This window comes from Tabrizicola soli (genome assembly GCF_015999335.1).
Classification (GTDB): domain Bacteria; phylum Pseudomonadota; class Alphaproteobacteria; order Rhodobacterales; family Rhodobacteraceae; genus Tabrizicola; species Tabrizicola soli.
Genome location: NZ_JAEACP010000012.1, coordinates 1 through 108,325, shown reverse-complemented (window position 1 = coordinate 108,325; position 108,325 = coordinate 1). Strand labels below are relative to the sequence as shown.

The following is a 108,325-nucleotide window of genomic DNA, read 5'->3' as shown; positions in this document are numbered from 1 at the left end:
GCAGGGTCGGCACTTCGGCAAAGACGAAATAGCCGATCCCCAGCGCGAAGAGCATCGAGGCATAGTCGAAGGGCGCCACCAGCGAGGCATCGGCCTCGCGGTAGCTTGAGGTCAGGAGGATCTGCCCCACTCCGCCCAGAAGCCCCGCCGTGACCAGTAGCGCGGCCTCTGCGGGCGTGGGCCAGACCCAGCCGAAGGGCAGCGTGACCAGCGACAGAAGCGTCGCGGTCAGCGAGAAGTAGAAGACGATGGCCGCCGTCACCTCGGTCTGCACCAGGCGGCGGACGAAGACCTGCGCCAGCGCGGCAAAGACCGCGCCGCCAAGGACCAGCATCGCGCCCAGGGTCTCGGCGATGCCGGCGCTGCCGGGGTCGATGGACAGGCGCGGGGCCAGCACGATCAGCACCCCGACCATGCCCAGGGCCACGGCCGAGATGCGGAAGGCCCGCACCTCCTCGCCCAGGAACATCGCGGCGAAGATCACCGTCAACAGCGGCGCGGCATAGCCGATGGCCGTCACCTCGGGCAGCGGCAGATAGCCCAGGCCCGCGAAGCCCAGCCCCATCGCCATGGTCCCCGCCACCCCCCGCCAGACATGCCCCAGCGGATTGGCGGTCCTCAGTCCCGTCGCAAGTTCGCGCTGGACGGCAAGCCAGCCCACGATCACCGGAATCGCGAAGAAGGACCGGAAGAACACCGCCTGCCCCGCCGGCACATGCTGCGCCGTCGCCTTGATCAGCGAGGACATGACGATGAACACCAGGACAGAGCCGAGCTTGAAGGCAATGCCGCGCAGGGGGCGCATGGAAAGGTCCGTTTCGGTCACGGCCACTGGACGCCGCATCGGCTTTCAGGTTCCCTGATCGGAAAGGAGAAAGCCATGCCGAAATCGTCCCTTGCCGACAGAATCGATCAGGGCCGCGGCCTTGTCCCCGCCGATCTGGTGCTGAAGGGCGGCCGGGTGTTCGACCTGATCACCGGCGATCTGGTGGAAACCGACGTGGCGATCTGCGGCGACACCATCGTCGGCGTCTTCGGGACCTATGCGGGACAGCGCGAGATCGACGTCTCGGGCCGGGTGCTGGTGCCGGGCTTCATCGACACGCATCTGCATGTGGAATCCTCGCTGGTGACGCCGCACGAGTTCGACCGCTGCGTGACCCCGCGGGGGGTGACGACGGCGATCTGCGACCCGCACGAGATCGCCAATGTCTGCGGCATGACCGGCATCCGGTATTTTCTCGAGTCCGCGTCGCAACTGGTGATGGACCTGCGCGTGCAGCTGTCCTCCTGCGTGCCCTCGACCCATATGGAGACCACGGGCGCGCGGCTGTCGGCGGCCGATCTGGTGCCCTTCATGGACCACCCCAAGGTCATCGGCCTGGCCGAGTTCATGAACTACCCCGGCGTGCTGATGAAGGACCCCGGTTGCCTGGAGAAGCTGGAAGCCTTCCAGGGCCGCCACATCGACGGCCACGCGCCCCTGCTGCGCGGCAACGACCTGAACGGCTATATCGCGGCCGGGATCCGCACCGAGCATGAGGCGACCTCTTACGAGGAAGGGCTGGAGAAGCTGCGCAAGGGGATGCGGGTTCTGATCCGCGAGGGTTCGGTCTCCAAGGACCTGCACGCGCTGGCGGGGCTCTTGACGGAACGGTTTTCGCCCTACCTTGCCTTCTGCACCGACGACCGCAATCCGCTGGACATCGGCGAGCACGGGCATCTCGACTACATGATCCGCACCGCCATCGAACTGGGGGCGCCGGTGCTGGCGGTCTACCGGGCGGCTTCCCTGAGCGCGGCCGAGGCCTTCGGGCTGAAGGACCGCGGTCTGATCGCGCCGGGCAAGCGGGCCGATATCGCGGTGATCGACAGCCTCGAGGGTTGCCATGCCAGCCTGGTGCTGGCGGGGGGCGTGGTGGCCGATGACGCGGCCTTCGCGGCGCGGGCCACGACGGCGCCGGTGGCCCGGCGCTCGGTCAAAGCCCCGCCGGTCGGGGCCGCGGATTTCAGGACGGGTGGCAACCGGGTCGAGACCCCGGTCATCGGCATCCTGCCGGGCAAGATCATCACCGAGCACCGCAGCTTCGACATCGCCCCGCAGGACGGGGACAAGAAGCCGGACCTCGCGCGCGACCTGGTCAAGATCGCGGTGATCGAGCGGCACGGGGTGAACGGGAACCGGGCGACAGGGTTCGTGCAGGGCTTCGGGCTGGCGCGCGGGGCGATCGGCTCCACGGTCTGCCACGATCACCACAACATCGCGGTGGTCGGGGCGGATTACGCCGACATGGCGCTGGCGGCGACCCGGCTGGGCGAGATCGAGGGAGGCTTCGTGGTGGTCGAGGGCGGCCGCGTTCTGGCCGAACTGGCGCTGCCGGTGGCGGGGTTGATGAGTCTGGAGAGCTTCGAGGTGGTGCGGGAGCGCCTGGTCGCGCTGCGGGCGGCGGCGCGCTCGCTTGGGGTGGTGCTGGAGGAGCCGTTCCTGCAGCTCGCCTTCCTGGCCCTGCCGGTGATCCCGCATCTGAAGATCACCGATTTCGGGATGGTCGACGTGGATCGGTTCGAGGTGATGGCCTGAGGTCTGCCTGAAGTGTTGGGGAACTGGAAAGGTTGCTCGCGGACGGCGGGCGTTCGGATGGTGCGCTGTAGCGCACCCTACGATGGACGTCAGGCGTCGCGGACCGGGTTCTGGTCGATCAGGTAGCGCAGCGAGAGGGGGACGGCAGCGGCGCCCAGGGCGCGGGCCTGGGCCCCGACGGTGCCCTCGCGGATCGCGGGCGGCGCGATCCCGGAAAGGTCGAGGCGGTAGAGCGCGGCCTCGGTCCGCCGCGTCACCTCGGCCCGCACGGTGGCCGGCATCCAGCCGTCGATCAGAACGGCCTCGATTTCCAGCAGGGCGGAAGCGGTAAGCGAGGCCGCCGCCAGCCCCTCGGCCGCGCCGGTCATCCAGCTGTCGAGCAGCCCCCGGTCCACCTGCCAGCTGTCCGGGCTTTCCCAAAGCGGCGCCGAGGACTGGCCCGCCGCCTCGATCTGCGCGGCAAGGACCGAGATCGAGGCGACCGACAGGAGCCGCCGCATCCGCCCGTCCGGCCCCGGCACCGGCATCGGCCCCACGCCTGCGGCGTTGCCCCCCCGCCCGGTGAAGAGCTGGCCGTTCAGCACCAGCCCGCCGCCGATGAAATAGCCGAAGTAGAAGTAGAGGAAATCCTTCGGCCGCTCGCCCGTGCCGAAGACCAGCTCCGCCCCGCAGGCGGCCGATCCGTCGTTCTGGACATGCACCGGCAACCCGGTCAGCGCCGCAAGCTCGGCCTGGATGTCGCGGTGCCGCCAGGCATCCATCTCGGCCTGGGGGGCGCCGATCTGCTCGACCCAGGACCAGAGCTGGAACGGCATGGCCACCCCCATCCCCCCGACCCTTCCGCGCTGGCCCGGCGGCAGCGAGGCGAGGAGCGCCGGCAGGGCCTCGGCCACGAAGGCAGTCACGGCGTCGGGGGTGGGATAGCGATAGATGCTGCGCCGCGCGCCCCGGACCCGGCCCAGGAAATCGACCAGCGCAAGGTCGGCCGACCGCCGCCCGAGCTTCAGGCCGATGAAGAAAGCTCCCTCGGCAGCCAGCGACATCGGCACCGAGGGCTGGCCGATCCTGCCCCGGATGGGTTCGCCCCGGACCAGAAGCCCGTCCTGCTCCAGCGCCCGCATGATCACGCTGACGGTCTGCGCGGAAAGCCCGGTCATCCGCGCGATGTCGGATTTCGCCAGCGCCCCGTGCTGGCGGACGAGGCTGAGCACCAGCCGTTCGTTCCAGGCCCGCATCCCCGACTGGTTCGAGCCGCGCAGCCCCGCGGCCTCGGGGCCGGGGCGCGGATCTGGTGCGGGTTCGACATGGATCTTCAAGGCATGGGTCCTGCGGTGCATTTCAGGCCAGAGTGGAGCGCGAAGACCGGCTCTGTCAATAATAAATCAGAGTGATTTAATTATCTTGACGCAGGGTCGGGAATCGGGTTTCCTTTACCGTGGCACGGGCAAGACCCCCGGCTGAGCGAAGACCTGTTCGTCGGGACCGGAAATGGCCCGATCCTTGGGAGGAACCACATGAAACTGATCACCAAAGCCCTGATGGGCGCGGGCGCGCTGGCGCTGTCGGCGGGCATCGCCTCGGCGCAGGACGCCGTTTCGGCCTGCCTGATCACCAAGACCGACACCAACCCGTTCTTCGTGAAGATGAAGGAAGGCGCCGAGGCCAAGGCGGCCGAACTGGGCGTCACGCTGAAATCCTATGCCGGGAAGATCGACGGCGACCATGAAAGCCAGGTCGCGGCCATCGAGGCCTGCGTGGCCGACGGCGCCAAGGGCATCCTGATCACCGCCTCGGACACCAAGGCCATCGTCGATTCGGTCAAGGCCGCGCGGGATGCCGGCGTGCTGGTCATCGCGCTGGACACCCCGCTCGATCCCATCGACGCCGCGGATGCCACCTTCGCCACCGACAACTTCCAGGCGGGCCTGCTGATCGGGCAATGGGCCAAGGCGACGCTGGGCGATGAGGCGGCGAATGCGAAGATCGCGATGCTGGACCTCGGCATCAGCCAGCCCTCGGTCGACGTGCTGCGCGACCAGGGCTTCCTGACCGGCTTCGGCATCGACACCAAGGACATCGCCAAATGGGGCGACGAGGACGATCCGCGCATCGTCGGCAACGAGGTCACCGCCGGCAACGAGGAAGGCGGGCTGAAGGCGATGGAGGCGCTTCTGGCCAAGGACGCCGGGATCAACGTGGTCTACACGATCAACGAACCCTCGGCCGCTGGCGCCTTCGAGGCGCTGAAGGCCGCCGGCAAGGAAGGCGTGCTGATTGTCTCGGTCGATGGCGGCTGCCCCGGCGTGGCGGATGTGAAGGACGGCGTGATCGGCGCGACCTCGCAGCAATACCCGCTGATGATGGCGTCGCTGGGCGTGGAGGCGATCGCCAAATATGCCGCCGACGGCACCAAGCCCGCGCCGACCGAAGGCAAGGACTTCTTCGACACCGGCGTGGCGCTGGTGACGGACAAGCCGGTCGAGGGAGTAGAATCGATCGACACCGCCAAGGGCACCGAGCTTTGCTGGGGCTGAGCCCGTTTGGTGATTGATCGGTGCGGCCGGTATGGCCAGACTGCAGTCAAGGGCGGCCCTCGCGCCGCCCTTGATCCGAACCGGGCCCAAGGCCCTTGGGAGGAGATCGCATGTCCAACGACGCAAGGTCGGTCTCGGGCAGCTATGAGGCAGGCCTCAAGGGCGCTGCCGAGGCAGTGGCCGAGTTCCACGAGCCCGAAAGCGCGCTGAAGAAGCTGCAGCACTGGCTGCACCAGACGCCCTCGGCGGTGCCGATGATCGTGCTGGTGGTGGCGCTCCTGGTCTTTGGCGCCCTGGCCGACAATTTCTTCAAGGCAGGAACATTGTCGACGATCCTGCAACAGATCGCCATCGTCGGCATCCTGGGCTGCGCCCAGACCATCGTGGTTCTGACCGCGGGGATCGACCTGTCGGTCGGCGCGATCGCGGTGTTCTCCTCGGTGCTGATGGGGCAGATCACCTTCCGCTATGGGGTGCCGGCCGAGTTGTCCATTGTCATCGGCCTGATCCTCGGCACCGCGATGGGGGCCCTGAACGGTATCCTGATCGCCCGGCTGCGGCTGCCGCCCTTCATCGTGACGCTGGGGACCTGGCAGATCCTGCTGGCTGCGAACTTCATCTATTCGGCGAACGAGACGATCCGCTCGTCGGACATCGCGGAACAGGCGGCGGCGCTGCAGTTCTGGGGCTATTCGATCAATCCGGGCGGGGTGAAGATCCTCTACGCGGTGTTCCTGATGATCGCACTGGTGGCGATCATGGCCTATGTCCTGCGCCACACCGCCTGGGGCCGGCACGTCTATGCCACAGGCGACGACCCGGCAGCGGCGGAACTGGCCGGGGTGCCGACGAAGAAGGTTCTGGTCCAGGTCTACGCCCTGGCCGGTCTCTTCTGCGCCATCGCCGGCTGGGTGATGATCGGCCGCTTCGGCTCGGTCTCTCCCACCGCCTCCACCGGCCAGCTGGGCAACATCCAGTCCATCACCGCCGTGGTGATCGGGGGCATCAGCCTCTTCGGCGGGCGCGGCAGCATCGTCGGCATGTTCTTCGGCGCCCTGATCGTCGGCGTGTTCGAGATGGGGCTGCGCCTGGTCGGCACCGACCCGCAATGGACCTTCTTCCTCATCGGCGCGCTGATCATCTTCGCCGTGGCCGTGGACCAATGGATCAGAAAGGTGGCAGGCTGATGGAACCCATCCTCAAGGCGCGCGGCCTGACCAAGCGCTATGGCAAGGTCACCGCGCTGAACGACTGCGACTTCGAACTGATGCCGGGCGAGATCCTGGCCGTCATCGGCGACAACGGTGCGGGGAAATCGACGCTGATCAAGGCGATCTCGGGCGCGGTGGTGCCGGACGAGGGGCAGATCTGGCTCGACGGCCAGGAGGTCGCCTTCAGGACCCCGATCGAGGCCCGGGCAGCGGGGATCGAGACGGTCTACCAGACGCTCGCCATGTCCCCTGCCCTGTCGATCGCCGACAACATGTTCATGGGGCGCGAGTTGCGCGCGCCGGGGATCATGGGCAGCCTCTTCCGCAAGCTCGACCGCCCCCGGATGGAGAAATTCGCGCGCGAGAAGCTGACCGAACTGGGACTGATGACGATCCAGAACATCAACCAGGCGGTGGAGACGCTGTCGGGCGGCCAGCGCCAGGGGGTGGCGGTGGCCCGCGCGGCGGCCTTCGGATCGAAGGTGGTGATCCTGGACGAACCGACGGCGGCGCTTGGCGTCAAGGAAAGCCGCCGGGTGCTGGAGCTGATCCGCGACGTCAAGAACCGGGGGATTCCGATCATCCTGATCAGCCACAACATGCCGCATGTGTTCGAGATCGCCGACCGCATCCACATCCACCGGCTGGGACGCAGGCTCTGCGTGATCAAGCCGCAGGATTACAGCATGTCCGACGCGGTGGCCTTCATGACCGGCGCGAAACTGCCCGAAGGCGTCACCGAAGTGGCCTGACCTTCGGCGGCGGCAACCAGATTGCGCGGCTGCCGCTTGCCCAGCCTTTCAGGTCGCCTGCGCGGGACTGCGCCCGGTTGTCTCCGCGGCACCCGGCCTGAAGGTTCGACCGGCATGGAAAATGCGCCTCCCGCTCCCGGCGTCGGAGCCTCCGGCGGGGATATTCGGCCCGGCATGAAAGAGTCGCCTGCTTTCATACCGGGTCAGGTATCTTGGGGGGTCGGGGGGTGACCCCCCATCAGCCGATGGCGGAGAACGCAAGCCCCGACGACGAGACAAGGGCTTGCGTGCTCGACTCGGTTGCCGCCCCTACCCGGCGGCTTCGTCGGCCTCGTAGGCCTCGATGATCCGGCCGACCAGCGGGTGGCGCACCACATCGCGCGAGGTGAAATAGTTGAAGCTGACGCCCTTCACCCCCTTCAGGATCCGCTCCGCATCGGCCAGGCCCGAGGCCGTGCCGCGCGGCAGGTCGACCTGGGTGCGGTCGCCGGTGATCACCATGCGCGACCCCTCGCCCAGCCGGGTCAGGAACATCTTCATCTGCATGGTCGTGGCATTCTGCGCCTCGTCCAGCACGATGAAGGCGTTCGACAGCGTCCGGCCGCGCATGAAGGCCAGCGGCGCGATCTCGATCCGCTTTTCCTGCATCAACTTTTCCACCTGCTTCGACGGCAGGAAGTCGTTCAGCGCGTCGTAGAGCGGCTGCATGTAGGGATCGACCTTCTCCTTCATGTCGCCGGGCAGGAAGCCCAGACGTTCCCCGGCCTCGACCGCCGGGCGCGACAGGACGATCTTCTCGACCGCGCCGGAGATGAACATCGTTACCCCCACCGCGACGGCGAGATAGGTCTTGCCGGTCCCGGCCGGGCCGATGCCGAAGCCCAGCTCATGCTGGAACAGGTTGGCGACATAGGCCTTCTGCGCCTCGGTCCGCGGTTCGATCGGCTTCTTGCGGGTGCGCAGCTCCATCCCGGTCGAAAAGAGCTCGATCTGCTCGGCGCTTTCGGCATCGACCGGACGGCCCATGCGCAGCGCGCCGTCGATGTCGCCCGCGCCCACGCCGCGACCCGATTCCAGCCGGGCATAGAGCGAGCGCAGCACGGCTGCCGCCTGTTCGCGCGCCGGTTTCTCGCCGATGACTGCCAGGCGGTTGCCGCGCCGCAGGATGTGCACCCCCATCTGGTGCTCGATCTGGGCGAGATTGCGGTCGAATTCGCCGCAAAGGTCGATCAGCAAGCGGTTGTCGGGAAATTCGAGGACGGTCTCGACGATATCCTCGGCGGTCGGGGGGGTCAGCGCGCTGATGCCCAAGCGGGCGCTCCTTCTCTCAAGGGCCACAGGATGAATTGTGCGCCCGGACACGAACTCTGGCAAGGGAAACCCGCTGCCCCCACAAATAGTTGCGTGCAAGAGTGCAATTTTTGTGACGCTGGCCGAAAAGGGCCCCGGCCAAGCCGGAGCCCCCTTCTACCGCCGTTGCGCGGTGTCAGTCGCTCTGCGCCGGACCGGAGACGCGGTCGGGGAAGGGCGCGGAGGCGGTCTCGTAGACGCCAAGGACCGTGCCGGCGGGATATTTGCCGTCGCAGACCGGCAGGCCGGTCTTCGGGTCGAAGCGCGGCGAGGCATAGCCCTCGATCCCGTCGTCGATGATCCAGACCTGGCAGCCGTCCGGGTCATAGGCGATGGCGGCGACCCCGTCCTTCAGCGAGACATTGTCGACGCCTTGGTCCTGGCCGGTGGCGATGACCGAGTCGGGACCGCCATAGCCCTGCGTCCCCTCGAAGCCGAAGCCCTCGGTATAGCCGCCGCAGCCCGACAGGGCGGTGGCGATGGCCAGCGCAAGTGCAGCCCGCGGCCGGTGTTTTCCTGCAAGCGTCATCTGGTCAGCCCTTCTTGCAGAAGACTTCGACACGGCGATTTGCCGCCATGCCTTCATCCGTGGCGTTCGAGGCGACCGGCCGGGTCTCGCCCTGGCCGGTGACAGTCTCGACCACGGCGCCGAGGGATCGGGCGACCTCGGCCACGCTGGCGGCGCGGGCCTCGGAGAGGGCCTGGTTGTCTTCCCTGGTGCCGCGGCTGTCGGTATGGCCGGTGATGATGTAGGAAAAGGCGTCCGAACTGGTGAAGAAGACTTCCAGCTTGCGCCGTCCCTCATCGGTCAGCCGGGCGCTGGCGGTGGCGAAATGGGCATCCGCCTGGGCGTCGAGGCAGCTGGCCTGCTGCAGGCAGACCGGCTTGCCGGTCTGCGGATCGCGGCGCGGCACCATATAGCCTTCGGTCCCGCCATCGGCCCACCAGTGCTGGCAGCCGTCGGCGTCGATCCAGACTCCCCATTCGATCTTGCCCGTGACCGGCGCCTCCTGCGCCGCGGCCATCGGAGCGACGGCAAGGCACATGCCCGCCAAGGCCGACGCGAAGGCGCGCCGCGGCCTGCTTCCGTTACTCACCACTGAACTCCCTTCAACCCGACCACTCTTCAAGACCCGCCCGAGTTAAGCAGGGCGAGGCGGGAAAAGAGAAGCCATCTCGGCGCCGCCGGCCTGCGTTTCCGGGGGATAACTCCATAGCCGGGCGGAACTGGGCGGCCGCCGCGGCAGTCAGAGGGGCTCTGCGGCCAGCGAGTTCGTGGAGGAGGCGGTGACGCGGACGCGGACCAGCTGGCCGATTCGGCCCGCCGGGTCCTGGACGTGGACGGCGTGGAGGTGGTCGGACTTGCCCACCATCTGCCCCTCCTTGCGGCCCGGCTTCTCATAAAGGACCGAGACCTCGCGTCCGACCATCGCCTCTTGCGCGGCGCGCTGCTGGGCGGTGACCAGGGCCTGAAGCTCCTGCAGGCGGGCATCGGCGATCCCGGCCGGGACGGCGGGCTTTTCGGCGGCCGGGGTGCCGGGGCGGGCGGAATAGCGGAAGCTGAAGGCGGCGCCGTAGCCGACAGCGCGGATCAGCTCCATCGTGGCCTGGAAGTCGGCATCGGTCTCGCCGGGGAAGCCCACGATGAAATCCGAGGACAGCAGGATGTCGGGCCGGGCGGCGCGGATGCGCTCGACCAGGCGCAGGTAGCTTTCCGCCGTGTGCTTGCGGTTCATCGCCTTCAGGATCCGGTCGCTGCCCGACTGCACCGGCAGGTGCAGGTAAGGCATAAGCTGCGGCAACTCGCCATGGGCGGCGATCAGTTCGTCGTCCATGTCGTTGGGGTGGCTGGTGGTATAGCGCAGCCGGGCAAGGCCCTCGATCCCCGCCATCTCGCGCAACAGGCGGGCGAGGCCCCAAGTGCCATCCGGACCCTGCCCATGGTAGCCGTTGACGTTCTGGCCCAGAAGCGTGATCTCCCGCACGCCCTGCGCCACCAGCGCGCGAGCCTCGTCCAGAAGCCGCGCGACCGGGCGGCTGACCTCGGCCCCGCGGGTGTAGGGCACCACGCAGAAGGCGCAGAACTTGTCGCAGCCTTCCTGCACGGTCAGGAAGGCGGTCGGGCCGCGCAGGGCCTTGCGCTCGGGCAGCAGGGTGAACTTGTCCTCGACCGGAAAGTCGGTGTCCACGACCCGGCCACCGGCCTCGACCATCGCGGGCAGGCGGTGATAGGCCTGCGGGCCGACCACGAGGTCGACCACGGGCGAGCGGCGCAGGATCTCCTCGCCCTCGGCCTGGGCGACGCAACCGGCGACGCCGACCTTCATCCCCGGACGTGCCGCCTTCAGCGCGCGCAACCGGCCGAGGTCGGAATACAGCTTCTCGGACGCCTTCTCGCGGATGTGGCAGGTGTTGAGGAGGACCATGTCCGCCTCCTCGACCGTCTCGGTGGTGACATAGCCCTTCGCGCCCAGGGCCTCGGCCATGCGCTCGCTGTCGTAGACGTTCATCTGGCAGCCGTAGGTCTTGACGAACAGCTTCTTGGCGTCGATCATGCGCGGTGTCCTTCCGGAGGGTCGGGCCGGGATGACCGGCCGTTTACACCCTGACGCCGGGCGCGGCAACGCCGGGTTCAGCCTGCGGCGGTCACGACGCCGGGACCGTCGCCGGGGTACTGCGGCAGGCCGTCGCCGATCGCATAGAACCGGGGCCGGCCCGCGGTGCAGATGTGGTGGCCGGGGTGCAGGCATTCCGGCCGGTCGAAGGCCCCCGCCAGGATCGCATAGCGCGGCTCGTCATTCGGCTTCCAGAACAGGAGCGTCCCGCAGGTGCCGCAGAAGCCGCGCCGGGCGAAGTCCGAGGCCGCGAACCAGGTGATCTCCGCCTCGCCCTCCAGCGTCAGCCGATCGGCGGGGATGCTGGTGGCGGCGAAGTAAAGCCCCGACTGGCGGCGGCATTGCGAGCAATGGCAGAACACCACCTCGCGCAGCGGGCCATGGGTGGTGAAACGCACCTTGCCGCAAAGGCAGCCCCCGGTCTCATGCTCGCTCATCCTGTCCTCCAATCCCTGTGTGGCCAGGCTGGCAGCAAACGGCCGCCGCCGACCCGACAAAGCCGACACCGGCGGCAGGCGAGACGACACCTTGCGCCGCCGCCCCGGATCGCGGAATCTGGCGCCATGCGCTATCCCTCGCTTGCCTCGCTTCTGGCCGCCAAGGCCCCGGATCTTGCCAAAGGCCCCCTGTCGCTGGTCATGGCCGAGGATGCGGTCGAGGTCGCGTCGACCCTCGCGCATCAGCTGAAATGCGGCTTCCGCGACGTGGTGCTGCTGGCCCCCGAAGGGATCACGCCGGGGCCGGGCCTTTCCGACCGGATCCATGTCGTCACCCATGACGTCTTTGCCGAGGATGCGCTGGTCGGTGCCGTCAACCAGGTGGTCGACCAGGTCGCGGGGGCCTGGCTCCACTACTGCCACAACGCCGAATACCTGTTCTTCCCCTTCTGCGAGACCCGGCGCGTCGGCGAGATGCTGACCTTCCACGGCGAGGAACGGCGCGAGGCGATGCTGACCTATGTCATCGACCTTTACGCCGGCGACCTCGGCGCCCACGGCAATGCGGTCGACCTGCAGGACTGCTGGCTTGACCGCTCGGGCTATTACGCGCTGGCCCGCAAGGACCCGGCGCGGCACAACCACCCGAAAGAGCGCCAGCTGGATTTCTACGGCGGTCTGCGCTGGCGCTTCGAGGAGCATGTCCCCCCGGCCCGGCGGCGGATCGACCGGATCTCGCTGTTCCGCGCCAAACCGGGCCTGCGGCTTCTGCCCGACTTCACCCTGTCGGAGGAGGAGATGAACACCTATGCCTGCGCCTGGCATCACAACCTGACGGCGGCAGTCTGCTCCTTCCGCACCGCCAAGGCGCTGCGCAGCAATCCCGGCTCGCGCCATGCGATCTCGGGGTTCCGCTGGCACAACTCGGCCCCGTTCCGCTGGGAGAGCCAGCAGTTGATGGACCTTGGCCTGATGGAGCCGGGACAGTGGTTCTGACCCCTTGCCGGGGGCCGGCGTCGGCGCGGCATCGGCCGCCCTTCGGTGCGGTAAGCGGCGCGGGCGTGGGGCTACCCGCCCCGGTCCCGCCCGGCGCGTCTCAGGCCTTGCGCAGGCGGATCACCACATCGACGCGGGAGACGGTCATCCCCTCGGGCACCTTCGGCAAGGAGGCGATGCTCAACTCCTCGGCCGGGGCGTCGGTCAGGCTGTGGCTGTCTTCCCAGTAGTAATGCGGATGGTCGTCGGTGCGGGTGTCGAAATAGCTTTTCGAGCCGTCGACCACGACCTCGTTCATCAGGCCGGCCTCGCAGAAGGCGCGCAGCGTGTTATAGACGGTGGCAAGGCTGACCGCCTCACCCGCAGCGCGCGAGGCCGCGTGCAGGCTTTCGGCGGTGACATGCCGGTTCTCGCCATCGCCGACCAGAAGCTCGGCCAGGGCGATGCGTTGCCGCGTCGGGCGCAGTCCGGCCGAGGCCAGCCATGCGGTGCTGCGCTGCGTCTGCCGGGGATCAAATGCCTGGGTCATCGGTTTTCCTGTGCGTCACTCCATATAAGGGGTTCTGCGGCCCGGTTTCAAACCCTAATCCCCCGGCTGGCAAGGTGACGCACCCCAAAGGCCGGGCGGCCAGACGCCGGGCGGGCCAGACTTGCCACTCTTTGCGCCCGGATGCTAATCAGGGCCAGATGTAACGAGGGGATCACGAGCGATGGCGTCCTATCCGACCTTTTTCGACAAGGAGGCGCTGCTCGCCTGCTCGCGGGGGGAGCTTTTCGGCCCCGGCAACGCGCAACTGCCCGCGCCGCCGATGCTGATGATGGACCGGATCACCGACATCTCCGAAGATCGGGGCGAGCATGGCAAGGGCCATGTGGTGGCCGAGTTCGACATCACCCCGGACCTGTGGTTCTTCGAATGCCACTTCCCCGGCAACCCGATCATGCCGGGTTGCCTGGGGCTGGACGGCCTGTGGCAGCTGACCGGCTTCAACCTCGGCTGGCGCGGCTGGCAGGGGCGCGGCTACGCGCTTGGCGTGGGCGAGGTCAAGCTGACCGGCATGGTGCGGCCGGACCGCAAGAAGCTGACCTATTTCGTGGATTTCACCAAGGCGATCCAGACCCGCCGCCTGACGATGGGCGTGGCGGACGGGCGCGTCGAGGCGGATGGCGAGACGATCTACCTCGTCAAGGACATGAAGGTCGCGCTGAGCGAGGCCTGAGTCACGGCCCCGCATCGCGGGGATGCAGCGTCATGCCGGGGAACGGGGGCAACCAGCCCTCGCGCCGGATGCACCACAGCTCATAGATCGGGCGGAACTGGTCGGGGGCATCGAGAGTGCCGAGGTTGACCTCGATCTCGTCGCCGCTGCGGCCCAGGACCGAGGAGCCGCAGGTCGGGCAGAAGCAGCGGCCGTGGTAGTCGCGCAACTCTCCCGTCACCGTGACGGCCGAGGCCGGGAAGATCGCCGAGGCGTGAAACAGCGTGCCGTGGTGCTTGCGGCAGTCGAGGCAATGGCAGATGCCCACCCGCAGGGGCGGTCCCGCCGCCGTGAGCCGCACCGCGCCGCATTGGCATCCACCGGTCACCGGGTCCATGAGCGCACCTCCTGCCCGCAGGATCGGCCCGCAAGGCCCGGCGCGCAAGACCGAAAACGGGGCCCGCGCGGGGCCCCGCCTGACGGGCGTCAGATCACGCCCAGCATCCGCATCGCCTCGGCCACGCGGACGAAGCCCGCGATGTTGGCGCCCAGCACATAGTCGCCCGGCGCGCCGTATTCCTCGGCGGTGGCGTGGCAGGTGTCGTGGATGTTGCGCATGATCGTGGCAAGGCGCGCCTCGGTCTGCTCGAAGGTCCAGCTGTCGCGGCTGGCGTTCTGCTGCATCTCCAGCGCCGAGGTCGCGACTCCGCCCGCGTTCGCGGCCTTGCCGGGGGCAAAGAGGACCCCGGCCTCCTGGAAGATGCGCACGGCTTCCGGCGTGCAGGGCATGTTCGCACCCTCGCCCACCGCGATCACGCCGTTCTTGACCAGCGCCTTCGCATCCTTGCCCGACAGCTCGTTCTGCGTGGCCGAGGGCATGGCGACGTCGCAGGCCACGTCCCAGACGGACCCCTTGTCGGCCGGCACGAAATGCACTCCCGCGCCGCGACGACGGGCATATTCCGAGATCCGCTCGCGCCGGACGTCCTTGATCTCCTTCAGGAGCGCGAGGTCGATCCCGGCCTCGTCCACGACATAGCCGCTGGAATCCGAGCAGGCGAGGACCTTGCCGCCGAAGGACTGGACCTTCTCGATCGTGTAGATCGCCACATTGCCCGACCCCGAGACCACGACCTTCTTGCCGTCGAACGAGGTGCCCCTGGTCTGCAGCATCGCCTGGACGAAATAGGTGTTGCCATAGCCCGTCGCCTCGGTCCGCGCGCGCGAGCCGCCATAGGCCAGCGCCTTGCCGGTGAAGACCCCGGCCTCGTAGCGGTTGTTCAGCCGCTTGAACTGGCCGAACATGTAGCCGATCTCGCGGCCGCCGACGCCGATGTCACCGGCCGGAACGTCGGTGTATTCGCCGATATGGCGGTGCAGTTCGGTCATCAGCGACTGGCAGAAGCGCATGATCTCGGCATCGGACTTGCCCTTGGGGTCGAAGTCCGACCCGCCCTTGCCGCCGCCGATCGGCATTCCGGTGAGCGCGTTCTTGAAGGTCTGCTCGAAGCCGAGGAACTTGATGATCCCGACATTCACCGAGGGGTGGAAGCGCATCCCGCCCTTGTAGGGGCCGAGCGCCGAGTTGAACTGCACCCGGAAGCCGCGGTTGATCTGCACCCGGCCCTTGTCGTCGACCCAGGGGATGCGGAAGATGATCTGACGCTCGGGCTCGCAGATCCGCTCGATCAGGGCGAGGTCGAGGTATTGCGGATGCTTGGCCACCACACGGCCAAGGCTTTCAAGCACTTCGTGGACGGCCTGGTGGAACTCCGGCTCGCCGGCATTGCGCCGGATCACCTCGGCCAGGATCGGCTGAAGCTTTTCGTCAATCTTGTTCATCGCTGCACTTTCGGGCGGAATTGGACTGGGGTGTTTCCGGTCAAAGCCGGGCAGACCCCCTCGCCTAGAGCAATTTCCGGGCGGACTGAAAGGTTTTTTCCCCGTTTCCTTGCAGAAAAACGACATGCCGCGCCGAACTGGCGAAGAATCGCGACGCATGGCCGCAGGGGTCGGCAGGATGCGCGGCTTTCGGGACGCAGGCGGCAGCGGCCCTTTGCCCCCGGCGGGGAATCGGCGGCCCGCGGGTCGCCAAGCGCCTTGCCCCCTCCCCCCCTCTGCCCTAAACAGACCTGAAGTCACGAAGGGAGGCCGCATGCGCCGCGTCGTCATCACCGGGATCGGGATCGTCTCGTCCATCGGCAACTCGGCCGCCGAGGTCGAGGCCAGCCTTCGCGCCGGGAAATCCGGCATCGTCTTCGCCCCCGACTATGCCGAGCACGGCTTCCGCTGCCGGGTCCACGGCCAGCCGAACATCGTGCTGGAGGACCATATCGACAAGCGCGACCTGCGCTTCATGGGCGACGGCGCGGCCTATACCTTCATCGCGATGGACCAGGCGGTGAAGGACTCGGGACTGTCCGAGGCCGACGTCTCGAACGACCGCACCGGCATCATCGTCGGCTCCGGCGGCCCCTCGACCAAGTCGTTCTTCAAGGCGCACAACATCGTGCGCGAGACCGGCAGCCCGAAGCGCATCGGACCCTTCGGCGTGACCAAGGGCATGTCCTCCACCGTCTCGGCCTGCCTGGCGACGCCGTTCAGGATCAAGGGCGTGAACTACTCGATCACCTCGGCCTGCTCCACCTCGGCGCATTGCATCGGCAACGGAACCGAGCTGATCCAGATGGGCAAGCAGGACATCGTCTTCGCCGGCGGCGGCGAGGAACTGGACTGGACGCTCTCCTGCCTGTTCGACGCCATGGGCGCGATGAGCAGCAAGTACAACGACGCACCGGAAACCGCGTCCCGCACCTATGACGCCAACCGCGACGGCTTCGTGATCGCGGGCGGCGGCGGCATCGTGGTGCTCGAGGAACTGGAGCATGCGCTGGCGCGCGGCGCGAAGATCTATGCCGAGGTGACGGGCTACGGCGCGACCTCGGACGGGCACGACATGGTGGCTCCCTCGGGCGAAGGCGGCGAACGCGCGATGCGGCTGGCGCTCTCGACCCTGCCGCAGGGGCGCAAGGTCGACTACATCAACAGCCACGGCACCTCGACCCAGGTCGGCGACATCGTCGAGGTCGAGGCGATCCGCCGCGTCTTCGGCCGCGGCGCCACGCCGCCGATCGCCTCCACCAAGTCGCTCACCGGCCATTGCCTGGGCGGCGCGGGCGTCTGGGAGGCGATCTATTCGCTGCTGATGATGAACGGCAACTTCATCGCCGCCTCGGCCAATGTCGTCACCCCCGACCCCGCGCTGGACCCCGGCGAGATCGTGACCAGCCTGCGCGAGGGCGTTGAGATCGACTCGGTCCTGTCGAACAGCTTCGGCTTCGGCGGCACCAACGCCACCCTCGTCATGTCCAAGTATCTCGGGTAACGCATCATGGCCGAACTGATGAAGGGCAAGCGCGGGCTTGTCATGGGCGTGGCGAACGAGCGTTCCATCGCCTGGGGCATCGCATCCGCGCTGGCGGCCGAGGGGGCGGAGCTTGCGTTCAGCTACCAGGGCGAGGCTTTCGGCAAGCGGGTGCAACCGCTGGCCGCCAGCGTCGGCTCGGACCTCCTGATCGACGTGGACGTGACCGACGAGGACAGCCTCGACGCCTGCTTCGCCGAGATCGGCCGCCGCTGGGGCGCGCTGGATTTCATCATCCACGCCATCGCCTTTTCCGACAAGAACGAGCTGACCGGGCGCTTCATCAACACGACCAAGGGCAACTTCCTGAACTCGCTGAACATCTCCTGCTTCAGCTTCATCGACGTCGCCCGCCGGGCCGAGGCGCTGATGCCCCAGGGCGGCACGCTGATCACGCTGACCTTCCAGGGGTCGAACAAGGTGGTGCCGAACTACAACGTGATGGGCGTGGCCAAGGCGGCGCTGGAATCGGCGACGCGCTATCTGGCGAATGACCTCGGGCCGCAGAAGATCCGGGTGAACGCGATCTCCCCCGGCCCGATGAAGACGCTGGCCGGATCGGCCATTGGCGGCGCACGGGCAACCTTCCGCCATACCGAGGACAACGCCCCCCTGCGCGCCAATGCGACGCTGGAGGCGATCGGCGGCACGGCGGTCTGGCTCTGCTCGGACTATGGCGCCTGCACGACGGGCGAGATCGTCCATGTCGACGGCGGCTATCACGTCCTGGGCTTCCCGCAGGCCGAGAACCTGTGACGATCGCAAGGGTGGGCGATATTGCCCGCCTGCGCCCGGCGCGGCCCGGAATCATGCTTGACAGGTGGTAAAAGCCCACAGCCAAGCCGTTGATTTCATTGGGAACGACCGAATTGTCCAACGTGGACAGGTATATGGGGGAATGGAGCGGGTGACGGGAATCGAACCCGTGTCTCTAGCTTGGAAGGCTAGGGTCTTACCATTACACAACACCCGCGCTGCCTTTCAGATAGCATCGCCCTGCCCCGACCTCAAGCCTTGGCCCGCGGAATCTGCGCCCGCCAGCGGGAGGATCGGCGCCGCCCCACTCGCGGTGGTGGATCGCGTCCATCCCCGCGCCCGCACCCCTCGTCGTTCGACTTCGTCTCCTCCTCGGCAGGCCCCGCGCGAGGAGTGACGAAGTCAATCGACGAGCAGAGACCCGGTTACTGTCCCAGCTTCCTGATCCGCCCCTCGACCGCGACATTCACCGTGCCCAGCTTCTCGACATAGGCCATCACGTCATTGGCCACGAGCTGCCCGGTCGGCCCATCCGTCACGATCCGCCCGCCGCCAAGCGCGGCATAGCCGTCGCCGCCGCCCAGGATATAGTCGTTGACCGCGACCTTGTAGAGCTTGTCGGCCTCGAGCGGCGCGCCCGCCACCATGACCTCGCTGACCCGCGACCCCGCCGGGGCCGAGGCGTCGAAGGCATAGGTCACGCCCGAGACCTGCGCGAAGCGGCCCGCGCCGTTCTCGACCTGGCTCACCCCGTTTTCCAGCGCCAGCAGCACCTGGCTGCCCGGCAGCTCCGTCACCACGGTGATGTTGCCGAAGGGCAGTTCGGTCAGGATGTCGCGCCGGGTGAGCTTGCGCCCCGCCTCATAGGTCGTGTCGCCCCGGATGCCGCCACCATTCATGATCGCGATATCCGCCGCCGTCGCATCCCGCATCGCATCGGCGATCAGGTTGCCCATCGTCGCTTCCTCGGCCCGCACCACGTTGCGGCGGCTGTCCAGCGGGGCCTCGACCGTGCCGATCTCGACATTCAGGTTCTGGTCCATCGTCGCGCGCAGCTTGTCGGCCATCGCGACCGATTCCGGGTCGGGTTCCACCGTCGCCGTGTCGATGAAGCGGAAGGCCGGAGTCCAGCTGATCTCGCGCTTGCCGTCCTTCTCCTCGACCTCGACCGCCAGATCGACCGGAGTCAGGAACTGCCCGTCGATACTGGTCTCGACATAGGCCGTCACCCCGTCGTAGGCGGTGGCATAGGAATGGTCGTCGCCCGACAGGATCACGTCGAAGGCATGCGACGCCATCAATGCCCGGTCGTTCTCCATATTGGTCTGGACGACGCCGACGACGATATCCGCGCCCTCCTCGCGCGCTTTCGCGGCCGCCGCGATGCCGGTTTCCACTGTCGGCAGGAACTTCAGGCTGCCGGTCGAGCTGACCTCGGGCGAGGTATCCTGCGCCAGCGGGATCAGCGCCACCTTGAGGCCGCCGACCTCCTTCACCATCACGCCGCCCAGCCCCTCGATGGCGCTGCCGTCATCATTGGTGATGTTGATCGCCGCCCAAGGATATTTCGACGCCTTCATCTTCTGGAAGAAGTTCTCCGGCCCGAAATCGAACTCGTGGTTGCCCGGCACCGCCAGGTCGAAGGGCACCAGATTGGTGAAGTCGATGGTGTTCTGGCCCTGGTCGAACCCCGAGGCCAGCGAGGGCGAGAGCATGTCGCCGTTGAAGAGATAAAGCGTGTTCGGATTGGCCGCGCGCTCGGCCTTGGCCACCGCGTTCAGCCGGGCGAAACCACCGCGGCCGTCCTCCTCCTCGAAGTTGTAGACATCGCCCACGCCAAGCAGCGTCAGCTTCACCGTCTCGGCCTGCGCCGCCGAGGCCATCAGTGCCGCGACAACCGCCAGTCTTGAAATCCCATGCATCGCGAGTCTCCTTTTGATCGGTCCCCGAGGTCGAGACTGCGCCAGATTCCGCGCCGCTGTCAAAGCCGCGTTGTATGCAACCGGCCCGACTCGCCTGTTGGGGGTGCGGTGACACAACCCCTGGTAAGTGCGGCATATTGCCGCCGCAAATTAACCTCCCGTTAACCCCGATCCAGTCACCGAACAGCCGTGTCAAGCGCGCAAAAGTATGGCTTAGACTGCGAAAGGAAAAGCAATGAAACAATTGCTGCTTGCGTGTACTTTCGTTACGATTGCGTTGAGTGCCAGTGCGGAAACAAAAGGTCCTAATGAGTGTCATTATTCCGACACCAAGGATAAAAATGACGAAGGATGGATGAGGTCGGATTGCGCCCAAGGTTCGGGCGACCACAATGCGCCCTCCCGCCAGCCAGTCGGACCGGGTACCAAGCCGGATCCTCTGCCGACGCCCGGACAGGACGTCACCCAGGAGCCGGACCCCACCCCGCAACCGGAGCCTGAACAGACTCCGGACCCGTCCCCAGACGATGGGAACAACGGCCACGGCAATGACCCCGGCGGCGTCGATCCCGGCAATCCGGGCCAGGGTGGCGGTGAGCCCGACAATTCGGACGGCGACAAGGACGACAACGGCCACGGCAATGATCCGGGCGGCGTCGATCCCAGCAATCCGGGTCAAGGCAATGGCAATCCGGGCCAGGGTAACGGTAACGGTAACGGTAACGGTAACGGTAACGGCAATCAGGGCCAAGGCCAAGGCAACGACAACTCGGGAAGCCATGACGACAATGGCCACGGCAACGATCCGGGCGGCGTCGATCCCAGCAACCCCGGCCAGGGCAATGGCAACCCCGGCCAGGGTAACGGTAACGGTAACGGTAACGGTAACGGTAACGGTAACGGTAACGGTAACGCTAACGGTAACGGTAACGGTAACGGTAACGACGGTGGCAGCCAGGGCCAGGGCAATGACAACTCTGGAAGCCACGACGACAACGGCCACGGCAACGATCCGGACGGCGTCGATCCCAGCAACCCCGGCCAGGGCAATGGCAACGGCAAGGGCAAGAACAACTGACGCCCAGCAACAAGGGACACGGCGTGCCAGCGCGCCGTGTCCCATTTTCCGGCTGTGAGCCGCCGCAGACAGGCGCCGGGTGACGGGCTCCATTGCCAGCATCCCCAAGCTTCGCTATTCGGCAGCCATGCTCATCCTCAAGATCCTCCGCCGCTCCGAATGGGATGCCTTCCGCGCCGCCGGCCAGACGCTGGGCGCGCCGGTGGACCTTGCCGACGGCTTCATCCATTTCTCGACCCCCGCCCAGGTCGCCGAGACCGCCGCCAAATGGTTCGCCAGCGAAAGCGACCTGGTGCTGGTGGCCTTCGACCCCGACCGGCTGGGTCCGGAACTGAAATGGGAGCCTTCGCGGGGCGGACAGCTCTTCCCGCATCTCTACCGGCCGCTCCGCCTGGAGGAGGTGGTCTGGGACAAGTCCCTGCCGCTGGGCGCCTCCGGCCACATCTTCCCCGAGGGCCTGCTGTGAGCCTCCTGGAACACGCGGGCCTCGCGCTTCTGCACCGGATCGACCCCGAGCGCGCGCATGGCCTGTCGCTCCGCGCGCTGCGGTCGGGCCTGGCCCCGCTGCCCGGCCCGGTGACCTCGCCCCGACTGGCGACCAGGCTTGCGGGTCTGGCGCTGCCGAACCCGGTGGGCCTTGCGGCGGGTTACGACAAGAACGCCGAGGCGATCGCCCCCCTCTCGCGCGCGGGCTTCGGCTTCATCGAGGTGGGCGCCGCCACCCCCCTGCCGCAGCCCGGCAATCCGCGCCCGCGCCTGTTCCGGCTGACCGAGGACCGCGCAGCGATCAACCGCTTCGGCTTCAACAACGCGGGCGCCGAGGTGATCGCCGCCCGTCTTGCCCGACGCACCCCGGGCCCGGTTCCGGTCGGGCTGAACCTTGGCGCGAACAAGACCTCCGAGAACCGCGCCGCCGATTTCGCCCGCGTGCTGGCGCTCTGCGGCCCGCATGTCGATTTCGCGACGGTCAACGTCAGCTCGCCCAATACCGAGAAACTGCGCGACCTGCAGGGCCCCGCCGCCCTGTCGGCCCTCCTTGCCGGAGTGATGGCGGCCCGCGCCGCCCTGCCGCGCCCGATCCCCATCTTCCTGAAGATCGCCCCCGATCTGACCCAGGGCGAGTTGGCGCAGATCGCCGGGGTGGCCCTGCAGTCGGGCCTTTCCGGCATCATCGCCACCAACACCACGCTTTCGCGCGAAGGTTTGAAATCCGCAAATCAAGAACAGCAGGGCGGGCTTTCCGGCGCACCTTTGTTTGAAAAGTCCACCCGGGTGCTGGCGCAACTGTCGCAGCTGACCGAGGGCGGGCTGCCCCTGATCGGGGTCGGCGGCGTCGCGACAGCCGAACAGGCCTATCAGAAGATCCGCGCCGGGGCCTCGGCGGTGCAGCTTTACACCGCCATGGTCTACGAAGGAATCTCGCTCATCCCCCGGATCGCGCGGGACCTCGACGCGCTCCTCGCCCGCGACGGCTTTGCCAGCGTCGCGGAGGCCGTGGGAACGGGCCGCGCCGACTGGCTCTGACCCCGGCCCAGCGGCTTCCTCTTGGCGCAAGTACTCCACGGGGGTCCGGGGGTGTGAAACCCCCGGCGGCTGCCACCGCTCAAAACGCCTTGAAGGTCATCGTGGTCAGCGTCCGCTGGATGCCCGGAATGTCGAACAGCCGGGACGACAGGTAATGGCCCACGTCCTGGTCGTCGGGGATATAGACCTTGGCGATCAGGTCGTAATCGCCGCTGGTCGAGTAAAGCTCGCTCACTACCTCACGGTCCCAGATCGCATCGGCGACCTCGTAGGTCTGGCCGGGGGTGCAGCGGAACTGGACGAAAACCAAAGCCATGCGGAAGCTCCTTCTTTGCGCGAAGGATAGGCCAGTTGCCGCGCAAGCTGAACAGCAGGGGCCAAAATTTTTCGACGAAAAATTTTGGCTACTCCCCCGCGTCCAGCGCCAGGGGGGCCGCCGGGCGCTTCAGGTCCTCGATCGACAGCGGCGCCTGCGGCCGGGCGAGGCGATTGCGGACCACCCAGTAAAGCCGGGTCTGCGCCCTGGTGATCGCGACATAGGCCAGCCGCTTCCAGAGCGGCACCCCGGCCTCGGACCGGCCCGACCAGGCGGCGGCGGAAAGGTCCGGTGCGAAGACCTGCACCTCCTCCCACTGACTGCCCTGCGCCTTGTGGATCGTCACCGCCGCACCATGCAGGAAGGTCGCCCCCATCCGCGCGGCATGCGGAATGAAGGGTTCCTCCTCCTCGGGTTTCTCGATCTTGATGATACTGGCCGCCGAGAGCTGCGGTTCCTCGGCGCCGATCACATGCAGCCGGGCAAAGCCCTCGCGGGTGCCCTCGCCCAGATAGATCACCTGCGCGCCCTTGATCAGGCCCCGCGCCTCGAGGTCGATGCGCTTCTTGCGATGCTTCAGCGGCAGCTCGATCCCGTCGCAGATCAGCGGCTCGCCCGGCAGAAGCCGGTCCTCGGGCGCGCCATAGGCGTTGCGGAAGGCCTGGATCAGCCGCACCCGCGTGGCATTGCGCCAGACGAGGACCGGAGAGCGCGCCATCAGCCCCGCCTCCACCCGCTCGGCCCAGACCACCCGGTCGTCGGCGCGGGCCTTTTCCCGCACCAGCGCCTCGAAATCCTCGAACCCCAGGCCCTCGTCGGCCAGCGCATGGGCCAGGTCCAGGATCGGGTTGTCCTGCGTCTGGCGGTGGATGCGGTGCAGGATCAGCTTGCGCCCTTCGGCGAGGCGGTCGAACACCATCTCGCCCGACTGCCCGACCGGCGCCAGCTGCGCCGGATCGCCGAACAGGACCAGCGTCGGGAAGATCTCGCGCAGGTCCTCGAACTGGCGTTCGTCCAGCATCGAGGATTCATCGACGAAACCCACGTCCAGCGGCTCTTCCCGCCGCTTCCAGCCCTTGATGAAATCGCTGCCCTTCAGCCCCGCCGCCGCCAGCGCGCCGGGGATCGAGGCGACCTGCTGGTAGAAGGCATGCGCCCGGTCCAGCGCCAGGTCGGTCAGGCCCGCGATGGCCAGGTTGCCTGCCACCGGCCGCGTCCCGGTCCCGGCCAGCCATTCGGCGATCTTCTCGTATTCCGGGTCATAGACCGGGGTGTAGAGGATGCGGTGGATCGTCGTCGCCGGCACCCCGCGCAGCCGCAACACGCTGGCCGCCTTGTTCGTCGGGGCGAGGATCGCCAGCGTCCGGCGGTCCTTGCGCTTCCTGCCCTCGTAATCGCCCGAGATCACCTCGACCCCGGCCGCCTTCAGGCCCTTGTAAAGCTCGGCCAGCAGCATGGTCTTGCCCGAGCCGGCCTTGCCCACCACCGCCAGCACGCTCGTCCGGCCCTCGGCCGCGGGGGCAAGCGCGCCCTCGGCCAGGTCGATCCCCGCCCCCAGAAGGGCGGCGGCCAGGCGGTCATAGGCCTCGGCCTGGTCGTCGGAAAAGGTCAGCGCGGGCAGTTGCATTGCCGCAACCTAGCCGCTTCGCGCGCCGGGCGTAAGGTCAATGCGCAGGCCGGGACAGGTGCGGCGGATCGGGGCTGTCCTCGCCATCAGCCGGGGCCACCTCCCAGCGTGCCATTGCCAGCGTCTCCTCAAGCTTCAGGGCCAGCCCTTGCAGGTCATTGCTTTCGGCATAGGCGTGCAGGTCCGACAGCACAGCGAAAATCCAGTCGTGGCGCATGAACCCCTCGGGTCGATCCAGCTTGTGGCGGCCGAGAGACTGCACCCGTCCCCACGGCAACGCCAGAGGGCCCGGGTCAGGCAACCCCGCGGCGACAGGTTCGCCGCCGCGGGTAAATCCAAGATTAACGGTTGTGGATCAACGGCCCTCACTCGCCTCCAGCGTGTCCGCAAAGGTCCGAAGGCCGGTACGCGGCGCCTGCACCAGCACCGCCATGTTGCCGGGCTTGTGCTGGTTCTTCCACATCAGCGTATGGGCGCGCGGGATCTCGGCCCAGGGGAAGACCTCGGACATGCAGGGGTCGAGCCTGCGCTCGCACATCAGCTTGTTGGCCGCCGCCGCCTGCTTCAGATGCGCGAAATGGCTGCCCTGCAGACGCTTCTGGTGCATCCACATGTAGCGCACGTCGAAGGTGCAGTTGAATCCGCTGGTCCCGGCGCAGATCACCACCATGCCGCCTTTCTTGCAGACCAGCGACGAGACCGGGAAGGTCGCCTCGCCCGGATGCTCGAACACCATGTCGACGTTCACGCCCTTGCCGGTGATGTCCCAGATCGCCTTGCCGAAGCGGCGCGCCTCCTTCAGCCAGGCGTTGTATTCTTCGGAGTTCACCTTCGGCAGTTGCCCCCAGCACTTGAACTCGTTGCGGTTGATCACGCCCTTGGCGCCCAGCGACATCACGAAATCTCGCTTGGATTCGTCGCTGATCACCCCGATCGCATTCGCCCCCGCCGTGTTGATCAGCTGGATCGCATAGGAGCCAAGGCCTCCCGACGCCCCCCAGACCAGCACGTTCTGCCCCGGTTGCAAATCGTGCGGCGCATGGCCGAAGAGCATCCGGTAGGCCGTCGCCAGCGTCAGGGTGTAGCAGGCCGATTCCTCCCAGGTCAGGTGGCGCGGCCGTGGCATCAGCTGCTGCGCCTGCACCCGGGTGAACTGGCTGAAGCTGCCGTCCGGTGTCTCGTAGCCCCAGATCCGCTGGGAGGGCGAGAACATCGGGTCGCCGCCGTTGCACTCCTCGTCGTCACCGTCGTCCTGGTTGCAGTGGATCACCACCTCGTCGCCGACCTTCCAGCGCTTCACCTTGTCGCCGACCGCCCAGACGATGCCCGCGGCATCCGAACCCGCGATGTGATAGGCCGCCTTGTGCCCGTCGAAGGGGGAAATCGGCTGGCCCAGTCCGGCCCAGACCCCGTTGTAGTTGACGCCTGCCGCCATCACCAGGACCAGCACCTCGTGGCTGTCGATCTTCCAGGTGTCGACGACCTCCTGCACCATCGCCTGCTCGGGCGGCCCATGCCGGTCGCGGCGGATCGCCCAGGCATACATCTTCGCCGGCACATGGCCGAGCGGCGGCATCTCGCCCAGTTCGTACAGGTCCTTCTTCGGAGCGTCGTAGATCACGGGTGCGTTTTGCGTATCCAAAGCCAACAGAGCCTCCAGCCAGATGCCGCGCCGCAGAATCGCCGCGCCGTTTCCTGCAGCTAAACTTTCATCGCGCAACAATGCAATAGTATGATCGCCATTTCTTGTAATTTTATGTCTGCCGCATCGCAGCAGCGGTCAGGGCGCCGGAACCGAGGCGGCATAAAAGTCCAGAAGCGGCCGCGCGCCCGGCAGCGGCCGCAGGTCCGCCCCCACCAACCCCCGGCGTTGCAACGGCGCCAGCCCCTCGTCCAGCGTGACCGCCAGCCCCTGCGGCGGCAGCTTCAGCACCGTTCCGGCCGCCGTCAGCCGCGCGACCAGAGCCTCGATCCGCCCCAGAAGCTCCTCGCGGCCGGCGACCCCTTCGCCCAGCGCCCTGGCCACCAGCGGCACCGGCAGGACCGGCACGACCGACGCGATTGCCGCCATCAGTCGCTCTCCCAGCGAATCCACCGTCCCGCCCGCCGCCAGATGCTCGCGCAGGCTGACCGGGGCGCCAAACCCCGCCGCCGCGGTGCCGAAGCCCCTGGTCCGGCCCCGGAACCGCGCCCAGAGGAAGCGGGCCGCGTGCCAGGCCACCCAGAGCGGCCGGTTGCGGAACCGTCGCGTCCCGGCCTTGGCCGCCTCGACCAGCACCCGATCCTCCAGCACCCGGTCATAGGCCAGCCCCACCGGCACGAAGACCACGTCCCGCTCGCCGGGGTTCCAGCCCTCCACGACATAGCTCAGAAGCCCCAGTTTCGCCGGCCCGACCCGCCCGTCCAGCGACAGCCCGCCCTCGGGGAAGATCGCCTGCGTCGTCCCCGCCTCGGTCGCCATCTGCACATAGCGCGCCAGCACCTTGCGATAGAGCGCGTTGCGGCTGCCGCGCCGGATGAAATAGGCCCCCATCGACCGGATCAGCGCGCTCAGCGGCCAGACCCGCGCCCATTCCCCCACCGCATAGCTGACCGCCGAGCGCCCCGCGACCAGCCAGGTCACCAGCACGTAGTCCAGGTTCGAGCGGTGGTTCATCACGAAGATCACCGTGGCCTTCGGGTCGATCCGCGCCAGCGCCTGATCCACCTTGCCGACCCGCACCCGGAACAGAAGCCGGCTCAACCATTTGGCCGCCCTCGTGCCGAAGCCGAAATAGACCGTCGCCGAGAACCCCGGCACGATCTCGCGCGCATAGCGCCGCGCCTCCTCGAAGGCGACCTCGCCCGGCACCCCGGTTTCCGCCGCATGCGCCATCGCCGCCTCGACCACCTGCCGGTCATAGGCCAGCCGGGCCACCATGTCGGCATGCTCGGCCAGCTTGAACAGGTCGATCTTCCGGTCCAGCCGGGCATTCAGCCGCGCCAGCGCCCGCTCGGCCCGCCGCCGGAACACCCAGCGGACCGAGGGGAAGAGGAAATGCGTGGCAAAGCTGACCGCGGCGAAGCCCAGGATCAGAACCAAAAGCCAGAGAGGCAGTTCCACGGTTCTCAGCATGCCGGGGTAGCGCCCTCCGCTCCGCTTTTCCAAGGCTTAGCGGAACGGCGCCCGCCCCGCCACAGCGATGATCCCCGGCGGGGATCGCCGCTTCACCAAGGCGTGACAAATGGATGCGCCGGGGGCCGTGCTACCCTCTCGGCGCCGGGCAATGACCCCGGCCCCAGCAGAAAGGAGACGGCAGATGAGGATCAGAACCATCGGCCTGGCATTCGGCGTCGCGCTGGCCGCGACCGCCGCCGCGCAGGCGCAGGATTCCGGCATGAGCTTCTTCGTCACCAGCCAGAACCCCGGCAATGGCGGCAACCTGGGCGGCCTCGCCGGGGCCGATGCCCATTGCGCCGCGCTGGCCGAGGCCGCCGGCGCCACCGGCAAGACCTGGCGGGCCTACCTCTCGACCTCGACCGAGAACGCCCGCGACCGGATCGGTGCCGGCCCCTGGGTGAACGCCGCCGGCGTGACCATCGCGGAAAGCCTCGATGCGCTGCACGGGCCGGACAACGCCATCACCAAGGACACCGCGCTGAACGAGAAGGGCGAGGTGGTGAACGGGCGCGGTGACGAACCGAACCGCCACGACATCCTGACCGGCTCGCTGCCCGACGGCACCGTCGCCGCCGGCCAGACCTGCGAGGACTGGACCAGCGACGCGGCCGAAACCGCCGGCATGGTCGGTCATCACGACCGGATGGGCCTCGACGAGTCCGATGCCGCAAAGTCCTGGAATTCGTCGCATGCCTCGCGCGGCGGCTGCGGGATCGAGGCGCTGCAGGGCACCGGCGGCGATGGTCTCCTCTACTGCTTCGCAGCGGATTGAGACCGCCTTCCGGGCCGGAATCCACCAGGTTCCGACCCGATCTTTTTGCAGTGCAGCATCTGGACGCGCAAGTTTATTCCGATTAGGTTGGCCGCAAGGGAATTATCTTGCCTGAAGGTGCCGCCATGACTCCGCCCGCCAAAGACGCCCCCTGGCTCTTCCGCACCTACGCCGGCCATTCCACCGCCGCGGCCTCGAACGCGCTTTACCGCACCAACCTGGCCAAGGGGCAGACCGGGTTGTCGGTCGCCTTCGACCTGCCGACGCAGACCGGCTATGACAGCGACGACCCCCGCTCGCGCGGCGAGGTCGGCAAGGTCGGCGTCCCCGTCGCGCATCTCGGCGACATGCGTGCGCTGTTCGCGGAGATCCCGCTGGAACAGATGAACACCTCGATGACGATCAACGCCACCGCCCCCTGGCTCCTGGCGCTCTATATCGCCGTGGCCGAGGAGCAGGGGGCCGATGTCGCCAAACTCCAGGGCACGGTCCAGAACGACATCATCAAGGAATACCTCAGCCGCGGCACCTACATCCTGCCGCCGCAGCCCTCCTTGCGCCTGATCACCGATGTCGCGGCCTATACCGGCAGGCACCTGCCGAAGTGGAACCCGATGAACGTCTGTTCCTACCACCTGCAGGAAGCCGGGGCCACGCCGGAGCAGGAACTGGCCTTCGCGCTCGCCACCGCCTGCGCGGTGCTGGATGATCTGAAAGTGAAAGTCCCGGCCGGGGATTTCCCCGCCATGGCCGGCAGAATGTCGTTTTTCGTCAATGCCGGCATCCGCTTCGTGACCGAGCTGTGCAAGATGCGCGCCTTCACCGCGCTCTGGGACGAGCTTCTGGAAACCCGTTACGGCATCGCCGACGCCCGCTTCCGCCGCTTCCGCTATGGCGTTCAGGTCAACTCCCTCGGCCTCACCGAACAGCAGCCAGAGAACAACGTCTACCGCATCCTCCTGGAAATGCTGGCCGTCACCCTGTCCAAAAACGCCCGGGCCCGCGCCGTCCAGCTTCCGGCCTGGAACGAGGCGCTCGGCCTGCCGCGCCCCTTCGACCAGCAATGGTCGCTGCGGATGCAGCAGATTCTGGCCTATGAGACCGACCTTCTGGAATACGACGATCTCTTCGACGGCAACCCGGCCGTGGACCGCAAGGTCGACGCGCTGAAGGCCGGAGCCCTTGAGGAACTTGCCCATATCGACGCGATGGGAGGCGCGGTCGCCGCCATCGCCTATATGAAATCCCGCCTGGTCGAGGCAAACGCCGAACGCCTGGCCCGCATCGAATCCGGCGAAACCACCGTCGTCGGCGTCAACAGGTTCACCACCACCGAACCCTCCCCCCTCGCCACCGGCGACGGCGCGATCATGCAGGCCGATCCCAGGGCCGAGGCCGACCAATGCGCCCGCCTCGCCGACTGGCGCGCGCAACGCGACCCGCAGAAGGTCGCCGAAGCCCTCGCAGCCCTGCGCAAGGCCGCCCAGACCGGCGAAAACATCATGCCCGCCTCCATCGCTGCGGCCCGCGCCGGCGTCACCACCGGCGAATGGGGCGGCGCGATGCGCGCGCTCTACGGCGAATACCGCGCGCCGACGGGCGTCTCCCAACACCCCTCCAACCGCACCGAGGGGCTGGAGCCGGTCCGCGATGCCGTGGCGCAGGTCGCGACGAAACTCGGCCGCCCCATGCGCCTTCTCCTCGGCAAGCCCGGCCTCGACGGCCATTCCAACGGCGCCGAGCAGATCGCCGCCCGCGCCCGCGACTGCGGCATGGAGATCACCTATGACGGCATCCGCCTGACGCCCGACGAGATCGTCGCCGCCGCCGCCGAAAGACGCCCCGACGTGATCGGCCTGTCGATCCTCTCCGGCAGCCACCTGCCGCTGATCGGCGAGACGCTGGAGCGGATGCGGGCGGCGGGTCTCTCGCGGACGCCGCTGGTCGTCGGCGGCATCATCCCCGAGGATGACGCAAGGACCCTGCAGGCCATGGGCGTGGCCCGGGTCTATACGCCGAAGGACTTCCAGTTGAACCGGATCATGCTGGACCTGGTGGCGCTGGCCGATCCCGAGGCGGTCGCGGCCGAATAGCGGCCGCTCCGGACCTTGACGCAAATCAAGGCGCAGCCTTCCGCGCCGCCTATCCTGCAAGTCGAACCCCCGGCCGAGGACAGCGCCCATGTTCGACCGCATCCGCACCTTCCTTCACCGCCTGCACGAGGTGCAGGAGGTCAACGCCCTCTCCGACCGCGACTTCGCCGATCTCGGGCTGAGCCGCCATCAGGTGCTGGATTTCCTCCGCATGCCGCGCGACATCAACGAGCGCGTCATCGCCATGGGCAAGGTCTTCGGCGTGCCCGAGGAGGATCTCAAGCGCGATTACGAACAATGGGTCGAACTTCTGACCACCTGCGGCCATTGCACCGACCGGGCGATCTGCGCCGCGACGCTGGCCGGCGCGCATCCGGTTCCATCGCAATGCAGCTTCTGCGGCAACCGCGAAAGCTTTGCCCATCTGGCAGCCCATCCGCGCTGACGGCCCCCCTTGCGGACCGCCCCGCGCCCCGCCTTAATGGCCGGGCCCGACCGGCCGGAGGGGGAGAGAGAATGACCGTCCATATCGCTGCCCGACCCGGCGAGATCGCCGAGACCGTGCTTCTGCCCGGCGATCCCTACCGCGCCCGCTGGGCGGCCCGGACTTTCCTCACCGACGCCGTTCTGGTGAACGAGGTGCGCGGGATGCTGGGCTATACCGGCAGCTGGCGCGGCCACCGGGTCACCATCCACGGCACCGGAATGGGGATGCCGTCGCTCTCGATCTACGCCAATGAACTGATCCGCGACTATGGCGCGCGGACGCTGATCCGCGTCGGCTCCGCCGGGGCGCTGCCCGAGCATGTCAAGGTCCGCGACGTGATCCTGGCGCAGACCTGCTCCACGACAGGCTCGCCCTCGCGCACCCTCTTCAAGGAGCTGAACTTCGCCCCTTGCGCCGATTTCGGCCTATTGTCAAAGGCCTACGCCGCCGCGACCGCCAAGGGCACGCCGGTCCATGTCGGCGGAATCTTCTCCTCGGACACCTTCTACGACGAACGCCCGGACCTGACAGGGCAACTCCTCCGCCACGGCTGCCTTGGTGTCGAGATGGAGGCGGCCGAGCTCTACATGCTCGCCGCCCGCCACGGTGCCCGCGCCTTGGCGGTGCTCACCGTCTCGGACCACATCACCACCGGCGAGGCGCTGCCTTCGGACCAACGCGAGACAAGCTTCGGCGCGATGATCGAGATCGCGCTGGAGGCGGCCTTCGCCTGAGCCGAAACACGACACCAGGCCCAAGAATTTTCTAGAAAATTCTTGGGCTTACCCCAGAGGCTCCACCAGAAAGTTGGCCACTTGCGCCGCCGCGCTGCCCTTCCTCAGGGGCCGTGCCGACCACAGCCGGAACCCTTCGGGCAAGCCAACCCGTTGGGAAAACGGCGAAACCAGCGTTCCCCGCTCCAGATGCCCCGCCACCAGCGGCCCGTGCCCCATCAGCACGCCCGCACCGTTCACCGCCTCTTCCACCGCCAGCGCATATAGCGAGAAGACCGGCCCCCGCATCGGCACAATCTCGCCCACGGCCTGCAACCAGATGTCCCAGTCCCGCGCCCATGACGAATCCGACAGACAGGGCACCCCGCCCAGATCGGCGACGCAGGCTAGCCGGTCCGCCAGCGCGGGCGCGCAAACCGGGAACAGCTCGTCCTTCACAACCAGCCTGCCCCCGCTTTCGGCCGGAAACAGGCTCAGGTCGTGCAGGCTGCGCTTCAGGTTCGGAGCCGCCTCCAGCGCGGTGATGGACACCGAAATCTCCGGCGCGGCGGCCCTTAGTGCAGGCAGGCGCGGCGAGAGCCAGAGCTGCGCAATCGCCGGCAGGGTCGCGACACGCACCTCGCGCGGCAGGGCCAGCGCCCTCAAGCGAGCCTCGGCCCCGGCCAGCGCGTCGAAGGCCCCGGTCAGTTCCCCGGCCGCCGCCAGCCCCAGCGCGGTCAGCCGCACCCCCCTGGCCTGCCGCTCGAAGAGCGCCGCCCCCAGCCGTTCCTCCAGCGCCTTCACATGCGCCGTCACCGCGCCGGGCGTCACCCCCAGCTCCGCCGCCGCCAGCGTGAAAGCCCCCGTCCGCGCCGCCGCCTCGAAGGCACGCAGCGCGTTCAGCGGCAGGCGGGTCAGGGGCGGCGGCGCGACGGGCATGGCTTAACTTTCCTGACCCTAATTTTCCGCAGAACTGATTTGCCCGCAAGGCCCCTCCCCCCTACCCTGCCGCAAAAGGAGACCGCCATGCCCCATCTCGCCCCCCGCCCCTGGGTCCCCGCCGCTTGCGAGACCCATATCCAGCGCCTCGCCAGCGATGCGGACCAGCCCTCCGCCGGGGTTGCCCGGCGCCTCGACCATCTGATCGCGCAGAACCGCGAGATCCACGACCAGGACTGCTTCAACCTGAACCCCGCGACCAATGTGATGAACCCCAGGGCCGAGGCCGCGCTGGCCTCCGGCATCGGCTCGCGCCCCTCGCTCGGCTATCCGGGCGACAAATACGAGATGGGGCTGGAGGCCATCGAGGAAATCGAGGTCATCGCCGCCGAACTCGCGGCCGAAGTCTTCCAGGCGAAATACGCCGAGATCCGCGTCGCCTCCGGCGCGCTCGCGAACCTCTACGGCTTCATGGCGCTGGCGAAACCCGGCGACAGCATCATCGCGCCCCCCGGCGCCGTCGGTGGCCATGTCACCCACCATGCGGCGGGATGTGCGGGCCTCTACGGCCTGACCACCCATCCCGCGCCGATCGACGCCGATGGCTATACCCTTGACCTGAAAGGCCTGCACGACCTCGCCCATGCCGTCCGCCCAAAGATCATCACCGTCGGCGGCAGCCTCAACCTCTTCCCGCACCCCGTCGCCGAGGTGCGCAAGATCGCCGATCAGGTCGGGGCCAAGGTCCTGTTCGACGCCGCCCATCAATGCGGCATCATCGCCGGCGGCGTCTGGGCCAACCCGCTCACCGAGGGCGCGCATCTGATGACCATGAGCACCTACAAGTCGCTCGGCGGCCCCGCCGGCGGGCTGATCCTGGCCAATGACGCCGCGATCGCCGAGCGGCTGGACGCCATCGCCTTCCCCGGCCTGACCGCCAATTTCGACGCCGCCAAATCCGCCGCGCTGGCCTATACCCTCCTCGACTGGCGCGACTACGGGCGGGCCTATGCCAAGGCCATGGTCGACCTCGCCCGGGCCCTCGCAACGGAACTCGCCAAGCTCGGCCTGCCCGTCTTTGCCGCCGACCGGGGCGCCACCACCTCGCACCAGTTCGCCATCGAGGCAGCCCCCTTCGGCGGAGGCCAGGCGGCCTCGAAGACCCTGCGCAAGGCGGGCTTCCTCGCCTGCGGCATCGGCTTGCCCATCGCCGAGGTCCCCGGCGACCTGAACGGCCTGCGCATCGGCACGCCCGAGCTCGTCCGCCGTGGCGTCACCCCGGCCGACGCCCCCGCTCTCGCCGCGCTAATCGCCGAGGGCCTGCGCTCGAACGCCCCAGAAACCGTCGCCCCGCGCACCAAGGCCCTGCGCGCCCGCTTCCAGGGGATACATTTCGTCACCCCTTGACCATTCCCGCCCGCTTCCCTCTCTTGCCGCCAAACGGGGGGAGAGCGGCATGAAACAGCGTCAGCTCGGGCAGCGCGGCCCGATGGTCTCGGCCCTCGGCTTCGGCTGCCTGTCCTTCGGCGGCATGTTCGGCCCCACGACCGAGGCCGAGAGCCTGCGCGCGCTGGACGCCGCCTGGGAGGCCGGGATCACCTTCCTCGATGTCGCGAACATCTATGGCAAGGGCCTGTGCGAAACGGTGATCGGCGCCTGGCTGCGCAGCCGGGGCCACCGGCCGCACCTCGCCACCAAGGCCGCCTTCACCGACGACCCCGCCCGCCGCATCGACAACCGGCCGGAACATCTGCGGGCCGAGTTGGAAGGTTCTCTGAAGCGACTTGGCGTGGACCATGTGATGCTGTTCTACGCCCACCGCCACGACCCGCAAGTCCCGGCCGAGGATCTGGCAGGCACGATGCAACGCCTTCAGGAAGAAGGGAAAATCCTGGGCTACGGCCTGTCCGAGATCGCGCCCCACACGCTGGAGCGCGCCCATGCGGTGCATCCGGTGACGGCGGTGCAGAACGAATATTCGCTCTGGACCCGCCAGCCGGAACTGGGCCTGATCCAGCGTTGCGCCGAGCTGGACGTGGCCTTCGTCCCCTTCTCCCCCCTCGCGCGCGGCGCCTTCGGCACGCCGATGGCCGATCCCGCGACCTTCCGCGCGGGCGAGTTCCGCAGCCGCATCCCGCGCTTCCACCCCGGGAACTGGCCGCATAACCGCGCCAAGCTCGTCGCCTTCCACGCCTTCGCCCGCGACCGGGGCCACAGCCCGGCCGCCGTCGCGCTCGCCTGGCTCCTCGACCGCGGGCCGCATGTGATCCCGATTCCGGGCACCCGCACGGCCGGGCACCTGCAGGCCTGGTCCGGCGCGCCGGAGATCACCCTGACCGACGACGACCGGGCGGAAATCGACCGTCTTCTCCCGGTCGGCTGGGCCTGGGGCGACCGCTACGACGACCACCAGGCCGCGACGGTGGAGCGTTATTCCTGACTGCCTCGCAGGCAATCCCTCGGTTCCGCCCCGCGCGCCGTCGCCCCGCAGGCCACGCAGCGCCAGAAGTCCGGCGCGACGCTCCGGTCCAGCCGCCAGCGGCAGTTGCGGGTCAGGGTCGACTTGCGCCGGCTCAGCCAGAGATAGAGGTAGACCGAAACCGCCAGCAGGATCAGCAGCAGCGGCACAGGCGCGTTACACCACCCGCTCGACCATCATCTTCTTGATCTCGGCGATCGCCTTGGCCGGGTTCAGCCCCTTGGGGCAGGTCTTGGCGCAGTTCATGATCGTGTGGCAGCGATAGAGCTTGAACGGATCCTCCAGCGCATCCAGCCGCTCCCCCGTCGCCTCGTCCCGGCTGTCGATGATCCAGCGATAGGCATGCAAGAGCGCCGCCGGGCCGAGATAGCGGTCCGAGTTCCACCAGTAGGACGGGCAGGCGGTGCTGCACGAGGCGCACATCACGCATTCATAAAGCCCGTCCAGCTTCTTGCGGTCCTCGATCGACTGCCGCCATTCCTTGGCCGGGCGGTTGGTCTTGGTCTCCAGCCAGGGCATGATGCTGGCGTGCTGGGCGTAGAAATGCGTCAGGTCGGGGATCAGGTCCTTGACCACTTCCATATGCGGCAAGGGATAGATCCGGACGTCGCCCTTCACCTCGTCCAGCCCGTAGATGCAGGCCAGGGTGTTGATCCCGTCGATGTTCATCGCACAAGAGCCGCAGATCCCCTCGCGGCAGGACCGGCGGAAGGTCAGGGTCGGGTCGATCTCGTTCTTGATCTTGATCAGCGCGTCCAGGACCATCGGGCCGCACTGGTCCATGTCGATGAAATAGGTGTCGACCCGCGGGTTCTCGCCGTCATCGGGGTTCCAGCGGTAGATCTGGAACTTGCGGACGTTCTTGCCGTCCGGCTTCGGCCAGGTCTTGCCGGTGCGGATCTTCGAGTTCTTGGGCAGGGTGAGCTGGACCATGGGAAATCAGCCTTTCCAGTCGGGTCTTGCATAAAGCGGACGGCTGGGCGGCTCGCCCGTCCTTGCCATCACGCAGGTCTCGTAGATGGCCGAGGGATCACGGCCGAGCAGGAAGTCCGAGCTTACCTCCAGCTCGACCGCGCCCGCGGCATGTCCGCCCGATCCCACCCCCACCCCCAGCGTGCCCCGCGGCTGCTGCGCAAGGCGCGCGCGCTCGAAGCACTGGCGCTCGGCCTCGGCCATGGTCATCGGGCCGCAGGCGAGGAGGAGAAGGCAGGGGATCAGGGCCAGCCGCATCTTCATCACCGGATCGGCGGCACGGCATGGGCGGAGAAACAGGCCTGCGCGGCGGGGCGCAGGGCGATATCGCGGATCGTGGCCTTGGTCGAGGTCCCGGCCTCGACGCCCACGTCGCGCGCCAGAAGCCGCAGCTCGTCGGGGCTCGCGGCATCCAGGATGCAATTCGTCGCCGCCTGCGCCGGATCGGCCGGCATGTCGATGTTCACCACCGGAAAGACCACGCTTTCCGCCGTCCGCCGCACGGCCTTGTCGGCCATCTCGGCCGGATCGCAGGCAGAGAGCGCCAGCAGGACAAGCAAGGCGGCCCCGGCGCGCATCAGAACTTCCTCTCGGCCGGGGCGATCTTCGCCAGCGGGATCCCGCCCTCGGCCTCGGTGGTCAGCGGATCGGCATGGACCGGACGATAGTCCAGCCGCACCCGGTTGCCCTCGACCCAGGCCAGCGAGTGCTTGCGCCAGTTCGCATCGTCGCGGTTCGGGTGATCCTCATGCGCATGGGCGCCGCGGCTTTCGGTCCGGGCATGCGCGCCGTAGATCGTCGCCAGCGCGTTCGGCATCAGGTTGGTCAGCTCCAGCGTCTCCATCAGGTCGCTGTTCCAGACCATGCTGCGGTCGGTGACCTTCAGGTCGCCCATCTTGCCCGCGATGGCGGTCATCTTCGTCTCGCCCGCCGCAAGGGTCTCCTCGGCGCGGAAGACGGCCGCATCGGCCTGCATGGTCTTCTGCATCTCAAGCCGCAACTCGGCGGTCGGGATCGCGCCCTTGGCGTGGCGCAGGTCGTCGAAACGGCCCAGCGCCTTGTCGACCCCGGCCTTGTTCGTCGCCGGAACGCTTGCGTCCCGGTCCACCACCTGCCCGGCCCGGATCGCCGCCGCCCGGCCGAAGACCACCAGGTCGATGAGGGAGTTGGACCCCAGCCGGTTCGCGCCATGCACGGAGGCACAGCCGGCCTCGCCCACCGCCATCAGGCCGGGGAAGACCGCATCCGGGTTGGCGGCGGTCGGGTTCAGCACCTCGCCCCAATAGTTCGTCGGGATGCCGCCCATGTTGTAATGCACCGTCGGCAGGACCGGGATCGGCTCTTTCGTCAGGTCGACGCCGGCGAAGATGCGGGCGCTTTCGCTGATGCCGGGCAGGCGCAGCTCCAGCGTCTCCTTGGGCAGATGCGACAGGTTCAGGTGGATATGGTCCTTGTGGGCCCCCACCCCGCGCCCCTCGCGGATCTCCAGCGTCATGCAGCGGCTGACATAGTCGCGCGGCGCCAGGTCCTTGTAATGCGGCGCATAGCGCTCCATGAACCGCTCGCCATTGGCGTTGGTCAGATAACCGCCCTCGCCCCGCGCGCCTTCGGTGATCAGGCAGCCCGAGCCATAGATGCCGGTCGGGTGGAACTGCACGAACTCCATGTCCTGCAGCGGCAGCCCGGCCCGCGCCACCATCCCGCCGCCGTCGCCGGTGCAGGTATGCGCCGAGGTCGCGCTGAAATAGGCCCGGCCGTAGCCGCCCGTCGCCAAGACCACCATCTTCGCGTTGAAGACATGGATCGTGCCGTCGTCCAGCTTCCAGGCCACCACCCCGGTGCAGGCGCCATCGGTGATGATCAGGTCGATGGCGAAATATTCGATGTAGAATTCCGCGTTGTTCTTCAGGCTTTGCCCATAGAGCGTGTGCAGGATCGCATGTCCGGTCCGGTCGGCGGCGGCACAGGTGCGCTGCACCGGCGGGCCCTCGCCGAACTCGGTCGTATGGCCGCCGAAGGGGCGCTGGTAGATCTTGCCTTCCTCGGTGCGGCTGAACGGAACGCCGTAATGCTCCAGCTCGTAGACCGCCTTCGGCGCCTCCCGCGCGAGGTATTCCATCGCATCGGTGTCGCCCAGCCAGTCCGAGCCCTTCACCGTGTCGAACATGTGCCACTGCCAGCTGTCCGGGCCCATGTTGCCCAGGGACGCAGCGATCCCGCCCTGCGCCGCCACGGTATGCGACCGCGTCGGGAAGACCTTGGTCACGCAGGCCGTGCGCAGCCCCTGCTCGGCCATGCCGAGCGTGGCGCGCAGGCCGGCGCCGCCAGCCCCCACCACGACCACGTCATAGTCATGCACTTCATAAGGATAGGCAGTCATCATCATTCCCTTCAAAGCGCGATGCGGACCAGGGCGAACAGCCCCGTCGCGGCGACCGCCCAGGACAGCGCGATCACGCCGATGATCAGCATCTTGCGCATCGTGCCGCGGGTGTAATCCTCGATCATCGTGGTCGCGCCCATCGCGAAATGGCGCATCCCCACGACCAGCAGAAGCCCGGTCACGATCGCCGGGAAGGGCCGGGCGAAGGTGGCCAGCACCTCCTCGCGCGTGCCGCCCAGGGCCGCGCCGAAGATGTAAAGCCAGACCGGAACCAGGAGGGCCAGCCCCACGGCCGAGACCATCATCGACCAGTGGTGTTCCGTGCCGTGATGCGCCGAACCCCGGAACTCGGCGCGCTTGCGTGCGGTCAGATAACGCATGTCTTGCCTCACTGGACCAGAAGGATGGTCAGCACGGTCAGCACGACCGAACCGATGATGCAGGCCCAGCCCAGCTTTTCCGCCGTCGGGACGTCCAGCCCCTTGCCCGCATCGAAATAGAGGTGCCGCAGCCCGGCCAGATAGTGATACCACACCGCCCAGAGCGAGAGGGTGAACACCAGATCGCCGAACCAGCTGGTCGCGACCGCATCGGCGACCGCGAAATACTCCTCCGAGGTCGCCGCCGCCAGAAGCCACCAGACCGCCAGCAGCACGCCCACCACCAGCGCGTTTCCGGTGATCCGCGTCAGGATCGACGAGATCGAGGTCATCTGCGGCCGGTAATACGGCCCGATCATGAACGGGGAGAGGGGCCGTTCGACCCGCTTCGGTGCAGCCATCGTGCTTTCCTTCGTCGCTGTCCCGGCCGCGGCGCGAGGGTCCGGCCGGATGGCTTCGATTGCTTCTCTTCAATAACGCGGATTTCGCCGGTGTCACGCCATGGAATGCCGCATTTGCGAGATGTTTTCGCTATCCGCGCAAGTTTTTCCGCTTTGTGATCACGAATTTCCGGGCTGTGATCACGGGAAGGCCGCCGTTTGGCGTCCCCCCGACTCAGCGCGGCAGCAACGCCCAGTAATCCAGATCCAGCAGCACCTCGGGCAGGTATTTCCCGTCCGCGCCCCGCAATTCCCCGGCCGCGCCCCGCGTCGCCACCAGCCGCAGCCGCAGCGCGCCGACCGAGGGCGCCGCGGTCTCGGCGCGGTCCAGCACCTCGGACCAGGCCCGCACCGTATCGCCCGCGAAACAGGGGTTCACATGCGCGCCCGCGTTCAAGCCGGCGATGAAATGCGCATTGGCCAGGCCGTTGAACGACAGGCTGCGCGCCAGGCTGATCACATGGCCGCCATAGATCAGCCGCTTGCCATCCTCGCGCTGGGTCACGTCGAAATGCACCTTGGCGGTGTTCTGCCACAGCCGCGTCGCCAGCATGTGCTCGGCCTCCTCGACCGTCACCGCATCGACATGGTCGATCACCTCGCCCACCGCATAGTCGCCCCAGCGGTGCGGCTCGCCGGACAGGCCGAAGTCATGCCGGCCGAAGTCCAGCCCTTCCGGCACCACCAGCGCCTCCGGCGCCACCACCGGCGCCAGTTCCGGCACATGCACCGGCACCTCGACCTCGCGCCACCGCTTGCGCACCAGCACCCAGCGGACATAGTCCAGCACCGCCTCGCCGCGCTGGTTCAGCCCGCGCGTCCGCACCCAGACCACCCCCGTCGTCCCCGACGAAGTCTCCTTCAACCCGATCACCTCGGATTCCGAGCGCAACGTGTCCCCCGGCCAGACCGGCCGCAGCCAGCGCCCCTCGGCATAGCCCAGGTTCGCCACCGCGTTCAGGCTGATGTCCGGCACCGTCTTGCCGAAGACCGTATGAAAGGCCACCAGGTCGTCCAGCGGGCTCGCCGCCAACCCGACCGAGCGCGCGAACTCGTCCGAGGAAGACACCGCCCCCCGCGCCGGATAAAGCGCATGGTAAAGCGCCCGTTCGCCCGCGCCCACCGTGCGCGGCACCGCATGGCGGATCACCTCGCCAAGGCTGTAATCCTCGAAGAACCGGCCCGGATTGGTCTTCATTGCTCCCCCAGCTTCAGCTCGGGGTGATAGTCCCCCGCCACATCCTTAACCACCGCCTGCCCGCAGCGCATCGCGCCCGCGCCCGCGTCATAGGCATAGGTCGGAGAGCCATAGAGCTCCCACCCCTTGTTCAAGGCCGCCGTCACCTTGTGACAGAAGGCCGAAGTGTCCTCCGCGCTCAGGAACCGATACAGCTTCATCTTCCCCCAGACCCCGAAAATTCGATTAAAACTTGCGCTTCCTCTTGGAGAAATACTCCACGGGGGTGCGGGGGTGTGAAACCCCCGCTCCGACCTCAGCCATAGGGCCAGTAGCCCAGCCAGTTGTGCACCCAGGCGATCGCCCCGAACACCACCAGCGCCCCCAGCACCGTGCCGATCTCGCGGCTCATGGGCGCGGGCGGCGGCGGCGCCGGGCGCGGCTCGGCGCGGTTGATCAGGATCACCTCGACCACGGCCCAGACCAGCAGCCCGCCGAACAGCAGCAGGCTCGCCAGATCGCCGTTCACCAGAAGATGCGCCACGGCCCAGGTCTTCACCGCCGTCAGCTGCGGATGCCGGATCACGCCGGTGATCCGCGTCTTCGTCACGCTGGTGGCGAAAAGATAGACCGCGATCATCATCAGCAGGTTGTTCAGATGCGTCAGGAAGCGCGGCGGATACCACAGGTCCACCTGCTCGACCCCGCGATAGCCCAGGACCATCAGCACCAGTCCCGCCAGCACGCCGGCCGCAACCAGCCCCTTGCCGGCGTCGCCCATCCCTGCGCGCGCGGCCGGGGCCAGGCGCTTGAAGAGATGCGCGCCCCACCACAGCGCCAGTCCCAGAACGATCAATGTCATCGCAAAGCCTCCTGCCGGTTCACGGGCCGCAGCCTGCCCCTAAACCGCCCCCACTGCAATCGACCGCGCCGCAATCGCCTCGGCCTTCCCGATCAGAAGCTTCGCCGTCGCGACATGCAGGTTCTCCACGATCCGGCCGTCGACCACCGCCACGCCCTCGCCCCGCGCCAGCGCCTCGGCATGGGCCGCGATCTGCCGCCGCGCCAGCGCCACCTCCGCCTCCGAGGGCGCAAAGACCTCGTTCGCGATGTCCAGTTGCGCCGGATGGATCAGCGTCTTGCCGTCGAAGCCCATGTCGCGGCCCTGCTCGCATTCCGCCCGCAGCCCCGCCTCGTCCCTGAAGGCGTTGAACACCCCGTCCACGATCGGCTTGCCCGCGGCCTTCGCCGCCATGAGGCAGGTCCCCAGCGCCGCCATCAGCGGCATCCGGTCCGCCCGCGCCCGCGCGCCCAGTTCGCGCGCAAGGTCGTTGGTGCCCATCACCAGCCCCTCCAGCCGCGGATGCGCCGCGATCGGTCCGGGGGTCAGGCAGCCCTTCGCCGTCTCCAGCATCGCCCAGAGCGGCTTGGCCACCCGCGCCGCCGCCGCGTCCAGATCCTCCGGCCCGTTCACCTTGGGCACCAGCACCGCATCCACCCCCGGATGCGCCGCGAAGGCCAGCATGTCCGCCGCGCCCCAGGGGGTGTCCAGCCCGTTCACCCGCACGATCCGCAGCCGCTGGCCGAAACCGCCCCGCTCCAGATCCGCGACCAGCAGCCGCCGGGCGCGGGCCTTCTCCTCGGGCGCGACCGCATCCTCGAGGTCGAAGATGATCGCATCGGCCGCCAGGTCACGCGCCTTCTCAAGCGCGCGCTCCTTCGAGGCCGGAATATAGAGGACAGAGCGACAGGGACGCGACACGACTCACCTCAGCGCAAGATTCTTGCGCTTGAAAGCATGAATCCGACACAAACGGCAAGACCAATAATGCCGCATCGCAGCGAAAGCCGTCAGTCGGGTCGGCCGGCCGGAAAGCATCGCCTGCAGGGCCGGAAGCCCTCGGCCAGACAGTCGGCAACGCTGGCGCGGAAGCTGACATTCCCGCGCTTCGCGGTGCGGGCCGGGCAGGTCAGGCGGCAGAAGATTCCGGTGGTCCTGACACAGGCGAAGGCGCGCCCCTCGAAGGCCGGGTCACGCGCGGCAAGGGCGGCATAAAGCAGATCGGCATCGGGCAGCATGGCGGAATCCTTTCGCCCCAGCCTGCCACGGCCCGAGGCGCAGCCAAAGCCCCCCGGCCCCGTTTGCGCAGCTTCCGGGTCAGATCAGCCCGCTGACCCCGTCCCAGACCAGCTTGACCGAGATCAGCGCCAGCGCCCAGACCACCAGCCGGAAGAACAGCCGCTCCGGCAGCACCTGCACCAGCCGCACCCCGGCAAAGACCGCGATCACCGCCGGCAGCGCCAGCACCGCCGCCAGTTTCAGGTTCCCCGCATCCAGCTGGCCCAGCGCGTAATAGGGCACCAGCTTCACCGCATTGATCACCGCGAAGGCGATGGTCGCGGTCCCGGCGAAGACCGCCTTCGGCATGCCCAGCGGCAGGGTATACAGCTGATAGGGCGGCGCGCCCGCATGGCTGACAAAGCTGGTGAACCCGGTCACCGCGCCCCAGAACAGGCCCGGCGCGACCTCGGCCCGCTGCGGGACCACCTCCTTCGGTCGCCGCAAAAGGATGTTCAGCGCGAAGGCCAGGCCGATCGCGCCGACCAGCAGCGTCACCGCCGCCTCGGGCACCAGGCTGGCCGTGGCCCAGCCCAGCCCGATCCCCGCCACCGCCCCCGGCAGCAGGATCGCCAGCACCCTGCGGTCGAAGGCGCGGCGATAGGCATAAAGCCCGAAGGCGTCCGAGACGACATAGACCGGCAACAGCAGCCCCGCCGCCATCACCGGGTTCATCACCAGCGCCATGACCGGCACGCCCAGCATCCCCACCACCGGCACGCCGCCCTTGCCCATCCCCACCAGCGCCGACGCCAGCACCGCCGCCAGCCAGAACCCGATCCCGTCCATGCCGCCCTCCGCACCCGCTACCGCTAACGCCGTTTCCTCCCGGCCGGAAGGGCGGAGATTTCGCATACAATTGTATACCAAACCGGGGCCAAGACTGGACAGGCGCGCGTTTAGGGGCTACGCCTCGCCCCGATTCACCCCCAAGGAGGCTTCCATGGCCAGACCCAAGATCGCCCTCATCGGCGCCGGTCAGATCGGCGGCACGCTCGCGCATCTCGTCGCGCTGAAGGAACTGGGCGACGTCGTCCTGTTCGACATCGCCGAGGGCACGCCGCAAGGCAAGGCGCTCGACCTCGCGCAGTCCGGCCCGGTCGAAGGCTTCGACGCGGCGCTCTCGGGCACCAACACCTATGCCGACATCGCCGGCGCCGACGTCTGCATCGTCACCGCCGGCGTGCCCCGCAAGCCGGGGATGAGCCGCGACGACCTCCTGGGCATCAACCTCAAGGTGATGAAGTCGGTCGGCGAAGGCATCAGGCAATACGCTCCGAACGCCTTCGTGATCTGCATCACCAACCCGCTCGACGCCATGGTCTGGGCGCTGCGCGAATTCTCGGGCCTGCCGCACGAAAAGGTCGTCGGCATGGCCGGCGTGCTCGACTCGGCCCGCTTCCGCCACTTCCTCTCGGTCGAGTTCAACGTCTCGATGAAGGACGTGACCGCCTTCGTCCTCGGCGGCCACGGCGACACGATGGTGCCTTCGGTCCGCTACTCCACCGTCGGCGGCATTCCCCTGCCGGACCTCGTCGCGATGGGCTGGACCACGCAGGAGAAGCTCGACGCCATCGTCCAGCGCACCCGCGACGGCGGGGCCGAGATCGTGGGCCTTCTCAAGACCGGCTCGGCCTTCTACGCCCCCGCCGCCAGCGCGGTGGAAATGGCTGAGGCCTATCTCAAGGACCAGAAGCGCCTCCTGCCCTGCGCCGCCCATGTGAAGGGCGCCTATGGGCTCGACGGCCTCTATGTCGGCGTCCCGGTGATCCTGGGTGCCGGCGGGGTGGAGCGTGTGGTCGAGGTCAAGCTCGACGCCACCGAGAAGACCATGTTCGACAAGTCGGTCGACGCGGTGAAGGGCCTCGTGACCGCCTGCAAGGGCATCGACCCGACGCTGGCGTAAGGCGGCACCAACATCACTTCCAAGGGCGGCATCCCCCGGGTGCCGCCCTTTTCATTCGCAGGTCGGGAAGTGCCCCGACTTTCCCGACCACCGGCAGTTGCCCTCGACCGTTTCCCCCTGACAAGCGCGCCGCCCGCGTAGGTCGGGGCCTGCCCCGACTCCCCACCCCAACCCGCCGCCCCCCCTCTGCGGGATGGGCCGGGGATGCGGGGCACGCGCCAGACTCAACCCTTAACGCATCCCTAACGTCCAAACCCAACCCATTGATTTCCCTGCGCTCCACTCCCTGTCCACGCGTGGCGCCACGACACCCCCTTGCCCCCCGCCCGCAAATCCGGCATCCCCAAGGGCCACATTCTTTTCCGGAGGGCCCCGATGGACTACTCGAAATCCGGCAACCCCAAGGGGGCCCGCCGCACCCCCCGCGGACCCGACCACGCCCGGAAGGGCGCGCCCAAGGCCACGACCCCGCCGCGCGAGACCAAGGAAGACCTCCTCGCCCGGATGAAGGCGGCGGCGAAGAAGGACGACAAGAGCTGACCAGGCTCGTCTCGCCCTACCTCGCCCCCGGCTTCTATGACGAGGCTATCGCCAGGGGCCGGCACCGCGACATCGTCGGCGGCCGCTGGGACGAGACCGGACGTGTCCAGATGGCCGCCCTCCTGGCCGAGGGGATGACGCCCGAGGACCACCTTCTCGACATCGGCTGCGGCGCCCTCCGCCTCGGCCACAAGGCCGTCCCCTTCCTGAAACCCGGCCACTACTGGGGCACCGACGCCTCGCTGGCCCTGATGCGGCACGGGCGGCTCCACGAACTTCCCGACCCCGCGCGCCTGCCCGAGGACCGCCTGATCGAGGACGCCGCCTTCGCCTTTCCCGGCGTCCCCGACACGATCACGCTGGCCATCGCCTTCGGCGTCTTCACCCATCTGCCCGCCCCGGCGCTGGCGACGGCCCTCGGAAACCTGCGCCGCTTCTCCAACCTCCGGGCGGCCATCTTCACCGTCTTTCACTCCGAAACACCCGGCCCCGCCCGCCAGCCCGACGGTGTCGTGACCCATCCCGACCGCCCGCCCTACCATGTGGGCAAAGCCGCGACCGAGGCCGCCATCCGCGCCGCCGGCTTCGTTCCCCGGCTGAAGCCGATGCTCCTGCCGCGCGGTCAGGTGCTCTGGTCCGCCACCCCGCCCCAGATCCCATAGGCCCGGCGCATGTGGTCGATGCAGGCCCGGTTCGCAGCCATGCGGTCGGCGCCCTCGATGACCGCCGAATAGAGCGGCGCAACCCGCGACAGGGGCAGGACCGCCCGGGCAAGGTTCAGGCGGCGGTCGGCCCAGATCGGGATGCCCCGCCGGGCAAGGTGTCCCGAAAGCCAGACATCATCCACCGACCAGACCACCGGCGGGATATCGAAGGCGGCATCGTCCAGGAACTCGGGGCGCAGCGCGACGCCCGCATAGCCCTCGGCGATATCGGCATGGCCGGAACGGTCCAGCTTGCGGAACTGCGCCAGCAATCTTGGCTGCGCCGTCCGCGACAGCAGCAGCCGCCCGCCGATGACCCTGCCCAGACGGCGCAGGTGAAAGCCGAACTGCTCGGGAAACCCCGGCGCGATGACGGCCACCGGCTCGGAGCGCGGCGCGGACCATGGCCGGCCCATGCGCTCGAGGGTCGTGGCCGCGGCACAGACCGCCGCTTCGGGATGCTGACGCCGGACCGCCAGAAATCGCGCCGCCCAGCCTGGCGCGTAGTGGTGGTCGTCATCCGCATACAGCAGCTCCACCCCCTGCCCTCGCCAGGCCCGGGCGGCGGGCAGGACCTTGGTCGCGGGGCCGAGGTCCTCCTCCACCCGCACGATCCGCACCCCCTCCGGCACCTCCGGCAAGCCGCCGACCCAGTCCGGAAAGCGCCGGTAGGACCGGGGGATATACAGCTCAACCGCCTCGGGGCGCGAGGTCTGCCGCAGCAGCGAGGCCAGGGCCGGGCCAAGCTGGTGGAAGCGTGGCGGAATCGTCGAGAGCGAGATCACATGACGCATGGTCCACAGCTAGCAAGCCCCGCGCGGCAATGCCATTCCCGACTTGCCCCGCCCCGCCCGCTCCGCCAGACTCGCCCCGACCAAGCCGGAGTTCCCCGATGCGCGCTCTCACGCTCACCCTTGCCCTGCTCGCCGCCCCCGCCAGTGCCGAAACCCTGTCCGAGGAGATCGCCCGCAGCGGCCTCGCCCCGACCGAGGCCCGGCTGGCCGCCCTGCCCGCCCCCACGAACGAAGAGCTCTTCGCCCTTGCCGGCCTGCGCTTTCTCGGCGGGATCGAGGCCGCGCTGCAGTTGCGCTGGCAGACCGGGATGCAATCCGACTGGTCGGAACTGCCGATCCTGCGGCTGCCGATCCCCGAGAACCCCGCCGCGCGGCCCTTCGAGCCGGCCGATTTCACCACGCTGCTGAAGGGGCTGGACGCCGACATGGAGGATGCCCGCACCGCGCTGGCCCAGCTTGGCGACCGGCCCTTCGCGCTGGACATCCGCCTTGCCGACCTCTGGTTCGACATCGACGGCGACGGGGCACGCAGTGCGGGCGAGGATCTGGGCTCGGTCGCCGGGCTCATCCTGGGCGGCGGGCGGGCCACGGGCGCTCCGGTCGACGATCCGGTGATCACCTTCGACACTGCCGATGCCGCCTGGTTGTCGGCCTATACGAATCTCCTGTCCGGCTTCGCCTCGGCCGCGCTGGCCTACGACCCTGAACCCGCGATCCGCCGGGTAATGGAGAGCTCGGTCGCGATGCGTGCGCTCTGGGGCGACGTGCCGCCGCCCAATGCCTTCGACATGATGTTCGGCCGTCAGGTCGACCGCATCGCCATGGTCCTGCACGCCCTGTCGCAGACCCCCGACAAGGCGCTGGCCGCCGATGCCCACGCCCACCTTCTGGCCATGATCGCCGAGAACCGCCGCTTCTGGTCGCTGGTCGCGCTGGAAACCGACAACCGCAACGAATGGGTGCCGAACGCGACCCAGGTCTCGGGCCTCGGCCTCTTCGTCCCGCCCGAGACCTCCGGGCGCTGGCAGGCCGTGCTGGCCGACGCCGAAAAGGCCCTGAACGGCGAGCTTCTGATCCCGCACTGGCGCTATGGCGGCGCGGCCGGGATCAACCTGAAGAAGGCCTTCGAGAACCCGCCCGCCGTAGACCTGGTCAGCTGGATCCAGGGCGAGGGCCTCCTGCCCTATGCCGAGACCGGCACCCGGCTTTCCACCCAGTCCTGGCGCGACTTCGAGACGCTGGTCTCGGGCGACGGCGTCCTGTTCGCCATCTTCCTGAACTGACGGGCGGAAGCCGAGATCCTTTGAAGGATCATGCAGATTTCCTCGAAGAAATTTGTCCCGCCCCCGACCCGGCGATTCGAAACCGGCAGAGGGCGGCCATCGTGTGATCACACGTTTCCTTCTTGTGATCACACGCCGCGAAACTGTGATCACAAGCCTTATTTTTCCGGCCTTTCGCAGCCAAAACCCCGTGATCTCCGTAGGAAAGTGCCGCGAACCATGCGATGAGGCGGCAAGCTTCTCCAACGGACAGGTGCTGCGCCATGAACATCCACGAATATCAGGCCAAGGCGCTGCTGCGCAGCTACGGCATCCCGGTTTCCGACGGCCGCGTCGTCCTGCGGGCCGAGGAGGCCAAGACCGCCGCCGGCGAGCTTGACGGGCCGCTCTGGGTGGTCAAGGCGCAGATCCACGCCGGCGGCCGCGGCAAGGGCCATTTCAAGGAACCCGAGGCCGGCGAGAAGGGCGGCGTCCGCCTGGCGCGCTCGGTCGGCGAGGCCGCCGAATTCGCCCGCCAGATGCTGGGCCGCACCCTCGTCACCCTGCAGACCGGCGCGGCGGGCAAGCAGGTCAACCGCATCTACATCGAGGACGGCTCGGACATCGAGCGCGAGTTCTACCTCGCCCTGCTGATCGACCGCCAGACCAGCCGCGTCTCCATCGTCGCCTCGACCGAGGGCGGCATGTCGATCGAGGACGTGGCGCACGAGACGCCCGAGAAGATCCTGACCATCACCGTCGATCCCGCGACCGGGTTGCAGGACTTCCACGGCCGCCGCGTGGCCTTCGCGCTGGGGCTGACCGGCCAGCAGGTCAAGTCCTGCGTTCAGATCGTCAAGAAGCTCTACCAGCTGTTCCTCGACAAGGACATGGACATGCTGGAGATCAACCCGTTCTGCGTCTTGAAGGACGGCACGCTGCGCCTCCTCGACGCCAAGATGGGCTTCGACGGCAACGCGATCTACCGCCACCCCGACATCGCCGCGCTGCGCGACGAGACCGAGGAGGACCCGAAGGAACTGGCGGCGTCGAAGTTCGACCTGAACTACATCGCCCTTGATGGCGAGATCGGCTGCATGGTCAACGGCGCGGGCCTCGCGATGGCCACGATGGACATCATCAAGCTCTACGGCGCCGAGCCCGCCAACTTCCTTGACGTGGGCGGCGGGGCGACGAAGGAGAAGGTGACCGAGGCCTTCAAGATCATCACCTCGGACCCGAACGTCAAAGGCATCCTCGTCAACATCTTCGGCGGCATCATGCGCTGCGACATCATCGCCGAGGGCGTGATCGCGGCCGTCAAGGAAGTCGGCCTCAAGGTCCCGCTGGTCGTCCGGCTGGAGGGCACCAACGTCGAACTAGGCAAGGACATCATCCGCAAGTCGGGGCTGAACGTCATCGCCGCCGATGACCTGAAGGACGGCGCCGAGAAGATCGTGAAGGCCGTCAAAGGATAACACGTAGGGTGGGCAATCTGCCCACCACCGCCCGGCATGGTGGGCAGATTGCCCACCCTACGAAAGACAAAGGAACCCGCATGTCCGTCCTCGTCAACAAATCCACCCGCGTCATCTGCCAGGGCTTCACCGGCTCGCAGGGCACCTTCCACTCCGAACAGGCCATCGCCTACGGCACGCAAATGGTCGGCGGCGTGACCCCCGGCAAGGGCGGGACCGAGCACCTCGGCCTCCCCGTCTTCGACTCGGTCCATGAGGCCGTCGCCAGGACCGGCGCGGACGCCACCGCGATCTATGTCCCGCCGCCCTTCGCCGCCGACTCGATCCTGGAAGCCATCGACGCCGAGATCCCGCTGATCGTCTGCATCACCGAGGGCATCCCGGTCCTCGACATGATGAAGGTCAAGCGCGCGCTCATCAACTCGAAGTCGCGGCTGATCGGCCCGAACTGCCCCGGCGTGCTGACCCCGGGCGAATGCAAGATCGGCATCATGCCGGGCTCGATCTTCTCGAAAGGTTCGGTCGGCGTCGTCTCCCGCTCCGGCACGCTGACCTATGAGGCGGTGAAGCAGACGACCGACGTGGGCCTCGGCCAGACCACCGCCGTCGGCATCGGCGGCGACCCGATCAAGGGCACCGAACACATCGACGTGTTGGAAATGTTCCTTGCCGACCCCGACACCCATTCCATCATCATGATCGGCGAGATCGGGGGCAGCGCCGAGGAAGATGCCGCCCAGTTCCTCGCCGACGAGAAGAAGAAAGGCCGCTGGAAGCCCACCGCCGGCTTCATCGCCGGCCGCACCGCCCCCCCGGGCCGCCGCATGGGCCATGCCGGCGCCATCGTGGCAGGCGGCAAGGGCGACGCGGGCTCGAAGATCGAGGCGATGAAACGCGCCGGGATCGTGGTCGCCGACAGCCCCGCTGGCCTGGGCGAGGCCGTGCTGAAAGCGATCAAGGCGTAGGTCGGGCTTCAGCCCGACTCTTTCTTGGCGGAGACAACCCCGCCCCACAAGGAAACGCGAGATGACCGACCAATCCCCCACCGCCGCCTTCGCCGCCTCGTCCTTCCTCGACGGGGCCAATGCCGATTACGTCGACCAGCTGGCCGCCCGCCATGCACAGGACCCCGGCAGCGTCGATCCTGGGTGGGCCGAGTTCTTCCGGGCGCTCGGCGACAACGAGGTGGACACCAAGCGCGCCGCGCATGGTCCGTCCTGGGCGCGCGCCGACTGGCCGCCGGTCCCGGCCGACGACCTCACCGCCGCGCTGACGGGGGAATGGCCGGCTCCTCCGGCGAAAGAGGCCAGGGCCGCGGGCGCGAAGATCGCCGCCAAGGCCGCCGAACAGGGCGTGCAGATCAGCGAAGACCAGATCCAGCGCGCCGTGCTCGATTCCATCCGCGCGCTGATGATCATCCGCGCCTACCGGATCCGCGGCCACCTCGCCGCCGACCTCGACCCGCTGGGCATCGCCGCCAAGCCCCCCCACCCCGAGCTCGACCCCGCCTCCTACGGCTTCACCGAAGCCGACATGGACCGGCCGATCTTCATCGACAACGTGCTGGGCCTGACTCATGCCTCGATGCGCGAGATCCTCGACATCCTGAAGCGCACCTATTGCGGCACCTTCGCGCTGCAATACATGCACATCTCCGACCCCGAGCAATCCGCCTGGCTGAAGGAGCGGATCGAGGGCTACGGCAAGGAGATCGCCTTCACCCGCGAGGGCCGCAAGGCGATCCTGAACAAGCTGGTCGAGGCCGAGGGCTACGAGAAGTTCCTCCATGTCAAGTACATGGGCACCAAGCGCTTCGGCCTCGACGGCGGCGAGGCGCTGATCCCGGCGATGGAGCAAATCGTCAAGCGCGGCGGCGCGCTGGGGGTCAAGGACATCATCATCGGCATGCCGCACCGCGGCCGGCTGAACATCCTCGCCAACGTGATGCAAAAGCCCTACCGGGCGATCTTCCACGAATTCCAGGGCGGCAGCTACAAGCCCGAGGACGTGGATGGCTCCGGCGACGTGAAATACCATCTCGGCGCCTCATCGGACCGCGAGTTCGACGGCAACAAGGTCCACCTCTCGCTCACCGCGAACCCCTCGCACCTCGAGGCGGTGAACCCGGTCGTCCTCGGCAAGGTCCGCGCCAAGCAGGACCAGATGAACGACGTCGCGGAACGCGTGGCGGTGCTGCCGATCCTTCTGCACGGCGACGCGGCCTTCGCCGGCCAGGGCGTCGTGGCCGAATGCCTCCAGCTTTCCGGCATCAAGGGCCACCGCACCGGCGGCTGCATCCACATCATCGTCAACAACCAGATCGGCTTCACCACCGCTCCGTCCTTCAGCCGCACCTCGCCCTACCCGACCGACATCGCGCTCATGGTTGAGGCGCCGATCTTCCACGTCAACGGCGACGACCCCGAGGCCGTGGTCCATGCCGCCCGCGTGGCGACCGAGTTCCGCCAGCAGTTCCACAAGGACGTGGTGATCGACATCTTCTGCTACCGCCGCTTCGGTCACAACGAAGGCGACGAGCCGATGTTCACCAACCCGGCGATGTACAACCGCATCCGCAAGCAGAAGACCACGCTGCAGCTCTACACCGACCGTCTTGTCGCCGACGGGCTGATCCCCGAGGGCGAGATCGAGCAGATGAAGGCCGCCTTCCAGGCCCGGCTGAACGAGGAATTCGAGGCCGGCAAGGCCTTCCTGCCGAACAAGGCCGACTGGCTGGACGGGCGCTGGAAGAACCTCGCCACCAAGGACCTGAACAACTACCAGCGCGGCGAGACCTGGATCAAGGCCGAGACGCTGGCCGAGGTCGGCGCCGCCCTGACCCGCGTCCCCGACGGCTTCGACATGCACAAGACCGTCGCCCGCCAGCTCGAGGCGAAGAAGGAGATGTTCGCCAAGGGCCAGGGCTTCGACTGGGCCACGGCCGAGGCGCTGGCCTTCGGCTCGCTGCAGACCGAAGGCTTCGCCGTCCGCCTCTCCGGCCAGGACTGCACCCGCGGCACCTTCAGCCAGCGCCATTCCGGCTGGGTCGACCAGACCACCGAGGAACGCTATTACCCGCTGAACCATATCCGCGCCGGCCAGGCGCGGTATGAGGTCATCGACTCGATGCTTTCCGAATACGCCGTCCTCGGCTTCGAATACGGCTACAGCCTGGCCGAGCCGAACGCGCTCACCCTGTGGGAGGCGCAGTTCGGCGACTTCGCCAACGGCGCGCAGATCATGTTCGACCAGTTCGTGAACTCGGGCGAATCGAAATGGCTGCGGATGTCCGGCCTCGTCGTCCTGCTGCCGCACGGCTTCGAGGGTCAGGGTCCGGAACATTCCTCCGCGCGCCTGGAACGCTTCCTGCAACTCTCGGCCGAGGACAACTGGATCGTCGCCAACTGCTCGACCCCGGCGAACTACTTCCACATCCTGCGCCGCCAGCTGCACCGGACCTACCGCAAGCCGCTGATCCTGATGACGCCGAAGTCGCTCTTGCGCCATCCGATGTGCATCTCCCGGGCCGAGGATTTCACCGACGGCTCGACCTTCCACCGCGTCCTCTGGGACGATGCGCAGAAGGGCAACTCGACGCAGGTGCTCAAACCCGACGACCAGATCAGGCGCGTCGTCCTCTGCTCGGGCAAGGTCTATTACGATCTCCTCGCCGAACGCGACGCGCAGGGGCTGGACGATGTCTACCTCCTGCGAGTGGAACAGCTCTACCCGCTGCCCACGATCTCGCTCGGCCAGGAGCTTGCCCGCTTCCCGAAGGCGGAATTCGTCTGGTGCCAGGAGGAACCGAAGAACCAGGGCGCCTGGCTGTTCGTCGAGCCCGACATGGAGACGATCCTGACCCGGGTGCGCGGCAAGACCACCCGCATGTCCTACGCCGGCCGCAAGGCCTCGGCCTCGCCCGCCACGGGCCTGGCCTCCCGCCACAAGCACGAACAGCAAACCCTCGTCGCCCAGGCCCTCGGCCTGAACTGACCTTGGAAAGACCGGAGACTGACAATGACTGACGTTATGGTGCCCGCCCTTGGCGAATCCGTGTCCGAGGCCACCGTTTCGACCTGGTTCAAGAAACCCGGCGACGCCGTGAAACAGGACGAGATGCTGTGCGAACTCGAGACCGACAAGGTCTCGGTCGAGGTGCCCTCCCCCGTATCGGGCGTGCTGGCCGAGATCCTGGCCCCCGAGGGCACGACCGTCGCCGCCAACGCCCGCCTCGCCATCGTGACCGAGGGCGCCACCGCCCCGGCCCAGAAGCCCAAGACCCAGGATCCGAAGATCGAGGCCGCCGCCGCCGTCGGCTCGCCTGGCGCCGGGACCGAGGAAGTCACCCCCCGCGCCGACGTCGAGAACGCCCCCTCCGCCAAGAAGGCCATGGCCGAGGCCGGGCTTTCCGCCGATGAGGTCAAGGGCACCGGCCGCGACGGCCGCGTGATGAAGGAAGACGTCGCCAAGGCCGTGGCGACCCCCGCCCCCGCCGCCGCCGCGCCGACCGCCGCGCCCGCCCCCGCCGCCGTTCCCCGCGCGCCGGTCCCGGCCGAGGATGCGGCGCGCGAGGAACGCGTCAAGATGACCCGGCTGCGCGCCACGATCGCGCGCCGCCTGAAGGACGCGCAGAACACCGCCGCGATGCTGACGACCTACAACGAGGTCGACATGTCCGGCATCATGTCGCTCCGCAACGAATACAAGGACGCGTTCGAGAAGAAGCATGGGGTCAAGCTCGGCTTCATGTCCTTCTTCGTGAAGGCCTGCACCCATGCGCTGAAGGAAGTCCCCGAGGTCAACGCCGAGATCGACGGCGGCGACATCGTCTACAAGAACTACGTCCACATGGGCGTGGCCGTGGGCACGCCCTCCGGCCTCGTCGTCCCGGTGGTCCGCGACGCCGACCAGATGGGCTTTGCCCAGATCGAGAAGAAGATCGGCGAGCTTGGCCTGCGCGCCCGCGACGGCAAGCTCAGCATGGCCGAGCTCCAGGGCGGCAGCTTCACCATCTCGAACGGCGGCGTCTACGGCTCGCTGATGTCCTCGCCGATCCTGAACCCGCCGCAGTCCGGCATCCTCGGCATGCACAAGATCCAGGACCGCCCCGTGGTGGTGAACGGCCAGATCGTCATCCGGCCGATGATGTATCTGGCGCTGTCGTATGACCACCGGATCGTGGACGGCAAGGGGGCGGTGACCTTCCTGGTGCGGGTGAAGGAGGCGCTGGAGGACCCGAGGCGCCTGCTGATGGATTTGTAAGTTGTCGGAAAAGCCCGAAAGTATCGTCTATAGGGAGTAACTTCCATGTGGCCTTTCAGTCGCTCCGCGAAGCCAGAAGAACAGACCAACAAAGCACCTTCAGGTCGCCGAGCCCTGGATGCCGATGGTGTTCTGCGCCTCTTTCGATCATTGGCGACACTTGGGATCAACGCTTCGGAATCGAAAGACAAGGAGATGCTAGTTGCCATCTCGGCTAGCAAGCTTTCTTCATCATTGGAAGTGCAATCCGGCAGGGAAGTCCAACTCCCGACGAAGGGCCTTTTCTTGATGATAGCAAGTAACCACCTTTCGGCATGTTTGGGATCAGATTTTGAGAAGTCTGCGCTTGCGGCAATCTTTCGTCACTTTGATTTCCCGGAAAGCGATGATATCGCATTCATAATCCAAATATACAATAAGTTTTCTCAGGCTCGCGCTCCATTCATGGAGGACGTAGGAAATGCGGTCTCAATTTGGTGTATGAGCGCAAATGAAACGACTTATCAGAATCTCTTGAAACGCTTCATTGCGCTTGATGTTGCATTTTCAGAAACTTGAGCAGGCGCTTGAGTCTTAGGGTGCGCTACAGCGCACCATCCCACGGTGCGCTGTAGCGCACCCTACGAAAGCCATCGGATGCACCGCCCCGCCGCCACCGCCGCGACAAGCGCCTCCCCTCCCCCTCGTGGGGCGGGAGCGGGGGGCCGCCCGCTGGCCCTCCTCGCGGCCGTGACACTCCTCGCCACCCCCGCCGCCGCCCAGATCATTCCCACCGGCTCCCCCACCGCCGATATCCTCCTGACCACCGCGCTCTCCGAGCAGCGGGTCTTCCTCACCTGCACCGCGCTGGATGCGGCCGACCACGAGACCGCCCTCGCCTTCTGGCAAGACGATGTCGGTGCCGCGCTCGCGCTTCTCGCCGAACGGAACGTGCCGGCCCAGGCGATCCAGGCCTTCCGCACCGCCGCCCGGCCCGAGGCGCTGATGCCGGCCCCCGACACCCCCTTCGCCGAAGTGCAGGAATACTGCGCCGCCCAGGACGGATGGTCCCGGCGCTGGCACCGCCGCGACTTCACCGAACTCGCCCGCGCCCTGCCCGAAGCCATGCCCGAGGCCGGACCATGACCCCCGAACTGACCGCCCTGGCCCTCGCCGGTCTCTTGCAGGCCCTGCAATACGCCCTGTTCGCGATCCCCGCGAACCGCGAACTCGGGGTGGGCTATACCTCCAGCGCCCGCGACCGCCCGCCCTCGCGCCAGCTCTCCCTCATCACCGCCCGCCTGCAGCGCGCGCTGAACAACCATTTCGAGGCCCTGATCCTCTTCACCCTCGCAGTGGTCGTCGTGACGCTTGGCAACCAGTCGACCGAGGTCACCCGCCATGCCGCCTGGACCTACCTCGCCGCGCGCCTGCTCTACGTCCCCGCCTATGCCTTCGGCTGGCGCCCTTGGCGCTCGGCGATCTGGGCGGTAGGCTTCCTCGCAACCCTCATCATGCTGGTGGCAGCTCTCATCTGACACCTTCTTCTGTTCACAAATATCCCACGGGGGTCCGGGGGTGTGAAACCCCCGGCCCGCCGGTCAACCAAGGACCCGACCATGGCAGAATTCGACACCATCATCATCGGCGCCGGCCCCGGCGGCTATGTCGCCGCCATCCGCGCCGCGCAACTCGGCCAGAAGGTCGCCGTCGTCGAGGGGCGCGAGACCCTGGGCGGCACCTGCCTGAACGTCGGCTGCATCCCGTCGAAGGCGCTCCTGCACGCCACGCACCTGCTGCACGAGACGCATGAGAACTTCGAGAAGATGGGCCTCATGGGCGCCAACCCCACCGTCGACTGGGCGAAGATGCAGGCCTACAAGGCCGATGTCGTCCAAGGCAACACCAAGGGGATCGAGTTCCTGTTCAAGAAGAACAAGGTCACCTGGCTGAAGGGCTGGGCCACAATCCCCGTCCCCGGCCAGGTCAAGGTCGGCGAGGAGACCCATTCCGCGAAGAACATCGTCATCGCCACCGGCTCCGAGGCCTCCTCCCGGCCCGGCGTCGAAATCGACGAGCAGACCGTCGTCACCTCCACCGGCGCCCTCACCCTGGCGAAACCGCCGAAGTCGATGGTGGTCATCGGCGCGGGCGTGATCGGACTGGAGATGGGCTCGGTCTACGCCCGCCTCGGGACGCAAGTCACCGTGGTCGAATACCTCGACGCCATCACCCCCGGCATGGACGCCGAGGTCGCCAAGACCTTCCAGCGCATCCTGACGAAGCAGGGGCTGAAGTTCGTCCTCGGCGCCGCCGTCCAGTCGGTCAAGAAGACCAAGACCGGCGCGACCGTCAGCTACAAGCTGAAGAAGAACGACTCCGAGGCCACCCTCGACGCCGACATCGTCCTCGTCGCCACAGGCCGCAAACCCTACACCCAGGGCCTCGGCCTCGAAGCCCTGGGGGTGGAGATGGGCCCGCGCGGCACGGTCAAGACCGACGCCCATTTCGCCACCAACATCCCCGGGCTCTACGCCATCGGCGACGCCATCGCCGGCCCGATGCTCGCCCACAAGGCCGAGGATGAAGGCATGGCCGTGGCCGAGATCCTGTCCGGCAAGCATGGCCATGTGAACTACGGCGTGATCCCCGGCGTGATCTACACCACGCCCGAGGTTGCCTCGGTCGGCAAGACCGAGGAGCAGCTGAAGGAGGAAGGCCGCGCCTACAAGGTCGGAAAATTCCCCTTCATGGGCAACGCCCGCGCCAAGGCCGTGTTCCAGGCCGAGGGCTTCGTCAAGCTCATCGCCGACAAGGAGACCGACCGCATCCTCGGCTGCCATATCATCGGTCCGGCCGCGGGCGACCTGATCCACGAGGTCTGCGTCGCGATGGAATTCGGCGCATCGGCCCAGGATCTCGCCCTCACCTGCCACGCCCATCCGACCTACAGCGAAGCGGTGCGCGAGGCGGCGCTGGCCTGCGGCGACGGCGCGATCCACGCCTGACCGGACCGCTCGTCGATGACTTCGTCACTCCTCGCAGCGGTTCAGCCGGCGAGGAGGAGACGAAGTCGAACGACGAGCCCTTTACGTCAATGCGCCGGACGGATGAAGGTCCCGTTGCGCAATTCGGTGAAGGCCTGGCGCAACTCGGCCTCGGTGTTCATCACGATCGGCCCGGCCCAGGCCACCGGCTCCTCGATCGGCGCGCCCGAGACCAGCAGGAACCGCACCCCCTCCGGCCCCGCCGTCACCCCCACCTCGTCCCCCGCCCCGAAGCGGACCAGCGTGCGGTTGCCGGAAAGGTCGCGGATGTTGACCTCGCGGCCCTGCACTTCCTTCTCCAGCAGCACCCCTTCGGGCCGCGCCGCATCGCGGAAGCTGGCCGATCCCTCGAAGACATAGGCGAAGGCCCGGCGGCGGGTGTCGATCTTGAAACTCTTGCGCTTGCCCGCGGGCACGAAGACGTCCAGATACTGCGGATCCGCGGCGATCCCGTCCACCGGGCTTTTCACCCCGCGCCAGTCGCCGATCACCACGCGAATGCTGGTGCCGTCGTCCTCATGCCGCTCGGGCAGCGCCTCTGCCGGCATGTCCTGATAGCGCGGCGCGGTCATCTTCAGCGCCTTGGGCAGGTTGCCCCAGAGCTGGAAGCCGTGCATCCGGCCCTGCGCATCGCCCTTCGGCATCTCCTGGTGCAGGATCCCCCGCCCCGCCGTCATCAGCTGCAACGACCCCGGCCCGAGGATGCCCTTGTTGCCCAGGGAATCGCCGTGCTCCACGGTCCCCGCCAGCACATAGGTGATCGTTTCGATCCCCCGGTGCGGGTGCCAGGGGAAGCCGGCCGAGTAGTCGCGCGGCTGATCGCCCCGGAAATCGTCGAACAAGAGGAACGGGTCGGCTTCCGTCGGGTCCTGGAACCCGAAGGCACGGTGGAGGTGGACGCCCGCGCCTTCGATGTGAGGTTGGGCGCGGCGGGTCTCGATGACGGGACGGATGGACATGGGTCTCTCCTGATGAATGGCTTGCGCTGAAGATGGGGCAGTGCGGCCACCGCGCCAATGCGTAAATCGACATGGCTTCTGTGAGATCACGCACAGAAGCCGGTAAAGCCGGTCGGCCCTGGACTCCGGGCAGTTCAGGGGCTGGACCGCTCGGGCCTTGCGACATGGGTCGGCTCGATCATCACCGGCCGGAACCTGGGAAACCCTGCATCCGCTTCGGCGGCGGCATCGACATGGGCGAAAGACGCGAAGAACCGTTCGATCCCGAAAGCCTCCAGCGTAAGATCCGCATAGGCCCGGACGATCGAGTCATAGCGATCCCGCAGCACCCGATTGCCAGGCGACAAGCCCCTGACCAGGACGAGCCCGGTGGGCGAGCAATCCAGCACCTCGACGGCAAGGTCCGGCCGATGCTCTTGCAGGATGGGAAGCAGTTTCCAGACATCCCCCGTCCAGGGCAATCCGCTCCGGTCCGAATAGTCGCGGCTGGTCATCGCAAGGTCATAGGGACTGCAATCATGCATCAGGATCACGCCGTCCTCATGCGAGCGGTCCTCGGTATTCATGAAGTCCCGCAGCAGGAATTCGAACAGGTGCATCCCGTCCAGGAAGCTGGCCGAAAGCCGGATCGCATTCCGCTCCAGAAAACCCGACGCGAAGAAGTCGTCGCTGGTCTGCTGGAAGGCGAACATGGCGGGCTTCGTGCCGATCACGTTGCGCTCGACCTGGAAGAAGGGGTCCACCGCGATCGTCCGTCCCTGGGCGTGCCGGAAGATCTGGCCGGAACGGCAGCCGATCTCCATGTACCAGTCGAAGGCCGCCCGGGCATGCAGCCGCTCGAAGAAAGTCACATAGCGCAGGCCGCTGGCGCCTCGGAATCCGGGCGCAACCTCGATCTTCCTGCTTCGCGCGACTATGCGCTTCAGCGATGCCTTGATCCCGGTCGATGTTGTCATGCCCAAACTCGAATTGGCGGAACGTCCGCGCCAGATTCGCCGATCCCGACCGCGCCCGCAAGTACGCTGATACTGGCCGGCCGTCGGGCCCAATCCCCAGGGGGCAGGCGAAAAGCGGACCCGCGGTGCCTGGCCAGAGTTCCTAATGCTTCGTTAACGCCCACGGCCAACCATTTGATATCCTTGCGGTCGCAAGACTGTGCACGCGTGGACACTCACCCCGCCAGATGCCGCAGCCCCTGGGTCACGTCGGTCCTGACTGCCAGCCGCAGGCCCGGCTCGTCCCCCGCCTTCAGGGCCGCCAGGATCATCCGGTGGTGTTGCGGCGGCTCCCTCCGCTTGACCCGGGAATAGAGCGCCCGCATCGTCGGCCCCAGCTGCAGCCAGACCGTCTCGCACATCGCCAGCATCGCCGGGGTCTGGGCGCGCAGGTAGAGGGTCCGGTGGAACTCGAGGTTGGTGCGCACATAGGCCACCGCATCCCCCTTCACCGCCGCCTCGCCGTTCATCAGGTTGATCGCCGTCAACCGCTCGATCAGCGCGAAATGGGCGCGGGGGAGGGCTCGGGCGGCCATTTCCGGCTCCAGCAGCGCCCGGATCGCGGCCAGTTCCTCGATCCGCTCGGGCGTAAGCTCGGGCGTCGAGATCCGGCCCGAGGAGGACAGGGTCAGCGCCCCCTCCGCCACCAGCCGCCGAACGGCCTCGCGCGCGGGGGTCATCGAGACGCCATAGGCCCGCCCCAGGCCCCGCAGCGTCAGCGGCTGGCCGGGGTCCAGCTCGCCATGCATGACCTGCTGGCGCAGCGACCGATACAGTTTCTCATGCGCGGCGGCGTTGGGATCGGTGGGGCGCGGGGTCAGCATGGGCCCGAGGGAACACCCCCCCGCCGCAGGGGTCAATCCTGAAAGCGAAAGCGGTGCAGGGTCGAGCCATGCTCATGCAGCCAGCCGCGATGCTGCCGCCAGTCGGGGCAGATCCCGGTCACGACCCGCCAGTAGGCGGGCGAATGGTTCAGCTCGACCAGATGCGCGACCTCATGCGCGGCGACATAGTCCAGCACCGCGGGCGGGGCGAGGATCAGCCGCCAGGAATACATCAGCCGCCCGTCCGGCGAGCAGGAGCCCCAGCGCGAGCGGGTGTCCCGCAGTGCCAGCGAGGAATAGCTGCGCCCGACCCGGGCCGCATAGCGGGCCGAGGCGGAGGCGAGGCGGTCGCGGGCCAGCACCTTCAGCCAGGCGGCCACCCTTGCCCCCGCCAAAGCGGGATCGCCCGGGACCAAGAGCTGCCCGTTCTCGACCCGCAGCCCGCGACCCGAGCCCGGCGCCAACAGGAGCGGCAATCCCTCGACCGGGAGCGTCGCCCCAAGGCCGACGGTGCGCGCCGCCGTCTCGGGGATCGCCGAGAGGGTCTGCCGCAGCCAGCCCTCCTGCCCGCGCAGGAAGGCCATCGCCTCGGCCTCCCGCGCGCGGGTCGGAATCGAGAGCGTGACCTTGCCGTCCAGCCGCGAGACGCGCAGCGAGAATCGCCGCGCCCGCGCGGACCGCTTCAGATGCACCTCGACCGGCGGAGAACCCGGCAGGACCGGCATGGAAACCCCTTGAATGCTGGCGCGAGAATAGCCACTTGCCGGGCGAAGCAAAAGGCTTTGACAGTCGCCCGCACCTGTGGCAAGCGGCGTCATTCCGCCACCCACCACTCAAAGGGACGACCATGCCCAAGGAAGAATGGGGCACGAAGCGCATCTGCCCGACCACCGGCAAGCGCTTCTACGACCTGAACCGGACCCCGATCGTAAGCCCCTACACGGGCGAGGTCGTGGACATCGAATCCGTCCGCCGCAAGATGGCCGCCTCGGTCATCTCGCGCGCCGTTCCCGACAAGGATGATGACGTCCTGGTCGAGGATCTGGAGAATGAAGACGCGCTCCTGGAAGGTGCGGCCGCCGACGACAGCGAGCTGGACGATGATCTTCTGGAAGACGATGCCGACGACAATGTGTCGCTGGACGACCTGGCCGACGTGCCGGGCGACGAAGAGGAAGTGTAAGGGAACGCCGGGTGAAAAAAGGCGGAATTTTCCGCTTGCGCCCCCCGGCGACCTACCCTAAACACCCGGCATCGCGACGGCGACGGCGCGAGTTCTCTCCGGTGGGGTCATAGCTCAGATGGGAGAGCGCTTGAATGGCATTCAAGAGGTCGGGGGTTCGATTCCCCCTGGCTCCACCAACTAACTCGCCCCGCAAAGGGTGAAAAGACGATCTAAAACAAGACGATAGACAAAAACGCCGCCCCAAAAGGGCGGCGTTTTGCTACATCTTTTGCTCAGAATCGGCTCACACCAGGTTGGGTGTTTGCTCGGTTTTTGCTCGGATTAGAGCGGCCACCCTGTCGCGTATTGCCTGGGCCGCACTCATCACAGCCCATGAGTCCGCAAAAACATTATCCCCAAGAAGATCGTATAGTCGGTATTGCTCGTCCGGGGCCATAAGGATGTGGTCCCACTCATCGCTCCAACGAACCTCAAAGACCTCATGCCCCTTTGCGGCCCAATGGAGGAGTGCGTGCGCGCTCTTGTTTGGAACCAGGACGGGCTCGCAGCCACGCCTGACGGCGAAGAAGAAGGCGCGGTGGTCAGTCATGGCGCCACCTGTTCGGCCTGCGCCGCCGCCATCCATGCCAGCCGCTGGTGGGCAGTCAGCTGTGCCACGTGCGCCCTGAACTCCACCCAAAGAGGCCGGGCCTCTTCGGGCAGGCCGAACGGGTAGCGGCTGCTGTGATCGTAGAAGGCGCCGCCCACACCACCGCCGCCACCCCCAAGGATCCCGCCCCTCGGGTCAGGCATGAAGCGGAACAGGTCGCGGACCAGCTCGCCGCCAGCGGGGAGCAGATACGCCCACTGGATGTGTTCGGTGTTGTCCTCGCGCGGGATGGCTCTGATGCGAAGGCGGTCGAGCGAGAAGGTGAAGGGGTCGGTCATGATGCAACCGCCTCTCGGTGCTTCGGCGGTATCTGCCGGCGCGCGACGGCGGCGAACATCGCCATGCGCTTGTGGGCGGACAGCTTGAACCACAGATCCTCGGCCGTGCCGGGCTCGACCGGTCCCTGCGGCGTCATTGGGACCTCGTGACGGCCGTGGTCCTCGCGTCTTTCACCGGTCCAGACATTCCCGGAGAGGCCGAAGATCCGAATCCGGATGGTGCCGGGCTTGTTGCCTGGGCGGGACGGGGCCACGAGGTATTCGTCGTCCCGGCCGTCGAACGCGACGGCCTCGATGGGGACCGGGCCCTGCCGCAGGACGCGCTTGCGCCACACCTCCTCACGTTCGGCGTCTGCACGGCGGGCCTGCTCCGCACGCTCAAGTGCCGCCGATCTGCGCTGCTCGGGTGTCTCCCTTTCCAGGCTTTCGAATATTCTGGTGACGTCAAACCTGAAGGCGTCCGTGTCGAAGCCCGCGGCCGCCTTCCTCGCGGCCGCGCGCCCTTCCCGCGCGGTCACCTTCGCGGCCGCCCGTTCCTGGGCGCGGCGGACTTGGCGCGACGGCGCCGGCTCGGCGGTTGAGAAGAAGAAATCCGTGAGGTCGGACATCATGCCGCACCGCCTTCCGCCAGCAAGGCAATCGCAGCGGCCAAGACCACCACAAGGCCACAGAGGGCGGCCTGCTCGGGGCTCTTCCTGCTGCTGAAAATCGTCTCCAGCGAGAAGTGGACCATGACGAAGTAGAGGAATGGGACTGCGCTCATGCCGCACCGCCTTCCACAGCCGGCTCAAAGCCCTCGGCGTCCACCTCGTCCAGGAACACCGGCGAAGGCGTCTTCGGCGCGATGGACACCACCGCCACCCGCGTGTCCCAGATCTTCACTACCTCGCCCTCCACGGCGACGCCGATGAACTGCGCCGGGATGCCGCTTTCGAGCGACGCCAGCGCGCGCAGGGTATCCAGCCCGGCGCCGATGCGGCGGGCAAGGGCGTCGTGGGTTTTGGCGGCCTTGCGTTTCTGGGCGACCTGGGCCCGTTTGACGGCGCGGTTCATGCTGCACCGCCTTCCAGAGCAAGGAAGGCATCCAGCTCCTGCTGGGCTTTCCTTGCCTTCTTCTCGGCTTTCTTGGCGCGCTTCCGAAGAACGGCCTCGACCTCATCCCGCGTCATTGCGACATTTTGGGTCCGGTCGTCCCCGGCATCGTCGCTGACGTAGTAGCTGGCGAAGTAAATCTTGCGCATGTCCCTGTTCCCTCTGGGTTTGTTGGTTGCGATCAGGAAATAGGGACACGGAAACCGATCCAAAAAAGAAACCGGCACCGCATTGCGCGGTGCCGTTAAGTGCCTGTTTTGTATGGGCTTATATTGCAGAATATCAGGCAGCGGCCGGTGGGTCGTCGTCGGGGCCGGACTCCTCGACCAGGGCCAGGAACGCCGCTGGTTCCATGCGGGTGAGCGGCGGCTCGTTGGCGTTCGCGCGCCCCTTTATGACGAACCGCATGTCCACCAGCGGCATGACGAACACCCCAATGGGGCGCCAGGTTTCACTCATCGCGCCGGTCCAGGAGCTTCGTGTGGTAGAATAGGGGGTTGCCGGTGGCGGCGGTCCACACGACGTCCAGGATGCGGATGGCGACCCGCACCAGGAGCATGATGATGAGCCAGCCAGCGGCGCCCGCGGGGCCTTGGATTGACCAGACGATGACCAGGCCGACGAATGCGACGATGGCGAGAATAGCGTTCAAACGGCCAAGCCAGAACATGCTGGGGCTCCTCTATGTGTGTTGAAATTAACGTCGCAGGTGCACGCCACTATCGGCGATAGTGCTGCGTAGCTGCGCCGCAAAGCAAAGGGCGGCCCGAAGACCGCCCCGCCCCTGTTGACCATGGTCGGGACCACCAAGCTGGGAAAACGTGCCCCTCTCCAGCCGGGGATTGGCGGGGCAGCCCCGTCGAGCTGCCCCTTTCGATGGCGGGCCACTATACGGCGCCGTAGTGGCGCCTGCGCGTTTGGCCTCTTATCTGACTGCCACCAAATCTTCCGGGATATACCGCCCGGCCGGTTGGAGCTGCGTTGGCGCGCCGCCCCGGTGGACTGTCTCGCCGTCCCTGCGCGTCGTTCCTCTGTTTCCGCCATATGCAACCCGATGCGGGCTGGGGGCACGGACAGAGGCTTGATAGGACCCTTGCGGGAGGACGGGTGACGCCACCTGCCCCAGGATCGCCCCCGGAAATCAGAACGGGATCTCGTCGTCGCCGTATGTGTCGGTGACCGCCGCTGCCCCGCCGGAGGCCTGACGGCCAAGGGGAGATGTGGACCCGGCCCCAGCGGCGCGGCGGTCGTCCGAACCCGCTGCGTCGCGGGGGCCGATGAGTTCCAGGATGTTGACACGGACCTGCAGGTCCAACTTCTTGGCGCCCTCGTTGCCCCATTCGTTGGTCGAGAACTCGCCCGAGAAGAACACCTGGCCGCCGACCTTGAGCCGGGTCTCCATGGTGCGGGCCATCGGGCCCCAGATTTTCAGGCTCAGGAAGTCGGTCTTGCGGCGGTCGCCCCACCCGTTGTCGACGGCCACGCGGGCTTCGAGGACCTCGGAGTTGCCGGCGGCGCGGATCTCGCCAACCTTGGCGATGCGACCCTGTGCGGAGATGATGGCGGTCATGGTGTCATCCTTTGTTTGTTGCTTGATAAGCAGATGGGACAAAGCGCGCGCGATCCCAAATCACGCCGCGCTTTTTTCCTCTTCCCCTTGAAAAGACAGAAGGAAATCAGCTGCTTTGGTGGCTTTCGCTGCGGCAGTAAACACGGCGCGCGGGTCGGATTGCAGGACCTTCAACCAGGACGCCACGTATTCGGCGTGATCCGCTCGCGGCTCGTTGCTGACGCCCAGATCCGCGCACAGGAACGCCGCCGACAACTCGGCGACCAGCTCCTCGAACGCATACGCTTTGTCCCCGAAGCGCTGCCCGAACTGCCGGTCCAGCCTGGATGTGTGGCCAGTCCAGTGGGCTGCCTCGTGCAGGAGCACGCTCTGGTAGGCGTCGGCCAGAAAGAAGCTGGACAAGGGCGGCATCGCGACAAAGTCCTGTTTCGTGTGGTAAAACGCGCGCCCACCGCCGATACGAAGATCGACGCCGGCGGCCGCCACGAGGCGCTCGGCCGCGCAGGGCTCGCGGTTCGGCTCGGCCGCCCTGGCCTCCCAGCCGTCAACCTGATCCGCGTTGAACGCGTAGGACGTTTTCAACACGAAACGTTTATTGGCGTCCTCTTCACCCTCAGCCGGCGCCTCGTTGCGTGGAAGGTCTTTCCAGAACACGATGAGGCTCGCACGCTCGCCCTTCCGGACCTTCGCGCCGGCCGTGTTCCACTGTTTCAGCGTGCCCCACAGGCTCGAAACATAGCCCCGTTCCTGGGCGCTTGCCCACAACGACAAGGTGTTGATTCCCCGATACGCCCGCTGCGAAGCGATGTTGACAGGGCGCCCGCCGGTGTTGTGCCAAGGCATCCGATAGCCCGACCCGTCCACGCCCTGGCGAATCGCCTCGGCGATTTTTTCGGTGATCTGTTGATAGGCACTCATGCGCAACCTCCGACTTTCTCAACACGGGAAAGACGGAAGGTGGCGGGTGCCGAGAGCCTACAACACCTTGAAATTGCATCGTTTTGATGGCCGTCTTGCGGCTAAATAATTCGTTGCGTGCGTCCGTTGCGTAATTCGCTATCGGCGAACTTTGCAACGGCAATCCCCTTGTTTATCCACGGCGTTGACGACCCGTTGCGCCACGCCGGATAACCGTTTATAAGGGGGTAGAACTTGAGGAACGGCGCTATGAGCAGATCAGGATACCAGACACGCATCAAAAGCCGCATGGCCGACCTCCGCGCGACAATCGCAGCGGCACAGGCGGAGCTTGCGGAACTGGAAGTGGCGGAGCGCGTCCTGGAACGGCTCTCCGAGGGTGGGGCTGGTTTTGGCCCCGCGACCCAAGATGTGGTGGCGTCGGCCCCAAAGGAATCCAAAGAGCAGACAGTCGCCGAGGCGGCGATCTACGGACTGCGCACGCGCGGACCGATGAACTCGGCCGACCTCTTGTCCTTTCTTCACGTCACGTGGCGCTCTGACCTTGCGCAAACAACACTGACGTCAACACTCTCGCGCACCAAAAAAGAGGGCCGGCTTGTTTTTGAGGATGGCCTGTGGTCCGTTCCCGCTACAATCGATGATAGCGGCAATGCCGACGGTGCCGACGACGACACAGACCTGAGCGACCTGCTTGGGGATACGAGATCAACGACGGGCGAGACGCTTGGCGGTGACGCGCCCGTCGCTGATGTGTTCAGGTAGCAGCAGAGGAGGGGATCCCCATGAAACCGCCACCATGACCCTTCCCGGTTGCGCCTGTTCGCGACAGGCGCCGCCGGCAGCCCCACAGGGGGTAGTCCTACCAGGACAGGAAGGCGGGCCGGATATCCGACCCGCCTTTCTGTTGTTTGGTATACTCCGAACTGCGACGGAACGCAAATTTTCCGTAGGGTCGGCTGGTGCATAGACACGAAGCGCACCGGGCGGATAGTGTCCCCCAAAAAGGGGACTCCATGACGGTAATCATTCCGGGCCTTACGCCCGCGCAGCTTCACTGGGTCAACTCGGTAGTGGCAAAGTTCCAGGCGCCGCGCACCTTTTGGGCGGATCCGACGTCCGACATTATCAACGCCGACGTGCTGGAATCCCTGGGCAACATCCTCCTCATCCACCACGCGTTTTCGCGCCAGGCGCTGTCGAAAGACCGCTTCGAGTTCGCCTTGGAACAGTCGCTGTTGCAGTGCCAGATCCCCGCGAAGCTGACCAAGTCTCGGACCAATCCAGGCGCCGACATCGAGATACGTGGCGTGCCATGCTCGCTGAAGACAGAGGCCGCAGCGAACATCAGCCGCACCAGCGTCCACATCTCCAAATACATGGAGCTGGGTAAGGGGCCATGGCTCCTGCCGGACCTTCGCGACAAGTTCCTTCACCACCTCCGTTCCTATGAACGGATCTTCACCTTCCGCCACGTTGGCCAGTTGCCTGGCCGTATGGAATACGAGCTGTTGGAGATACCCAAGGACCTCTTCCTTATGGCAGCCAACGCCCGATTGATCATCCAGGAGGGTTCCAGGCAGACGCCCAAACCAGGCTATGGCTACGTCGAGAACGGGCCGCAGCTGCTGTATGCGCTCTACTTCGACGGTGGATCGGAGAGGAAGCTCCAAATCAAGCACCTGGACCGGAACCTCTGCCGGCTCCACGCCACCTGGATCTTCTAACGACCGCGCAACAGGCGGGCGCGCGCCAGTTCGGCATACTCGGGCGACAGCTCGACACCCACGCAGTCCCGCCCAAGCTCGTTGCAGACCACCCCGGTGGTTCCGCTTCCCAGAAACGGGTCCAGGACCCTATCGCCCGGCCGACTGCCGCCCTGGACGCACAGGCGGACCAGCGCGCGCGGATACACGGCGAAGTGGCTGCCTGGATAAGGCTCGGTGTTGATGTTCCAGACGGTGCGGCGGTTCTTGCCGGGCTGCGGGCCAACGGCCGGCTCTTTGATGGCCAGGTGGTCGAAGAAATACTTCTCGGACTTGGAGAACAGGAACACGTATTCATGGGAGCGTGTCGGCCGGTCCTTCACGGACTCTGGCTGGCAGTTCGGCTTGTTCCAGATGATGTCCGTGCGCAAATACCAGCCATCGTCTTGAAGCGCGAAGGCCAGGCGCCACGGCACGCCGATCAGGTCCTTCGGCTTCAACCCCTCGGGCGTCGGGGCACGATACGACATGGCGCGGCCCTTGTTCTTCGCGTCGGTGTCGCGCCAGGTCCGGCCCCCGCTGGTGTAGCTGTCTCCTATGTTCAGCCAAAGGGTGCCGTCCTCGCGCAGCGTGCGGCGGACCTCACGGAAGAGGTCGACCAGATCCTTGATGTAATCCCGAACATCGATCTCGGCGCCGATCTGGCCCTCCACGCCGTAGTCGCGCAGGCCCCAATAGGGCGGCGACGTCACGACTGTCTGGAAGTGCCCCTCCGGAAAATCAGCCAGGATCCTGCGAGCATCGCCGACCACAATCTCGGTGCGGTTGCGCGGGTGGGCCGCCAGCTCTTCTTCCGCGGTGCGGACATGCTCATGCCCAAAAAGGGATGGGGTATCTTTCATCATCGGGACGGGATTCCTTTGGTGGGTCACTCTATGTTGGCCGTTCGTTCATGTCTACGCTTCGGACGCTGGTCGCGCGCTTCGCAGCTTCGAGAAGCGTGGGCCCAGGGGAAAGCAAAACGCCCGCGGCGAGGCGGGCGTCTTGGTCAGCGGCGTCGAGGACGATCAGGAGGTGGGGCATAAGGTCCTTTCCGGGTTCAGTAGGTTCCAGGCCTCCGCTGTGCCCAGATGGCGCACTGGGCGGCCGTCCTGGTAGAGCCAGGTCTCGTTGTCCTCGTGGCCGGTCTGGACCAGGCCTTCGGGCCAGTCGCGCTGGGAGATGTGGGCGAGCGCGCGGGTGCCGAGGTGGCTGCAGATGTGAGCGGTCATATCAGATCCCCCTCGAGGCGCTTGAGGCTGGCCAGGACATGGCTCCGCATCTGTTCAATAAGCTTCGGAGCCACATCTTCCACCCCAAAACCGGCGACCAGGACTGAGAACCTGTTGACCATCTCACCGGTTATGTCGTGATAGCCAATGCAAACACTCCAGCCCTTGTCCTTGCCGTTTTGGTATCCCCGGATTGAAAGGCCCCAGCCGCCTGTTTCCGGCATCGGGAACCAGGCCGTGCTGTCGTTGTGGTCGAACTCCGGTTCGCTAAAGCAAAGCCGTGCTCCAGAGGACATGTCCGCTGCGATGCGGGTAGCTTCCGCGACAAAGGCGAGTTTTGCGTGCGCGCTCATGCTTCCACCTCTTCAAACTGCGCGACGATCCGCTGCGCCGCTCCTGCATCACCGGTTTCAACCGCGCAGCAAAGGTCCCGATAGGTTCGGAAATACGCGAGGTGTGCTGTGTGGTAATGGCCCTCCCCACCCCGCTCGTCGTCCCGCCACAGATCGGCCTCGGTGGCCGCCAAGGCCTCTTCCAGGATCTCCATCGTCGCAGCGACGGTCTCGGGCTGGACCAGGACGACGCCCTCTGTTTCGGGTGCGGTGTTCATGCTGCCACCTCTGCGTGGACTGATGCGAGACGTGCGGCATCCGCGAGGCGGGCGTGGGCCGTTTGCGCTATACGGGAGACGGCAAAGGGCGGATCGTCGCTAAACCACTCTGTGTCGTCTGTGCGCGCGTCATACTCGCTGAAGGTGATGTCCATTTCGCTGTCGATCGCGACATACTTGAACTCGTCCTCCATCGCAGAGAGCTTCCCGTCGTAGTCCACATAAGCGCCATGCTTGGCGAAGACGGCAGCGAGGTCGTCGAGAAACGCCTGGGCCTGTAAAGGTGTGAAGATGGGTGCCTTGCTCATGCTGCCACCTCAATGCCTTTGGCTTCGGCGAAGGCGCGGAGCGCGCCGTTCGCGGGCTCGGCTTGGGCGCGGCGGACAATCTCGGCCCGGATGAGGCGCAGGTTGATACCAACTTCCCAGTCGAACTGTTCGTCGCCCTGGCATCCCTCCCAGATTTCATACTCGAGCGGGAGTGTGGCGTCGTTGAAAGCCGCGACGTGCTCCCGGTCAAAAACCGGGCATGTGGCGTAGGTGATGTCGTCCTCGAAAGTTGCGGTGGCCATGGTCTCTCTCCTGGTTGGCGGGGCGTCCATCGCTCCCGTGCAAATCAATTAGGGACCACGTGGGACCACTCCAAAAAATACGGAGCCGAAACGGAGAAAATCTTATAAGCTTTTGAAAAACAATAAAACAAAGTGAAGCGACCCCGCCGAAGCGGGGCCGGTCTTTCACTCGGCCGCGACGGGCAGAGCCTGGGCCAGGGCGGCGGCGTCCGGGCCGTCGCCTGCGATCCCACGGATGAACGCCACGGTGTCGTCGACGTAAGCCACGAACCGGTCCAGGGCGTCGCGCAGGGCCTCCACCTCGGCCCGCACGCGCTCATGGTCCAGGCGGCGGATGCACTCGGGCAGGTCCCGCGCGCCGGCCACCAGGTCGATCCATTCGCGGTCGGTGGCATACAGGCCGCCCAGGCACTGTGCGCGGTAGTCGCTCGGGAAGTCAGCGTCGCGCAGCATGCCGATGACCTTGTGCGGCTGCGGGGCCTTGACCTCCAACAGGCCGTTGGCGCCCACCAGGCGGTCCGGGGAATACCCGAAGCGGCCGAGGCGGATGAAGCCCAGCGTGTCGAGGTCGACGCCACGCAAGAGCGCGTAGTTGTCGGCCAGCTCGCCCTCCAAAGCGTGCCCGCGCTCGGTGTGTTCATTGCCCTGGAAGTTGCTGACTGGCCCGCCCAGGATGAGCTCGGCGGCGACGGTGTGGGCGTATGTGATGGCGCCCGCGCCAAGACCGTTGGCCTTCTTGGGGTCCTTGCCCTTCACCAGGAGCGAGGCGAGCTCCGAGGCGGTGGGCAGGCCGGCGCGCAGCATGAGCCACTCCCAGCTGCCCTGCTCGACCGCGCGCCAGGCTTGGGCGCCGTTGGGGAGGATGAGGTCGGGTGCGGGCAGTTCGAGCCCGTCTGTGTTGAAAGAGCCGTCCATGGCCGTGTTCTCCTGTTGGGGTTTGGTGGCGGGCCGCGTGGGCCCGCCTCGGGTTCAGGCCTTGGCCGGTTCAGCGGCGGGCTTGGCGGCTTCCTCGGCCTTCTTGGCCTTGGCTTCCGCGATCTTCCGCTTCAGCAGCCCCTCGACACGCGGGTAGTCGGCCGGCGCGATTTCCTCGACGGAGTCGGCCTTGGCGAAGGCCAGAACCTTGGCCTCTTCCGACGCAGACTCGGCGATGAGCTTGCGGAGGGTGTTAACCTGGTGGCCGGACAGCGTCGTGGGCTGCGGGGCTGCGGCCGGCGCCTGGACACCACGCGCGCGCGGGTCGCGGCGGCCGCCCTGGCCGTCGTCGTCCGCCGTGGCGATGCCGAAGAAGCCGCAGAGCATGTAGCGACGGCCGTAGCTGGTCGTGCTGCCCTTGGCCTGCACGCCGGTCTTGTTGCTCTTGCCGTCCTTGCCGCCGGCGTCGATCGGGAAGTCGTCGGCGAAGTCTTCGACGTGCCCGGCGACGTGGGACACCTGCATGCGCACGCGCTGCATGCCAGCCTCACCGCCCGCCTCGGACCGCGCCACGACGGCGAAGCCATGCTTGCGGATGATGGGCATGGCCTGGGTCTCGATGTCGGCCAGGTCGGCGTAAGTGTAGCCCGCGAAGCTGTTCTTGCGGGTGCGCAGGACCACGGGGATCTCGGCCTGGGCGGATGCCAGGGCGGCGAAGAAGGCGCGCTTGGCGCCGGCCGCCGCGTCGTCGCGGGCGCGGTCTTCCAGGCGCTCCTTCATGTCGAGCAACCGCTCGAGCTTGGAGATGTCCGCGTTGGGGTCAAGCACCACGCGCTCGATCATCGCCATCATGGGGTCGGTCGTGGCGATGGCGGTGGTTGCCTGGACGGCGATGGGCGCCGACTGTGCGACCGGGGTGGCGTCGATGACCTCGCCAGTTTCTGCATCGATGGTTTCAATCTTGGCCATGGGGTTCTTCCTTCTGCTGGCGCTGCTCGTGAGGTTCAGATGGGTCCATCCGAGGCGCTTCCCAAAAAGAAAGCGCGTCGGTGCCCATATTTTTCGTGATCCATATCAGAGGCTTATGGGGTGCACCTTTTTGGCGGTATTGCGCCTGGTCGTTCGCATCGATTTTGTTTTGGATCGTGGGTCCGTGTCCCTATTTCCCGATCGCCAACCAAAAGGAGACACCCCATGAACACCCCAACACCCACCGACCAACTGCTCGATTTCGTCGCAAACGGCAGCCCGAGCTACACCCGCGACACGCCCTGGAAGCTGCTCAGCGGCTGGTTCAGCGCCGCCGATTGGTGCAAGGGACAGCACCTCTACCTCGACACCGTGGCGGCCATGCTGGGCGCCGGTGGCGCACGTCGGCACGCCCGCGATGTCCACAGCATGCTCACACTGAAAGGCAGCGCGGCCCTGGTCGAGGCGGACCCCGGCCTGCTCGCGCGGGTCGTGCAGCTGTCCGTGTTCCAAGAGCACGGCAACGCCGACGTCCAGATTCACACGTTCCACCACACCTCGGGCGCCAAGGCCCAGGGCACGCGCCGGGAGCTCGTCGCGGCCACGGGCCTGTCGGTCCAGCGTGTCAAGGACTTGATCGCCGGCCGTCGGCGCTACTCCAAGGGTTGGGCGGCCACTGCGGCTGAAGCACACCGGGGGCGGTTGCCCGCCGGTCGAAAGCCCAAAGCAGCACCCACCGCCACCGAGTTCTTCGAGGACGCCGGCACGCCGCTGTTCTGACGGCAAGCGAGACGCCCCGCCTGGACCGATATCCCCCGCGCAACCCGCGGGGGATTTCTTTTGGCCGCCAGAGATTACCAGACCACGGCCAAGCGCCGGGCCTTCGCAGCCATCAAGGGCGACGCCCGCGCACCGGTCATCACGCTGCCGACGGGCACGGGCAAGGGCACCCTCGAAGCAGAGACGGCGGTCCAGCTGGCGCAGGCAGGCAAGAGAGTCGTGGTGACGGTCCCGCGTGAAGAGATCGCCCGCGACCAGGCGAAGCGCATCAGGGCGGCCGGCGGCGATCCTGGAATCGTCGCACCTTGGGCGCCGTTCGAACCGTGGAAGACGATCCAGGTGGCGATGGCCCCCACACTGGCGAAGCGCTGGGACAAGCTGCCCGTGCCCGACGTGGTCCTTATCGACGAGTGCCACCATTCCCCGGCCGACGGATACATGGCATTCTTGAACGGCTGGCCCGACGCTTACCGCATCGGATTCACGGCGACCCTGTGGCGCCTGGACGGCAAGGGCTTCCAGGGCATCTTCGACGCACACATCGACGGCCCGCCGCCCGCCTGGTTCGTCGAGCAGGGCTACCTCACAGACGTGGACGTTTGGGCGCCGTTCGTGCCCGACATGCGCGGCGTCAGTTCGCGCGGCGGGGATTTCGACCAGGAGGCCATGGAGGCCGCCCTGGAACGGTCGCGGGTGTTCGGCAACGCGGTCCTGTCGTTCCAGCGCTACGTCCGTCCAGGCGGGACGGCCGTGGCCTTCTGCTGCTCCAAGAAACACGCGGAGATGGCCGCTGCGGCGTTCAACGCAGCGGGCATCCCGGCCGAAGTCCTGCTGGGCGAGGACCAGGGAGAGGTCCGGAGCGGAAAACTGGCGCGCCTGGCACGAGGCGAAACCAGAGTCCTGTGCTGCGTCGACGTCATATCGGAAGGCTTCGATCTGCCATCCATCGATGCCTGCCTGCTCATGAGGCCAACCCAAAGCCTGTCCCTCTACCTCCAACAGGTTGGCCGGGTCCTGCGGACGGTCTACGCGGACGGATTCGACCTGGACACCATGCCGGGGCGCCTGGCGGCCATCGCGGCCGGCCCCAAGCCCCGCGCCACGGTCGTGGACTGCGCGGGCAACTGGCACCGGCACGGCCACCCGCTGAAGGCCAGAACCTGGTGCCTGGAAGGCGAAGAGCCCACCAGGAAGAAGCACACCCACACCGAGGACGGCGAGGACATCTCCAGCCGGCGGTGCGACGCGTGCCTCCAAGTCTACCAGACCCCGGCGACGGTGTGCCCCTACTGCGGCACAGAGCACGGGCCGGACCCGCGCATACCGGCCGCGGTCGCCGCGGAGATGCGCCTGGTCCAACGCCAAGAGGAAGAGGCGGCACACGCACAGGCCCAGAAGGCCATCAAGCGCGAGCGGTTCTATGAAGGCAAGGTTCGGGCGCTGCGCTCGGCCGGCGCGAAGAACGCCAAGTTCGCGGCGTTTCACCAGCTGCAGGGCCGGGCCATGAAAGCGGTCAAGGACGGCCGCCTGGAAGAGGCGATCGCCATCGGAGTCGACCTGGCCGAGTCCGGGTTCAAAGAGCACGCCAAGCTGGAAGAGCTGCGGGAGGCCCTGCGCGTCGCCATGGCACCACCAGAGGAACAGGAGGCGGCATGAGCGAGAGAACCGACCAGAAGAAGGCGGAGCTGCTGCTGTCCGCGGCGTTTGCACCCCTCGGGCTGTTCTGGACGTGCGACGTGGGATCCGGTGTGCCCTACTCGTCCATCCGTGCGCTGCCCAAGCGCCTCAAAGCGGCCTATGCGCGGGGCGGCCTCGCGGCCGTGCTGCGCACCATCGCCACCCTCCCGGTCGTGTCTTACGGCATCGAGGGCGGGAACGACGTCCAGGGCTCGCTCGAGGGGCGCTGGATCGGCGTCGAGATGAAGACTGCGACCGGCAGGCAGAGGGCTGCGCAGAAGGTCTTCCAGCGCAACATCGAACGAGCGGGCGGTGTCTACGTCATGCCGCGGTCGGCAGAAGAGGCGGTCGAGGCCGTGTGGAACGCAGTCGCCCCGACACCACAAGAGCGTGCCGCCCTGGCCGCTCGCGTTGCGGCTGCGCGGGCTGCCATGAAGAAGGGCGCGGCTTAGCGCGCCCTGGCCTCTTCCAGCCTGCGATAACCAGGACACCTCTTCAACAGCTCCAACCAGGCCAACCGGCGCACATCCGGACTCGGGTCGCACAGGTGCGCCAGCCGGACGTCCTGCGTCGGCGCGGCTCCGAACCGAGCCGCGCTGCGTAGGAGGTCGTGGGCGGTGGGTTTCATTCCGCGCTCATCTCCCGCACGCGCCGCAGATCGCCTTCTGTTTGCCCCATCGCAAAAACAGGGTAGCCTGCGAGATGGAGCTCGAGGATCGCCTGCATCATCTCTTCGTGCGTCTTGCCGTCGAAAGCATCTTTCCAGACATCGCCCATCTTGTAAGGCGTCACGATGTTGTAGATCGTGGTGATGTGGATGGGGTCCTTCGCATTACGCGCGTCGATTGCCTCCAGCGTCTTCTTGCGATCGAAGGGGACTGCGCGAAAAGACATCTCCGACACGACGCCCTTGAGGACGCGCGTCAAAAGCGCGCCGACCGCGACGCTTCCAGCAAAATCGTCTTGGTCCAGCGTGCTCGCGAGCTCGAGCATGGAAACCGCATACGGGTCGTTTGGCATCCGTGCCCCGACGTAGGCGATCAGCGTGTCGACAAGTTCAACGTGGTGTGGGCGCATGGTCTTCTCTCCTGTTGTGCCCTGTTTCGGGCGTTGGGCCGCTTGATTGCTTCCCATACATTCCATATGCGTCCCGCCTCACGGGTCTGCAAAGAATATGGAGCCAAAACCTAAAAAATCGCATAAGTCATTGAAAATAAAACAAAGAAAGTTGATAGGCCCCGCCAAAGCGGGACCATTTCAGCGACTGCGGACCCGCTGCTTGCGCCGCTCGTTCGGGAACCGCACCCGGCGCTGCGTGCCCGTGCGGAACGCGCGGAGCTCCTGTTCCTGCCGGCGGCGCTCGGCCTGGGCTTGGCGGCGTTGCGCCTCTTCCCACCGGCGCGCGGTGCGGGCGGCGCGGATGGCTTCCTCCATGCGGGCGCTGGCTATGTGCTCGCGCAGGACCTGGCGGCGGCGGTCCATCTCCAGGCGCGCCTCGCGCTCGGCATCGGCCCGGATGGCCAGGCACGTCGCGCGGGCGGCTTGCCATGGCGGGTATTCGTCCAGGGGCCGGCGGTGGCTGCCGCACGGGTAGGCCTGGGCAAGCAACGCCAGCGCGGCTGGGCCGCGCTTCTGTGCGGTCTCCAGCCAATGCAGCTGGCGCCCGTCCTCCCACGATCGACCGAACGCGCCCTCCCAGGCCGTCGGCAGGTGCGCAATCTGGGCGCGAAGCCTGGCACAGTGCGCAGCGGCGCGCGGGTCGAGGCCCGGCTGCGTCTCGGCGGCCGCGAGGATGGCCAGCGCCATCCCAATGCGTTGGCGCAGCAACAGCGCGCGCTCGCACGGGCCATGCTCGGCCATCACGTAAGCGCGGGTCGGGCGCGGCATCAGCCCAGGCGCACGACGCAGGACCTGCACGTTGGGCATCATGCGGATGCCCTCCGCTTCACTTCGCCCGTCAGGGCCTCGACGCGGGTCAGGTGCCTGCTGGCATCCCGAAGCCGCCCCTCATCCAGCGCGGCTTCGAGGGCCAGGTTCTCGGCGTCAAGCGCCGCCCACACATCCACATCCGACCGGCCGGCAAAAAGCGCGGCAGCGACCAGAGAGACGGACTGTCCGGCGATCTGCTGTTCTTGTGTCATGGGTTTCGTCCTCCTGTGGGGGTGCGGGGGCGCCAGCCCCCGCGTGTTGTCAGGCTGCAACCTGGCTAAGCGCCTTCCAGGCAGCGGCGGTGGTTGCTTTTCCGTCCACGTAGACGCGAGCTGGAAACTGGTTGAACGGGGTGCCCTTGGTCGAGAAATTGACGATCATGCGCTGCTCGATGCGAACTGTGTGGCCGTTCACCTGGCCAACGATTTTGAACGACCAGGTGTCCAGCGACGAAACGACGGCAGATTCGACCTCACCCATCTTCTGCGCGATCTTCTCGCCCCATGCCTGGATCACGAAGGTGGCGTAGGCGGACGCGTTGCGTGCGATGCGGGCGTCGTCCAGTTCGCGGATTTCGCCAACACGGTCGGTCTTGCGCGCGGCCAGGTTGGGCTCGACCAGGTTCTTGAACGTGGGCGCCTGGTGGGTGTTGTAGACGCGATCAAACGTCTTCCCAAAACGTTCGGCCAGGCGATCAAAGGTGGAGCGCACGGTGCGGTCATAAGAAGCCTCGAGATCGGCGCGGCGGGCTTCCAGGGCTGCGGTGATGGTGTCGGTGGTGTTCATGGCGGGGTTCCTTCGGTTGCGCGGGGGCGACCATCGCCTCCCTTACAAGACAGATGCGTCCCGCCGCGCCACCTCGCAAATAATATGGAGCCGAAAAGCAAAAAATCGCATAAGCCACGGAAAAATAAACAAAGAAAATGCGTTCAGAAGAGATCCGCAAACACGATTCCACGGCGCTTTGCTTCTGTCTGCAGGTCCGTTATGGCGTCGCCCCAGATCCGGCGCACGCGCTCCCTGGACAGGCCAACCCTCTCCCCGATTTCCTCGAGTGAAACACCGTTGGCACGGTCCACGACGATGCCCCGCGCGCGCTCGTTCAGGATGTCCAGCATCTCCCCAAGCACACGCTTGGTGTCGTCTTCGTTGATGACCTCCACGACGTCTGGCCCCTCGTCGACGGGCTCGTGTTCTCCCTCCTCCACACCCACGGCCACGGTTCTTGCGTTGCGCATGATGTGCGCCGCCTCGGTCTCCGAGATCTGCAGAGTCTTCGCCGCCTCATGGAGTGCCTGTTCCACTGACAGGCCTTTGGCCTCATGGTCCGACATGAGCCCGCGCAGCTTGAGGCTGGCTACTTTTGTGCGATTGCCACGCCCAAGACGAACGACACCCGCTTCGCGGGCCGCCATGCCGACCCTTTCCTGCATCAGCCAAGAGCACAAACCCGAGAAGTTGGCGTCTGGCTGACTCGGGTCGAACTTGTCGATCGCCTCGAAAACGGCGATCCACGCTTCCGTCTTCATGTCTTCCAAGTCGACGAGACCGCCGCTCCATCCGCGGCCTTTCAGCGCGAACATGACGACCAACCCCTGCATCGCGTCCACCAGCGCGCGCCGCGCTCGCACGTCGCCCTGCTGGGCGCGCACGGCCAGCGCGTTGCGGTCCTCTTTGGTGTAGTCTGTGCTGCGCATCGGCGCCTCCCTGTTGGAGGGCAGATGGGTAAAAATCAGGGGGATCCCAAAAACAGAAAAGGCCCCTCCGAAGAGGGGCCAGGTGCCGCCGTGGCGGTGAGCTGCGGAGGCATAACCCGGCCCCCAGTCGGGATCACTTCTTGCGCAGCTTGCGCACCGCCTCGGCGCCCTTGGCGATCCGCTCCTTGGCGGCCTCGCGTTCGATACGCTCGCGGTCGGCACGCTCGGCGAACATCTCGTGGACGCGCGGGTTCACGCGGAACTTCATTTTCGCGAAGTCGTGACGCGCCGCGCGCTTGCCGTCAGGGGTGATCCAGGCGCCAAGCTCCAGGACCTGGGTGGCGGTCTCGATGGCGCGCACGTCGTCACTCAGCGCAGAGAAGGCACGACGGATCTCGAAGACCGACACGCGCTCCAAGCCCTGGGCGAGGATGTGGCCGGCGATCCAGCGGGCGTGCTGGGTCTGGGTATCGCCCTGCATGACCTCGTTGTAGACGCGAGCGGCCTCGGGGAGGAAGAACTCCGTCAAGAGGCGGAAGGCGCGACGGGCGGTTTCCTCGGACACGTGCTGGTCGGGCTCTACGCCGGCCGCCGCCGCTTCGAGCATGTGAAAGACCAGGCACAGGCGGGAAAACATCCCCGGCCATTTGTTCAGGTGGTCGGACAGACCAGGCACAACCAGCGGATGGTTGGACAGGTGGTGGGAGATGGCCTCGATCTCCTCGCGCAGCGCAGCCGCGCCCGGCGACATCAGGATGCGGCCCCGAACGTCCCCACCGACGGTTTCGGGCAACGTCATGCTGTGGAGGCGGAAGATGGTCTCGAAATAGGCTTGGGCTGCCTTGAAGTCAGGCGTCACGTCGCGGCCTTCCAGGCGCTCGGCACGGCACAGGAGGAAGCGCGCCAAGAAGCCATCGCGGCTGTCGTTCTTGAAGCGCTCGCCCAGGACCTTGTCTTGGATGCCGCCCATGATGGACACGGCAAACGACTTCACGCGCATCGGCCCCTCTTCGTCGCTGGCACGGTCCTTGGTCGCTGAACTGCCGTTGTAGGCGGTCAGGTATTTGCCGCGGTCGCGGTTGCCTGTGCCGCCGCTGTAAAGGTCGAACGACGCCAGCCACTCCGACAACTCGTCGCGCACCTGGACGATGCCGTCGGGATTGTCGGCGCAGAGCTTCATCAGGCTTTCGATGGTCGTGTCGTCGGCCACGATGCGCGGCACTACAGGCTTCTCGGGCTCTTCGGGCTTGGGGCAGCTCTCCATGGCCTCTTGGTGCGTTTCGCCTTCCTTGCGGGCGGCCTTGTAGTCCGCACGCCACACCTTCATCTCCTCGTTGTAGAAGGCCTTCTCTCGCCGGTATGTCTTCCAAAGCTCCTCGGCTTGGAGCTCGGCGCGCTTTTCGAGGGCGGTGAGCGGCGCCACGGCCGCGTTGATGGCGGAAGTCTTCTTGGCACCAGACTGCCCGGTGAGGCCGAACCAAAGGATGGGCTTCTCGATCCAGTCGGTGTCGTGGATCTTGGGCTGCAAGACCCATCCGGCGCGGATGGCGGTCGCGGCGGCAACGATGCATCCGGCGGCGATGGCGGCGACGTTCAGTCCTGGGCGGGCCGCCGCGTCGGATGCGTAATCCCACAGGACCTTGGGCAGCATGTCCGGCGTCATGTCCTGTCGCCCGGTGAGGGACGTGTCGCCAAAGAAGTCCAATGGCTCTGGTGCAATGCGAACCGGCGGCGCTTCAATAGCAGGCTTTGGGCCTTCCCCCGAAACCTCGGGAGAGGCGAGGAAGTCAGCAACAGCGGCAGCTGCTGCGGCTTCGATTTGGGTTTGCTCGATGGATTCCATGTTGGCAGCTCTTGGTTGGTTCCGCCGATCTCCGTCGGCTTGGAGCCAAATGGGTCCCGATCGGGCTGCTCTGCAAACGCACCTTTCACAAAAAGCGCCTGTGATTTATGTGAAAAGTGCATAACCCATTGTAAAGCAACAACAAAATGGCTGTGATATTTTTCTAATCGGCCGATTATGGGCACTGTAAGCCTTGGCAAAACCTTATTACTTTTCAACATCTTACGCGCTTTTCACACAAACAGCACTTGCGCGGGCGAAAGGTTAGAAAAGAAGAAGATGCCCCATCCCCCCTTCTTTCAAATCTCGATGATGATTGCCTTCCACAGTGCGCGCCCACGTAAGTGCTATTCCTGTGAAAAGTTGATAAGCCTCTGGAAGCAAAAGGCTTTTTGAGGCCGTTTTTGGCCGATCTGTCAGATCCGGCTCTGTGATTTCTGTGAAAAGTGAAGCAGGCAATCGGGCGCCATAAGGGCCAGCCCAAGATGTTGTGGCGTCATCGAAGCAAAGAACAACGCCGAACGATTTTGTGGGCGATCCATTTGGGATGGCCCCAAATCCTTTCTACCTGGAAAGCAACACAGCAACACCAGCCACAAGGACTGCCATCATGACACCCATCGCCATCCTCGCCCTCACCGCACTGACCATCGGTGTGGGCATCATCATCAGCCTGGGCCTGGCCAAAGCCATCACCGCTTACCAGGACGCGCAAGAAGCCAAGGCCGCCAAGCGCCAGCGTGAGGCTGACTGGTGCGCACGTCGGGCCGCTCAGTGGGGCGCCTGGTGAATCTGTTTTGGAACACCGCGATCCTTCCCTAACTGCAGGGAAGGCAAGAACAAAGGGAGACCCCATCATGCTTGAAGACATCCTCTGGAACACAGCAATCGTCGCCACAGCATACGCCGTGATCCGCTTCTGCGACCACGTCGTGAAGCCTTGGTATGAAGGGCGCAAGCCAGGCGCTGGGTCTCTCGACACGGCACAGACCATCGCCATGCAGCTACTCACTCTGCGCAAAGCATACGATCAGGTAATGGCCAGCCCATCGCTCAATGCCGACGAGCGCGCACGTGCTCGCCGTGCCTACCTCGAGAAGGTGCGTCGCATGGCCGACCGCCTGGCCAATCCCTGACATACCCCCACCCTCACAACACCCCACCCCCGGTAGCCCAATGAATCTCTTCCGCCACCTCGTCGCGCATACAGCCAAGGAAGAGCCCATCGACATGGGCAACCTGGGGGAGGTGGTGGCATACCCACCCCCCGGTGTCCCATCGCTCGCGTCCGACCCATGCGACGAGACGATGCCTGGAAAGAGGGGGGTGTCCGATGTGCCTGCCAACTGACCTGGCCCTCACCATAACCGAGGCGCGGCAGGTTGCCGCTCGCACCGCCGCACAATACGGCGCGCAATATGACAAGCATCTGCGTGCCATGATTGATGATTTTATTGCGGACGCGATCCTCGATGAGTGCCTCGGTGACTCGAGGGGGGACCCTGGATCACCCCACCGTGCTGTAGCAGGGGGGGACAGGGTCGGTTCGTCTCCGGATATCAAAAAAATCTAACCCGGCTTCGGTTCGCAAGCCGGCTTTTCCCTGAGGCAAAACCCATGGCCCGCCCGCCCAAAGAAAACCAGACCACACCTGCGGACGCGCCAGCCTCTGCCCTTCCCAAGCTACTCTGGGGAACGGCGCAGATGTGCGCATTCCTCGGTGTGAGCGATCGCCGTCTGCAGCAGCTGGTGGATGAAGGCGTTGCGGTTCGGGAATCCCGTGGAAAATACAACGCCTTTGAAACGATCCGGGCATACCTCGGCTTCGTGAAAGACGGCGACGAGGGAGAGGTGGACTCCGACGCCGTGTGGAAGAAGGAGCGGGCGCGATGGACGAAAGGACGCGCTGACCAGGTCGAGATCAAGAACGCTATGCTGCTTGGAGAGATCGTTCTGGTGTCCGATGCTGTTGCGCTGCTCGCCGAAGAAGAGGCCGAAGTCCGCGCCGGCATTGAAGCGACAGAGCCGGAGCTTATCGCGCAGCTGGCGAACGTAGCCCGCACACATGGAGAGGTCGCGCTCCTCGTCCGTGCGGCACACCAGAAAGCCTTCTCTGCTTTCACGCAGGATGGCCCCAATCCAACGGCGCTGAAGATCTCATCTATACCGCCCGACCTCTTGGTCGAAGAAGAGGTCGACTCAGAATGACCGTCGCAGTCCTGCCACAAAAGCAAATGCGTGCACGTGCCTGTGTCGCCTTCAAGAACACAACGCGGCGGATCTTCAAAGCGAAGCCTGCGATGACGGGCACCGAGTATGCCAACCGATACGGCAAGCTGGTCGAAGGCGGCAAGGTGATGAACTGGGAGACCTATGACTTCCAGGTGGACATCCTGAACGACCTTTGCGACAGCACCGTTCCCGAGTTGGTGGTGATGAAGTCCGCCAGGATGGGCATCTCGGAATGCCTCAACCATGCCCAGCAGTACTGGCTGCACTACGACCCGCAGCCGGTAGCGATGTATCGTCCCAACCAGGCGATGGCCGAAGGCTACATGCGCAAGCGCTTTGACATCCGGATGATGCGCATCAAGGAGATGCGGGAGATCGCGTTCCTCACGCCCAAGGGCAAGAAGACCGAGACGCTGCTTGAGCGCCACTTCAAGAACGGCGCGACCTACATCTGCCTGGGCGCCGAGGCCGAAGACAACTTCTCTGACCATACGCTCAAGAAGATCTACCTCGACGAGTTCGACCGCGACGGCTACGCGCCCGTCAAGGGCGGCGGCGACAAGTGGGATATGGGACGGCGCCGCCTGGCGCAGTTCTGGGACGGCCAGATCTCGGCCATCTCCACACCCAAGTTTCCGGTCGAAGAGGGCGGGCGGATGCACCGTCTGTTCCTGGGATCGGACCAACGGCACCGCCACGTGTGCTGCCCGCACTGCGGCTATGACTTTGTGCCACACTGGGGCGACGCCGAGTCCATCGGCGGTATGCGCTGGAACAAAGAGAACCCGGAAGAGGTCTGGTATGAGTGCCACAACCCGGACCTCGAAGAGCGCTGCCGGATTGAAGAACACCACAAGGTGGCCATGGACAAAGCTGGCCGCTGGGTGCCGCACCGCCCGGAGGAAAAGATCCGCCGGGGCTACCACCTGTGGGCCTGGTTCTCGCGCGCTCCGAAGTCTACCTGGAAGCACATCGTGCGCGAATGGCTGGAAGCCTGCGCCTCGGGCCCGACACAAATCCAGTCCTTCAAGAACGAGGTCCTCGGCCTCCCCTTCTCTAACGCCATTGGCCAAGCGGCGGCGGAGGTGGACGCGCTCATGGGCTGCATCGCCGACTGCGGTGGAGAGGTGCCTGCGTGGGCGGTTGGCTTGGTGTGGGGTGTGGACCGCCAGCGTGGCGGCCTGGATGAATCCCAGTCATATCTGGAGGCGTCGCTTTGGGCGTTCGGCCCCGGCCGCCGCCCCTTCCTCGTCGGGCATTGGATCTTGGACGAGTTCCCACAGAACGACCCGCGCGCTTGGGACGCGCTGGAGACGCTGGCGTCCCGGACGTTCACTGACAGCGAGGGGCGCCCTCGGCGCGCCGACGCCCTGGCCATCGACCACAACGGTGGCTCGTCCAACCGGGTTGTCGAATGGCTGGCTCGCATGCGCAAGAAGCCAGGCCGCGCAAAGTGGTTTGCGGTGCGTGGCGAGTCCAAGGGAAACGGCGCGCGCGGCAAGAGCATCTGGCCAACGACCGGGGCCAAGAACGTCGCCGGTCTCTACACCATCGACGTCGACTTGGTGAAGGACGAGCTCGCGCCTATCCTGGCCGACGGCATCCTCGAGTTCAACGCCAACCCCATCGAAGGTTCGGTCGACTTTTCGGACAGGACGGAGGCCGAGCGGTATTTCAAGCGCCTCCTCTTGGAAAAGCAATACCCGGTTCCAGGCCGTCCAGGACAGACCATCTGGAAAGCGCCCAAGGGCCTCGGCCGCAACGGCAACGAGCCGGGCGACTGCTTCGGCTACGCCTACGCCACGACTTACGGCCTGGCCCAGATGGCGGGTGGCCAACGCTGGCGCCGCCTGTTCGCGCGCGAGAACAAGTTCCAGGCAGCCGCGGTGCGGCACATCGAGGACGCGGAAGTCATCGTCGAGGACGCGCTGGTCGAAGAGCCAGCACCGCCTGCACCGCAAGAGGCCACCCGCATCAAGGTGCCCAAGAACACCAACGTGCCGCGCCACAACGGACCACCCCGCCCAGGCCTGATCCGCGTCGGCCGTTTTTGAGACCGGCCCGGCGTGCGGAAACCGCGCGCTGGACCGATATCCCCGGCAAGATAAGGGGATCCCACGCATGGGTATGTATGACACCGAAAGCTTCACGCTCGCCGACCTCCGGGCGATGCGCAAGCGCATCCTGGAACAGCGCGCCCGTGGTGCCGCGTCCTATTCCTACAACGGACAGTCGTTCACCTACTCCAGCCCGGAGCAGATGTGGAAGGTGGCCGAAGAGATCACCATCGAGATCCGTCACCGCATGGCGTCCGAGCTTGGCTTCAAGCCGGTCGACATGAAGGGCCCCTACGTCACCCGCCCCCTCGCAACGGAGGCCTGACATGGCACGCCGCAAGAACCGCCCCACCGCCCGCGCCCAGGCGTCCTCGCCCGCGTCGAAGCTGTCCGCTTCCGCCGTGCGCCAGAACGTCATGAAGATCCCGGCGGTCCATAACGCCCAGGCCCTCATCCAAGAGGCCCGGATGGACTACGATTTCGGCGCCATCGTCGCCGACCGCAAAGACATCCCCCGTGGCACGGGCGAAGCCATCGTGTCGGCCCTGACCCGCAACCATGCCACCATCACCCGGATGGTCCGCGCCGCCGTTCGCTTGAACGGCCTGGCCGCGCGCCCGGCCGACGTGACGGCCACCATGGTCATCGGCCGCGGCATGACGCCCGTGTGCCATGACGAAGCCCTCATGAAGTTGTGGCGCAAATGGTGCAAGCGCGCCGGCGCCGACAACCTCGGCGATTTCCGGTTCGTCCAAGAGCAGGCCTGGCGTGAGTATTTCAACGTGGGCGAGTGCTTCGGCTACCTGCGCTTCCGCGACGCCGTGCGCGGCGTGCCGCTGCCCGTCGGGTTCCAAGTCCAGATCCTGCCCAGCGAGATGGTGCCAACTTCTCTGCCCTTCATCTCCTCGCAGACCGTGCGCGCCGGCCAGGTGATCGACAACCGCGGTGAGGTCACCCACTACTACATCTACAAGGACCACCCCGGCGACCGCTCGGACCTCATCGCGTCCACCTCCAAGGAGGTGGTCAAGGTCTCGTCCGCGCTCATCCTCCACGTCATGCGCCAGCTCGAACCCGGCGCGCTGCGCGGCGAGTCCGCGCTGGTGCGTTCGCTCATCGAGATCCACGACGTGAAGAAGTTTCTCGCGGCGGAGCTCCTGCGCAAAGTGCTGTCCTCGAAGATCGCATACATCGTGAACATCCCGGACCTGACCGAGCAGGAAAAGGAGATGCTCGCGGACGTCTTCTTCGACCCGACCATCGGCCAGTATGTGAACAGCGACGGCGAGATCGTGGAGGCGCCCAAGCCCCCGACGATTGACATCCCGGACGACGGCAGCGTGGTGACCCTGTCGCCTGGCGCGAGCATGTCGCAGCTGGCCCCGCCCGAGACCGGCAACTCCTTCTCGCCGTTCCTGCGCCAGATTGCGCTGCAGCTGTCGGCTTCGCTGAACATCCCGGTCGAGTTCCTCATGCTCGACTTCGCCGGAATCCAAGACCGGATCTACAAGGGGATCAGCCACCAGTTCGAACGCCAGGTCGAGATGTGGAGGGCCGACTTTGCGGCCATGTTCCTCGTCCCGATCTGGAACACATTCGTCAACCTCGCCGTGTCGACCAACAAGTGGACGCCGCCCGCCGGCACCAGCCTGGAAGACTGGCTCGACGTGGACTGGACCGGGCAGCCGTTCCCGAACCTGCACCGCGCGCAGGAAGTGGGCTCCTGGATCCAGGAAGACGGCGCCACCTACTGCTCCAAGTCGGACATCATCCGCAGGCAGGGCGACAACCCGGAACGTGTCCGCAAGGAGCGCTTCTCGGATCTCGTCGCCGACATCCAGGCTGGCCTGGCACCGCCGCCCGCTCACTGGATCGACGCCGACCTGACCACGCACCTTGGGTGGGACGCTGACCGCATCGCCGCCTACCGCGCCCTGGCGCCAGCCGCCGCACCCGCGCCGGGGCCGTGATCTTTTTCGTGTTCCAGGCGTGCGGAAAAGAATGCCTGGACCGATATCCCCGACAGAGAATGAGGATCGACGCATGACCGTCCAGAACCAAAAGCCCCTCCAGCTGAGCGCAGCTGCCCCAGGCAAAACCTGGTTCCGCGCTGCCATGCTCGCTGACGGCGAGCACGTCGTCGAGATGCGCGGCATCATCGGCGACTACGAAGTCGACCCGGCCCTCCTGATTGCCCGTCTCAACTCCGCCGACCAGGACGCCGCCGTGACGCAGCACGTCATCCGCATCGACTCCCCCGGCGGCCTCGTCGAGGCCGGCGTCTCGCTCATGACCGCCATCTCCCAACTGGACAAGCCCGTGCGCGTCGAGATCTGGGGCTCGTGCCACAGCATGGCGACCCTGATTTCCTCGGCCGCAGACAAAGTGCTGATGGCCAAGGACGGCACGTTCATGATTCACAACCCGCAGATGGGCGTCTACGGCACCGCCGCAGAGTTCCGCACTGCCCTGCAATACCTTGACGGCATCCGCGTCCAGGCCCTCGACCGCTACACCGCGAAAGTGTCCGCAAAGGGCCGCACCCGCGAGGATGTGGACGCCGTGCTGACCGACGCAGGCAACATCTTCACCGCCGCCGAAGCCCTCGAGTTCGGCTGGGTGGATGGCATCCTCGAAGACAAGCGCGAGCCGCTGCCTGCCGAAGAGCCCGCCGCGGTGGAAACCGACGCCGATGCCGAGGCGAAAGCCCAGGAAGAAGCAGCTGCCGCTGCCGAGACTGCGGCCGCCGCAGAGGCGGAAGCCGCTGCGCAAGCTGAGGCCACCGCGCAAGCCGAAGCTGCCGCCACTGCGGCGGCTGAAGCCGCCGCGAAGGCTAAGGCCGAAGAGAAACCCACCGACGCCGCCGCCCTCGAAGCCCAGATGCTTCTCGACGAGGCCGCCAAAGCCAAGATGCAAGCTGACGCCGACCCGCGTGTGGCTGCCATGAAATCTGCCGGCGAACAGCCTGCAGTGTCCACTGCCCGTAAAGCCGAAGCGGCGCAGGACAAACCCGCCATGACCGAGCCCGCCCCCTGGCAGGCCCGCGTGGCGGAAATGAACCGCAACTTCGGCAAGTTCTGAGGAGTTTGAACGATGTTCAACAAAGACGAAATCACGCTGCAGACCCTGACCGCTTCGGTCAACAAGGTCCCCTTCGTGGAAACCACGCTGTCGCGCTTCTTCCGCGTTGGCCGCATCCGTTCCACCCAAGCCATCGTCGAAGCCAGCTCGACCGGCCTGACGCTGATCGACCCTTCGGCCCGCGGCGTCGCCGCTCCGAACGCGACCGGCCTGGGCCCCAACCGTGGCCAGTATGTCATCCAGTCGGTCAAGCTCGGCCGCGTGGTGAACATCGCCGCCGCTGACTTCCAAGACGTCCGCGCCTTCGGGTCGGAATCGCTGCCAGAGACCTTCGACGAGGTCCTCGGCCGCAACACTGCGACCGTGCGTCGGTGGATCGAACACACCCACGAGAACTTCCGATTCAACACCCTCAAGGGCAAGCAGGTCGCAGCGGACGGCGTGACCGTTCTGACCGACTTCTACGCCCTCGCCGGTGTGGACGAGCCCGATGAAGTCGAAGTCGACCTCGCCACCGCCACCCGCGCCGAACTGCAGAACATGTTCGCGGACATGCTCGACTACTCGCGCTCCGGCCTCGGCATCGACGCCGACTCCGCCCAGGCCTACGTCGTGCTTTACGGCAAGAACGCATGGCGCGCCTTCCGCAACAACGACGCCGTGGCCGCGCTCTACGACCGCTTCCAGGACGGCGCCGTGAACCGCCAGGGCGTCGGTGGCCAGCGCGCCAACTTCGAGCTGTTCGACCTGGTCCACGTCCAGTATTTCGGCGCCATCGGCGACGACGAGTTCCGCCTGGTGCCGGCCGGTGTCCCCGACCTGTTCCGCACGGACTTCACCCCGCTGGACGCGCCGGAAGCCGCGAACACCCTGGGCCTGCCGCTCTACGCGACCCCAGAGATCGCCCCCTTCGGCAAGGGCTACGCCGTGGAATTGGCTTCGCTGCCCATCCACTACGTCACCCGCCCCGAGTGCTTGATCGGCGGACGCCACGTCCCGACCGTCGTCACGCCCTAATCCGGCCTGACCCGACCAAACAAGGCCCCGCCCGCAAACGGCGGGGCCTTCTTCGTAAAGGGCCCACGATGTTCAACCCCGCCGCCGATTTCTTTGATGCCATGAACCACATCGCCGTCGAATACAGCGACAGCCTTGGCACGTTCTCCACGCGCGCGGCCTTTGCCGAATCTGACCGCGCCTTCCGCACGACCGGCCGCGACGACCTGATCGGCTCTTCCAGCTCGGCCGTCGTCATCGCAGACCCACGCTACAAGCGCGGCGGCAAGCTGACCGCTGGCGCCACGATCTACCGCATCAACACCGTCATCCCATCGAACATTCCGGGCCTCTCGGACCTGGCGCTGCAGCGCCTCGAAGGCGCGGCCGCCCTGGTCTTCGACGCCACGGACCAGGTGCCGCTCGAAGACACCCTCGAATACCAGGGCACGGTCTACCCCTGCCACGCCAACCGCACGGCAGAGGTCGAAGAGCTGGGCAAGGATGGCACCAGGAAAGTGGTCGCCCGCGTCCTCATTGCCGTGCGCGTGTCGGACCTGCCCAACATCAAGGGCGGCGACAAGATCACCTTCGACGGGCGCCTGCGCCCCATCGCCCGCGTCATGGCTGACGGCGTGGGCTTCCTCAAACTCCTGGTGTGACCATGGCAGGCGGCAACGGCGGCGTTCAGGGGTGGGACCCCATCCGATACACAAGGGAGTTCGAGAAGGAGCTCCTGACCGCCCGCGTGAAGGCGGGCAAGAAGATCGGCCCCATGATCGTCAAGGCGTCCAGGACAGCCCTGGGCCGCGCTCGTCCGGCGCGCCGCAAGGCGATCAACTTCAAGGTTCGCAAAAACGGCACCATGGTCATCATCGACCGCGGCAAGAACGCCCGCACACGTGAGTATGGCCTGACCATCAACGCCCGCGCCGGCGGCTGGCTGCGTATCGACTTCGACGAGAGCACGAAGAACGATGCCCCGGCTTACACCATCAAGTCCCGTAAGGGGAACATCCTCCTGGTGGCAGACGACACCGACCCAATCGCCGTGCTGAAGAAGGAGGTGACCATCAAGCCGGTCGATCTCCCTCGGCGCATCTCCACAATCGCGAACCAGCACATCGCGACCTATCTCCAAATGATCGAAGACAACCTCGCAGGGAGGCACTGACCATGCCCGATCCGGTCCAAACACTCGTCGAAAAAATCGCAGGCGTAGCCGCCATCCTTGGCATGCCCGTCTTCGTCGACACGCCCTACGTGCTCGAAGAAGGATCGCTCCCGCGTGTCACTGTTTGGACCGGCACAGAGGAGAGCCAGAGCGAGTCCCGTTCCGATTGGGCCGAATACGTGCGCGTGTCGCCCATCCTGGAAGTCCACCTGGAAGACGACGACCCAGACCTGATCCGGGGCATCATCAACCAGGCCTGGCGCGTCCTGCGCACCGAGATCCGGGCGACCGATTGGTGGGAATACACTGCCGACGGCACCATGTATTCCTTCGCCAAGAGCGGCCTCGACGTGGACGACAAGCCTGGCATTGCGGGTTTCGCCGTGCAGTTCGAGTTCACCGTCGAGCTGGACTAAAAATCCCGGCCGCAGACGTGCGGAAAGACCGGCCTGGACCGATATCCCACGCAGCAGATGCTGGGATTCCGGAGTGAACACATGAGCCAGGCAAACATCAAATACGTGCGGAACATGGCCGGCGAGGCGCTGTTCCAGGCGGAGGGGTCCGACGTCTATGTGTCTCTCGGGCACATGAAGTCGTTTTCGACGAACAGCGAACCGACCGTCGACAACATCTACAGCTCGATCTCCGGCAACCGCGTCAAATCCGATGTGGACACGACCGAGGTCAACGAGTCCGGGACCTGCGTGCTGCGGGAAACCGGCGCCCGCCAACTGGCCATGGCGAAGCTCGCCGTCCAGGGGCAACTCGTCCAGACCGCCCGCACAGGCGTCATCCGTTCGGGCACCAACGCCAAGGCAGGCTACACCATCGACCTGGGCCTGGCCGTCACCTCGCTGACCGCGACGGACGGCACGGACCCGCTGGTTCTCGGCGTTGATTACGACCTCGACGCAGCCGCTGGCCTGTTCACCTTCCTTGTGGACCAGGCCGAGTGGGACATTTCGCACGGCAACGCTGCCATCACCGCGAGCGACAACCTGTCGGTCATCGGCGCCCTTTCCGCGCCTCAGGGCACGCGCGGCCGCCTCATCCTCGTCCAGCGCCAGAAGCGTGGCCCGACCCGCGTCAAGTGGAGCGGCAAGGTTGTGATCTGGCCGAACGGCGAGATCATGTGGCACGAGGACGAGGGCGCCAAGGTGGATGTCCCGCTCAAGTTCGACGTGATCGAGGACGCGACGCAGCCCATCGGCCGTCGTTTCTCGGTCATCGAAGAGATCCCAAACACCTAAAAATCGGTGGGGCCTTCGGGCCCCATCTTTTCCCTGCGCCGTGTTTTGGTCCAGCGCGATCTTTCCCTAACTGGGATCAGACCAAAGAAAAAAGGACACCCCAACATGCGGTTTTCCGACCTCACCCCCGCCGACATTGCGCCCTCGTTCATCCCCGTGGCGACCGTCGATTTCCGGGGCAAGCAGATCGACATCTACCCCCTCGACGCAGCCAACCTCATGACTCTGGTGGCACGCAAGCCGGCCATCCTGAATGTCTGGTTTGCGGACGCCGACTCTAAGGCAAAGGCCCTGGTCGAGGCCATCATGAGCCTGGACGCGGAAACCATCGAGTGGGCGGTTTCCATCGCACTCGACGCACCGATGGAACAAATCCGCGCCTTCAAGCCGGCAATGAACGCGGGCGAGCAGATCCGAATCCTCATCACCATGGTCCAGGCATCCATCCCGGAGTCCGAAAAGGAAAAGATCAAGGCCGGGGTGGTGAGCGTCCTGACAACCACACTCGGCCTGGCCAAGCTCGCAGAGCAGGAACAAACTGGGCCCGCCTCATCCTCAAACTCGAGCGGGAATACGGCCCCGGCGTCTGGAAACTCTCGCCGCGCGCCATCGTCGCCCGCTACCTCCTCACGGAAGCCGACCGGGCGGGCGAGATCCTGATGGACGCCAACGTCCAGCGCACGGCGGCGAACGCGGGGAAGGACGACTACCGCAAGTTTGTCCAGTCGCTGACCTCGGCCGCAGGCTTTGAGCAGTCCGCCACGCCAGCCGATGGCGAGACGCTGGATTTCACCGACGACGACGAAGACGAAGAGGACTGACCCATGGCCGCCGGCTCCCGCCCCCTTGTGATCGCGTTCATGGCCGATGTTGCGGCCGCCGTTGGCCAGATCACGGGCCTGACCGGCGCCGTCAACGGCCTCTCGAGCGCGGCAAGCAATGCGGCGGGCGGCCTTGGGAACGTGGGCGGCGCGGGTGCGGCCGGTCTTTCCGCTGCCGAAAAGGCCCTGCGCCAGCTCGGCGTCAAGTCCGAGGCGGTGGCCGACGCCCAGATCGCCACGCTCGAGACCGCCTTCCGCGACCTCCAAAACGCTGGAACAGCTTCGGCCGACGAGATCACCCGCGCCCAGGCCGCGATGGAGTCGCGCATCCAGCAGATCAACAACAGCATCGGCCGCGACACCCGCACGACCTGGGAGCGCATCGCCGACAACGTCAAGCACAGCATGGGCAAGGTCCAGGGCTTCGCCAGGGCCGGCTTGAAGGCCGGCGCCACAGGCGTCGTCGCAGCAGGCGCAGCAGGTCTTGCAGCCGGCACCGCGACCTTCGTGGCCGTCCAGGCAGAAGCCGAGCGCCAGGACGAGCTGATCAAGATGGCCCGCTCGACCAACACCAACCTGGAAACCCTCTCCGCCTACGCCTTCGCCGCCGAACAGTCGGCCGTGGACCTGGCCACCCTTGGGAAAGCCTTCCAGAAGCTGCGCGTCCAGATGGAGAAGGCCAACGACCCAGGCAAACCCATCGACACGACCGGCATGGACGCGGAAGAGATCGCTGACGCCCAGTCCATGGACGGCGCCGTGCTCAAGCGCATGGGCATCGCGACCAAGACCGCCAGCGGAGAGGTCCGCAAGTTCGACGACGTGTTGCGCGACGTGATCGGCAAGCTCATGCAGATCGAAGACGCCGGCGCCCGCGCGACGGCCGCCGCGGAGATCTTCGGCAACAAGATGGGGCCGCAGATGGCCTCGTTCATCGAGATCGGGGTCGAGGGCCTGGACCAGGCCGTGGAGACCGCCCAGAAGTTCGGCCTCGTCGTCACTGAGGCCACCGCCCTGGAAGCCGAGGCTTTCAACGACCGCTTCGACGACCTGAGCCAGCGCATGACCGGCCTGCGTGCCGACCTCACCGCGCCCCTGTTTGCCCCGTTCACCGAGATCTTCATCCGCCTGGGCACCCTTATCGACGAAAACCGGGACAAGCTCGTCGAGCTCGGCAAGACCATCGCCGACAAGGTCTTGTCCGTCTTCAACGACTTCATGGCCATCTTCGAGGGCCGCCAGGGCGACGTCGTGAACACCTGGGTGCTGACCCTCGTCGACACCCTTGTGGGCCTGGGAACGGTGTTCACCGACATCATCGTGCCGGCCCTTACCACCGTGGTGGACCTTCTGGCCAACACCAACGGCACCATCCTCGCCATCGGCGCGGGGCTCTACCTCCTCTCGACCATCGCCCTGCCAATCCTCGCCATCGTCGGAGCCATCGGCGCAATCCCAGCCCTGATAATCGCCGCTTTTGTGGCCGTGGGCGTCGCCATCTATTCTTGGTGGGACGAGATCCGGTCCTGGCTGCCCTGGTGGCTCGGTGGCTCGGACGAGCCCAGCATGCCGGAGTCCGTCGACGCCCAGCAAGCGGGCCTCATGCAAACGGCGGCTGAAAAAGCCCAACCCCCAGCTCCGGGCACCCCAATCAACCTGAAGATCGACCAGAAGACCTACGAGATGGTGGCGCCGAACGATGTCGCGAAGGCTCTCCAAGAAGACCAGAACGCCAAGTCCCTGACGCGGCCGACCAACCAATCGAGGGCCATGAGATGAGCAAATTCCCCTGGAAACTCTACAAAGGCGCGACCGAGATCGTGTTCCCAAAGGGCGCGCGCCGCTATCTCCAGTTCGACGTGCGTCAGATCCAGAGCGACGGCGCGGTGGAGTTGGACTGGAACGCCAACGCCGTGTGGACCGGCGATACGGCGTTCCGGCTCCACGCCGTCTCGATCTCCTGCACCGACCAGACTCCGGCCCCGATTTCCGACCTCTGGCAGGGCGATGTGGTCACCCTACAAGCGCCCTTCGAGTTCGCCGTTCCAGGCCCGGCCGCGACGCTGAAATACGACCCCGTGCCGGGCACGGTCTACGGCGTGGACGCCGACGACAACCCGGTAGGCTCCACGGCCTCGGGCTCGCGCACCGTCGTCATCCCAGGCGCTGTGGCCATCCGATTCCGCCCCATCATGGACTGCCGTGTGGTGGCACGCAGCGGCCCCGGGGGCTCGCAGGGCCGCGCCGACGCGTCGTGGTCCATCGAGCTCATCGAGCAAGCAGGCGAAGTCGTGGGCGAGAGCGACGGCGACACGATCTCGTTCGCCCCGACGGGCCTGCGCACCTTCACCGTCGGCGTGCCCTTCGAGCTCAACCTGAACCCACTCGTCAGCACAAACACGGGCATGGCCGTTGTTTATGCGCCCGGCGTTGGCACCCTGCCTCCCGGCTTGACCCTGGCGAGCAATGGCTACATCACCGGCACGCCGACCGCGCCGGGCCTGTTCGTCGCCACCGTTGGGGCTGGATCTGGCACGGCGCTCGCCGTCCAGACGATTCCGTTTTACGCCGCCCTGCCGACCATCTCGTCCAACGGGCTGGCCCTTCAAAACTACACGGTCGGGGAGGCATACAGCCTGGACCTGGCGACTCTAGTGGACGTCGCGAACACGACCGCCGCTCCGACGTTCGCCTTGGTGCTCGGCTCCCTGCCGGCCGGCCTGACGCTGACCGACGGTGTGGTATCCGGCACGCCCACGGCATACGGCGCGTTCGCCGCCACGTTCTCCGCGACGCTGCCAACGGGGCAGTCGACCGACGTGGCGGTGGCGATGTTCGCCCTGAGCCCCGACAACCTGCCCGAAGCCGTCATCCTCGGTGGGACGACGCAGACTTGGACGGACACCGACGGCGGCGTGTCGACGGTCTATGACGCAGAAGATTTCACTGCATCCGGCACGCTGACCGTTCTTCAGGCAGGCTGGCTGGAATACATCCTTGCTGGCGGCGGCGGTGGCGGTGGAACGGTCACCTCCACCGCATCTGGCGGCGGCGGCGGCGCTGGGGCATTCGTCCGTGGCCGCGTCTATCTGCCTGCCGGGACATACCCAGTAACCGTCGGATCTGGCGGCGCGGCCGGCACAAAAGGATCTGACACATTCTTCGGAATGCCCGGCTCCGAACTTTCAAGAGTCGCCGAGGGTGGCGGCCGCGGAGGCACCACCAGCCAGGCTGGCGGAGCGGGCGGTTGTGGCGGTGGCGGTGGCGGTTCTGCGACTGCGGCGGGCGCGGCCGGCCTCGCTACGGATTTTGCATATGGTTCGAGCGGGGCAGCGGGGGCTGCCAGCGGGACAGCCGGAAACCAGTTTGGTGGCGGCGGCGGTGGGTATACCGGCGGTGGCTTTGCTGGGAGTTCCAGCTCTCGGCAGAACGGCGGCGGTGGTCTGCGCATCACTCTGTGGACGACTCTGCAGTTTTGCGGCGGCGGTGCGGCCGGCTTCCCGGCCGGGGCGGGCACCCTGAGAGGAACTGGCAGGAACGGCGGTGCGAGCACGAATCCGGATGCAGGCGGCACCGCAAGCGGCACCGCCGGAACAGCTAACACTGGCGGCGGCGGCGCGGGTGCAAACGGCGCTGGCACGGCCGGACCACGCCTCGGCGGAGCTGGAGGCAGCGGCCGGGCAATCTTCATCGTGAAGCGGAGACTCGCAGCATGAGCGACAACGTGAGACTGGCGCTTGTTGGCGTCGACGGCATCGTCGAAACCGTCATCGAGGCGCCGGCCGGCTCCGGGCCGGAGTTTCCCAGCGAGGTCCTCGGCATCGCCGGAAATTGGGTCCTGGATCCGTTTGTCCAGGCGGGCCCTGGTTCCCTATTTATTTCGGAGACGGGCGATTTCTACGCCCTCGACCTGGACCCGCCCACTGAGGAACCCGCCCCATGAGCCAACGCTACCTTGCCATCGTCGGCGACACCGAGGCGTGGAACCCCGCCGTCCACCAGCGCCACGACCTGGGCCCCTTCGATGTGACGTTCAACCACCGCGAAAGCGAGCTGGCAACGGCCCGGATCACGGTCACCAATCCGCAGGCCTCACTGTCCAGCCTGGACGGCCGCCGGGTCCTCATCTCCACCAAAGGGCGCCTCCTGTTCGACGGCATCCTCACCGGAGTCCCGCGCGGCCTCGTTGACCAGAAGCTAACGCTCGAAGCGGTCTCCCGCCCTGCCGACCCTGCCGTGCTCGACGCGCAGCTGGCCGTCCTGGCAGAGGGCGCCAAGGTCGCCCCATACTGGGATCCCCTGTTCATCCCGGACGGACGCGACGACGACTGGGCCGAGCTCCTGGCCGGCCGCTCCGAGGTCCTGGCCCACAGCCGCATCCAGGGCGTGCCGTCCCTCTGCGACGCCCTGGGCGGCGCCACGAACATGGAAATCCAGCCCCTGAACGGGTCGGTCTCCTACAGCCTGGAAAGCAATGTCGCGACCAAATACGGCGTCAAACTGACGGCCAAATGGAAGCAGCTCGCCGCTATGCGGTTCGACGACGGTGGGCAGTTTTGGAACCTGTCGAGCATGACGCCCGACGGCCTCATCGAATCGTTCCCCAAGGAAGGCTCGACGCTCAGCGATGGGTTCACAGTCGTCCGTTCCACCATCGAAAAGGCCGAAACGCCAGAGGATGGCTACGCTGTCGTGTGGGCCGTCACGGACGAAGAGCTCGACCCCGAGTGGACGTTCGAAGGCACCCAGGCCACCACCCTCATGCGCTACGAGATCGACGCGCACATTGAGGTCGAATACCGGTGGGAAGTCGCCCGCACCGAGACCGCGACCATGTCCGTCCAGTCCCGCGCCCAAGCTGGCGTCATCGGCCAGTCCGAAGAGTGGGAAGAGATGGAGCTGCGCGATCTGGTCGAGCGTGACCGTCGCGCGCCCTGGTCGCCAAACACCACGTATGAGGTCGACGACGAGGTGGTGGATGGCCGCAATGCTTACCGCTGCCGCACCGAGCACATCTCGGGGCGCACCAGGACGGCGGCCGAGTGGTCGCTCCTTGGCCCGTCCAGTTACATCGCCACCCGCCAATACGTCAGTTTCTTCAAGAGCGCCCGTGGCCGGGCGGCCGTGGAACACGCGCTGGAACGCATGAAAGCCCGCGCCAGGCTGGCCGCGCGCAGCGTGCGGATCTCGTTCGAGGCGCCCATGCCGGCCCGTCCATGGCTGGTGACGCACGACATGACCATCTCCCTGGAGTCGCCCAAGCTGCCCGGCGGTTTCGCCACCGGCCGCCTGGTCGAATACAGCCTCTCTTGGGCCAACGGCCGCGCGTCTTTCTCTGGCACCATCGCCTGCGCGGCGGGCCTGGGCGACATCGCCGCGCCAACCATCGGCACGGCCGAGGGCAGCACGCCGGAATCCATCGGCCGCATGGACGTGTTCGTCGACAACGACGGCCGCGCGCAGCTGGAATGGTTTGAGGAGAATGTGCCAGAGGGGTCGGTCACAGAGGGCAGTCTCGACGTGCCCGAGACCGTCATCCAGATCCACACCTACCCCGCCGCGGCCACCAGTTTTGAGCAGGCCGTTTCCTTCCCTATCTACGGGGCAATCGGAATCCCAACGCAGGTGCAGACATGAGTTTTGAACGCAAAATCGCCGGCCTTGGCCTTCCCGAAGTGAAGGCCCCCACCATCACGCCAACGGACGACCAGAAGCCTGGCGTCATGGTGCTGTCCGGCGGCGGCGTCGTTGCACCAGAGCGTGGACACAAGAACTGGGGCCAGACGATCAACCAAGGATTCGAGCTGCGCAGCCTCATGACCACCGCGCAATACTGGGAGTTCACCGAAGCCGACGACCCCGGGTTCGCTGTGCGCCCTGGCGAGTTCGGCTATTTTGTAGTCCGGTCCCCAGGCGGCCCCTTCCTGATTTCGCTGACAAAGCCCGACGGCGTCCCCACGTCGCAGCACACCAAGCTGGGAAAATACCGGCACCGCCAGCGCTGGTGCTTCCTCGAAGTCTACTACCCAACCGACACCACACTGAGCTTCAGCTCGGACTACGCCTTTACCACGGCGGCCTGGAAAGCGGAACTGTGGGAACAGGAAGACCTCGCGCTGCTGATCGGGGAAGACAGCCCGATCACGTATGCGATGCTCGCCAAAGGCGTGGTCCCGCAGGGGCTCGACGAGCTCCTCGCGGAAGGCCCGCGCCTGGCCGGCACCAGCGACCTGTTCCTCATCTCCTACAACGAGCGCACCGGCAAGGCCACAGTGGTCCTCTTGAGCGGCCCCGCGGGAATGGAAGGCATGGACCCGCAAGAGCCCGACCCGGACGCCACCGAACCCGTCCCAGGCGACGGGACGACGCCGCCCACGCCGAAGCCATGGGATCCCAAGGGTCCGAAGCCCAACACTCCGAATCCCGAAACGGAGAACGAATACACCGACCCAACAACCGGCCTTCCGCTTGTATCGACACCTCCCCCGGCCGGCTCCGGCTTGCTTTACGCGCTCCATGGATCCAGCGTGTCTGTCTCGGAGGACTGCGGCGCCACGTGGGCACCTGTGAACATCACCGGCACGGGCGGCCTGGTCGACATCGTGGCCACCAAAGCCGGAATCTTTGTCCTCGACGACGCCGGCCAGGTGTTCACCGCCCCCAGAATCGCCGACCCGTTCCAGCTCGTCCAACTGGCTGAGACAACGACCTCGAAGGTGGAAGTTGCCGTGGTCAACGGCGACTTTGAAACGGGCGACCTGACGGGGTGGACGTCTCTCGGCGCCCAGCCACCGCGACCGCTGCGCACCACCCAGCCTCCCCAGCGCCCAGGCTCCAAGCACTACATAACGCGCGACTGGCAAACAGTGACGGGGCCGTTCAAGATTCGACAGGCAGTGGAGATCCCGGACGGGTCCACCGACCTGCAGGTGTCCGTCCAGTGCTATCGCGGCGACGGAGATCAGATTGGGACCCTGCGGGTGGTTTCCCAGGACGATGTCGCATTGCCGACCGGAACGCGGACGTTTGTGGGCAACACCTGCGCGAACTTCGCGCGATCCCCAGAGGGCGAGCAGCTGAATCTGGTCGTCGTTTCTGGCACGGTTTCTGTGTTCAACGGCGAGAACGGCAGCAGCGGAACGCGCGTCTTCGAGCTGCGCCGCCAGGACGGGTCGATCTACGACCGCCCGGTTTTTCTTTCCATCGGCGACCTGGACAGTCACGAAGAGCTGCGGTTCCAAGAGTCAAAGGTGCTGGCATGGTTCATTGGCGGCAGCATCGCGACCTCCACCGCGGGAGGCCTTCGGTATTTCACGACTACGGCCGACAACCAGAACGGCGGCATCATCTTGCGCGACGGCGCCTTTGCGATCCATTTTGTGACCCTGGCCTCGTCCATAAGCCTCAACGGCTCACCTCTCCCAGAGTGGGTCAACAAAACGACGGTCGAAGTTGCGGCCACGAAGACAGGGCAATGGGAAGAGCTTAGCCTCCCGTTCCCGGACGCCACCGGCGCCCTCCTGATCGTCGAACTCGAAGGCGGCGGTGACCGCGTCGATGTGTATTTCGATGACGTCCGCATAACGTCCGGCCAGAACACCCCGGCGCTGCAGGTCCTGGCCATCGCCTCGGTCGAGGGCGACCAGGGCGGCGCGGAGCTCTACCTGGACGGCGGAATCCTGCGACACGTCGCGGACGCCGCTGAGCTCGGGTCGACCATCCCGGTGCCGGCGCCGAACATCACCATGGCCGACCACGACCCCGAGAGCTCGCGCGTAGCGTCCAACGGCACAGACGCCTGGGTTTGGGTCGATGGCGCATGGAGCGCCCCCATCTCTGGGCCTTTTTCCTCGATCGTCGCTGACCCCATCCCCGTCCTGGTAAGGTCCAACGGCGAGGTCTTGGATGCGGGATACTGGGCCTCCCCCGGCGATCTGTTGTTCTCGCTCGCGTCCGGATTCACTGAGGCCGGCGGCGGCGAATGGCACGGTTCCGGTGACCGCCGCCGCTCTGGAATCTTGTTTACAGAGGCCTCCTCTGGTGTTCTCAGATCGGTTGCTACGAGCGGAGAGCTGCCGGAATCCACCCAGCCCGTCTCCGCTATTGCCGTTCAACGGCGCAGCCTGCCGACGGACTCGGGCCGCATCCTGGGCTGGTCGGTCGGCTCGACGGACCTCTTCTGGACAAGCGAGCTGACGGTGCCCTGGAACGTCGCCGGCGCATTGGGTGCGCCCATCATCAAAATCGTGGAGCTGCGATAAAGGCGGGCCCCAAACTTGGGGCCCGTTCCTTTTGGGACCTATATCCCAGACAAGGAAACGACAGCATGAGGCCTCAATGTCGCTCCACACAATTACCAGCAAAAAGCCCATACGGGCTGGCTTGCTGAGCGACACCCACCTGTGCTCTTCGGGACGATACGAAGACATGGACGTGCTGAGAGCTGCGGCCGATTTCTTCTTTGAACAGCGCGTGGACCACGTGTTCCACCTGGGCGACCTTGGCGAGTTTCGGAGCGGAAACACCCACAAGGGCGGCGCGCTGATGGGAGGCGACGGTTCCGACGAAGGGCACGACCTGCGCCAAGACATCGAGATCTGGCGCAACGGACTCCAGGTCTTGCGGAGGCCCTGGAAGGTGGCGATCGAGAAACACAGGTCTGCGCGCCACCTGGAACGCATCCACCCGTGCCAGCACCACATCCTCTTCGGCAACCACGAGGACATGCCCTACCGCATCGGCCGGAAATACCCAGCCCTGCGGAGCATCATGGACCTGCCAGAGATGGACATGTATGGGATCGCCCGGAAAGAGGGCTACACCCCGTATCCGTTCCTCTCCCCGGTCGATGTGAACGGCCTACTCCTGCAGCATTATTTCGAGGGACTGAACCCGAAAATCGCCCTGGCTATGAACAGCGTCCAGACCCGGAACAGCATGTCTTCGGCGTTTGGCCACACCCACCTCCGCGACGTTCGAATCTGGAAGAACGGACGCCGGCAAATGCAAACCATCCTCAACACAGGCTGTTCGAAGCACCCGGACCGTCTCCGCCGCTACGAAGAATCCGGCGTGTGGCTCATCGACAACCTGATGGACGGCGAGTTCAACTACAGCTGGGTCAAGGCCGAAGACCTATTGGCAAACTACTACCGTAAGAACGGCCGGTTGGCCGCCTGAAACCAGCCCGCAAAGCGTGCGGAAACAGCCGCCTGGACCGATATCCCGAGGGAGCATAAAGCCCCTCGGAATCCCGCCCCATGAGCATCTCCAAAGCCCAGTCCGTCCTCGCCGTCCAAGCCGACGGCAAGATCGGACCCAAGACGTTGGCGGCCGCCCGTGCCGCCCTTTCGGCTGCGCGCGTCTCGACGAACGGCTGGACCGACCAGCGGATCGTCCTCGGTGGTGCCCAGGCCATCCTGGCCGCTGCCGGCCACGAGCCCGGCCACATCGACGGCTTCTGGGGCCACAACACCGACAACGCCTGGGAAGCATGGGACGACGCCCGCACAGGGCGCCCGGCCCTGGTGCTCGACCGCACCGCTCCGACGCCGAACGTCGGCGGCACGCAGTGGCCCCGCCAGAAGGACATGGTGGCGTTCTACGGTCCCGCCGGCGGCCCCCGCGCCACGGCCGGCACGGTCCGCCTGCCGTTCGCTTTCAAGCTCGCCTGGAACACCTCGGACCTGGTCAACACGTTCAAGTGCCACGACCTCATCGCACCGGCTTTCCAGTCCGTGGTCGACCAGTCGGCCAAGCACTACGGCGAAACGGAATACCGCCGCTTGCGCCTCGACCTCTACGGCGGGTGCTACAACTTCCGGAAGATGAGGGGCGGCAGCTCCTGGTCCATCCACTCGTGGGGCGCCGCAATCGACCTGGACCCGGAGCGCAACGGCCTGAAAATGGGCCGCGACCAGGCCGCGTTCGCCCGCCCAGAATATGAGCCCTTCTGGCGCATCGTGGAAGGCCAGGGCCTCGTCTCCCTCGGCCGTGTGCGTAATTTTGATTTCATGCACATACAGGGGGCCCGGCTCTAATGTTCCAAACCACCGAACAGACAGTGAAGTTTTGGATCGCCGTGTCCTTGGCCTTGCTCGCGAAGTTCCTGCTCACCGAGAAACCGCTCTCGAACAAGCAGAAGCTGGCGTCCATCGTCTCCGGAATCCTCGCCTCGCTTTTCGGCACCGAATACGCCGCGGGCTACTTCGAAGTGGTCGGCGCGAACGGATTCGTCCTGGTCGCCGCCGTCCTGGCCATCACCGGCGAGCACTTCGTCCGGGCGCTCATCACGATGGGCCCCAAAATGGCGGAGGCGGCCATCAACGCCTGGCTGACGGGGAAAAAGTTCATCCAGTTCGTGAACACCGCCAGGGGGCCAGACGATGAAAAGTAAGCTCCGCTCCGACCGCGCATGGCTTGGCTACATCGCCCTGCTCTGGCTTCTCGTCCTGCTGAACGGAGGGCACGGGCTATGATGAACATCCTCGCAAAAATCGGCCTCGGATCCTGGATCCGCCTCGGCCTTGCCACACTCGCCGCCCTGGCTCTCGCCTGGGTGGTCATCGAGCTCCGCGCCGGTGCCCGCGCCGCAGCCGAAGTGGCCCGCCTGGAAGGCGAGCTGACCCTGGCCAACGCCGCCTTGGAAGCCGAGCGCGACCTCCTCGACCGGCGCACCAACGACATGGCCGCCCAGATCCGGCTCCTTAAGAACGCCGTCGAGCGAGCCGCCGAAGACGCGGCCGAAGCTGCGGCCTTCGAGGACCGCATCCAAGATTTCGGCCCCGCCGTTCCTGTTCCCCCGCTCGTCGAGCGGACTCTTCGCGAGGTGTTCCCATGAGACCATTGGCTTCCATCCGCCGCAACCGCCGGGGCGACGGCGGCGCCTCCATCGCCCTCATCCTGCTCCTGGTGGGCGGCTGCGCCTTGGCAGGCTGTGCCAAGGTCGAGCCCCGCGCAAACGTGCGCGAGCTGCCCCCAGCCTGCGTTGCCCTTGGCCCCGAAGCCTTCGCCGCAGAGCGTCGGCCGTCGGTTGGCGACCGCGAGATCACCGACCAGGAAGCCGCCCGCATCATCTCGCAGGCCGCACGCACCATCCGGGCTTACGAGTCCCGCATGCGCGACCTGGGCGACCTGGAAGCCGCCCGCGTGGCCAACCGGTGTCTGGAAGGGCTGCCCACCGAATAACCGATGTAAAAGTGCAACAGGAAGTGCGCCGCGACCGGAAAAAACCGGCGCGGCCTCACTTTTTTGACCCGCCGGTTCTTGAGAGTCTTTTGGCCACCACCACAAGCTCGAGGCCACGGGCAATAGCGCTCGGTGGCATGACCACTGGAGCCCTGTATGAACGCCATCACCACCAAAATCGCCACGAAAAACGCCCGCGCTGTGAAGGTCGACGCCGACGGCCTGACCAAGAAGCAGGTCAAAGCTATCGTCGACTCGGCCCGCAAGGCCTGGATCAAGTCCAGGATCCAGACGCGCCAAGCCGCCCTCGCGGCCTCCATCGCCGCGTTCCGACCGTTCGGATCCATTGAGAACAGCGACGCCGTCGCCATGATGCGGCGGCTGAAAAGCAGCTCGGTGGACTGTGTCCTCACCGACCCGCCCTATGGGATCGACATTGCGTCCTGGGATGGCACGGTGCCAAGCGTCGACGTCTGGGTAGAGGCGTTTCGCATCCTGCTGCCGGGTGCGTTCTGCGTCGTCGCCGCTGCGCCGCGCACGGCGCACTTGACGGCCGCCGCGCTGGAAGCGGCCGGCTTCGTCGTCCGTGATATGCTGGTGTGGCGCTACACCCAGTCGTTCCCCGGCGCGCAGGGCCTGGGCGGCGAGTGGCGCTCCAACCTGAAAACGAACCAAGAGCCCTGGATCGTAGCGCAGAAGCCGCTCGAGCGAGGGCTCACGCTGCGCGAGAACTGGTTGATCCACGGCACAGGCGGCGTGCGCACCGGCGCGACCGGCTCGCCTGGATGGCGCACCAACGTGCTGGAATGTCCCAAGCCCAAGCCAGCGGAGCGCGACCTGGGCTGTGTTCCAGGCAAGAACTACAACCTGCCGCGCCCGAAGAACTCAGGGGTGCGCAGCAACAGCACGAACGGCCAAAACTGGCACCCCACCGTCAAGCCGCTCGGGCTTATGCGGGCATTGGTGCGTCTGTTCACGCCGGATCTCGGTGTCGTCGTCGACCCCTTTATGGGCTCGGGCTCGACGCTGGTGGCCGCCGCCGCAGAGGGCCACGCCGTGTTCGGCGCCGACCTGTGCCGGGGCTACTGGGATATGGCCTGCGACCGGGTGGATTGGGCCTACGCCCATCCGCACCTCGTGCCGGGGGCGGTGTGATGGCCGTCAAACCACGCCTCCAGCCTGGAAGAGCGATCCGCACGAGACTCGTGTCCGTGCCGTTCCGCTTCAAAGACGAGTTCCTCGCGGGTCTTTGCTACACCCCGATCTGGCACCTCGAGACCCGCCAGTGGGAGGTCGACGCGCGCGACGAGGCCCTGATCCGGAAGTGGCTCGACGCGAAGATGCCGCCGCCGGATTGGGCAAGACCGCCCGCAAACCAGCCCCACGCAATGGTTCGTGCCTGAAAAAGCCGGCGCGCTGAGCGCGTTGGCCCCATATCCCCTGCAGAAAAGGAGCCGCTATGAACGCACGGCACATCCCGGACTGCGAACTGAACAGCGCGCTGCAATACGCAGCGCGTCTGGTGACCCTTCGCGGGCGTGATGAGCAAGTGTTCGTAGACATCTTCACCAAGCTTGAGGCCCTCCACGAGGAGCGCAAGACCAAAGAAAGCGCGATCGAGAGGGCCCGCCGGATGGCAGGGCTGATGTGAAGGACCCATATAGACGAAGACCCAGTCGTGGCCCGGAAGGCCGCGACTCTCCCGGTGGCCGGTGTGCGGGCCATATGGGGTATAGGCGAAGGGCGGCCTGAATGCACCTTCTCCGCACACTGGTTGTCCCGGCCGTGACCAATCGACAAGAACGGCGCCGGACTCGTAACCGGCACAACTCCCCGCCCGGTCGGCTGAAAGAGGGGAAACCGCCCGCGAGGGTCCAACCGTAAGGGTAGATAACCAAGAGTCTGCCGAGATTGAGAAGACCGCAAGCGTTGGGGCCCACCGCCGTCCAGGTGGCGAATTGGTCGCGAAGCGGAGCCCGAAAGGGCCGGCCCGGGTTCGCTCCGGGCCTTCTTCATTTCCGCTTGGCGCGCGGTTTCGGCACCACCCGAGTCCCTATCGCCGCGAACGGGTCGGGCTCGTGGAACATCACCGCCTGCGCGATCGCCAGGCGGGCTTCGAGCTCGTCGTCGCCGTAAACCTCACGGCCCCTGATGACCTTCATGCTGTGGCCCATCATAAAGCCACGGTCTTCGTTGTCATAGCCAGCCGCCTTCATCCTCGACTCCCACGAGTGCCGCAGACCACCCACGGTGTGCTCCGGCGATTGCATGAGCCCGTTGTCCCTCAGGAATTTGTTGACCGTCGCGCTGAACACGTCTTTGCCACGGTATTTGGGGAATCCTTCTGGGTGCCGCTTCATGGCAGCCAGGGCGACACCGACGAGAGGCACCTTGCGCTTCGAGGCCTTGTTTTTGATCTCCCGCCCATCGTCGCCCTCGACGTGGCGCAGCTGGAAATAAGGTATGGGTTCGTCCAGGTGGATGTCCTCGGGCGCCAGGTCCAGCACCTCGCCCTGTCGGCAGCCGGTTTCCAGCAGCACCAGGAGGGCGTCCCGCGCTTCGCCGTTCATAGCGTCCAACCGGCCCGGCGTGAGCAGCACATCCCGGATCCACTCGTTGGAGAACTCGAGCTTGCGGGCCTCCTCCTCGAACCGGTCCTTGATCGTGACGCCCGCGTAAGGGTTGGGTGGCTCGGGCAGCGCGAGCCAGTCGTAGTAGCGTTTGAGGGCGGTGCTGGCATACGTCATATCCTTGGCCGCCGTCGACGCCCGGATCTCGCCCGCCGCCACGCGCTCCTTCAACCGCCGCCGATGGAGGCGCGCCTCGGCCGGGCCGATGGACAAGACGTCAACGTCGCGACCGAGGGCCGCTTGGAGCGTGCCCAAAGACCGCTTCACGTTGTTTTCCCAATCGTCCATCTGGCGGGGGTTTTTGTGCCGGTTTTCGTGGGCGGAGATTTCGATCACCTTCGCGGCCAGGCCGGAGAGCATGAGGCGCGGCGTCTCGACGACGCCCAGGGCCGCGTCCGCCACTTCCGCCCGCCGGGCCTCCGGGTCCTGCGCGGCGGCCAGATTCAGGCGCCGCACAAGCTCGGCCGGGTCCCCCTCCAACAACGCCCCAGCCTGGACATACGAAAGGCCCATGGCGTTCGCGGTGGCCACGACAGCCCGATACCGTTCTTCAACCTGGCCAGCATCCCTTCCTCCCGACAGCAGCCGCGCCTCCAGCCGGGCGGTAAGGTCGCGCGCGATGTCCGCAGCCATCCGCTTGGCCTCGCGCTCGCTGTCCGTCTTCAACGAGATCCAGATCTGCGACCGTGGCTCCACCGCCCGGTAGCGCTTGGGGACGACATACCGCAGGTGCCAATGCCCCGCCCGATTCACGATTCCCATGCTTGCCTTCACCATTGCCATGTGCGCCTCCAAGCCCCATATCCCCCTTGAAGATGGGTCCACGGCACTGGTTTTGCGCAGTTTTTGCACACTCTTTGCACATCACACGCCCAAAGCGGCGTCAAGAGCGAAGAAAAAATCAAGCAAAAACAGGCACTTTCAGGGTTTGCGCCAAGCCCCCGCCAGAGGTTCGGTTCTCCCTGGCTCCACCAAAGAGAGACTGAAAGCGGGGCGGTTCACACCGCCCCTTTTCATTTCCGCCGGTCGGAAAGCTGCGCTGTAGCGCACCCTGCGGGCGAATCGCGGGTCGGGCTTGACTTTCGTCCGCTGTGGCCCCATCTGCCCCAGGTCCGAAGCCCGTGCCGCGTGAGCACCGAAGGGCCCGAACGAATGGTTCCCACCGTCACGCAGGGGCGCCGCTTGCGGCACGGTCACGGGCATTCGCCCGGGGCGAGGGTCGCGGGCCCTCTGATCGATGGATGAGACCATGACCGGCTTTGCCGACCTCGGCCTGTCGCCGAAAATCCTGAAGGCGCTGGAAAAGACCACGCTGAAACAACCCACCCCGATCCAGGCCGAGGCGATCCCGCATATCATGCGCGGCGCCGACCTGATGGGCCTGGCGCAGACCGGCACCGGCAAGACCGCCGCCTTCGGCCTGCCGCTCCTGCACCGGCTGCTGGACATCGGCCACCCGCCGGGGCCGAAGAACGTGCGCGCGCTGATCCTGGCGCCGACGCGCGAGCTGACCACGCAGATCAAGGACAACCTCGAGATCTTCACCAAGGGCACCCCGGTCAAGGTGACGATGGTGGTCGGCGGGGCCTCGCTCTTCAAGCAGGCGCAGGCGCTGTCGAAGGGCACCGACGTGCTGGTGGCGACGCCGGGCCGGCTGATCGACCTTCTGGAACGCGGCGACGTGTCCCTGGAGAAATGCGGCTACCTGGTGCTGGACGAAGCCGACCACATGCTGGACATGGGCTTCATCCATTCCCTGCGTAAGATCGCCAAGCACATCCCGCTGAAGCGCCAGACGCTGCTGTTTTCCGCGACGATGCCCAAGGACATCGAGGAGATCGCCGAGACCTATCTGCGCAACCCGGTCCGTGTGCAGGTCGCCCCGCCCGGCAAGCCGGTGGAGCGGATCGTGCAGGGCGTCCACTACATTCCGAACGGCGACAAGGCGAAGCTTCTGGAGGAATACCTCAAGAAACATCCGGGCGAACAGGCCCTGGTCTTCGGCCGCACCAAGCACGGGTCGGAGAAGCTGGCGAAGCTGCTGGCCGCCTGGGGGTTCAAGGTGGGGTCGATCCACGGCAACAAGAGCCAGAACCAGCGCGACCGGACCCTGACCGAGTTCCGCAGCGGCGAGCTGGACGTGCTGGTGGCGACGGATGTGGCGGCGCGGGGGATCGACATTCCGACGGTCCGGCATGTCTACAACTACGACCTGCCGAACGTGCCCGAGAACTATGTCCACCGCATCGGCCGTACCGCGCGGGCCGGGGCCGAGGGGACTGCGGTGGCCTTCTGCTCTCCGGCCGAGATGGGCGAGTTGCAGGCGATCGAGAAGGTGATGAAGAAGCCGATCCCGGTGATCGGCGGCGCGCCCTGGGCGGCGGATGTGGTCGCGGCGGCGCCGAAGCCGGGGCAGAACCGGGGCCAGCGGCCGGGGCGGCCGGGCGGGCAGAAGCCGGGGGCAAAGCCGCCGGTGCCGGGGGCAAAGCGGGCGGGCGGCGCCAAACCGCAGGGATCGCAAAGGCCGCAGGGCGGCAAGCCCGGCGGCGGCAGCTTCGCACCCCGGCGCAGCGCGGGCGGCGGTCAGGGCAACCGGCGGCCGGGCTGAGCCCGCGGCCAACCTGCCGATCGCCACATATCTGCCAGGGCAAAGCTTTTTCCGTTAACCCTCTGGCAATCTTTTGCCATGAATAACCGGGCGTCGGCAGGTTGCCGGCGCGATCACGAGTGGCCGATGTCCCCAGCATCGGTTGAGGGTGGGGGTCCGCTGCCTCCGGTGGGGGCACAAAGACCCGCCAGCGTGTGGCGGGCCCTTCCGTGACGAGTGTCGAGGTTGCCGGTATCGGGCCGCCACGCCCCGCCCAGGTTTGTTGATGAAGCCCATTGCCGACCTGCCTTGCGGCCGGGTCCGGCAATGGGCTAGGCTCCAGACCCATTGATTTCGGGCGGTTCGCGTGATTCAGGCCTCGCAAGGAGACCTGACCGATGAGCAACCTCTACTGGCTGTCCGAGGCGCAAATGGAGCGCCTGAAGCCATTCTTTCCGAA

General features: G+C 66.5%; 122 protein-coding genes, 2 tRNA genes and 1 pseudogene (1 of these 125 cut by a window edge). 64 read left to right on the top strand and 61 right to left on the bottom strand.

The genetic code is table 11. The features are described from left to right. Positions 1–805: the 5' portion of a DMT family transporter gene (locus tag I7S92_RS12830; RefSeq protein WP_197644998.1), read on the bottom strand. It extends 116 nt beyond the left edge of the window; the window shows 805 of its 921 coding nt (coding positions 1–805); it begins with the start codon at positions 803–805; its stop codon lies beyond the left edge, outside the window. A gap of 75 nt (positions 806–880) precedes the next feature. Here I7S92_RS12830 and ade point away from each other — a divergent pair, with 75 nt between their 5' ends. After that, entirely contained in the window at positions 881–2,581 is a 1,701-nt protein-coding gene (gene ade / locus I7S92_RS12825) for an adenine deaminase (protein WP_197644884.1), read from the top strand. 89 nt (positions 2,582–2,670) lie between these two features. On the opposite strand, the gene I7S92_RS12820 is transcribed toward ade, so the two are convergent. Continuing rightward, positions 2,671–3,816, bottom strand: coding sequence for an ROK family transcriptional regulator (locus I7S92_RS12820; RefSeq protein ID WP_197644995.1), 1,146 nt, complete (start codon positions 3,814–3,816; stop codon positions 2,671–2,673). Between the two features lie 279 nt (positions 3,817–4,095). On the opposite strand from I7S92_RS12820, the gene I7S92_RS12815 reads away from it, so the two are divergent. From I7S92_RS12815 to I7S92_RS12805, 3 genes are all read left to right on the top strand, one after another. Beyond that, positions 4,096–5,115: a sugar ABC transporter substrate-binding protein gene (locus I7S92_RS12815; RefSeq protein WP_197644881.1), complete on the top strand. Its 1,020-nt coding sequence runs from the start codon at positions 4,096–4,098 to the stop codon at positions 5,113–5,115. A gap of 110 nt (positions 5,116–5,225) precedes the next feature. Continuing rightward, positions 5,226–6,302, top strand: coding sequence for an ABC transporter permease (locus I7S92_RS12810; protein ID WP_197644878.1), 1,077 nt, complete (start codon positions 5,226–5,228; stop codon positions 6,300–6,302). Continuing rightward, positions 6,302–7,078, top strand: a complete 777-nt coding sequence (locus tag I7S92_RS12805) for an ATP-binding cassette domain-containing protein (protein WP_197644875.1) — start codon at positions 6,302–6,304, stop codon at positions 7,076–7,078. The genes I7S92_RS12810 and I7S92_RS12805 overlap by 1 nt, the downstream gene beginning before the upstream one ends. 309 nt (positions 7,079–7,387) lie before the next feature. Here I7S92_RS12805 and I7S92_RS12800 read toward each other — a convergent pair whose 3' ends face one another. The 5 genes from I7S92_RS12800 to I7S92_RS12780 form a co-directional block, all read right to left on the bottom strand. Continuing rightward, entirely contained in the window at positions 7,388–8,389 is a 1,002-nt protein-coding gene (locus I7S92_RS12800; protein WP_206761075.1) for a PhoH family protein, read from the bottom strand. Positions 8,390–8,564: 175 nt separating this feature from the next. Beyond that, positions 8,565–8,957, bottom strand: coding sequence for a hypothetical protein (locus I7S92_RS12795; RefSeq protein ID WP_197644871.1), 393 nt, complete (start codon positions 8,955–8,957; stop codon positions 8,565–8,567). Between the two features lie 4 nt (positions 8,958–8,961). Next, on the bottom strand, positions 8,962–9,474 hold the full coding sequence (locus I7S92_RS12790; RefSeq protein ID WP_242070201.1) for an OmpA family protein: 513 nt from the start codon (positions 9,472–9,474) through the stop codon (positions 8,962–8,964). A 201-nt stretch (positions 9,475–9,675) separates the two neighbouring features. After that, positions 9,676–10,983 (bottom strand): tRNA (N6-isopentenyl adenosine(37)-C2)-methylthiotransferase MiaB, encoded by a 1,308-nt coding sequence (miaB, locus tag I7S92_RS12785; protein ID WP_197644869.1) that lies wholly within the window; start codon positions 10,981–10,983, stop codon positions 9,676–9,678. Positions 10,984–11,060: 77 nt separating this feature from the next. After that, entirely contained in the window at positions 11,061–11,480 is a 420-nt protein-coding gene (locus tag I7S92_RS12780; protein ID WP_197644867.1) for a GFA family protein, read from the bottom strand. Positions 11,481–11,606: 126 nt separating this feature from the next. On the opposite strand from I7S92_RS12780, the gene I7S92_RS12775 reads away from it, so the two are divergent. Further along, positions 11,607–12,476, top strand: a complete 870-nt coding sequence (locus tag I7S92_RS12775) for a hypothetical protein (RefSeq protein ID WP_197644865.1) — start codon at positions 11,607–11,609, stop codon at positions 12,474–12,476. Positions 12,477–12,576: 100 nt separating this feature from the next. Here I7S92_RS12775 and irrA read toward each other — a convergent pair whose 3' ends face one another. Next, on the bottom strand, positions 12,577–13,005 hold the full coding sequence (gene irrA / locus I7S92_RS12770; RefSeq protein WP_197644863.1) for an iron response transcriptional regulator IrrA: 429 nt from the start codon (positions 13,003–13,005) through the stop codon (positions 12,577–12,579). A 181-nt stretch (positions 13,006–13,186) separates the two neighbouring features. Between irrA and fabA the strand changes: the two genes are divergently transcribed. Beyond that, complete coding sequence (fabA, locus tag I7S92_RS12765; protein WP_197644861.1) at positions 13,187–13,696, top strand: bifunctional 3-hydroxydecanoyl-ACP dehydratase/trans-2-decenoyl-ACP isomerase; 510 nt, start codon at positions 13,187–13,189, stop codon at positions 13,694–13,696. 1 nt (position 13,697) lies between these two features. Here fabA and I7S92_RS12760 read toward each other — a convergent pair whose 3' ends face one another. Both I7S92_RS12760 and gdhA read right to left on the bottom strand, forming a co-directional pair. Continuing rightward, positions 13,698–14,072 (bottom strand): GFA family protein, encoded by a 375-nt coding sequence (locus tag I7S92_RS12760; RefSeq protein WP_197644859.1) that lies wholly within the window; start codon positions 14,070–14,072, stop codon positions 13,698–13,700. Positions 14,073–14,161: 89 nt separating this feature from the next. Next, the gene (gdhA, locus tag I7S92_RS12755) at positions 14,162–15,517 is read right to left on the bottom strand and encodes an NADP-specific glutamate dehydrogenase (RefSeq protein ID WP_197644857.1); all 1,356 of its coding nucleotides are present in this window, start codon (positions 15,515–15,517) and stop codon (positions 14,162–14,164) included. Positions 15,518–15,830: 313 nt separating this feature from the next. On the opposite strand from gdhA, the gene fabB reads away from it, so the two are divergent. Together fabB and I7S92_RS12745 are read left to right on the top strand one after the other, a co-directional pair. Next, positions 15,831–17,060: a beta-ketoacyl-ACP synthase I gene (gene fabB, locus I7S92_RS12750; protein ID WP_197644855.1), complete on the top strand. Its 1,230-nt coding sequence runs from the start codon at positions 15,831–15,833 to the stop codon at positions 17,058–17,060. Positions 17,061–17,066: 6 nt separating this feature from the next. Continuing rightward, positions 17,067–17,855, top strand: coding sequence for an enoyl-ACP reductase FabI (locus I7S92_RS12745; protein ID WP_197644853.1), 789 nt, complete (start codon positions 17,067–17,069; stop codon positions 17,853–17,855). A gap of 143 nt (positions 17,856–17,998) precedes the next feature. On the opposite strand, the gene I7S92_RS12740 is transcribed toward I7S92_RS12745, so the two are convergent. Next, positions 17,999–18,072: transfer RNA gene (locus I7S92_RS12740), tRNA-Gly, on the bottom strand. Positions 18,073–18,280: 208 nt separating this feature from the next. After that, positions 18,281–19,777, bottom strand: coding sequence for a bifunctional metallophosphatase/5'-nucleotidase (locus I7S92_RS12735; RefSeq protein ID WP_197644851.1), 1,497 nt, complete (start codon positions 19,775–19,777; stop codon positions 18,281–18,283). Between the two features lie 235 nt (positions 19,778–20,012). On the opposite strand from I7S92_RS12735, the gene I7S92_RS12730 reads away from it, so the two are divergent. From I7S92_RS12730 to I7S92_RS12720, 3 genes are all read left to right on the top strand, one after another. Further along, positions 20,013–20,855, top strand: a complete 843-nt coding sequence (locus I7S92_RS12730; protein ID WP_197644849.1) for an MSCRAMM family adhesin — start codon at positions 20,013–20,015, stop codon at positions 20,853–20,855. A 127-nt stretch (positions 20,856–20,982) separates the two neighbouring features. Further along, positions 20,983–21,321, top strand: coding sequence for a DUF952 domain-containing protein (locus tag I7S92_RS12725; RefSeq protein WP_197644848.1), 339 nt, complete (start codon positions 20,983–20,985; stop codon positions 21,319–21,321). Further along, the gene (locus I7S92_RS12720; RefSeq protein WP_197644847.1) at positions 21,318–22,379 is read left to right on the top strand and encodes a quinone-dependent dihydroorotate dehydrogenase; all 1,062 of its coding nucleotides are present in this window, start codon (positions 21,318–21,320) and stop codon (positions 22,377–22,379) included. Before I7S92_RS12725 ends, I7S92_RS12720 begins: the two co-directional genes overlap by 4 nt. A gap of 79 nt (positions 22,380–22,458) precedes the next feature. On the opposite strand, the gene I7S92_RS12715 is transcribed toward I7S92_RS12720, so the two are convergent. The 5 genes from I7S92_RS12715 to I7S92_RS12695 all read right to left on the bottom strand — a co-directional run bounded on the left by I7S92_RS12715 (position 22,459) and on the right by I7S92_RS12695 (position 27,437). Continuing rightward, on the bottom strand, positions 22,459–22,695 hold the full coding sequence (locus I7S92_RS12715; protein ID WP_197644846.1) for an Lrp/AsnC ligand binding domain-containing protein: 237 nt from the start codon (positions 22,693–22,695) through the stop codon (positions 22,459–22,461). 88 nt (positions 22,696–22,783) lie between these two features. After that, complete coding sequence (locus I7S92_RS12710) at positions 22,784–24,322, bottom strand: ATP-dependent DNA helicase (protein WP_197644845.1); 1,539 nt, start codon at positions 24,320–24,322, stop codon at positions 22,784–22,786. A 37-nt stretch (positions 24,323–24,359) separates the two neighbouring features. After that, a complete protein-coding gene (locus I7S92_RS12705) occupies positions 24,360–24,584 on the bottom strand; it encodes a hypothetical protein (protein WP_242070200.1) in 225 nt (74 codons plus the stop codon). A gap of 93 nt (positions 24,585–24,677) precedes the next feature. After that, positions 24,678–25,970, bottom strand: coding sequence for a crotonyl-CoA carboxylase/reductase (ccrA, locus tag I7S92_RS12700; protein ID WP_197644844.1), 1,293 nt, complete (start codon positions 25,968–25,970; stop codon positions 24,678–24,680). 132 nt (positions 25,971–26,102) lie between these two features. Further along, positions 26,103–27,437 carry a 1-acyl-sn-glycerol-3-phosphate acyltransferase gene (locus I7S92_RS12695; protein WP_197644842.1) on the bottom strand — a complete coding sequence of 445 codons (1,335 nt, stop codon included), beginning with the start codon at positions 27,435–27,437 and terminating at the stop codon, positions 26,103–26,105. A gap of 184 nt (positions 27,438–27,621) precedes the next feature. Here I7S92_RS12695 and I7S92_RS12690 point away from each other — a divergent pair, with 184 nt between their 5' ends. The 4 genes from I7S92_RS12690 to deoD all read left to right on the top strand — a co-directional run bounded on the left by I7S92_RS12690 (position 27,622) and on the right by deoD (position 31,568). Beyond that, positions 27,622–28,254, top strand: coding sequence for a hypothetical protein (locus I7S92_RS12690; RefSeq protein ID WP_197644841.1), 633 nt, complete (start codon positions 27,622–27,624; stop codon positions 28,252–28,254). A gap of 125 nt (positions 28,255–28,379) precedes the next feature. Beyond that, entirely contained in the window at positions 28,380–30,347 is a 1,968-nt protein-coding gene (locus I7S92_RS12685; protein ID WP_197644839.1) for a protein meaA, read from the top strand. A gap of 88 nt (positions 30,348–30,435) precedes the next feature. After that, a complete protein-coding gene (locus I7S92_RS12680) occupies positions 30,436–30,792 on the top strand; it encodes a DUF6455 family protein (RefSeq protein ID WP_197644835.1) in 357 nt (118 codons plus the stop codon). 71 nt (positions 30,793–30,863) lie between these two features. Continuing rightward, entirely contained in the window at positions 30,864–31,568 is a 705-nt protein-coding gene (gene deoD / locus I7S92_RS12675; RefSeq protein ID WP_197644832.1) for a purine-nucleoside phosphorylase, read from the top strand. A 48-nt stretch (positions 31,569–31,616) separates the two neighbouring features. Here the strand turns inward: deoD and I7S92_RS12670 are convergent, their stop codons facing one another. Continuing rightward, entirely contained in the window at positions 31,617–32,486 is an 870-nt protein-coding gene (locus I7S92_RS12670; protein ID WP_197644830.1) for a LysR family transcriptional regulator, read from the bottom strand. An 87-nt stretch (positions 32,487–32,573) separates the two neighbouring features. Between I7S92_RS12670 and glyA the strand changes: the two genes are divergently transcribed. Both glyA and I7S92_RS12660 read left to right on the top strand, forming a co-directional pair. Then, on the top strand, positions 32,574–33,893 hold the full coding sequence (glyA, locus tag I7S92_RS12665; RefSeq protein WP_197644827.1) for a serine hydroxymethyltransferase: 1,320 nt from the start codon (positions 32,574–32,576) through the stop codon (positions 33,891–33,893). Positions 33,894–33,942: 49 nt separating this feature from the next. After that, positions 33,943–34,926: an aldo/keto reductase gene (locus I7S92_RS12660; RefSeq protein ID WP_197644824.1), complete on the top strand. Its 984-nt coding sequence runs from the start codon at positions 33,943–33,945 to the stop codon at positions 34,924–34,926. On the opposite strand, the gene I7S92_RS12655 is transcribed toward I7S92_RS12660, so the two are convergent. The 13 genes from I7S92_RS12655 to I7S92_RS12595 form a co-directional block, all read right to left on the bottom strand. Further along, complete coding sequence (locus I7S92_RS12655) at positions 34,917–35,114, bottom strand: hypothetical protein (RefSeq protein WP_197644821.1); 198 nt, start codon at positions 35,112–35,114, stop codon at positions 34,917–34,919. The genes I7S92_RS12660 and I7S92_RS12655 overlap by 10 nt on opposite strands. Positions 35,115–35,121: 7 nt before the next feature. Further along, positions 35,122–35,898: a succinate dehydrogenase iron-sulfur subunit gene (locus I7S92_RS12650; RefSeq protein ID WP_197644819.1), complete on the bottom strand. Its 777-nt coding sequence runs from the start codon at positions 35,896–35,898 to the stop codon at positions 35,122–35,124. A 6-nt stretch (positions 35,899–35,904) separates the two neighbouring features. Next, positions 35,905–36,201, bottom strand: coding sequence for a hypothetical protein (locus I7S92_RS12645; RefSeq protein ID WP_242070199.1), 297 nt, complete (start codon positions 36,199–36,201; stop codon positions 35,905–35,907). Continuing rightward, complete coding sequence (locus I7S92_RS12640; protein ID WP_197644816.1) at positions 36,201–36,515, bottom strand: hypothetical protein; 315 nt, start codon at positions 36,513–36,515, stop codon at positions 36,201–36,203. Before I7S92_RS12640 ends, I7S92_RS12645 begins: the two co-directional genes overlap by 1 nt. Beyond that, positions 36,515–38,317, bottom strand: a complete 1,803-nt coding sequence (gene sdhA, locus I7S92_RS12635; RefSeq protein WP_197644814.1) for a succinate dehydrogenase flavoprotein subunit — start codon at positions 38,315–38,317, stop codon at positions 36,515–36,517. The genes I7S92_RS12640 and sdhA overlap by 1 nt, the downstream gene beginning before the upstream one ends. An 11-nt stretch (positions 38,318–38,328) precedes the next feature. Further along, complete coding sequence (gene sdhD / locus I7S92_RS12630; RefSeq protein ID WP_197644812.1) at positions 38,329–38,700, bottom strand: succinate dehydrogenase, hydrophobic membrane anchor protein; 372 nt, start codon at positions 38,698–38,700, stop codon at positions 38,329–38,331. Positions 38,701–38,708: 8 nt separating this feature from the next. Then, on the bottom strand, positions 38,709–39,101 hold the full coding sequence (gene sdhC, locus I7S92_RS12625; RefSeq protein WP_197644809.1) for a succinate dehydrogenase, cytochrome b556 subunit: 393 nt from the start codon (positions 39,099–39,101) through the stop codon (positions 38,709–38,711). Positions 39,102–39,315: 214 nt separating this feature from the next. Next, a complete protein-coding gene (locus tag I7S92_RS12620; protein WP_197644806.1) occupies positions 39,316–40,338 on the bottom strand; it encodes a MaoC family dehydratase in 1,023 nt (340 codons plus the stop codon). Then, complete coding sequence (locus tag I7S92_RS12615; RefSeq protein ID WP_197644803.1) at positions 40,335–40,538, bottom strand: DUF1737 domain-containing protein; 204 nt, start codon at positions 40,536–40,538, stop codon at positions 40,335–40,337. The genes I7S92_RS12620 and I7S92_RS12615 overlap by 4 nt, the downstream gene beginning before the upstream one ends. A 95-nt stretch (positions 40,539–40,633) precedes the next feature. Beyond that, positions 40,634–41,179, bottom strand: coding sequence for an NnrU family protein (locus I7S92_RS12610; protein ID WP_197644801.1), 546 nt, complete (start codon positions 41,177–41,179; stop codon positions 40,634–40,636). 39 nt (positions 41,180–41,218) lie between these two features. Further along, entirely contained in the window at positions 41,219–42,079 is an 861-nt protein-coding gene (locus I7S92_RS12605) for an HpcH/HpaI aldolase/citrate lyase family protein (protein ID WP_197644799.1), read from the bottom strand. Between the two features lie 89 nt (positions 42,080–42,168). Further along, on the bottom strand, positions 42,169–42,396 hold the full coding sequence (locus I7S92_RS12600; RefSeq protein ID WP_197644796.1) for an Ada metal-binding domain-containing protein: 228 nt from the start codon (positions 42,394–42,396) through the stop codon (positions 42,169–42,171). A gap of 79 nt (positions 42,397–42,475) precedes the next feature. Then, positions 42,476–43,225: a sulfite exporter TauE/SafE family protein gene (locus tag I7S92_RS12595; RefSeq protein WP_197644793.1), complete on the bottom strand. Its 750-nt coding sequence runs from the start codon at positions 43,223–43,225 to the stop codon at positions 42,476–42,478. 154 nt (positions 43,226–43,379) lie between these two features. On the opposite strand from I7S92_RS12595, the gene mdh reads away from it, so the two are divergent. From mdh to I7S92_RS12580, 3 genes are all read left to right on the top strand, one after another. After that, a complete protein-coding gene (gene mdh, locus I7S92_RS12590) occupies positions 43,380–44,342 on the top strand; it encodes a malate dehydrogenase (protein ID WP_197644791.1) in 963 nt (320 codons plus the stop codon). 375 nt (positions 44,343–44,717) lie between these two features. Then, positions 44,718–44,882, top strand: a complete 165-nt coding sequence (locus I7S92_RS12585; protein WP_197644985.1) for a hypothetical protein — start codon at positions 44,718–44,720, stop codon at positions 44,880–44,882. A 110-nt stretch (positions 44,883–44,992) separates the two neighbouring features. Continuing rightward, positions 44,993–45,544, top strand: a complete 552-nt coding sequence (locus I7S92_RS12580; protein WP_242070198.1) for a class I SAM-dependent methyltransferase — start codon at positions 44,993–44,995, stop codon at positions 45,542–45,544. On the opposite strand, the gene I7S92_RS12575 is transcribed toward I7S92_RS12580, so the two are convergent. Next, positions 45,505–46,380, bottom strand: a complete 876-nt coding sequence (locus I7S92_RS12575; protein ID WP_197644788.1) for a glycosyltransferase family A protein — start codon at positions 46,378–46,380, stop codon at positions 45,505–45,507. The two genes, I7S92_RS12580 and I7S92_RS12575, sit on opposite strands and share 40 nt — an antisense overlap. 98 nt (positions 46,381–46,478) lie before the next feature. On the opposite strand from I7S92_RS12575, the gene I7S92_RS12570 reads away from it, so the two are divergent. From I7S92_RS12570 to lpdA, 9 genes and pseudogenes are all read left to right on the top strand, one after another. Beyond that, complete coding sequence (locus I7S92_RS12570) at positions 46,479–47,663, top strand: hypothetical protein (protein WP_197644786.1); 1,185 nt, start codon at positions 46,479–46,481, stop codon at positions 47,661–47,663. Between the two features lie 263 nt (positions 47,664–47,926). Next, entirely contained in the window at positions 47,927–49,120 is a 1,194-nt protein-coding gene (gene sucC, locus I7S92_RS12565) for an ADP-forming succinate--CoA ligase subunit beta (RefSeq protein ID WP_197644784.1), read from the top strand. An 80-nt stretch (positions 49,121–49,200) separates the two neighbouring features. Continuing rightward, a complete protein-coding gene (gene sucD / locus I7S92_RS12560; RefSeq protein ID WP_197644782.1) occupies positions 49,201–50,085 on the top strand; it encodes a succinate--CoA ligase subunit alpha in 885 nt (294 codons plus the stop codon). Between the two features lie 61 nt (positions 50,086–50,146). Beyond that, positions 50,147–53,113: a 2-oxoglutarate dehydrogenase E1 component gene (locus I7S92_RS12555; protein WP_197644780.1), complete on the top strand. Its 2,967-nt coding sequence runs from the start codon at positions 50,147–50,149 to the stop codon at positions 53,111–53,113. Positions 53,114–53,137: 24 nt separating this feature from the next. Next, a pseudogene (gene odhB, locus I7S92_RS12550) lies at positions 53,138–54,382 on the top strand (2-oxoglutarate dehydrogenase complex dihydrolipoyllysine-residue succinyltransferase); the annotation flags it as partial. 45 nt (positions 54,383–54,427) lie between these two features. After that, entirely contained in the window at positions 54,428–54,940 is a 513-nt protein-coding gene (locus I7S92_RS12545; protein WP_197644777.1) for a hypothetical protein, read from the top strand. Positions 54,941–55,111: 171 nt separating this feature from the next. Beyond that, positions 55,112–55,507 (top strand): hypothetical protein, encoded by a 396-nt coding sequence (locus I7S92_RS12540; protein ID WP_197644775.1) that lies wholly within the window; start codon positions 55,112–55,114, stop codon positions 55,505–55,507. Further along, positions 55,504–55,899 (top strand): MAPEG family protein, encoded by a 396-nt coding sequence (locus I7S92_RS12535; protein WP_197644773.1) that lies wholly within the window; start codon positions 55,504–55,506, stop codon positions 55,897–55,899. Before I7S92_RS12540 ends, I7S92_RS12535 begins: the two co-directional genes overlap by 4 nt. Positions 55,900–55,980: 81 nt before the next feature. Further along, entirely contained in the window at positions 55,981–57,369 is a 1,389-nt protein-coding gene (lpdA, locus tag I7S92_RS12530; protein WP_197644770.1) for a dihydrolipoyl dehydrogenase, read from the top strand. Positions 57,370–57,455: 86 nt separating this feature from the next. On the opposite strand, the gene I7S92_RS12525 is transcribed toward lpdA, so the two are convergent. The 4 genes from I7S92_RS12525 to I7S92_RS12510 form a co-directional block, all read right to left on the bottom strand. After that, positions 57,456–58,367 carry a pirin family protein gene (locus I7S92_RS12525; protein ID WP_197644768.1) on the bottom strand — a complete coding sequence of 304 codons (912 nt, stop codon included), beginning with the start codon at positions 58,365–58,367 and terminating at the stop codon, positions 57,456–57,458. A 134-nt stretch (positions 58,368–58,501) separates the two neighbouring features. Beyond that, positions 58,502–59,323: a class I SAM-dependent methyltransferase gene (locus tag I7S92_RS12520; RefSeq protein WP_197644766.1), complete on the bottom strand. Its 822-nt coding sequence runs from the start codon at positions 59,321–59,323 to the stop codon at positions 58,502–58,504. Between the two features lie 215 nt (positions 59,324–59,538). Then, entirely contained in the window at positions 59,539–60,186 is a 648-nt protein-coding gene (locus I7S92_RS12515; protein WP_197644764.1) for a GntR family transcriptional regulator, read from the bottom strand. A gap of 32 nt (positions 60,187–60,218) precedes the next feature. Next, on the bottom strand, positions 60,219–60,911 hold the full coding sequence (locus I7S92_RS12510; protein ID WP_197644762.1) for a M48 family metallopeptidase: 693 nt from the start codon (positions 60,909–60,911) through the stop codon (positions 60,219–60,221). 122 nt (positions 60,912–61,033) lie between these two features. On the opposite strand from I7S92_RS12510, the gene I7S92_RS12505 reads away from it, so the two are divergent. Together I7S92_RS12505 and I7S92_RS12500 are read left to right on the top strand one after the other, a co-directional pair. Then, positions 61,034–61,369, top strand: a complete 336-nt coding sequence (locus tag I7S92_RS12505) for a TIGR02300 family protein (protein WP_197644760.1) — start codon at positions 61,034–61,036, stop codon at positions 61,367–61,369. Positions 61,370–61,472: 103 nt separating this feature from the next. Next, positions 61,473–61,548: transfer RNA gene (locus I7S92_RS12500), tRNA-Ala, on the top strand. Positions 61,549–61,957: 409 nt separating this feature from the next. Here the strand turns inward: I7S92_RS12500 and I7S92_RS12495 are convergent. The 10 genes from I7S92_RS12495 to I7S92_RS12450 all read right to left on the bottom strand — a co-directional run bounded on the left by I7S92_RS12495 (position 61,958) and on the right by I7S92_RS12450 (position 66,169). Continuing rightward, complete coding sequence (locus tag I7S92_RS12495; RefSeq protein ID WP_197644758.1) at positions 61,958–62,299, bottom strand: hypothetical protein; 342 nt, start codon at positions 62,297–62,299, stop codon at positions 61,958–61,960. Continuing rightward, positions 62,296–62,910, bottom strand: a complete 615-nt coding sequence (locus I7S92_RS12490) for a hypothetical protein (RefSeq protein ID WP_197644756.1) — start codon at positions 62,908–62,910, stop codon at positions 62,296–62,298. Before I7S92_RS12490 ends, I7S92_RS12495 begins: the two co-directional genes overlap by 4 nt. Further along, entirely contained in the window at positions 62,907–63,062 is a 156-nt protein-coding gene (locus I7S92_RS12485; protein WP_197644754.1) for a hypothetical protein, read from the bottom strand. The genes I7S92_RS12490 and I7S92_RS12485 overlap by 4 nt, the downstream gene beginning before the upstream one ends. Continuing rightward, positions 63,059–63,352, bottom strand: coding sequence for a hypothetical protein (locus I7S92_RS12480; RefSeq protein ID WP_197644751.1), 294 nt, complete (start codon positions 63,350–63,352; stop codon positions 63,059–63,061). Before I7S92_RS12480 ends, I7S92_RS12485 begins: the two co-directional genes overlap by 4 nt. Beyond that, positions 63,349–63,540 (bottom strand): hypothetical protein, encoded by a 192-nt coding sequence (locus tag I7S92_RS12475; protein ID WP_197644748.1) that lies wholly within the window; start codon positions 63,538–63,540, stop codon positions 63,349–63,351. Before I7S92_RS12475 ends, I7S92_RS12480 begins: the two co-directional genes overlap by 4 nt. A gap of 133 nt (positions 63,541–63,673) precedes the next feature. Further along, positions 63,674–63,850 (bottom strand): hypothetical protein, encoded by a 177-nt coding sequence (locus tag I7S92_RS12470; protein ID WP_197644745.1) that lies wholly within the window; start codon positions 63,848–63,850, stop codon positions 63,674–63,676. Further along, positions 63,843–64,061 (bottom strand): hypothetical protein, encoded by a 219-nt coding sequence (locus I7S92_RS12465; protein ID WP_197644742.1) that lies wholly within the window; start codon positions 64,059–64,061, stop codon positions 63,843–63,845. Before I7S92_RS12465 ends, I7S92_RS12470 begins: the two co-directional genes overlap by 8 nt. 471 nt (positions 64,062–64,532) lie before the next feature. After that, a complete protein-coding gene (locus I7S92_RS12460) occupies positions 64,533–64,961 on the bottom strand; it encodes a single-stranded DNA-binding protein (RefSeq protein WP_197644739.1) in 429 nt (142 codons plus the stop codon). 60 nt (positions 64,962–65,021) lie between these two features. Next, positions 65,022–65,879, bottom strand: a complete 858-nt coding sequence (locus tag I7S92_RS12455) for an ArdC family protein (RefSeq protein ID WP_197644736.1) — start codon at positions 65,877–65,879, stop codon at positions 65,022–65,024. Between the two features lie 101 nt (positions 65,880–65,980). Then, complete coding sequence (locus I7S92_RS12450; RefSeq protein ID WP_197644733.1) at positions 65,981–66,169, bottom strand: hypothetical protein; 189 nt, start codon at positions 66,167–66,169, stop codon at positions 65,981–65,983. Here I7S92_RS12450 and I7S92_RS12445 point away from each other — a divergent pair. After that, a complete protein-coding gene (locus I7S92_RS12445; protein ID WP_197644731.1) occupies positions 66,168–66,644 on the top strand; it encodes a hypothetical protein in 477 nt (158 codons plus the stop codon). The two genes, I7S92_RS12450 and I7S92_RS12445, sit on opposite strands and share 2 nt — an antisense overlap. Positions 66,645–66,895: 251 nt before the next feature. Then, entirely contained in the window at positions 66,896–67,606 is a 711-nt protein-coding gene (locus I7S92_RS12440) for a hypothetical protein (RefSeq protein ID WP_197644728.1), read from the top strand. Here the strand turns inward: I7S92_RS12440 and I7S92_RS12435 are convergent. The 8 genes from I7S92_RS12435 to I7S92_RS12400 form a co-directional block, all read right to left on the bottom strand. After that, positions 67,603–68,490 (bottom strand): DNA-methyltransferase, encoded by an 888-nt coding sequence (locus I7S92_RS12435; RefSeq protein WP_197644726.1) that lies wholly within the window; start codon positions 68,488–68,490, stop codon positions 67,603–67,605. The genes I7S92_RS12440 and I7S92_RS12435 overlap by 4 nt on opposite strands. A 162-nt stretch (positions 68,491–68,652) precedes the next feature. Then, on the bottom strand, positions 68,653–68,856 hold the full coding sequence (locus I7S92_RS12430; protein ID WP_197644723.1) for a hypothetical protein: 204 nt from the start codon (positions 68,854–68,856) through the stop codon (positions 68,653–68,655). Further along, entirely contained in the window at positions 68,853–69,209 is a 357-nt protein-coding gene (locus I7S92_RS12425) for a hypothetical protein (protein ID WP_197644720.1), read from the bottom strand. The genes I7S92_RS12430 and I7S92_RS12425 overlap by 4 nt, the downstream gene beginning before the upstream one ends. After that, positions 69,206–69,466, bottom strand: a complete 261-nt coding sequence (locus I7S92_RS12420) for a hypothetical protein (RefSeq protein ID WP_197644718.1) — start codon at positions 69,464–69,466, stop codon at positions 69,206–69,208. Before I7S92_RS12420 ends, I7S92_RS12425 begins: the two co-directional genes overlap by 4 nt. After that, positions 69,463–69,774 (bottom strand): hypothetical protein, encoded by a 312-nt coding sequence (locus I7S92_RS12415; RefSeq protein WP_197644716.1) that lies wholly within the window; start codon positions 69,772–69,774, stop codon positions 69,463–69,465. Before I7S92_RS12415 ends, I7S92_RS12420 begins: the two co-directional genes overlap by 4 nt. Next, complete coding sequence (locus I7S92_RS12410) at positions 69,771–70,037, bottom strand: hypothetical protein (protein ID WP_197644713.1); 267 nt, start codon at positions 70,035–70,037, stop codon at positions 69,771–69,773. The genes I7S92_RS12415 and I7S92_RS12410 overlap by 4 nt, the downstream gene beginning before the upstream one ends. Before the next feature lie 165 nt (positions 70,038–70,202). Continuing rightward, positions 70,203–70,952 carry a YqaJ viral recombinase family protein gene (locus I7S92_RS12405; RefSeq protein ID WP_197644710.1) on the bottom strand — a complete coding sequence of 250 codons (750 nt, stop codon included), beginning with the start codon at positions 70,950–70,952 and terminating at the stop codon, positions 70,203–70,205. 54 nt (positions 70,953–71,006) lie between these two features. Beyond that, on the bottom strand, positions 71,007–71,921 hold the full coding sequence (locus I7S92_RS12400; protein ID WP_197644707.1) for an ERF family protein: 915 nt from the start codon (positions 71,919–71,921) through the stop codon (positions 71,007–71,009). Positions 71,922–72,146: 225 nt separating this feature from the next. Between I7S92_RS12400 and I7S92_RS12395 the strand changes: the two genes are divergently transcribed. Genes I7S92_RS12395 through I7S92_RS12385 form a run of 3 tightly spaced genes read left to right on the top strand, consistent with a single transcriptional unit; the run spans position 72,147 to position 74,830 of the window. Continuing rightward, on the top strand, positions 72,147–72,701 hold the full coding sequence (locus I7S92_RS12395; protein WP_197644704.1) for a hypothetical protein: 555 nt from the start codon (positions 72,147–72,149) through the stop codon (positions 72,699–72,701). A 60-nt stretch (positions 72,702–72,761) separates the two neighbouring features. Next, positions 72,762–74,357: a DEAD/DEAH box helicase gene (locus tag I7S92_RS12390; RefSeq protein WP_197644701.1), complete on the top strand. Its 1,596-nt coding sequence runs from the start codon at positions 72,762–72,764 to the stop codon at positions 74,355–74,357. After that, positions 74,354–74,830, top strand: coding sequence for a hypothetical protein (locus I7S92_RS12385; protein WP_197644698.1), 477 nt, complete (start codon positions 74,354–74,356; stop codon positions 74,828–74,830). The genes I7S92_RS12390 and I7S92_RS12385 overlap by 4 nt, the downstream gene beginning before the upstream one ends. A 172-nt stretch (positions 74,831–75,002) precedes the next feature. On the opposite strand, the gene I7S92_RS12380 is transcribed toward I7S92_RS12385, so the two are convergent. The 6 genes from I7S92_RS12380 to I7S92_RS12355 form a co-directional block, all read right to left on the bottom strand. Beyond that, a complete protein-coding gene (locus tag I7S92_RS12380; RefSeq protein ID WP_197644694.1) occupies positions 75,003–75,512 on the bottom strand; it encodes a hypothetical protein in 510 nt (169 codons plus the stop codon). Between the two features lie 123 nt (positions 75,513–75,635). After that, complete coding sequence (locus tag I7S92_RS12375; RefSeq protein ID WP_197644691.1) at positions 75,636–76,307, bottom strand: hypothetical protein; 672 nt, start codon at positions 76,305–76,307, stop codon at positions 75,636–75,638. Continuing rightward, positions 76,304–76,519 carry a hypothetical protein gene (locus tag I7S92_RS12370; RefSeq protein ID WP_197644688.1) on the bottom strand — a complete coding sequence of 72 codons (216 nt, stop codon included), beginning with the start codon at positions 76,517–76,519 and terminating at the stop codon, positions 76,304–76,306. The genes I7S92_RS12375 and I7S92_RS12370 overlap by 4 nt, the downstream gene beginning before the upstream one ends. 49 nt (positions 76,520–76,568) lie before the next feature. Further along, complete coding sequence (locus I7S92_RS12365; RefSeq protein ID WP_197644685.1) at positions 76,569–77,093, bottom strand: hypothetical protein; 525 nt, start codon at positions 77,091–77,093, stop codon at positions 76,569–76,571. A gap of 143 nt (positions 77,094–77,236) precedes the next feature. After that, the gene (locus I7S92_RS12360) at positions 77,237–78,004 is read right to left on the bottom strand and encodes a sigma-70 family RNA polymerase sigma factor (RefSeq protein ID WP_197644682.1); all 768 of its coding nucleotides are present in this window, start codon (positions 78,002–78,004) and stop codon (positions 77,237–77,239) included. 133 nt (positions 78,005–78,137) lie between these two features. Next, on the bottom strand, positions 78,138–79,847 hold the full coding sequence (locus tag I7S92_RS12355; RefSeq protein ID WP_197644679.1) for a DUF3987 domain-containing protein: 1,710 nt from the start codon (positions 79,845–79,847) through the stop codon (positions 78,138–78,140). Between the two features lie 610 nt (positions 79,848–80,457). Between I7S92_RS12355 and I7S92_RS12350 the strand changes: the two genes are divergently transcribed. The 27 genes from I7S92_RS12350 (at position 80,458) to I7S92_RS12220 (ending at position 104,299) form a co-directional block, all read left to right on the top strand. Continuing rightward, positions 80,458–80,637, top strand: a complete 180-nt coding sequence (locus I7S92_RS12350; RefSeq protein WP_197644676.1) for a hypothetical protein — start codon at positions 80,458–80,460, stop codon at positions 80,635–80,637. Positions 80,638–80,704: 67 nt separating this feature from the next. After that, entirely contained in the window at positions 80,705–80,983 is a 279-nt protein-coding gene (locus tag I7S92_RS12345; RefSeq protein ID WP_197644673.1) for a hypothetical protein, read from the top strand. 481 nt (positions 80,984–81,464) lie between these two features. Further along, a complete protein-coding gene (locus tag I7S92_RS12340) occupies positions 81,465–82,055 on the top strand; it encodes a hypothetical protein (protein ID WP_197644670.1) in 591 nt (196 codons plus the stop codon). After that, complete coding sequence (locus I7S92_RS12335) at positions 82,052–84,133, top strand: terminase gpA endonuclease subunit (RefSeq protein WP_197644667.1); 2,082 nt, start codon at positions 82,052–82,054, stop codon at positions 84,131–84,133. Before I7S92_RS12340 ends, I7S92_RS12335 begins: the two co-directional genes overlap by 4 nt. 67 nt (positions 84,134–84,200) lie before the next feature. Further along, a complete protein-coding gene (locus I7S92_RS12330; protein ID WP_197644664.1) occupies positions 84,201–84,461 on the top strand; it encodes a hypothetical protein in 261 nt (86 codons plus the stop codon). Between the two features lies 1 nt (position 84,462). Beyond that, entirely contained in the window at positions 84,463–86,106 is a 1,644-nt protein-coding gene (locus tag I7S92_RS12325) for a phage portal protein (protein WP_197644661.1), read from the top strand. Positions 86,107–86,179: 73 nt separating this feature from the next. Then, positions 86,180–87,217, top strand: a complete 1,038-nt coding sequence (locus I7S92_RS12320; RefSeq protein ID WP_197644658.1) for an ATP-dependent Clp protease proteolytic subunit — start codon at positions 86,180–86,182, stop codon at positions 87,215–87,217. A 12-nt stretch (positions 87,218–87,229) separates the two neighbouring features. Further along, positions 87,230–88,234, top strand: coding sequence for a major capsid protein (locus I7S92_RS12315; RefSeq protein ID WP_197644654.1), 1,005 nt, complete (start codon positions 87,230–87,232; stop codon positions 88,232–88,234). Positions 88,235–88,302: 68 nt separating this feature from the next. Beyond that, entirely contained in the window at positions 88,303–88,875 is a 573-nt protein-coding gene (locus tag I7S92_RS12310) for a head-tail joining protein (protein WP_197644650.1), read from the top strand. A gap of 2 nt (positions 88,876–88,877) precedes the next feature. Beyond that, positions 88,878–89,387, top strand: coding sequence for a hypothetical protein (locus tag I7S92_RS12305; RefSeq protein WP_197644648.1), 510 nt, complete (start codon positions 88,878–88,880; stop codon positions 89,385–89,387). Positions 89,388–89,389: 2 nt separating this feature from the next. Further along, entirely contained in the window at positions 89,390–89,803 is a 414-nt protein-coding gene (locus I7S92_RS12300) for a hypothetical protein (RefSeq protein ID WP_197644646.1), read from the top strand. An 81-nt stretch (positions 89,804–89,884) separates the two neighbouring features. After that, positions 89,885–90,640, top strand: coding sequence for a hypothetical protein (locus I7S92_RS12295; protein WP_197644643.1), 756 nt, complete (start codon positions 89,885–89,887; stop codon positions 90,638–90,640). Between the two features lie 105 nt (positions 90,641–90,745). Then, positions 90,746–91,300 (top strand): hypothetical protein, encoded by a 555-nt coding sequence (locus tag I7S92_RS12290; protein WP_197644640.1) that lies wholly within the window; start codon positions 90,746–90,748, stop codon positions 91,298–91,300. Then, positions 91,300–91,461, top strand: a complete 162-nt coding sequence (locus I7S92_RS12285) for a hypothetical protein (RefSeq protein ID WP_197644637.1) — start codon at positions 91,300–91,302, stop codon at positions 91,459–91,461. Before I7S92_RS12290 ends, I7S92_RS12285 begins: the two co-directional genes overlap by 1 nt. A gap of 3 nt (positions 91,462–91,464) precedes the next feature. Beyond that, entirely contained in the window at positions 91,465–93,240 is a 1,776-nt protein-coding gene (locus I7S92_RS12280) for a phage tail tape measure protein (protein WP_197644634.1), read from the top strand. Continuing rightward, a complete protein-coding gene (locus I7S92_RS12275; RefSeq protein ID WP_197644632.1) occupies positions 93,237–95,177 on the top strand; it encodes a glycine-rich domain-containing protein in 1,941 nt (646 codons plus the stop codon). The genes I7S92_RS12280 and I7S92_RS12275 overlap by 4 nt, the downstream gene beginning before the upstream one ends. After that, positions 95,174–95,404 carry a hypothetical protein gene (locus tag I7S92_RS12270; RefSeq protein ID WP_197644628.1) on the top strand — a complete coding sequence of 77 codons (231 nt, stop codon included), beginning with the start codon at positions 95,174–95,176 and terminating at the stop codon, positions 95,402–95,404. Before I7S92_RS12275 ends, I7S92_RS12270 begins: the two co-directional genes overlap by 4 nt. Further along, positions 95,401–97,098 (top strand): hypothetical protein, encoded by a 1,698-nt coding sequence (locus I7S92_RS12265; RefSeq protein WP_197644625.1) that lies wholly within the window; start codon positions 95,401–95,403, stop codon positions 97,096–97,098. The genes I7S92_RS12270 and I7S92_RS12265 overlap by 4 nt, the downstream gene beginning before the upstream one ends. Next, on the top strand, positions 97,095–99,722 hold the full coding sequence (locus I7S92_RS12260) for a hypothetical protein (RefSeq protein WP_197644622.1): 2,628 nt from the start codon (positions 97,095–97,097) through the stop codon (positions 99,720–99,722). Before I7S92_RS12265 ends, I7S92_RS12260 begins: the two co-directional genes overlap by 4 nt. Before the next feature lie 166 nt (positions 99,723–99,888). Then, positions 99,889–100,641 (top strand): hypothetical protein, encoded by a 753-nt coding sequence (locus I7S92_RS12255; protein ID WP_242070196.1) that lies wholly within the window; start codon positions 99,889–99,891, stop codon positions 100,639–100,641. An 80-nt stretch (positions 100,642–100,721) separates the two neighbouring features. Next, the gene (locus tag I7S92_RS12250; protein WP_197644615.1) at positions 100,722–101,501 is read left to right on the top strand and encodes a M15 family metallopeptidase domain-containing protein; all 780 of its coding nucleotides are present in this window, start codon (positions 100,722–100,724) and stop codon (positions 101,499–101,501) included. Next, complete coding sequence (locus I7S92_RS12245) at positions 101,501–101,857, top strand: hypothetical protein (protein WP_197644612.1); 357 nt, start codon at positions 101,501–101,503, stop codon at positions 101,855–101,857. Before I7S92_RS12250 ends, I7S92_RS12245 begins: the two co-directional genes overlap by 1 nt. Positions 101,858–101,935: 78 nt before the next feature. Next, the gene (locus I7S92_RS12240; protein ID WP_197644609.1) at positions 101,936–102,301 is read left to right on the top strand and encodes a hypothetical protein; all 366 of its coding nucleotides are present in this window, start codon (positions 101,936–101,938) and stop codon (positions 102,299–102,301) included. After that, complete coding sequence (locus tag I7S92_RS12235; protein ID WP_197644607.1) at positions 102,298–102,648, top strand: hypothetical protein; 351 nt, start codon at positions 102,298–102,300, stop codon at positions 102,646–102,648. Before I7S92_RS12240 ends, I7S92_RS12235 begins: the two co-directional genes overlap by 4 nt. Before the next feature lie 156 nt (positions 102,649–102,804). Then, positions 102,805–103,803 (top strand): DNA-methyltransferase, encoded by a 999-nt coding sequence (locus I7S92_RS12230; RefSeq protein WP_197644605.1) that lies wholly within the window; start codon positions 102,805–102,807, stop codon positions 103,801–103,803. Then, complete coding sequence (locus I7S92_RS12225; RefSeq protein WP_197644602.1) at positions 103,803–104,051, top strand: hypothetical protein; 249 nt, start codon at positions 103,803–103,805, stop codon at positions 104,049–104,051. Before I7S92_RS12230 ends, I7S92_RS12225 begins: the two co-directional genes overlap by 1 nt. A 56-nt stretch (positions 104,052–104,107) precedes the next feature. After that, positions 104,108–104,299 (top strand): hypothetical protein, encoded by a 192-nt coding sequence (locus I7S92_RS12220; protein WP_197644599.1) that lies wholly within the window; start codon positions 104,108–104,110, stop codon positions 104,297–104,299. Between the two features lie 361 nt (positions 104,300–104,660). Here the strand turns inward: I7S92_RS12220 and I7S92_RS12215 are convergent, their stop codons facing one another. After that, positions 104,661–106,061 carry a DUF6538 domain-containing protein gene (locus I7S92_RS12215; RefSeq protein ID WP_197644596.1) on the bottom strand — a complete coding sequence of 467 codons (1,401 nt, stop codon included), beginning with the start codon at positions 106,059–106,061 and terminating at the stop codon, positions 104,661–104,663. A gap of 466 nt (positions 106,062–106,527) precedes the next feature. Between I7S92_RS12215 and I7S92_RS12210 the strand changes: the two genes are divergently transcribed. Continuing rightward, entirely contained in the window at positions 106,528–107,886 is a 1,359-nt protein-coding gene (locus tag I7S92_RS12210) for a DEAD/DEAH box helicase (RefSeq protein WP_197644966.1), read from the top strand. Positions 107,887–108,325 lie beyond the last annotated feature (439 nt).

Bases quoted from the DNA above. Each gene is read 5' to 3' on its own strand.
- ade (WP_197644884.1), top strand. From the start codon at position 881: ATGCCGAAATCGTCCCTTGCCGACAGAATCGATCAGGGCCGCGGCCTT.
- I7S92_RS12820 (WP_197644995.1), bottom strand. From the start codon at position 3,816: ATGCGGGCCTGGAACGAACGGCTGGTGCTCAGCCTCGTCCGCCAGCAC.
- I7S92_RS12815 (WP_197644881.1), top strand. From the start codon at position 4,096: ATGAAACTGATCACCAAAGCCCTGATGGGCGCGGGCGCGCTGGCGCTG.
- I7S92_RS12810 (WP_197644878.1), top strand. From the start codon at position 5,226: ATGTCCAACGACGCAAGGTCGGTCTCGGGCAGCTATGAGGCAGGCCTC.
- I7S92_RS12805 (WP_197644875.1), top strand. From the start codon at position 6,302: ATGGAACCCATCCTCAAGGCGCGCGGCCTGACCAAGCGCTATGGCAAG.
- I7S92_RS12795 (WP_197644871.1), bottom strand. From the start codon at position 8,957: ATGACGCTTGCAGGAAAACACCGGCCGCGGGCTGCACTTGCGCTGGCC.
- I7S92_RS12790 (WP_242070201.1), bottom strand. From the start codon at position 9,474: ATGTGCCTTGCCGTCGCTCCGATGGCCGCGGCGCAGGAGGCGCCGGTC.
- miaB (WP_197644869.1), bottom strand. From the start codon at position 10,983: ATGATCGACGCCAAGAAGCTGTTCGTCAAGACCTACGGCTGCCAGATG.
- I7S92_RS12780 (WP_197644867.1), bottom strand. From the start codon at position 11,480: ATGAGCGAGCATGAGACCGGGGGCTGCCTTTGCGGCAAGGTGCGTTTC.
- I7S92_RS12775 (WP_197644865.1), top strand. From the start codon at position 11,607: ATGCGCTATCCCTCGCTTGCCTCGCTTCTGGCCGCCAAGGCCCCGGAT.
- irrA (WP_197644863.1), bottom strand. From the start codon at position 13,005: ATGACCCAGGCATTTGATCCCCGGCAGACGCAGCGCAGCACCGCATGG.
- fabA (WP_197644861.1), top strand. From the start codon at position 13,187: ATGGCGTCCTATCCGACCTTTTTCGACAAGGAGGCGCTGCTCGCCTGC.
- I7S92_RS12760 (WP_197644859.1), bottom strand. From the start codon at position 14,072: ATGGACCCGGTGACCGGTGGATGCCAATGCGGCGCGGTGCGGCTCACG.
- gdhA (WP_197644857.1), bottom strand. From the start codon at position 15,517: ATGAACAAGATTGACGAAAAGCTTCAGCCGATCCTGGCCGAGGTGATC.
- fabB (WP_197644855.1), top strand. From the start codon at position 15,831: ATGCGCCGCGTCGTCATCACCGGGATCGGGATCGTCTCGTCCATCGGC.
- I7S92_RS12745 (WP_197644853.1), top strand. From the start codon at position 17,067: ATGGCCGAACTGATGAAGGGCAAGCGCGGGCTTGTCATGGGCGTGGCG.
- I7S92_RS12735 (WP_197644851.1), bottom strand. From the start codon at position 19,777: ATGCATGGGATTTCAAGACTGGCGGTTGTCGCGGCACTGATGGCCTCG.
- I7S92_RS12730 (WP_197644849.1), top strand. From the start codon at position 20,013: ATGAAACAATTGCTGCTTGCGTGTACTTTCGTTACGATTGCGTTGAGT.
- I7S92_RS12725 (WP_197644848.1), top strand. From the start codon at position 20,983: ATGCTCATCCTCAAGATCCTCCGCCGCTCCGAATGGGATGCCTTCCGC.
- I7S92_RS12715 (WP_197644846.1), bottom strand. From the start codon at position 22,695: ATGGCTTTGGTTTTCGTCCAGTTCCGCTGCACCCCCGGCCAGACCTAC.
- I7S92_RS12710 (WP_197644845.1), bottom strand. From the start codon at position 24,322: ATGCAACTGCCCGCGCTGACCTTTTCCGACGACCAGGCCGAGGCCTAT.
- I7S92_RS12695 (WP_197644842.1), bottom strand. From the start codon at position 27,437: ATGCTGAGAACCGTGGAACTGCCTCTCTGGCTTTTGGTTCTGATCCTG.
- I7S92_RS12690 (WP_197644841.1), top strand. From the start codon at position 27,622: ATGAGGATCAGAACCATCGGCCTGGCATTCGGCGTCGCGCTGGCCGCG.
- I7S92_RS12685 (WP_197644839.1), top strand. From the start codon at position 28,380: ATGACTCCGCCCGCCAAAGACGCCCCCTGGCTCTTCCGCACCTACGCC.
- I7S92_RS12680 (WP_197644835.1), top strand. From the start codon at position 30,436: ATGTTCGACCGCATCCGCACCTTCCTTCACCGCCTGCACGAGGTGCAG.
- deoD (WP_197644832.1), top strand. From the start codon at position 30,864: ATGACCGTCCATATCGCTGCCCGACCCGGCGAGATCGCCGAGACCGTG.
- I7S92_RS12670 (WP_197644830.1), bottom strand. From the start codon at position 32,486: ATGCCCGTCGCGCCGCCGCCCCTGACCCGCCTGCCGCTGAACGCGCTG.
- glyA (WP_197644827.1), top strand. From the start codon at position 32,574: ATGCCCCATCTCGCCCCCCGCCCCTGGGTCCCCGCCGCTTGCGAGACC.
- I7S92_RS12660 (WP_197644824.1), top strand. From the start codon at position 33,943: ATGAAACAGCGTCAGCTCGGGCAGCGCGGCCCGATGGTCTCGGCCCTC.
- I7S92_RS12650 (WP_197644819.1), bottom strand. From the start codon at position 35,898: ATGGTCCAGCTCACCCTGCCCAAGAACTCGAAGATCCGCACCGGCAAG.
- I7S92_RS12645 (WP_242070199.1), bottom strand. From the start codon at position 36,201: ATGAAGATGCGGCTGGCCCTGATCCCCTGCCTTCTCCTCCTCGCCTGC.
- I7S92_RS12640 (WP_197644816.1), bottom strand. From the start codon at position 36,515: ATGCGCGCCGGGGCCGCCTTGCTTGTCCTGCTGGCGCTCTCTGCCTGC.
- sdhA (WP_197644814.1), bottom strand. From the start codon at position 38,317: ATGACTGCCTATCCTTATGAAGTGCATGACTATGACGTGGTCGTGGTG.
- sdhD (WP_197644812.1), bottom strand. From the start codon at position 38,700: ATGCGTTATCTGACCGCACGCAAGCGCGCCGAGTTCCGGGGTTCGGCG.
- sdhC (WP_197644809.1), bottom strand. From the start codon at position 39,101: ATGGCTGCACCGAAGCGGGTCGAACGGCCCCTCTCCCCGTTCATGATC.
- I7S92_RS12620 (WP_197644806.1), bottom strand. From the start codon at position 40,338: ATGAAGACCAATCCGGGCCGGTTCTTCGAGGATTACAGCCTTGGCGAG.
- I7S92_RS12615 (WP_197644803.1), bottom strand. From the start codon at position 40,538: ATGAAGCTGTATCGGTTCCTGAGCGCGGAGGACACTTCGGCCTTCTGT.
- I7S92_RS12610 (WP_197644801.1), bottom strand. From the start codon at position 41,179: ATGACATTGATCGTTCTGGGACTGGCGCTGTGGTGGGGCGCGCATCTC.
- I7S92_RS12600 (WP_197644796.1), bottom strand. From the start codon at position 42,396: ATGCTGCCCGATGCCGATCTGCTTTATGCCGCCCTTGCCGCGCGTGAC.
- I7S92_RS12595 (WP_197644793.1), bottom strand. From the start codon at position 43,225: ATGGACGGGATCGGGTTCTGGCTGGCGGCGGTGCTGGCGTCGGCGCTG.
- mdh (WP_197644791.1), top strand. From the start codon at position 43,380: ATGGCCAGACCCAAGATCGCCCTCATCGGCGCCGGTCAGATCGGCGGC.
- I7S92_RS12585 (WP_197644985.1), top strand. From the start codon at position 44,718: ATGGACTACTCGAAATCCGGCAACCCCAAGGGGGCCCGCCGCACCCCC.
- I7S92_RS12580 (WP_242070198.1), top strand. From the start codon at position 44,993: ATGGCCGCCCTCCTGGCCGAGGGGATGACGCCCGAGGACCACCTTCTC.
- I7S92_RS12575 (WP_197644788.1), bottom strand. From the start codon at position 46,380: ATGCGTCATGTGATCTCGCTCTCGACGATTCCGCCACGCTTCCACCAG.
- I7S92_RS12570 (WP_197644786.1), top strand. From the start codon at position 46,479: ATGCGCGCTCTCACGCTCACCCTTGCCCTGCTCGCCGCCCCCGCCAGT.
- sucC (WP_197644784.1), top strand. From the start codon at position 47,927: ATGAACATCCACGAATATCAGGCCAAGGCGCTGCTGCGCAGCTACGGC.
- sucD (WP_197644782.1), top strand. From the start codon at position 49,201: ATGTCCGTCCTCGTCAACAAATCCACCCGCGTCATCTGCCAGGGCTTC.
- I7S92_RS12555 (WP_197644780.1), top strand. From the start codon at position 50,147: ATGACCGACCAATCCCCCACCGCCGCCTTCGCCGCCTCGTCCTTCCTC.
- I7S92_RS12545 (WP_197644777.1), top strand. From the start codon at position 54,428: ATGTGGCCTTTCAGTCGCTCCGCGAAGCCAGAAGAACAGACCAACAAA.
- I7S92_RS12535 (WP_197644773.1), top strand. From the start codon at position 55,504: ATGACCCCCGAACTGACCGCCCTGGCCCTCGCCGGTCTCTTGCAGGCC.
- lpdA (WP_197644770.1), top strand. From the start codon at position 55,981: ATGGCAGAATTCGACACCATCATCATCGGCGCCGGCCCCGGCGGCTAT.
- I7S92_RS12525 (WP_197644768.1), bottom strand. From the start codon at position 58,367: ATGTCCATCCGTCCCGTCATCGAGACCCGCCGCGCCCAACCTCACATC.
- I7S92_RS12520 (WP_197644766.1), bottom strand. From the start codon at position 59,323: ATGACAACATCGACCGGGATCAAGGCATCGCTGAAGCGCATAGTCGCG.
- I7S92_RS12515 (WP_197644764.1), bottom strand. From the start codon at position 60,186: ATGCTGACCCCGCGCCCCACCGATCCCAACGCCGCCGCGCATGAGAAA.
- I7S92_RS12510 (WP_197644762.1), bottom strand. From the start codon at position 60,911: ATGCCGGTCCTGCCGGGTTCTCCGCCGGTCGAGGTGCATCTGAAGCGG.
- I7S92_RS12505 (WP_197644760.1), top strand. From the start codon at position 61,034: ATGCCCAAGGAAGAATGGGGCACGAAGCGCATCTGCCCGACCACCGGC.
- I7S92_RS12495 (WP_197644758.1), bottom strand. From the start codon at position 62,299: ATGACCGACCCCTTCACCTTCTCGCTCGACCGCCTTCGCATCAGAGCC.
- I7S92_RS12490 (WP_197644756.1), bottom strand. From the start codon at position 62,910: ATGATGTCCGACCTCACGGATTTCTTCTTCTCAACCGCCGAGCCGGCG.
- I7S92_RS12485 (WP_197644754.1), bottom strand. From the start codon at position 63,062: ATGAGCGCAGTCCCATTCCTCTACTTCGTCATGGTCCACTTCTCGCTG.
- I7S92_RS12480 (WP_197644751.1), bottom strand. From the start codon at position 63,352: ATGAACCGCGCCGTCAAACGGGCCCAGGTCGCCCAGAAACGCAAGGCC.
- I7S92_RS12475 (WP_197644748.1), bottom strand. From the start codon at position 63,540: ATGCGCAAGATTTACTTCGCCAGCTACTACGTCAGCGACGATGCCGGG.
- I7S92_RS12470 (WP_197644745.1), bottom strand. From the start codon at position 63,850: ATGAGTGAAACCTGGCGCCCCATTGGGGTGTTCGTCATGCCGCTGGTG.
- I7S92_RS12465 (WP_197644742.1), bottom strand. From the start codon at position 64,061: ATGTTCTGGCTTGGCCGTTTGAACGCTATTCTCGCCATCGTCGCATTC.
- I7S92_RS12460 (WP_197644739.1), bottom strand. From the start codon at position 64,961: ATGACCGCCATCATCTCCGCACAGGGTCGCATCGCCAAGGTTGGCGAG.
- I7S92_RS12455 (WP_197644736.1), bottom strand. From the start codon at position 65,879: ATGAGTGCCTATCAACAGATCACCGAAAAAATCGCCGAGGCGATTCGC.
- I7S92_RS12445 (WP_197644731.1), top strand. From the start codon at position 66,168: ATGGCCGACCTCCGCGCGACAATCGCAGCGGCACAGGCGGAGCTTGCG.
- I7S92_RS12450 (WP_197644733.1), bottom strand. From the start codon at position 66,169: ATGCGGCTTTTGATGCGTGTCTGGTATCCTGATCTGCTCATAGCGCCG.
- I7S92_RS12440 (WP_197644728.1), top strand. From the start codon at position 66,896: ATGACGGTAATCATTCCGGGCCTTACGCCCGCGCAGCTTCACTGGGTC.
- I7S92_RS12435 (WP_197644726.1), bottom strand. From the start codon at position 68,490: ATGATGAAAGATACCCCATCCCTTTTTGGGCATGAGCATGTCCGCACC.
- I7S92_RS12430 (WP_197644723.1), bottom strand. From the start codon at position 68,856: ATGACCGCTCACATCTGCAGCCACCTCGGCACCCGCGCGCTCGCCCAC.
- I7S92_RS12425 (WP_197644720.1), bottom strand. From the start codon at position 69,209: ATGAGCGCGCACGCAAAACTCGCCTTTGTCGCGGAAGCTACCCGCATC.
- I7S92_RS12420 (WP_197644718.1), bottom strand. From the start codon at position 69,466: ATGAACACCGCACCCGAAACAGAGGGCGTCGTCCTGGTCCAGCCCGAG.
- I7S92_RS12415 (WP_197644716.1), bottom strand. From the start codon at position 69,774: ATGAGCAAGGCACCCATCTTCACACCTTTACAGGCCCAGGCGTTTCTC.
- I7S92_RS12410 (WP_197644713.1), bottom strand. From the start codon at position 70,037: ATGGCCACCGCAACTTTCGAGGACGACATCACCTACGCCACATGCCCG.
- I7S92_RS12405 (WP_197644710.1), bottom strand. From the start codon at position 70,952: ATGGACGGCTCTTTCAACACAGACGGGCTCGAACTGCCCGCACCCGAC.
- I7S92_RS12400 (WP_197644707.1), bottom strand. From the start codon at position 71,921: ATGGCCAAGATTGAAACCATCGATGCAGAAACTGGCGAGGTCATCGAC.
- I7S92_RS12395 (WP_197644704.1), top strand. From the start codon at position 72,147: ATGAACACCCCAACACCCACCGACCAACTGCTCGATTTCGTCGCAAAC.
- I7S92_RS12385 (WP_197644698.1), top strand. From the start codon at position 74,354: ATGAGCGAGAGAACCGACCAGAAGAAGGCGGAGCTGCTGCTGTCCGCG.
- I7S92_RS12380 (WP_197644694.1), bottom strand. From the start codon at position 75,512: ATGGGAAGCAATCAAGCGGCCCAACGCCCGAAACAGGGCACAACAGGA.
- I7S92_RS12375 (WP_197644691.1), bottom strand. From the start codon at position 76,307: ATGATGCCCAACGTGCAGGTCCTGCGTCGTGCGCCTGGGCTGATGCCG.
- I7S92_RS12370 (WP_197644688.1), bottom strand. From the start codon at position 76,519: ATGACACAAGAACAGCAGATCGCCGGACAGTCCGTCTCTCTGGTCGCT.
- I7S92_RS12365 (WP_197644685.1), bottom strand. From the start codon at position 77,093: ATGAACACCACCGACACCATCACCGCAGCCCTGGAAGCCCGCCGCGCC.
- I7S92_RS12360 (WP_197644682.1), bottom strand. From the start codon at position 78,004: ATGCGCAGCACAGACTACACCAAAGAGGACCGCAACGCGCTGGCCGTG.
- I7S92_RS12355 (WP_197644679.1), bottom strand. From the start codon at position 79,847: ATGGAATCCATCGAGCAAACCCAAATCGAAGCCGCAGCAGCTGCCGCT.
- I7S92_RS12350 (WP_197644676.1), top strand. From the start codon at position 80,458: ATGACACCCATCGCCATCCTCGCCCTCACCGCACTGACCATCGGTGTG.
- I7S92_RS12345 (WP_197644673.1), top strand. From the start codon at position 80,705: ATGCTTGAAGACATCCTCTGGAACACAGCAATCGTCGCCACAGCATAC.
- I7S92_RS12340 (WP_197644670.1), top strand. From the start codon at position 81,465: ATGGCCCGCCCGCCCAAAGAAAACCAGACCACACCTGCGGACGCGCCA.
- I7S92_RS12335 (WP_197644667.1), top strand. From the start codon at position 82,052: ATGACCGTCGCAGTCCTGCCACAAAAGCAAATGCGTGCACGTGCCTGT.
- I7S92_RS12330 (WP_197644664.1), top strand. From the start codon at position 84,201: ATGGGTATGTATGACACCGAAAGCTTCACGCTCGCCGACCTCCGGGCG.
- I7S92_RS12325 (WP_197644661.1), top strand. From the start codon at position 84,463: ATGGCACGCCGCAAGAACCGCCCCACCGCCCGCGCCCAGGCGTCCTCG.
- I7S92_RS12320 (WP_197644658.1), top strand. From the start codon at position 86,180: ATGACCGTCCAGAACCAAAAGCCCCTCCAGCTGAGCGCAGCTGCCCCA.
- I7S92_RS12315 (WP_197644654.1), top strand. From the start codon at position 87,230: ATGTTCAACAAAGACGAAATCACGCTGCAGACCCTGACCGCTTCGGTC.
- I7S92_RS12310 (WP_197644650.1), top strand. From the start codon at position 88,303: ATGTTCAACCCCGCCGCCGATTTCTTTGATGCCATGAACCACATCGCC.
- I7S92_RS12305 (WP_197644648.1), top strand. From the start codon at position 88,878: ATGGCAGGCGGCAACGGCGGCGTTCAGGGGTGGGACCCCATCCGATAC.
- I7S92_RS12300 (WP_197644646.1), top strand. From the start codon at position 89,390: ATGCCCGATCCGGTCCAAACACTCGTCGAAAAAATCGCAGGCGTAGCC.
- I7S92_RS12295 (WP_197644643.1), top strand. From the start codon at position 89,885: ATGAGCCAGGCAAACATCAAATACGTGCGGAACATGGCCGGCGAGGCG.
- I7S92_RS12290 (WP_197644640.1), top strand. From the start codon at position 90,746: ATGCGGTTTTCCGACCTCACCCCCGCCGACATTGCGCCCTCGTTCATC.
- I7S92_RS12285 (WP_197644637.1), top strand. From the start codon at position 91,300: ATGGACGCCAACGTCCAGCGCACGGCGGCGAACGCGGGGAAGGACGAC.
- I7S92_RS12280 (WP_197644634.1), top strand. From the start codon at position 91,465: ATGGCCGCCGGCTCCCGCCCCCTTGTGATCGCGTTCATGGCCGATGTT.
- I7S92_RS12275 (WP_197644632.1), top strand. From the start codon at position 93,237: ATGAGCAAATTCCCCTGGAAACTCTACAAAGGCGCGACCGAGATCGTG.
- I7S92_RS12270 (WP_197644628.1), top strand. From the start codon at position 95,174: ATGAGCGACAACGTGAGACTGGCGCTTGTTGGCGTCGACGGCATCGTC.
- I7S92_RS12265 (WP_197644625.1), top strand. From the start codon at position 95,401: ATGAGCCAACGCTACCTTGCCATCGTCGGCGACACCGAGGCGTGGAAC.
- I7S92_RS12260 (WP_197644622.1), top strand. From the start codon at position 97,095: ATGAGTTTTGAACGCAAAATCGCCGGCCTTGGCCTTCCCGAAGTGAAG.
- I7S92_RS12255 (WP_242070196.1), top strand. From the start codon at position 99,889: ATGGACGTGCTGAGAGCTGCGGCCGATTTCTTCTTTGAACAGCGCGTG.
- I7S92_RS12250 (WP_197644615.1), top strand. From the start codon at position 100,722: ATGAGCATCTCCAAAGCCCAGTCCGTCCTCGCCGTCCAAGCCGACGGC.
- I7S92_RS12245 (WP_197644612.1), top strand. From the start codon at position 101,501: ATGTTCCAAACCACCGAACAGACAGTGAAGTTTTGGATCGCCGTGTCC.
- I7S92_RS12240 (WP_197644609.1), top strand. From the start codon at position 101,936: ATGATGAACATCCTCGCAAAAATCGGCCTCGGATCCTGGATCCGCCTC.
- I7S92_RS12235 (WP_197644607.1), top strand. From the start codon at position 102,298: ATGAGACCATTGGCTTCCATCCGCCGCAACCGCCGGGGCGACGGCGGC.
- I7S92_RS12230 (WP_197644605.1), top strand. From the start codon at position 102,805: ATGAACGCCATCACCACCAAAATCGCCACGAAAAACGCCCGCGCTGTG.
- I7S92_RS12225 (WP_197644602.1), top strand. From the start codon at position 103,803: ATGGCCGTCAAACCACGCCTCCAGCCTGGAAGAGCGATCCGCACGAGA.
- I7S92_RS12220 (WP_197644599.1), top strand. From the start codon at position 104,108: ATGAACGCACGGCACATCCCGGACTGCGAACTGAACAGCGCGCTGCAA.
- I7S92_RS12215 (WP_197644596.1), bottom strand. From the start codon at position 106,061: ATGGCAATGGTGAAGGCAAGCATGGGAATCGTGAATCGGGCGGGGCAT.
- I7S92_RS12210 (WP_197644966.1), top strand. From the start codon at position 106,528: ATGACCGGCTTTGCCGACCTCGGCCTGTCGCCGAAAATCCTGAAGGCG.